Consider the following 109,753-nt stretch of genomic DNA (forward strand, 5'->3'; position numbering starts at 1 on the left):
CAGGGGATCACGGCGGCGCTGCGCGCGGCGTCGTTGTCGGCGGGGGCCACGCCAAGCGCGTCTTCGACCAACTGGACAAGCGCCGCCTCGCGGGCATCGGTGATCCCGTCGGCCCATGCCACCTGCCACAGCGCCTGCACCGTCTCGACCCGGTGGGCATAGTCGACATTCTCGCGGATCAGCGCCGACATGCGGGCGTCATCGGTGATCTCATGGGCCAACCGCTCACAGGTGGCGCGCATCTTGGCCGCCTCGACCGGGTTGAGGCCGAAAGCCTTCGACAAGGTGCGGTCGATCTGGCTGATCTCCTCGAAGAGATAGGTGTTGTCGGCCCGGGCGACCCGCACCAGCAGCGTCCCCAGCGCCAGCTTGGCGTCGGGTTCCGGCAGCGGTTCCGGTTTGCGCGGACCGTGGTGGAAAAAGGTTTTCAAACGCTCAAACATGGGCGGCACTCCGCAGGGTTTGGCTTTGGTTAACACGGTCGGCGCAACGGCGTCACGCGCCTCATGCGCCGCGTTTCGCGAATTGCGCCGACAGTGTTTTCAGCGCCGCGTCCAGCCCCCAGGGCGGGTTCACGACGAACAGGCCAGAGCCGGTCATCCGGTGCCCTTCGCGCGCCGGGGGAAAGGTGACCTCGTGGCGCAGCCCGTCCGGGAAATGGTCCTGCAAGACGCGCAGCATGGGGGCATGGGGCGCGTCGGTCAGCAGCGGATACCAGAGAATCATGACGCCGACGTTCCATTTCCGCGCCACCTGCGCCATCGCCTTGGGGACCGTGACGTAGTCGGTCTTGACCTCCCAGCTGGGATCGATCAGCAGCAGGCCCCGGCGCGGATCGGGGGGGCAGAGGCTCTGGATCAGGGCAAAGCCGTCCTCGTGATAGACCCGCGTATTGGGCGCGCGCACCGACTGTTTCAGGGTGGCGTGTTCCTGCGGGTGGAGTTCGGCGAGGTGTAGCCTGTCGGTCTCGCGCAGCAGGCTTTGGGCGATTAGGGGGGAGCCGGGATAGGCGGTGTCGCCGTGGGTGTCCTGCACATGGGCCAGCGCGCGGGAATAGGGGTGATCCGGGGCGAACCATGCGGAGGCGAGGGTAATCCCCTTGGCGGCCTCTCCGGTTTTTTGCGCCTCGGTGCCCGAGAGATCGTAGAGGCCCCGGCCGGCGTGGGTCTCGATATAGGTGATCGGCTTGGGCTTATGGGTGAGGTAATCAAGGCACCAGGCGAGGGCCGCGTGCTTGTGGACGTCGGCGAGGTTTCCGGCGTGATAGGCGTGTTGATAGGACAGCATGGGCCTCGGGTAAGGGCTTGGGCCGTCACTGGCAAGTGGGATCGGGCGGATGGGGTAGTGTTTTCGGGGGTGTCCACGCGTGGACAGCTTTGTGGGTGTGTAAAATCAAGGGGTTACAGAGGCGTTTTCAGGTTTCATTAAGGAGTCGGGGGTGGCAGTGGTGCCGCGTGGTGGGTTGAAAACCCACCCTACGGGCGCTTGGTGGATGGGCAGGTTATCGCTGTAGTGGCCGCCACGCAGGGGTGTTTTCCCATGACGTGACGGCCCAAGGGGGGGTGATGTCAGCCGCGCCGGACGCTATCGACCATCAGCATCTTTTCCGCCTTCTTTTCAGCGCGGCCGCGCCATGCGGGATACGCAAGGAAGGGGGCTACGAAAAACCCGATAATCAAAAAATTGAGTAGAAAAACGATCAGCGCGCGGCCCCAAAAGCCATGAACGGCGAAATAGATCGGGCCGAACAGGAAGGCCCAAAGCCAGCTTGCGCCGGTTGAGTCGTCGAAGGTGTCGGCGAGCACGCCAGCCTCAGCCTTGTTGGCTGCGGCCTCTTTCTGGAGACGGTGTACGCGGTCGATGGAAGTGGTGTCAGTCATGGGCTACCTCATTGAACACGCTCAGGTTTGCGCGGGTTTGGAGGTTCTGCAATTCCGTTTTGCCGACAAGTTTCAGTTCATCGCGGTGGGGGTGTGGGGTGGTTTTAATCGGGCTTTAAGCGGTGTGTTGCTTGTGGTGAGGGATTCGCAGGTGGTTTTGAGGGCGCGCGGTGGGTTGAAAACCCACCCTACGGGGCCAGTCAATCGCGAAGCTCCCGGGTGCGAAATCAAGGTCGAAGGCCGCCGCGCCAGCGTCATGCTGGAAGCATGCCTCTGGCATGACCCGCCCCTCGGGGCGGCGCTTTGGACAGGTCTGGTCTGAGCCTCTGAGTTCTTTCGGATGTGGCGCGATAAAGCGCATCCGGTCCGGCGTTGCAGCGCCACCCCGCGGGTCGGGGCTGGAGCGGCTTGGGATGGAGGCCGCATGACTGACTTTGCTTAGATTTGTGCTTCATCAGGACTTCCGACCAAAGCTCTAGCAACAGCAAAATTACCAAGCTTTATCCGCGTCGAACGCTGTCCAGCATCAACATATTCTCGGCTTTCTTTTTTGCCCGCTCACGCCAAGCCGGATAGGCAAGAAACGGCGCTACAAAAATGCCAATAATGAAAAAGCTCAGGACCAGCACAATAGCAGCACGACCCCAGAAGCCGTGAACGGCGAAGTAAAGGGGGCCAAAGAGAAAAGCCCATAGCCAACTTGCGCCGGTTGAATCATCGAATGTTTCAGCCAGAATCTCAGCCTCTGCCTTGTTGGCAATAGCTTCTCTTTGTATTCTTTGAACTCGATCCAGAGATGAGTTGTCGGTCATGTCATTTTGTCCCTCAAATTAATTGCCAATTAGGTTGCACAAATTCTGGGGGCACGCAATTTCGATTTTCGAAACTATTGCAATCGTTCTGGAACGAGTAAAGATGAGGGAAGCTCGATAAAAAATTTTCCCTTACACCAACCGACTGACATCCTTCGCCGCCCGCACAAAGTCCCTGAAAAGCGGATGCGGGTCAAAGGGTTTCGACTTTAGCTCGGGGTGGAACTGGACGCCGATGAACCACGGGTGGTCGGGCCATTCGACGATCTCGGGCAGGCGGCCGTCGGGGGACATGCCGGAAAAGCGCAGGCCGCAGGTCTCTAGCTGATCCTTGTACTTGATGTCGACCTCGTAGCGGTGGCGGTGGCGTTCGTCGATGGCGGTTGTGCCGTAGACCTGCGCCACCTTGGACCCCTCGGTCAGCACCGCGTCATAGGCGCCAAGGCGCATGGTGCCGCCTTTGGCGTCGTCGGGGCGGCGGTTGACCTTTTCGTTGCCCTGCACCCATTCCTTGAGGTGGTAAACGACAGGTTCAAAACGCTTTTCGCCGGATTCGTGGTCAAATTCCTCTGACCCGGCCTTGGTGACGCCGGCGACATTGCGCGCCGCCTCGATCACCGCCATTTGCATGCCAAGGCAGATGCCCAGATAGGGCACCTTATGTTCGCGGGCGAATTGCGCGGCCTTGATCTTGCCCTCTGTGCCGCGCTCACCAAAGCCGCCGGGCACCAGAATGGCATCGTATTTCTCTAGGTAGGGGGCAGGGTCTTCGCCCTCGAATGTTTCGGCGTCCACCCATTCCACGTTGACCTTGACCCGGTTGGCCATGCCGCCGTGGGTCAGCGCCTCTGCGATGCTCTTGTAGGCGTCTTCAAGCTGGACGTATTTGCCGACGATGGCGACGGTGACCTCGCCCTCGGGGTTGTGGATACGGTCGCTGACGTCTTCCCATTTGGTCAGGTCGGGCTTGGGCGCGGGGCTGATCTGAAAGGCGTCAAGGACGGCCTGATCCATGCCCTCACGGTGGTAGGCCAGCGGCGCGTCGTAGATCGACGACAGGTCTTGTGCCGCGATGACTGCATCGGGGCGAACGTTGCAGAAGAGGGCGAGTTTTTCGCGTTCCTTCTGGGGGATCGGACCCTCTGAGCGGCAGACAAGGATGTCCGGCGCCAGACCGATGGAGCGGAGTTCCTTGACCGAGTGCTGCGTCGGCTTGGTCTTCAGCTCACCGCTGGCCTTGATGAAGGGCAGCAGGGTGAGGTGCATAAAGATACACTGACCGCGCGGTTTGTCCTGACTGAACTGGCGGATGGCCTCGAAGAAGGGCAGCCCCTCGATGTCGCCCACGGTGCCGCCGATTTCGCAGAGCATGAAATCGACCTCGTCTTCGCCGATCGAGATGAAATTCTTGATCTCGTCGGTGACGTGGGGGATCACCTGAATGGTTTTGCCAAGGTAATCGCCGCGCCGCTCTTTTTCCAACACGTTGGTGTAAACGCGGCCCGAGGAGATAGAGTCGGTCTTGCGCGCGGGGACACCGGTGAAGCGTTCGTAATGGCCAAGGTCCAGATCGGTTTCGGCGCCATCGTCGGTGACAAAGACCTCACCGTGTTCAAAGGGCGACATGGTGCCGGGGTCGACGTTCAGGTAGGGGTCCAGCTTGCGCAGGCGGACCGAAAAGCCGCGCGCCTGCAGCAGGGACCCGAGGGCCGCCGAGGCCAGACCCTTGCCAAGCGAAGACACAACGCCGCCAGTGATGAAGATAAAGCGTGCCATGTGGGCGATCCCGTGATTTTGCCTGTCGTACCGGCGTTTTGATCCTGACCCACAACGTATCCGGATCTGGGGTCCGGGTGGGGCCAATTCATGCTCTCCCGCTGCCAGATTGGCAGCAGCATCACGGGATTAAACCGATAGCGGATTCGGAAAGATTTGTCCAGCCAACCGCAAGATGCTGTTGCGGTTGGTGAAAGTTATGCAAACCCTAGTGGGGTGTGTGTCAGTCGGCGCGCGGCACCAGCGGCGCGTCGGGATCCGAGTCATCGGCGGGCGGCGGAATCAGCGCGCTGGGGTCGATGCCATCGAGGCCGGGGGCCGGTGCGTCGGCAGAGGCGGGCGCGGAGGTGCCCAGCCGGTCGAGGATCGACGTGCCCGCGGCGTTGCGCGCCGAGATGACGGTCAGCGTGATCGAGGTCACGATAAAGGCCACGGCGAGAATCCAGGTCAGTTTGCCCAGAGCGGTCAGCGGCGCGCGCTGGCTCATGGCGCCACCGCCGCCGATCCCCAGCCCACCGCCTTCGCTGCGCTGGAGGAGCACGACGCCGATCAGGCCAAGGGCCAGAAGCAGGTGCACGATGAGGATGACGTTTTCCATGGGGCCAGCGCCTTTCGGTCGGTTTCGGGGTCATTTAGGCGAAGGTGAAGGGCGGTGCAAGCGACGAAACTGTTTGGCGGGTGGCAGGTGGCTCTGTTTGGCCTGCGGCCAAAGGCGCCCACCCGCCAACCCCGACGCTGTGTCACTGGTCTGGCGGGGTCTGTGCCGGGGATGCGTTACGGCGCGGCGGAACCCCGAGAGAGAGGCAGCCGGTTGGGGCCTGAGGCGTGCCAGCGTGGCAGATCACGCACCAGGCGTTGCCGGGAATGCAGCAGTTGACCACGGCGGAGGTGTCGATACCGGCGCGGGGGGTGCCTCGGGCGTCTGTGCATATGTCGCGCAATGCGGCGCCCTGTGACGGCGTGAGGTCGAACACGACAACCGCCGAGGCGGGCGTTGCGCATATGACAAGCGTCAAAAGGGCTGCGGCGTGGAAGAGTCTGGACATGTCCTGGGCCTCCTTTGGCATCCTGTCCTGGCAGACTGGCAAAGGAGGGGGCATCTGTCACGGTGCGTTTTGCGGCCGGGTGGGACGTGGCGGGGCGGCCTGGAGCACCTATTTTCCCGTCAGCGGTCCGCGTGCGCCCCCTTGTCCGTTCAGACCGGGCAGGGCAAGCTGTTGTGCATGCCCCATGATCATGCAGACGATGCCCCGCCCCACAGCCTGTTGCCGCCTGAGCCTGCATTGCGGGTCAGGGCGCTGGAGACCTTGTTGACCCGCAAGGGGCTGGTCGATCCGGCGGCGATGGATGAGATCATCGAGACCTACGCGCACAAGGTGGGGCCGCGCAACGGGGCCGCGGTGGTGGCGCGGGCCTGGGTCGATGCGGATTTCCGCGGGCGGTTGCTGGCGGATGCGACGGCGGCGGTGGCGGAGATGGGATTCGCCGGGCGGCAGGGAGAGCATATGGTGGCGGTGGAGAACACGGCGGACCAGCACAACATGGTCGTCTGTACGCTGTGCTCTTGTTATCCGTGGCCGCTGCTGGGCATTCCGCCGGGGTGGTACAAATCCGATGCCTACCGGGCGCGGGCGGTGCGCGAACCGCGCGCCGTGTTGGCGGAGTTCGGCGTGACCCTGCCAGAGGGGCAGCGCGTGCGGGTTTGGGATTCGACCGCCGAGGTGCGGTACTTGGTGCTACCGATGCGGCCGGATGGGACCGAGGGGCTGGATGAGGCGGCTTTGGCGGAATTGATCAGTCGCGATGCGATGATCGGCACCGCGCTGGTGGAGGCTCCGGCATGAGCCGGGTGCATGACATGGGCGGGCGGTATGGCGATGGGCCGGTGATGCCCGCGCCCGAAGAGTCTCCGGTCTTTACGCAGGAGTGGCACGGGCGGGCGCTGGCGCTGACCCTTGCGGCGGGGGCGTTGGGGCAGTGGAACCTTGATATTTCGCGGCACGCGCGCGAGTGTCTGTCGCCCAGCGACTACATGGCGTTTTCCTACTATGAAAAGTGGCTGGCGGGGCTGGCCGATCTTTTGGTGGCGCGCGGCGTTGTCACGCGCGCGGAACTGGCAGGGGCGGCACCTGCGGCCTCAACGCTGACAGACCGGCGTTTGCAGCCCGAGGCGGTGGCAGGCGCCTTGGCGCGGGGCGGACCGGCGTCGCGCGACGGGCCTGCGCCGCGTTTTGCCAAAGGCGACAGGGTGCGAACCCGGCACCCCGCACGCAACGTGATGGTGGACGGAGGGCATACCCGCCTGCCGGGCTATGCGGCTGGGCTGGTGGGAACGGTTGAGTTGCTGCACGGCTGTCACGTCTTCCCCGATGCCAATGCGCATGATCTGGGCGAGCGGCCAGAGCCGCTGTACACGGTTGTCTTTGACGCGGGCGAGGTCTGGGGCGCGGCGGAGTCCCCCGGCGATACGGTCAGTTGCGATCTCTGGGAAAGCTATCTGGAGCCGGTGGCATGAGCGCGCCCGCGCCGGTATTCGAGGCCCCTTGGCACGCAGAGGCGTTTGCCATTGCGGTCGCGCTGGAGGCGGGCGGGGCGTTTACGTGGCCGGAATGGACGCAGGTTTTTGGCGCGGTGTTGGCCGAACATGGCGCGGCCAGGGATCTGGACGGCGGCGATGACTATTTCCACGCCTGGGTCGCGGCGCTGGAGCGGATCTGCGCAGCAAAAGGGATTGCCGGGGCCGACGATCTGGCGGCGCTGCGGCAAGAGTGGGAGCGCGCCTATCTGTCGACCCCGCATGGCGCGCCGGTGCGCATCGACGCCTAGCCGACGCGCTGCCCGCCCACATAGGTCGCTGCAATGGCGCGGTCGTCGCCCATCATGATGGTGGGAAAGAGCGCCTCCCACAGGTCATTGGCGCGCGCGCTGCGTTGGGCGATGGCAGGGGTAGAGGCGAGGTCCAGCGCGATGAAATCCGCCTCTGTCCCCGGAGCCAACGTGCCGATCCGGTGATCCAGCCGCAGCGCGCGGGCAGACCCCTCTGTCGCCAGCCAGATCAGTTCGGCGGGGTGCAGGGCGCGGCCGCGCAACTGGGCGATTTCATAGGCCGAGGCCATGCTGCGCAGCATGGAAAACGACGACCCGCCGCCGGTGTCCGTGGCCAGCCCGATGCGGTGTCCGTCGCGCGTCAGCCCGTCCATGTCGAACAGGCCCGAGCCGATGAAGGTATTGGAGGTCGGGCAATGGATCAGTGCGGCCCCGACCTCTTGCAGGCGATGCGCCTCGCGCGGTTCAAGGTGGATGGCGTGACCATACAGGCCATTTGCGCCCAGCAGGCCGGCACGCTCGTAGGTATCAAGGTAATCGCGCGCCTCGGGGAACAGGGATTTCACCCAAGCGATCTCATCCACCTGTTCGCTGAGGTGGGTCTGCATCAGGCAATCGGGATATTCGGCCCAGAGCGTGCCAAGCGCCTGTAGCTGCGCGGGTGAAGAGGTGGGCGAAAAGCGCGGCGTGATGACATAGGACAGGCGGTCCTGCCCGTGCCAGCGGGTCAGCAGCGCCTTGCTGTCGTCATAGGCGCTTTGCACGCTGTCGCGTAGCCCCTCTGGCGCGTTGCGGTCCATGCAGGTCTTGCCGCCCAGCACCCGCATCCCGCGCGCGCTGGCCGCCTGAAACAGCGCGTCGACCGATCCGGGGTGGATGGTGCAATAGCTGCACACGGTGGTGGTGCCATTGGCCAGCAGCAGGTCGAGGTAACGGCCCGCGATGTCCGCCGCATAGGCCGGATCGCCAAAGCGCATTTCCTCTGGAAAGGTATAGCTGTTGAGCCAGTCGATCAGCCGCTTGCCCCAACTGGCGATCATGGCGGTCTGCGGATAATGGGCGTGCGCGTCGATGAACCCCGGCAGCAGCAGGGCCGCGCCGTGATCGGTGACGCTGGCATAGTCGCCCTTGCGCAGGGCGTCGGCCTCTTCCAAGGCGGCGACCACGCCATCCTCGACCACCAGCGCGCCTTGGCGGCTGTGACGGGCGGCGTCGAGCCCGTCGTGGAACGGGTCGCCGGTAAAGGTCAGCGTCTGACCAAGGTGCAGGTGCCTTTTGCTCATGCAGCAAAGCCTAGGCGCGGTTGAGAAAAAGGTAAATCTCTGATGCCCCCCTGTCGCCCGCTCTGCGCATGACTTATTGTCGGGGCAAAGCAGGTTGAGGGCACAAAGCATGGCCGAAGAGTTGGAGGCAGACACCACAGACGCGCCCGAGCGCGACGACGCCTATGCGCTGGACCGCAAGGCCGTCGCGGCGATTCTGTATGCCGTCGATATCGAAGACCGCGAACAGCTGATCACGCTGATGGAGCCGCTGCACGCGGCGGACATCGCCGACCTTCTGGAACAGGTGAACGCCTTTGATCGCGGGCGGCTGATCCGCCTGTACGACAAGGAAATCGACGGCGAGATCCTGTCGGAACTGGATGAGACGCTGCGCGAAGAGGTGATCGCCGCGCTGACGCCGCAGGTTCTGGCCGAGGCGGTGCGCGAACTGGACACCGACGACGTGGTCGATCTGGTCGAGGATCTGGAGACCGCGCAGCAGGATGCCATCATCGACGCGCTGGAGGCCGGGGATGCGGCGGCGGTCCGTCAGTCGCTGGCCTATCCGGAGTTTTCCGCCGGTCGCCTGATGCAGCGCGAGGTGGTCATGGCGCCCGAATACTGGAGCGTGGGCGACGCCATCGACTATATGCGCAGTTCCGAACATCTGCCCGAGCAGTTCTACCACGTGATTCTGGTGGACCCCAAGCTGCGCCCGGTGGGCAACGTGACGCTGGGCAAGATCATGTCCTCGCGGCGCGACGTGCTGCTGAAACGGATCGTCGAAGAGACCTTTCACACCATCCCGGTGACGCGGGATGAGGGTGAGGTGGCCTATGCCTTCAACCAGTACCACCTGATTTCCGCGCCCGTGGTGGATGACAACGACCGTCTGGTGGGCGTGATCACCATCGATGACGCGATGGCCGTGCTGGACGAGGAAAACGAGGAAGACATCCTGCGGCTGGCCGGTGTGGACGGCGAAAGCCGCCTGTCGGACAAGGTGATCGAAACGACCAAGCGGCGCTTTCCATGGCTGGCGGTGAACCTGTTGACGGCTGTCATGGCCTCGCTGGTGATCTCGCAGTTCGAAGAGGCGATCACGCAGGTGGTGGCGCTGGCGGTGCTGATGCCGATTGTCGCCTCGATGGGCGGCAACGCGGGCACCCAGTCGCTGACCGTGGCGGTGCGGGCGCTGGCGACCAAGGATTTGACCGGGTCGAACATCTGGCGCGTGATCCGGCGTGAGGTCGCCGTGGGGTTGATCAACGGCATCGCCTTTGCGGTGATCATGGGGATTGTCGGCATTGTCTGGTTCGGGTCGCTGCAACTGGGCGGGGTGATCGCGGTGGCCATGGTGGTCAACCTTGTGGTCGCGGGGCTGGCCGGGATCGCGATACCGGTGATCCTTGAAAAGGTCGGGGTGGACCCGGCGCTGGCCTCCGGCGCCTTTGTGACGACGGTGACCGATGTGGTCGGCTTTTTCGCCTTCCTCGGACTGGCCGTCGTGGTGTTGTTATGACGCTGGAGGCGCGCAAGGCGGCGGCGCGCAAGGCGGGCTTTGCCCGCCGCCAACAGGCGTTTGACACCCAAAGGCCCGGCGCGGCAGGCAAGCTGAGCGAGGTCTTGGCCGGCTATCGCGGCGCGCCCCTGTCCGGGTTCCTGCCGATCCGCACGGAAATCGACCCGGTCCCCGCCATGGCAGAGGCCGCGGCCCACGGGCCGGTGGGGGTGCCGGTGATCGTGGCCAAGGCGACGCCGCTGAAGTTCGCCCGGTGGGAGCCGGACTGGACGCTGGTCGAAGGCGCGTTCAAGGTGATGATCCCCGACCCGGCAGAGTTCCTTGAACCCGAAGTGCTGATCGTGCCGCTGATCGCGTTTTCACGCGCGGGCGGGCGGCTGGGCTACGGCGGCGGCTTTTACGACCGCACGCTGGAAATGCTGCGCGCCAAACGCCCGACGCTGGCCATCGGTTTTGCCTTCTCCGCGCAGGAGGACAACGACCTGCCGCTGGAATCCACCGATCAGCCGCTGGACTTGATCGTGACCGAATCCGAGGTCATCACCCCCACGGGCTGAGGTCAGACCGGCGGCGCGGGGGGCTTGGCCCGCAGCTCCAGCCGCCGCTCGCGTTCGAACACATACAGGCCAGAGGCGACGATGATCGCGATGCCGACCCATGTCAGTGGCGTCGGGAAATCGCCAAACGCCAGATAGCCGATCACCGTCGCGCCGACGATCTCCAGATACTGCAACGGCGCGATGGTGCCCGCAGGGGCCAGACGCAGCGCGTAGGTCAGGAACAGATGAGAGATCGTCGCCACCACACCGACACCCGCCAGCGTCCAGAGCGCGTGGCCCGAAGGCCAGACCGGGTCGAAATAGAGGTTGCCCGTGCCGTTGAAGATCAGTAGCGGCGGCAGGATCAGCAGCGTCGCCGCCAGCGCCGTGTGCCCCTGCAAGACCAGCGGATGCAGCCGCCGCGCCATGGCGCGTGTCATCAGCATGTAGACCGAAAACAGCGCCGCCGTGCCCAGCGGCAACAGCGCCACCAGTCCCAGATCGGAAAAACTGGGCCGGATCACCAGCAATGCGCCGCCAAAGCCGACGGCGCAGGCGGTCAGCCGCCGCCAGCCCACCGGCTCGCCCAGAAACACCGCGCCCATGAGGATCAGCACAAACGGCTCGACAAAAAAGATCGAGATCGCATCGGCGATCGGCATGTAGCGCAGCGCGGTAAAGAACATCCCCGTCGCCACCAACAGCGCTGCCGCGCGCACCACGTGCAGCGCCATATCGCGCAGGGTCACACGCTGGCTGTGGCCCAACAGGGCGGCCAGCGGCATCAGGATCGCCACCTGAATGGCAAAGCGGAACACAAGGATCTGCGGCACCGGCACAACCTCGGGCGTGGCCTTGGCCAACGCGTCCATCATCGGCGCGAACAGGCAAAAGGCTAGCATGAAGACAATGCCAAAGGTGGTGCGGTCCGGCGTGTTGGTCATGAAGGCCTCAAAGGTTTTGCGGCGCCAGATGACCCGCGCCGCAGGGGAATGTCAAAGCGCATCGTCCCGGCTTCTTCTTGGTCCAAATACCTCCGGGGGTGAGGCGCGCAGCGCCGAGGGGGCAGCGCCCCCTATCCCCGCTCTCCTCCGGGCGCAGGGCGGCAACAATCAACGGCAACGCCGGGCCACCTGACACGACATCAGGGCAGCAGCGACAGCCAGATCCACGCGGTGATCACCGACAGCGCCGTGGCGATCAGCACCGCCGAGGCGGCCACCCGCCTTGCCCGTCCGTACATATTGGCAAACACATAGGTGTTGATGCCCGGGGCCATGGCGGCGGTCAGCACCGCAGAGCGGAACGCCTCGACCGACAGGCCGGTAATCGTGCCCAGCGTCCATGTGATCGCCGGGTGCAACACCAATGAGACCGCGCAGATATAGGCGATCACCCGCCCGTCACCCTGCGGCTTGTAACGGCACAGAACCCCGCCCATGCCGAACAGTGCCGCGGGCAGGGCGGTGCGGATCATCATGTCCAGCGCGTCGGTGGCCACGGTTGGCAGTTGCAGGTTCGTCAGGTTGGCAAACAGCCCCAGACCGATCCCGATCACCAGCGCGTTGCGGAACATCGCCCGACCGACCTTGGCGGGCAGTGCGCGGTTCGAAATCCCGGCGGACCGGGCGCGCACGATCTCCATCGCGGTGATGCCGATGCCGTAGCAAAACGGCGAATGCAGCGCGACAATGACATAATTGGCTTGCAGGGCATCGCTGCCGTAGGCGCGTTCGGTCAGCGCAAGGCCGATCATCACGGAATTGGCAAACAGGCAGCAGAACCCGATGGCGACCGCGTCCTCCCAGTCGCGCTTGAACAGGTAGCGCGCGCCCAGCAGCCCGGCGGTAAACCCGGTGGCGGACCCGGTGTAAAAGCTGACCAGCAGCCACGGGTTGAAATCATCGCCCAGTTCCAGCGTCCAGATCGCGCGGAACAGCAGGCAGGGGATGGCAAAGCTTTGGGTAAAGCTCATCAGCCCGTCGACGCCGGATTCAGAGAACCAGCCTTTCCAGACCGCGCCATAGCCGGCGGCGATGACCAGAAACACCGGCAGGATGACGTCAAGCAGCGCCTGCATGTCGTTACATTTTCCGGTTGCGGTCAGAGAGCATAGCGCAGGACCATGCCGTCATAGGCCGGGGTGATATGCTCGGCGGTTTCCGCGTCGAGTTCGGCATAATCGAGGTCGATGTGCATATTGGTCAGCACCGCGCGGCGCGGTTGCGCGCGCGCGATCCATTCCAGCGACAGGGCAAGGTGCGCATGGGTCGGGTGCGGCTTGCGGCGCAGGGCGTCCAGTACCCAGCAGTCGAGGTTGTCCAAAGCAGGCCAGACGTCCTCGGGGATGGTCGCCACGTCCGGCAGGTAGGCCAGATCGCCGATGCGGAATCCCAGTGCCTCGATGCTGCCGTGGTTGACCTCGAACGGGGTGAGGGTGATTGGACCACCCGCGCCGTCGATGGTGAAAGGGCCGTTGATGGTGTGCAGGTTCAAGATCGGCGGATAGGGAGAGCCTTCGGGCTGCACAAAGGCATAGGCAAAGCGCGACAGCAGGTCGTCCTGTGTGTCGCCATCGGCCCAGACGTTCAGCCGCTCACGCGTGTTGAAGACGATCTGGCGCAGGTCGTCGAGGCCGTGGGTATGATCGGCATGGGCATGGGTCCAGACCACCGCGTCCAGCCGCCCGATGCCCGCATCCAGAAGCTGCGCGCGCATGTCCGGCGTGGTGTCGATCAGGACGGATGTGGTGCCGGCCTCAGTCTCGCGCTCGACCAGCATCGAGCAGCGGCGGCGGCGGTTTTTCGGGTTGTCCGGGTCGCAGTCGCCCCAGTGGCCGCCAAGGCGCGGCACGCCACCCGAGGACCCGCAACCAAGGATGGTAAAGCGCAGCTCGCCGCTCATGCGTTGGCCTCGTTGGTCGTGTCCGCCGTCCATGCGGCGGCCTTGGCGAAGAGGCGGTCAAAGTTGGCTTCGGTCTGTTTGGCGAAATCATCGTAGCCGAGGCCAAAGACCTCTGCGCCTTTGCGGGCAGTATGGGCCACATAAGCCGGTTCGTTGCGGCGACCGCGATGGGGCGGCGGCGCAAGGTAGGGGCTGTCGGTTTCGACCAGAATGCGCTCGACCGGGGCGGCGGCAAAGATGTCGCGCAGGTCCTGCGATTTGGGGAAGGCAGCGATGCCCGACATCGACAGGTAGAAGCCAAGGTCCAGCGCCGCCCGTGCCAGTTCCGCGCTGGAGGAAAAGCAGTGCATGACGCAGGAATAGGGCTGGGCGCGGTAGCCTTCGGTCAGGATGCGGGCCATGTCGTCATCGGCGTCGCGGGCGTGGATGATCAGCGGCAGGCCGGTTTCCTGCGCGGCCTCGATATGGATACGCAGGCTTTGCTTTTGGATCTCGGCGCTTTCTGCGGTGTAGTGGTAATCCAGCCCGGTCTCGCCAATGCCGACAAACTTTGGGTGTTTGGCAAGGGTCACCAGTTGATCCAGTGTCGCCAGCGGTTCGTCGGCGGCGGACATCGGGTGGGTGCCTGCGGCGTAGAACACCGGCGCGTTCGCCTCGGCGATGGCGCGCACCTGCGGTTCCAGCCGCAGGCGGGTGCAGATGGTGACCATGCGGTGCACCCCGGCCTCAAGCGCACGGGTGATGACCTCGGGGCGTTCCTCATCGAAGTCGGGGAAATCGAGGTGGCAATGGCTGTCGGTAATGGCGGGAACGGTCATGACGGCTCCTTGGTTGCCCGTGGGTATCTAGGATGGGGCGGGGAGGGTCAAGACGGCGGCGGCGACTAGGGGACTGCCAGCCCGGCGGGGCGGGCGACCGGCCGCAGGGTAAAGGGATCGGGGCGGAAACGCGGGTCGCGCGCGACGGGGCGCAGCGAGGACTCCGGGGCCTGCGCCGTGGGCGGGCCCCGCTCTGGATCGGGGATTTGCGGGTCCGGTTCGGGGGCCGGAGGTGTTTGCGGCTCTGGGTCGGGCTGTGGCAAAGGTTCCGGCTGCGGGTCGGGCTGTGGCTCTGGCTCCGGTTCCGGAAGTGGGTCCGGGTCGGCGGGTGGAACAGGGGCCGGGCCGGTTGGTGCGGGCAGCGGGTCCGGCTGTGGGGCCGGTGTGGGCTGTGGGTCGGGTGTGGGTGCCGGAGCGGGCGCGTCGGCCGGCAAAGGCGGGGGATCGGCGGGCGCTGCCCCCTCTGGCGTCGGCGGGGGCGGAGGCGGCGGTGGCGCTGCCGGTGTGGTATCCACCTGTGGCAGCGCGCCGTTAGCGGGTGCGACCAGCGCCGTTCCGGGAACGCGCGGCGCGGCGGGCGCGCTGAGGAGCGCCGCGCGCGAGGTCTGCAACTCGGTCGCGGCAAAGGGCGCGGGCAGCACCAGCACATTGGGCACGTCACCCGACACCGCCGGGCGCGGGCGTGGCGTGTCGTCCGGTGTTGGCGGCACCGTTGGTGCGTCGGGCGTTGCGGGAGCGGGTGGCGCGGGGATGCGTGCGGGCGACGTGGCCTCTGCCACCGGGGGGCGCGGCGCGGCCTCTGCCGGTGGCGCGGCGGGCGTTTCGGGCAAGTCGGCCTCTGGCGCGCGGTCCCATGCGGCGACAAGATCGCTCAACCCCGGCGTGAGCGGCGACAGGGCCAGCGCCGGATCGGGCGGCTCTGCCTCGGGTCGGGCGATCACGGCGAGGATCGCAAGGTGGACGGCCAGCGCCAGCGCGACGCAGACCAACGCCTCGATCAGCCGCACGCGGGTCATTGCGCAGCCTTTCCGGTGGTCACAAGATCAACACGCCCCGCGCCCGCCTGCGCCAGCGCCGACAGCAACCGCGCCAAGGCAACAGCGTCCGTCCGGCCATCGGTTTGCAGGCGCACCGGGCCAGCCCCGGCGGCGGCGGTGATGGCGGCCTCTCCGCGCAGGGTGCCAAACGACACCAGCCCCGAAGGCGCAAGGATCAGGACAGGGCGCATTGGGCCGGGCGCGTCCTCGACCGACAGCTTGCTGCGCCCGGCACTGCCGGGGTCGGCGAATTGCGCCGTCATCAGAAAGAAGATCAACAGCAGGAAAACCACGTTGATCATTGGCACAACGGGTTCCGCCCGCGCCTTGGGCGGACCGGGCCAGAACCGGCGGGGCGTGCTGAGCGGGACGCGGGCCATAGCGCTATTCCACCACGGCGAGGCGGGCAAAACCAGCCTCGCGCAGCGTGTTCAGCACCTCGACCAGCCGGTCGACGCCGGTGCCGGGGGCAGGGCGGAGAACAATGAGATCGTCCGGTGTGGCCATGAGCGGGTCAAGCGCCGCACGCAGGTCGGGCACGGGCAGACCATTGAGCGTGACGCCCACAGGCAGCACGGTCACAAGCCGCGGCGGGCCGCTATAGGGGGTCTCACCCCCCGGCGCGGCCAGCAGCAGCGAAATGCCATCGGTGCCTCCAAAGCGCGCCACCAGCATAAAGAAGACCAGCAGCAGAAAGACCACGTCGATCATCGGGGTCAGGCTGGGGCGGCGGCGGCGCGGAGAGACGGGCAGGTTCAGCATGGGATCAGGCCGGTTGCCCCTCTTCTTCCTCGACATAGGCCCAGGGGGTTGTGAAGACGCGGGTGACCAGATCCTCAAGGTCATGGGCCAGCCGGTCGGCCATGCCGTCAAAGATCGACAGCATGACACTGGCGGGGATCGCCACGGCCATACCGGCGGCGGTGGTCAGCAGCGCCGCCCAGATGCCGCCCGCCAGCGCCGCCGGATCGGCCTGCTGGCCGCTGTCTTGCAACGCCTGAAACGCGTCGATCATGCCCAACACGGTGCCCAGCAACCCCAGAAGCGGCGCGATGGTGACCACCAGATCCAGCATCCGCAGGCCCAGCCGGGTCTCGTTCAGCACGGCGCGGGCCTGTCTTGCGGATTCCTCGCGCGCGTCTTCTTCGGGGATCGACAGGCGCGCCTGCATCGCGGCCTGTACGACGCGGGCGCGCGGCGCGGGGTCAAAAGAGATATGCGACATCGCCAGCGTGGTCTGTCCCTGACCCCAGAAGCGCAAGGCCGTCTCTGCGCCTTCGCGTTTCCATGTGCCCCGGCGGAACATCTGCCAGAGTTTCCACAGGACGAGGCTTAGCGTCAGGACCGACAGGACAGCGATGGCCCAGAGCGCCGGGCCGCCACGGTCGAGGAACTGGGTGATTGTGCTCAGCATTGGGGGGCCTTCCGCGTGGGGGCGAGGGTGCCGTGTTCAGTGATCTCATGAAATGGCGTTTGGGGCGAGGGTGTCTTGCACGCGCGTCTGCACGCCCGCCCGGCGCGCGCCGGAAAAACAGATTTGGCGGCCCGACATGGGAACTGATGGGATGCGGCATGGGCCGAGATGGAACTAGAGGGGGATTTGATGGTCCGGACTGGGCGGAGACAGCCAAAACGGGCGAAACCCTGCCGAGTCACCGGGATTCGCCGCGATTTTTGATGAGTCACGCCGGCGTTTGAGGCAGAAAGCGCCTGTCGACCGGCGTGATCAGGCCTTCTGACCGCGGCAATCATGGTTTTTCTGGGCTCTGATGCGATTTTTTTCTCGGCCATGGGTTCGTCTATATCTTGTGTGCGCGCGGCGGGCTGTTCGCTAGGTTTGCCCGGATTTCGTCATCCTGAAGGGATTTTGCCCTAATTTTATGGGGCTGGCTACCGCTCGGATGAGTGGTTTCCCACAAAAAACTATTGAATACCATTCCTTCCCATGGCATCCATAGTCCACACGATGAGAACGGCAGCAAGGGCATCCAAGACCCGGCACTGAACTCAAATAATAACAAGAGCAGGTTTCATACAGGCGCACGCTCTCATCGTGACACAAGGATCCGGCGCGCGGGCGAGCAGACATCCCCCCAGGTGGCGCGCGCAGTCGGAGACACCCGCATAGCGGGTCCAGCGGCGGGTTGATCAATGGCAGCTGATCAACCCGCCGTATTTCGTTTCAAATCGGGGGATTGAAGGGGCCGAGGGCAGTGAGCCGCAGGCTGAGGTTCAGAGGCGAGTCTCGACTTAAGGTCGATGGAAAAGGTCGGATGTCCATTCCGGCCGATTTTCGCCGTGTCCTTGAAGCAGGCGACCCGGACTGGGATCCGACCTCCAAGGATCACACCAACCCAAGCTTTGTCATGGTCTACGGCCACCCGACCAACGAATACCTTGAATGCATGACGGTAGACGCGATGGAGCGGCTTGAAAACCGGATCGACGCGATGAAGGCCGGGCCGCGCAAAAAGATGTTGTCGCGGATCTATTCGTCGGGATCGGTGAATGCCGTGGTCGATGAAACCGGGCGCATCGTGATCCCCGCCAAGCTGCGCGCGCGTTACGGCATTACGGGCGAGACATATGCCGTGGCGAACCTGAACACGTTCCAGATCTGGAGCGCGGACCGCTACGTGCCGACGGATGCCGTTGATGAAGACGATCTGATGGAAGATCTTCCTGAGGACCCGATGGAATGGCTGGACGAAGCCGAGGAGGTCTGAGTGAGCGATCCTGCGGCGCAAAAGGGCGGCGCACCCCATGTTCCGGTGCTGTTGCGCCCGCTGTTGGCGGCGGTGGCGCCGGTCACAGGCGTCTGGATCGACGGTACGCTGGGCGCGGGCGGCTATGCGCGAGGATTGCTTGAGGCCGGGGCCGACAAGGTGATCGGCATCGACCGCGATCCGCTGGCGCATGAGATGGCGCGCGACTGGGGCGCGGAGTACGGCGACCGACTGGCGTTGTGGCAAGGCAATTTCGCACAGATGGACAAGGCGGCCGAGGCCGTGGATGGCGTGGTGCTGGATCTGGGCGTGTCCTCGATGCAGCTGGACCGGGCCGAGCGCGGCTTTTCCTTCATGAAGGACGGGCCGCTGGACATGCGGATGGGGCAAGAGGGGCCGACGGCGGCGGAGCTTGTCAATTCCGTTGAGGAGGCCGAACTGGCCAATATCCTGTTCATCTATGGCGAAGAGCGGCAATCGCGCCGGATCGCCCGCGCCATTGTGCAGGATCGCCCCTTTGACCGGACTTTGCCGCTGGCCGAGTTGATCGAACGGGTGCTTGGACGCACGAAACCGGGACAGGCCCATGCGGCCACCCGCAGCTTTCAGGCGCTGCGGATTGCCGTGAACGGAGAATATGACGCGCTGTGGCAAGGACTTATGGCCGCTGAGCGGGTGCTGAAACCCGGCGGGTATCTGGCGGTTGTGACCTTTCATTCGGTCGAGGACCGGATGGTGAAACGCTTTTTCCAACTGCACGGCGACAAGAAAACCCATGTGAACCGCTACGGCGACCAGACCCACGAGGCGACGGACCCTTTTACGGTGCTGACGCGCAAGGCCGTGGGGCCGGATGCCGAGGAACTGGCAGAGAACCCGCGGTCCCGGTCCGCCAAGCTGCGGGTCGGGCGGCGGACAGAGATCGCCGCGCGCCCGGTCGAGGCGGCGGAACTGTCGATGCCGATGATGAAACAGTCACCAAGGAGAAGATGAAAATGCGCAGCGTTCTGTTCCTGCTTGCCGCCATGGCCGTCATCACCTCCGGCTATTGGGCCTACTACGAAAACTACCGCACCAAGGCGGAACTGGACAATGTCGAGGACCTGCACCGCGAGATCGGGGCGGCGCGCGAACGTCTGGCGATCCTGCGCGCGGAATGGGCCTATCTGAACCGGCCCGACCGGCTGCGCGATCTGGCCGAGTTGAACTTTGACCGGTTGGGCCTGTTGCCGCTGCGCCCGGATCAGTTTGGCCGCATTGATCAGGTGGCTTATCCGCAGCCCGTGGTTCTGGACATCACCAAACCCGTCGACGTCACCTCTGCCGGAGCGACAAACCCATGACCCGCACGCCGCTGCGCCCGCTGGCGCGCATCCTTGAGGCCCGCCAGAAGGGCGAGAACCCCGACGTCATCGAGCGCGAGAACCGCAGGCTGCGGCATGAAGAGATCCGCGACCGGCTGCGGCTGCGCGCCGAAGGCCGTCTGCTGGTGCTGGCGGCCTTGTTTGTTTGTGCCTATGGCGTGGTTGGCGCGCGCATGGGGATGCTGTCGGCCTCTGAACCGGCAGAGCCGCGCGCGCAGGCCACCGGGGCCTCGATCATCGCGACGCGGGCGGATATCACCGACCGGCATGGCCGCATTCTGGCGACCAACATGTCGACCCACAGCCTGTATGCGCACCCGAACCGGATGGTCGATCCGGTGCGCGCGGCGCAGGAACTGGCGGCGATCTTTCCCGATCTCGACGCGGACAAGCTGACCGCCCGCTTTACCAACCCCAAGACCAAGTTCCTGTGGGTAAAGAAGAAACTGAGCCCCGAGCAGTTGCAGGCCGTGCATGACATCGGCGAACCGGGGCTGTTGTTCGGCCCGCGAGAGATGCGGCTGTATCCCAACGGCGCGCTGGCGGCCCATGTTCTGGGCGGGGCCAGCTTTGGCGACGAAGGTGTCCATGCGGCCGAGGTCATCGGCACGGCGGGCATCGAAAAGTTCTTTGACGAGGAAATGCGCGATCCCGCCCGGCAGGGCGTGCCGCTGACGCTGTCGCTGGACCTTTCGGTGCAGGCCGCCACCGAAGAGGTGCTGGATGCGGGCATGAAGCTGCTGAATGCCAAAGGTGCGGCCAGCGTGCTGATGGATGTCCATACGGGTGAGGTGATCGCCATCGCTTCACTGCCCGACTTTGACCCCAATGACCGCCCGCGTGTGCCGATTGCAGGCGAAAAGGCGGGCGACAGTCCATTGTTCAACCGCGCCGTTCAGGGGCTGTATGAGCTTGGCTCTACCTTCAAGATATTCACCGCCGCGCAGGCGCTGCAACTGGGGTTGGTCAATCCGCAGACGGTGATCGACACCTCTCCGCCCTACGAAGTGCTGGGGTTCAAGGTGGGCGAGTTTCAGGGCAAGAACTATGGCAAGCTGTCGGTCGAGGACGTGATCGTGCGCAGTTCCAACCGGGGCACGGCCAAGCTGGTCATGGCGATTGGTCGGGGTCGGCAAAAGGAATTCTATGGCAACCTTGGCATGTTCGACCCTGCGGGGCTGGAAATTGTCGAGGCAAAGCGCGCCAAGCCTCTGATCCCCGAGCGGTGGACCGATCTGTCGGCGGTTACGATCTCTTATGGGCACGGGATCTCTGTCTCGCCGCTGCATCTGGCGGCTGGCTATGCGATGCTGGGCAATGGCGGGCATGTGGTGCAGCCGACGTTGTTGAAACAGGATGGCCCCCGCATGGGGGACAAGCTGTTGAGCGATGACGTTGCGGCACAGGCACGCACGATGCTGCGCAAGGTCGTGAGCGACAAGAAGGGCACCGCGTCTTTCGCCGAGGTGCCCGGCTACCGCGTTGGCGGAAAGACCGGAACGGCGGAAAAGCCCAAGGAAAAAGGCAGCGGCTATCACAAGGACAAGGTGATCGCGACTTTCGCGGCTTTGTTCCCTACCGATGCACCGCGCTATGCGCTGGTGGTGATGCTGGATGAGCCGGTCGAGACCTCGGGGTCAACACCGCGCCGCACCGCCGGCTGGACGGCAGTGCCGGTCGCCGCCGAGATGATCACGCGGATTGCGCCGCTTCTGGACTTGCGTCCTGAGTATGATACGGGGCAGGTGAAAACGTTGACGACGGCCTCTGACTAGGCCGCGTCGGCGCGGGGCCACCTGCCTTGGCGCAGGGCCAGAACGACAGCCGGGGGGCGAATGAAACATGGCGTCTGAACGCAGCATCCTGACCAAAAGCCTGTCCCAACTGGGCCTGACCGCGCGCGGCGGACGAGAGGTGTCGGTGACGGGCCTTGCGGTGGACAGCCGCGAAGTGCGCGCGGGATTCCTGTTTGCCGCGTTGCCCGGCACGCGGGTGCATGGCGGCGAGTTCATCCAGTTCGCCTTGCGCATGGGGGCGGCGGCGGTGCTGACCGACGCGGCGGGCGCAAAGATCGCCGAGGCAGAGCTGGCGGCATCGGACGCGGCACTGGTGATTGCCGAAGATCCGCGTCAGGCGCTGGCCTATACCTCCGCGCTGTGGTTCGGGTCACAGCCCGATACGGTGGTGGCGGTGACCGGCACCAACGGCAAGACATCGGTCGCCAGCTTTACCCGCCAGATCTGGCAGGAACTTGGGCTGCGGGCGGTCAATATCGGCACCACCGGGGTCGAGGGCGATTGGCAGACACCGCTGAAACACACCACGCCAGAGCCGATCACCCTGCACCGGGTGCTGGCAGGGGCGGCAGAATCCGGCGTGACCCATGCGGCGATGGAGGCCTCAAGCCACGGCTTGGCGCAGCGGCGGTTGGACGGGGTAACGCTGGCGGCGGCCGGGTTCACCAATTTCACGCAGGATCATCTGGACTACCACGAAAGCTTTGACGAGTATTTCGCCGCCAAGGCGGGGCTTTTCGCGCGGGTGCTGCCCGACGACGGCGTGGCGGTAATCAACATCGACGATCCGCGTGGCGTGGACATGCTGGCCATCGCGCGGGCACGCGGCCAAGAGGTGATCACCGTGGGCCGCGAGGCGGCGGATCTGTGCCTTGAGGCGCAGCGCTTTGACGCCACCGGGCAGGAAATCCGGCTGAGTTTTGAAGGCACCGTGCGGCAGGAACGCCTTGGCCTGATCGGCGGCTTTCAGGCGGAAAACATTCTGGTCGCGGCGGGGCTGGTGATTGCCTGCGGTGGCGACCCGGAGGATGTCTTTGACGTGCTGCCCTTGCTGGGGACGGTGCGTGGACGGATGCAACTGGCGGCCAAGCGTGACAACGGCGCGGCGATCTTTGTCGATTACGCCCATACCCCAGATGCTGTGGCGACCGCCTGCAAGGCGCTGCGCCCGCATGTGATGGGGCGGCTGATTGCCGTGGTTGGCGCGGGCGGCGACCGGGACCGGGGCAAACGCCCGCTGATGGGCATGGCCGCCACGGAAAACGCGGACAGCGTGATCGTCACCGATGACAACCCGCGCTCCGAGGACCCCGCCCTGATCCGCGCGGCGGTGATGCAGGGCGCGCCCGAGGCACTGGAAGTGGCCGACCGGGCCGAGGCGATCCTGCGCGGCGTGGACGGGCTTGGCCCCGGCGACGCGCTGCTGATCTGCGGCAAGGGGCATGAGACCGGGCAGGTCGTTGGCGATACGGTCTATCCTTTCGACGACGTGGAGCAGGCCAGCATCGCGGTGGCGGCGCTGGACGGGAAGGGGCTATGAGCGCGCCTTTGTGGACCTCCGCCGAGGCGGTGGCCGCCACCGGCGGCAGCACCCCCTGCGACTGGACCGCAACGGGTGTGTCGATTGACACGCGGACTCTGAAAGCGGGCGATTTGTTTGTCGCGTTGAAGGCAGAGCGCGACGGGCATGATTTCGTCAAACAGGCGCTGGACAAGGGCGCGGCGGCGGCTTTGGTCAGCCGCGTTCCCGAGGGTGTGGACAACACCGCGCCGCTGTTGATCGTCAACGATGTGCAGGCCGGTCTTGAAGCCTTGGGTGAGGCCGCGCGCGCCCGCACCCGCGCCCGGGTCGTGGCGGTGACAGGCTCGGTCGGCAAGACCTCGACCAAGGAAATGCTGCGCACGGTTCTGGCGGCGCAGGGGCGCGTCCATGCCGCCGAGAAAAGCTATAATAACCACTGGGGTGTGCCGCTGACGCTTGCGCGGATGCCGCAAGACGTGGATTTTGCCGTGATCGAGATCGGCATGAACCATCCCGGTGAGATCGCGCCGCTGGCGCGTCTGGCGCGGCCGCATGTGGCGCTGATCACGATTGTGGCCCCCGCGCACCTTGCGGCCTTTGACAGCATCGAGGGCATCGCACGCGAAAAGGCCGCGATCTTTGACGGTCTGGAACCCTATGGCACCGCCATCTTCAACGGCGATCTGCCGGTCAGCCCCATCCTGCGGCAAAAGGCCGACGAGGGCCGCCGCTTTGCCGTCAGCTTTGGCGAGAAGGCCTGTAACCAATACCGTCTGTACCGGGTCTCTGTGCGCGATTCCTGTACCGTTGCCGTAGGCCGGGCAGGGGTTGAGACTCGATTGTTCAAGGTCATGGCCCCGGGGCGGCATTTTGCCGTCAATGCCATGGGTGCGCTGGCGGTGTCCGATGCGCTGGGCCTTGATCCGGCGCTGTCGGTCATGGCGCTGGGCCAGTGGGAGGCAGGTGCCGGGCGCGGCCAACGCGAAAAGATCGCGCTGGACCCGGTAGATGCCCGCATCAGCGTCGAGCTGATCGACGATGCCTATAACGCCAATCCCGCCTCGCTGGCAGCTTCGCTGGAGGTGCTGGCCGCAGCGGAGCCCCGGCACGGGGTAGGCCGCGTCGCCCATGGCCGCCGGATTGCCTATCTGGGCGACATGAAGGAACTGGGCCGCAGCGAAGTGGCCCTGCATCGCATCATTGCGCAGAACCCCGCGCTGGAGCGTATCGACACCGTGCATTGCATCGGCCCGCTGATGCAGCACCTGTGGCGCGATCTGCCACCGTCCAAGCGCGGCCACTGGACCGACACCGCCGACAAGATGGCCGAACGCGTCGCGCGCGATCTGGACGCGGGTGACGTTGTGTTGGCCAAAGGCTCGCTCTCGATGGGGGTGGGGCGCGTGGTTGACGCCATCCGCAAATTGCGCCAAGCGACACCGGATCTGGAAGGCTAGGAAGGACGAGGGCCATGCTATTCTGGCTGACAGAGTTCAGTGACGGCGGCGACGCCTTTAACCTGTTTCGCTACATCACCTTCAGGGCGGGCGGTGCCTTTCTGACGGCGCTGATCTTTGGCTTTATCTTTGGCCAGCCGCTGATCAACGTGCTGCGCAAGCGGCAGGGCAAGGGCCAGCCGATCCGCGACGACGGCCCCGAGGGGCATTTTGCCAAGGCGGGAACGCCGACGATGGGCGGTCTTCTGATCATCGGCGCGCTTGTCACCTCGACCTTGCTTTGGGCACGGCTGGACAACCCGTTTGTCTGGATGGTGCTGTTTGTGACGATTGCCTATGCGGCCATCGGTTTTGCCGACGATTACGCCAAGGTGAGCAAGCAGAACACCGCAGGCGTGTCCGGTAAGGTGCGGCTTTTGCTGGGATTTGTCATCGCGGGCATCGCCGGGTTCTGGGCTGCGGCCTATCATCCCGACGACCTGTCTTACCGGGTGGCCTTTCCGATCTTCAAGGACACGCTGGTTTATCTCAGCTACTTTTTCGTCCCCTTCGCGATGATCGTGATCGTGGGCGCGGCCAATGCCGTGAACCTGACTGACGGGCTGGACGGGCTGGCCATCATGCCGGTGATGATCGCCACGTCGACGCTGGGCGTGATCGCCTACGCTGTGGGCCGCGTCGACTTCACCGAATATCTGGACGTGCACTACGTGCCCGGCACCGGCGAAATCCTGATCTTTGCCGCAGGCGTTGTCGGCGGCGGTCTGGGGTTCCTGTGGTACAACGCCCCCCCGGCGGCGGTGTTCATGGGCGACACCGGGTCGCTGGCGCTGGGGGGTGCACTGGGGGCCATCGCTGTGGCCACCAAGCACGAGATCGTGCTGGCCATCGTTGGCGGGCTGTTTGTGGTCGAGGCCCTGTCGGTCATCATTCAGGTGTTGTATTTCAAACGCACCGGCAAGCGTGTCTTCCTGATGGCCCCGATCCATCACCACTATGAGAAAAAGGGCTGGGCCGAACCGACGATCGTGATCCGGTTCTGGATCATCTCGCTGATCCTTGCGATCATCGGGCTGGCCACGCTGAAAGTGCGCTAAGCCGGAAACGGTTTGTTTGACAGGTGCTTGCCGCACCTTTGTGACCTTATTGGAGAGCTGTCATGATCCCTGTTCGCGGGTTCGAGGGTGCCGTGGTCGCGGTGCTGGGGCTGGGCCGATCCGGCCTGTCGGCGGCGCGTGCGCTGCGCGAGGGTGGCGCGCAGGTGGTTGTCTGGGACGATACGGATTCGGCTCGTGCGCGGGCCGAGGCCGACGGGTTCGAGGCGCGGCGGCTGGACCGGACAGAGGCGTTTGACGACGTGGCCTGCCTGATCACCTCACCCGGCATCCCGCATCTATACCCGCGACCAAACGCCGCCATCCTGGCGGCTTTGCGCGCCGGTGTGCCGGTGGACAATGACATCGGGCTTTTCTTTCAGAGCCTTGGCGGCGATTGGGACATGTATGACCAGCCGCCCAAGGTGATCGCGGTGACCGGGTCGAACGGCAAATCCACCACCTCGGCGCTGATCCACCACATCCTGACCACCGCTGGCCGCGAAAGCCAGTTGGCGGGCAATATCGGGCGCGGCGTGCTGGACATCGACCCGCCGGGGGATGGCGGCGTGGTGGTACTGGAACTGTCCAGCTATCAGACCGATCTGGCGCGCAGCCTGACGCCGGATGTGGCTGTCTTCACGAACTTTTCCGCAGATCACCTTGATCGGCACGCGGGCCTTGGCGGCTATTTCGCGGCCAAGCGGCGGCTGTTCGCCGAAGGCGGGCCAGACCGCGCCGTAATCGGTGTCGATGAGGTCGAGGGGCTGTATCTGGCCGGTCAACTGTCAGAGGGGCGCGCGGATGACCGGGTGATCCGGGTGTCCAGCGGCCAGAAGCTGGCTGGCCCGGGGTGGTATGTCTTTGCCCGCAAAGGGTTTTTGTCAGAGTGGCGCAAGGGGCGGCAGGTCGGGGCGGTCGATCTGCGCGAGGTGGCGGGCCTGCCCGGTGCGCACAACCATCAGAACGCCTGTGCCGCCTACGCGGCGTGCCGGAGCCTTGGTCTGGCGCCGCGTGACATCGAGGCGGCGATGCACAGTTTTGCCGGTCTGCCGCACCGCAGTCAGCGCGTGGCAGAGTCCCGAGGCGTCACCTATGTCAATGATTCCAAAGCGACAAATGTGGATTCGGCGCTGAAGGCCTTGCTGGCGTTCCCGAAGGTGCGCTGGGTCTGTGGCGGGTTGATGAAAGAGGGCGGGCTGGCGGCAATGCAGCCCGCGCTGGACCATGTGCTCAAGGCCTACGTCATTGGCCGAGAGCCTGAAAGCTTTGCGCTGCAACTGCCCGGAGTCGCGACAGAAATCTGCGGCGACATGGCGACGGCGGTGGCCCGCGCCAGTGCCGATGCAGAACCGGGAGAGGTGGTCCTGCTGGCCCCGGCGGCGGCGAGTTTCGACCAATATGACAGTTTCGAGAAACGCGGGGAGGATTTCATCGCCTGCGTCAACGCCGCGACAGGCGCGAAATAAGGCGCGGTTTCAACCGGTTGCGCGGCTTTGGATGTCGCGCGCTGCGGCCATGCCAGAGGCCCAGGCCCATTGAAAGTTGTACCCGCCCAGCCAGCCGGTCACGTCGACCGCCTCACCGATCACGTAGAGGCCGGGAAGGTGCTTTGACATCAGAGACTTGGAGTCGATCCCCGTGGTCGATACGCCGCCAAGGGTCACCTCGGCGGTGCGATACCCCTCTGACCCGCTGGGTTTGAGCCGCCACGCCGTCAGCGCCTCTGTCAACTGGTCGATGCGCGTGTCAGACAGGTCGGCGATATTGCCTTTTAGATCAATCTCCTGCCCGAGAAAGCTGACAAGTCGCGCGGGCAAATGGGCACCCAGTTCAACGGTCAAAGCGCGTTTGCCATCGGTCTGGCGCTTGTCCTTGAGAAGGGCGGGCAGGTCCACCTCTGGCAGCAGGTTGACGGCGATCTCTTCGCCCTCGTGCCAGTAGCTGGAGATTTGCAGGATCGCGGGGCCGGACAGGCCGCGATGGGTGAACAGCATCGCCTCTGGAAAGCTGGCTTTGTCGTTTGACACCAGTGTGTTGGTTGCGACCCCGGCCAGCGGTGCAAAGCGGTCGCCAAAGGTGAGGGGCACCAGTGCCGGGCGGACCTCGGTCATCTCATGGCCAAACTGCTGGGCGATGTCGTAGGCGATGCCGGTGGCCCCCATCTTGGGGATGGATTTGCCGCCGGTGGCGAGAATCAGGTTTCGAGAAGTGATTTCAACCTCTTGCCCCTCTTTCTCGACACGGGTGACAAACCGGCCTTCGGCGTGGCGGATGTCCTTGATATCGGTACGCAGCCAGAGGCGCGCACCGGCCTTTTCCATCTCTTTCAACAGCATATCGACGATCTGGGTGGACTTCCCGTCGCAGAACAACTGACCCAACGTCTTTTCGTGCCATGCGATGCCGTAGCGGTCGACCAGTTCGATGAAATCCCACTGCGTATAGCGGGCAAGGGCGGATTTGGCGAAATGCGGGTTCCCGGACAAAAAACTGTTGGCGTCGCAATACATGTTAGTGAAATTGCAGCGCCCGCCACCAGAGATGCGGATCTTTTCGCCGGGGGCTTTGGCGTGGTCGATGACCAGAACATCCGGCCCCGCATGGGCGGCGGCCATCAGTCCGGCGGCGCCTGCGCCGAGGATCAGGGTGTTGACAAACATGGGCGGGACGTAGGCACAAACCCCGGAAAAGGCCAGAGGACAGCGAGGTGTCGACTGGACAAAAAGGCGCGTCAACGTGGCCGCGCGGGCACACCGGCCTCTCCGCCCCCGGATTCCTTTGGCGTGACCCGGAATTCTGCGCTACACTAACCGCTAGACCCGGAAAACCGGGCGATCCGAGGCAGTAGCGGTGTTCAGATGACAGAGATGGTTTATGGCACGGTGCCCGTTAAGGGTGGCGAGCCTGTGTTGCCCAAGTGGTGGCGGACGGTGGACAAGTGGACCTTGTCCTGCATTTTCATGCTGTTCGGTGTGGGGCTTTTGCTGGGTCTGGCGGCCTCGCCGCCGCTGGCGGAACGCATCGGGTTGCCGCCGTTTTACTATGTCCAGCGGCAGGCGTTCTTTGGCGGTCTGGCGATGATTGCCATGGTGCTGACCTCGATGATGGGGCCGGTGATGGTGCGGCGTCTGGCGGTGATGGGGTTTTTTGCGGCCTTCGTGTCGCTGGCGCTGTTGCCGGTGTTCGGCACGGATTTCGGCAAGGGGGCGGTGCGGTGGTACAGCCTTGGGTTCGCCAGCGTGCAGCCGTCTGAATTTCTCAAGCCACTGTTTGTGATCATGACCGCATGGCTGATGGCCGCAGGACAAGAGATAAGCGGCCCTCCGGGGCGGATGTATTCCTTTGTCATCATGTTCTCCATCGTGATGATGCTGGCGTTTCAACCGGACTTTGGGCAGGCAGCGCTTGTCCTGTTTGGCTGGGGCGTCATGTGGTTTGTCGGCGGCGCGCCGATGCTGTTGCTGGTGGGGCTGGCGGGGCTGGTCGTGTTGGGCGGCATGGTGGCCTACAACTCGTCCGAGCATTTTCAGCGCCGATTTGACGGGTTCCTGAACCCCGAAGTCGATCCGACTTCCCAGTTGGGCTACGCCGAAAACGCCATCCGCGAGGGCGGCTTTTTCGGCGTCGGTGTCGGTGAGGGGCAGGTGAAGTGGAGCCTGCCGGACGCGCATACGGATTTCATCATCGCCGTCGCGGCCGAGGAATACGGGCTGCTGATGGTTCTGGTGATCCTGACGCTGTACGCGGCCATCGTGATGCGCAGCCTGATCCGGCTGATGCGCGAGCGTGATCCCTTTATCCGGCTGGCGGGCACCGGCCTTGCCGCGATGTTTGGCGTACAGGCGATGATCAACATGGGCGTTGCGGTGCGACTGCTGCCCGCCAAGGGCATGACGCTGCCCTTTGTCAGCTACGGCGGCTCGTCTCTGATCGCGGGCGGCATCGCGGTGGGGATGTTGCTGGCCTTTACCCGGTCGCGGCCGCAGGGCGAAATCCGTGACATCCTGCGCGGACGGGCGCGGTGACACCCAAGGTATGGGCAGGAACCTGCCGGTCTTCCCCTTGTCATGGACGGGGACCTGCGGATGATATATCCGCGCGTAAATCGGGTACGGAGTTGGGTAAATGGGCGAGCGCAAGCCTTTGCTGGTGATGGCGGCGGGCGGCACAGGTGGACATATGTTCCCTGCGCAGGCCCTTGCGGAAATCATGCTGGCACGCGGCTGGCGGGTAAAGCTGTCGACGGACCAGCGCGGCGCGCGCTACACCGGTGCCTTTCCGGACGGGGTCGAAATAGAGACGGTTGCCTCTGCGACCTTTGACAGGGGCGGGGTGCTGGCCAAGGCGATGGTGCCTTTCCGGCTGGCCTCGGGGGTGCTGTCGGCGATCTTCGCGATGCGGCGGGACCGGCCCGACGTTGTGGTCGGCTTTGGCGGCTATCCCAGCGTGCCGGCGCTGACGGCGGCCTGGCTGTTGAAACTGCCGCGCATGATCCATGAACAGAACGGCGTTCTGGGCAAAGTGAACACATGGTTCGCCGCCAAGGTCGACGTGATGGCCTGCGGCACATGGCCCACCGATCTGCCCGAGGGGGTGGACGGTATCCACACCGGCAACCCTGTCCGCATGACGGTGCGGGAACGTGCCGGGGCGGGCTATATCGCCCCCGGTCCCTATCCGATGTCGATCCTTGTGATCGGCGGCTCTCAGGGGGCGCGGACGTTGTCCGACATCGTGCCGCCCGCGATTGCTGCGCTGCCGCTGGAGATGGTCGGCAACCTGCGGGTCAGCCATCAGGCGCGGGACGAGGATGAGTTGCGCGTGGCGACCTACTACGCGGAACACGGGCTGGACGCGGATGTGCAACCGTTCTTTCACGATGTGCCTGCCCGGATGAGCGAGGCGCAATTGGTGATCTCGCGCTCTGGCGCGTCCTCTGTCGCGGATATCGCGGTGATCGGGCGGCCCAGCATCCTGATCCCCTATCCGCATGCGACGGGCGATCACCAGATGGCCAACGCCCAGGCGCTGGTGGACGAAGGCGCGGCCATCCGCATTCCGGAAAGCAAGCTGACCATCGAGACCCTGACAGAGGCGATACAGGCGGTTCTGAGCAATGAACAGGGCGCGATCCGGATGGTACAGGCGGCGCTGCGGGTGGGCAAACCCGAGGCAGCGGACCACTTGGCAGCGCTGGTCGAAGAGCTGGCAGGCATAACAACAAACGAAGAGGGCACGGCAGATGAAGGACTTGGGGATTGAGCGGGGCGCCTGCATGACCGGTGCGACAAAGCTGCCCGGCGACGTGGGCGCGATCCATTTCGTCGGAATTGGCGGGATCGGCATGTCCGGCATCGCCGAGGTTCTGCTGGACCACGGCTATGCGGTGCAGGGGTCTGACCTGAAGTCGACCAAGATCACCCAGCGGCTGGTGGATCTGGGCGCGCGCGTGTTCGAAGGCCAGCGGGCCGAGAACCTCGAAGGCGCAGAGGTCGTCGTGATCTCCTCAGCGATCAAGCCGGGCAACCCTGAACTGGACGAGGCGCGCCGTCGCGGCCTGCCCGTCGTGCGCCGGGCCGAGATGCTGGCCGAACTCATGCGTCTGAAATCCAACGTGGCTGTGGCCGGGACGCATGGCAAGACGACCACAACGACGATGGTTGCGACCTTGCTGGATGCGGGAGAGTTTGACCCCACGGTCGTTAATGGCGGCATCATCCACGCCTATGGCTCCAACGCGCGGATGGGGCAGGGTGAGTGGATGGTCGTCGAGGCGGACGAAAGCGACGGCACCTTCAACCGGCTGCCCGCGACCATCGCCATCGTGACCAACATCGACCCCGAGCATATGGAGCATTGGGGCACGATCGAGAACCTGCGCAACGGGTTCTATGATTTCGTGTCGAACATTCCTTTTTACGGGCTGGCGGTTTGCTGCACCGACCACCCCGAGGTGCAGGCCTTGGTGGGACGTGTATCCGACCGCCGCGTGGTGACCTATGGGTTCAACGCGCAGGCGGATGTGCGCGCCGTGGGGCTGACGTATAAGGGCGGCGTGGCGCATTTCGACGTGGTGTTCCAGCAGAGCGGTGAGCGGATCGAGGGCATGACCCTGCCGATGCCGGGGGATCACAACGTGAGCAATGCCTTGTCGGCCATCGCGGTGGCGCGGCATCTGGGCATGTCGGGCGATGAGATCCGCAAGGCCTTGGCGGCCTTTGGCGGCGTGAATCGGCGCTTTACCAAGGTGGGTGAGGTTGGTGGCGTGACGATCATCGACGATTATGGCCATCATCCGGTTGAGATTGCCGCCGTTTTGAAAGCCGCGCGGCAGGCCAGCGAGGGGCGGGTGATCGCGGTGCATCAGCCGCATCGGTACAGCCGTCTGTCGCATCACTTTGAGGAATTCTGCTCGTGCTTCAACGAGGCGGACGTGGTGGCGATTGCCGAGGTGTTTGCCGCCGGGGAGGACCCTATTCCGGGGGCCACGCGCGACGATCTGGTGGCGGGTCTGGTGCGGCATGGCCATCGGCATGCGCGGGCGATCCGCGACGAGGACGATCTGGAGCGGCTGGTGCGAGAGCAGGCGCAGCCGGGTGATATGGTGGTCTGTTTGGGGGCGGGTACGATCTCGGCCTGGGCAAATGGGCTGCCGGCGCGTCTGGAGGCGGTGCCGGGCTGAAGCCCGGCCTACGGGTGTCCACGTGTGGACAGCGTTTGGGGTGTGAAAATTCAATAGGTTACAGAGACGTTTTTACGTTTCCTTAAGAAATGGCCCCTTCGGGGGCTGTTTTTGTTTGGGGGCGCTGCCCCGTCTCCCTGCGGTCGACTCCCCGGGATATTTTTGGACAGAAGAAACTGGGGTGAGGGATAAGCCGTTGCGGTTTGGCCGGGCTGCGGCGAGAGTTGCGGGATGAAGGCCGAGGATATCGAGGGTCGGAAAACACTGGAGGCGTGGTTGGAAACGCGACCACGGCAGGATGCAGTCGTGATCGCGCATCGGGCGGCGCTGCGGGTCTTGCCGATCTGGGGTGCCGCGATGGGGGAGGATTGGGCAATTGAAGATCGTCTTTCAGTGCTCCCGCTACTGCGTTGTTGTCTAGTTTCAGCGTTTGATACCAATGGCGCTTTGGTTTTTAACAAAGCGGCAATGGCTGCTTTTGGACCCGATGCAGTTTATGGAACGTTCATGGCGGCCCAAGGTAAAGGCAGAGTCAGTGCGGCATTTGCATCTGCTCGGGCAGCTGCGCGAGCATCCGCTTCAACACGGTTTTCGGATTCGGCAGCCTTTGCAGCTGCACGTTTTTCTCCGGAGCAATCAAGAGAGATTGTGGGTGATGCGACCGCTTTGCAAGAGGGGCTTGACCCAAGAAATTCCGCCATTTGGGCTGAAGGCAAAGCCCCCGATTGGTTTCGAGACGCCGATGCTAAGATGCGGGCTTTGTGGCATCTTGATCGAAACACGCGTTGGGAGTTTTGGGAGCGGTGGTGGGATGGCGCCATACGAGGTGAACCACTTGACCCCAATCTTCAACTAGCGGTCGCTCATGGGATCGACGAGGTCACTTGGAAAGACCCGGACAATGTGGCGGCGCGGATTGTCGAGATTGAGGCGCGGTTCAAGCTGGATCAAGTGATCGCCGCAAGCCCGCACGCTTGGCGGATTGCGTTGGACCACAAGACCGGCCTGTTCAATGCCTATGCCATTGAAACGCGCGATCTGTCCGAGATCGTTGCGGGAGTTAGTGAGACGATCAGCGAGTTCCACAGACGCTGCAAACTTCTGAAAATCTCTAATTTCGGTCAGTCCGTTCAATTGGCGTTCAAGCCGGTGATTGACACGTTGCGGCGTGATTTGCGTCGGCACGCGGACGCGCCCTACAGCCTTTTCAAGTCGCTGGAATATGCGCGTGTTGAGATGGAAGAGATTGCGCAGGTCGAGATGTATGCCGGGGAAAGCTATGTCTCCCGGTTTTTCAAGATGCTGGATGACCATGCCGAAGACATTTGCCTGAACGCGCCGGAGGTTGTCGAGCAGTTGAAGGCCAAGGCGGCCCTGCGATACGAACTTTGCACCGTCGAGCGACGTATGATGATGATGCGTCAGACACTTGGCCTGCATCTGGATGCGGAGGGGATCCTGAAGCGGGCGGCGCTGGAGGCGTTGGTTGTACTTCAGGACGCGGAGGCCAGCGACGCACGGAAAAAGGACGCCTTTTACTTTTGCACCGCGATCTTGCCGCGTGCGGCCCGTGCCTATCTGGCCGAGAAAGACGAGACGGGAGAGGCGCCCAAAGGGTCGAAAGCATCACGGGCCAAGCGCATTGTCGACGCCGCCGATGCGCTGTCCAAGCTGGACAAGGGGAAGGATGCGCTCGTAGAGAACGTGCCAGACATGTATGAAGGGGCGCAGAGCTTGCTTGAATTCATAGACAGCAATGCTTGGCCGTTTTGATCGTGGGCTTATGGGATTTGCGCCTGTCCCGTCAGCAGTTGGGGCCTTCCCCCTCCCAAACCGCCCATTTCCGCGCCCTTTCTGCAATTGCATCTATCGCGGGGGTTGCCTGATCGGGCGCGCTGGCGCAAGCTGTCGGCACCTCTGGGGGGATACGGAGGGCAGACAATGACCGTTTCGCTAATACTCGCCTGTGCCTGGGCCTTGCTGGCCAATGTGCTGGCGGTGCTCCCGTCGCGGGACAACCATTGGACGCGCGCCTATGTGCTGATCGCGCTGGGCATTCCCCTTGTCGGATATGTCACCTATCAGAACGGCCCTTGGGTGGGTCTGCTGGTCCTGTTCGCGGGCATGAGCGTGTTGCGCTGGCCGCTGCGCTATCTGTTTCGCTGGGTGCGCAAGACCGCCGCAAGGTAAGGGCGTCCTGACTGGCGCAACGGCGTCAGACCGGCGAGATTTGCGCCGGAAGGAGGGCCGCGCCCATGATTTTCGTTATTCCCGCTGTTGCGGCGCTGATCGGTCTGACCGCCGGTTGGGGCTTTTTGCGGTATGAGCTGTCTGGGGCCGCGTGGGTCGTGACCGTCCTGTTGTCGGTGCTGATGGCTTGGGGCCTGTACAAGAGCCAGACGGCGCAGGGCTGGGACGCGCTGGCCTATGTGATCCTCTGGCTGCTGGGCGCGGCCCCGGCCTTGTTGGGTCTTGGGCTGGGGGCGGTGATTGGCCGGTGGCGGCGGATCAAGGCCGAGGCGGTTGTGCAGGCCGAGTGATCCCCCTTGCAGAGCGCGCGCCCGCGTCCTAGCAACCGGGCATGAGCGATCTTCCCACCCCGCGCGGACGGCTGACCCCGGACCGCCCGCTGAACGATCTGACATGGCTGCGCGTGGGCGGGCCTGCGGATTGGCTGTTTCAACCTGCCGATCTGGACGATCTGCGGACGTTTCTGGCGGCGTTGCCGCGCGATGTGCCGGTGTTCCCGATGGGCGTCGGCTCTAACCTGATTGTGCGCGATGGCGGCATTCGGGCCTGCGTGATCCGGTTAGGGCGCGGATTTAACGGCATCTCGGTTGAGGGGTCTCGGGTGACGGCAGGGGCGGCGGCGCTGGATGCGCATGTGGCCAAGCGGGCCGCAGAGGCGGGGGTTGACCTGACGTTTTTGCGCACCATTCCGGGCAGTATTGGCGGTGCGGTGCGGATGAATGCGGGATGCTATGGCACCTATGTGGCGGATCATCTGGTCGAGGTGCGCGCCGTGACGCGGGACGGCGATCTGGTGGTGATCCCGGCGGCGGATCTGGCCTTGCAGTACCGTCAAAGCGATTTGCCCGAGGGCTGGGTGCTGGTCGAGGCGGTGTTTGAGGGGGTGCCGGGCGACCCCGAGGCGCTGGCCGCGCGAATGGACGCGCAATTGAAGAAGCGCGATGAGACGCAGCCGACCAAGGACCGCACGGCGGGCAGCACCTTCCGCAATCCGGCGGGGTTTTCCTCGACCGGTCAGGCGGACGACGTGCATGACCTGAAGGCGTGGAAGGTGATTGATGAGGCGGGGATGCGCGGGGCCATATTGGGCGGGGCGCAGATGTCGCCCAAGCATTCGAATTTTCTGGTGAACACCGGGGGGGCGACGGCGGCGGACCTTGAAGGGCTGGGCGAATCAGTGCGAAAAAAGGTTTTCCAACACAGTGGAATAGAGCTACACTGGGAAATCATGCGGGTCGGTGAACCGGACCGCGACTAGGGCCACGATCAAGATAATAAGAGCAGGGCCCGGCGACCACAGGCAGGTTGCACATCCTATTGCGGCAGTGACCGCGCAAGAACCAGCGACGGGGGCACGAAACCCCGCGCGATCAATGGGGGCATGTCCCCCTGTATAAGAATGGGGGCTCAGCCCCCGGGCAGTTGAGGCAGATTTGGGAATGTCGAGCAGGACAATCCCGAAAGTGGTGGTGTTGAAAGGTGGGCCTTCGTCAGAGCGCGAGGTCTCGCTGAGTTCCGGTCGGGAATGCGCCGCCGCTTTGAGGGGCGAAGGATACGAGGTGATCGAACTGGACGCGGGCCCCGATGTGGCCGGGCGGCTGGCGGAGATTGCCCCGGACGTGGTTTTCAACGCATTGCACGGGCGCTGGGGGGAAGACGGCTGTATTCAGGGCATCCTGGAGTGGCTGCGCCTCCCTTATACGCATTCCGGGGTTCTGGCCTCGGCGCTTGCGATGGACAAGGAAAAGACCAAGGACGTGTACCGCGCCGCCGGGTTGCCGGTGGCCGAGAGCCTGCTGGCGCGGGCGGATGAGGTTCGCGCGCGGCACGTGATGGCGCCGCCCTATGTGGTCAAGCCTTACAACGAGGGGTCCTCGGTCGGAGTGTATCTGGTGGATGAGGCGGCCAACGGGCCACCGGCGCTGGATGCTGCCATGCCCGAGGTGGTCATGGTCGAGGCCTTTGTGCCGGGCCGCGAACTGACGACAACCGTGATGGGCGATCGGGCGTTGGGGGTGACGGATATCCTCACCGACGGCTGGTATGATTTCGATGCCAAATACAAGGCGGGCGGGTCGCGGCATATCTGTCCGGCAGAGCTGCCGCAGGAGATCTATGCGGCCTGCATGGACTACGCGCTGCGCGCCCATAAGGCGCTGGGGTGCCGGGGGGTGACGCGCACCGATTTCCGCTGGGATGAGGGCAGGGGGCTGGACGGGCTGATCCTGCTGGAAACCAACACCCAGCCGGGGATGACGCCCACGTCGCTGTCGCCGGAACACGGCGCGCTGGAGGGCATGAGCTTTGGCCAGTTCTGCGACTGGATGGTGAAGGATGCCTCATGCGACAGGTAGAGACGCATCCCGAAAATGACGATCCGCAGATGGCGCGGCTGGACCCGCGGGCGTCCAAGCTGAAGTACCGGCTGGAACGGCTCATGCTGACGCCGTTCTTTCGCTTTGCGCTGCGGGTGCTTTTGCCGTTTGGTCTGTGCTTTGGCGCGGGGGCGGCGTGGTTTTCGGTGGACGAGAACCGCGAAGCGTTTCACCTGATGCTGAGCGAGGTCCGCGCCACGGTTGAGAACCGGCCGGAGTTTCAGGTCCGCATGATGGCCATCGACGGCGCGGCACCAGAGGTGGCGGTTGCGATCCGGGCCGACCTGTCGATCGACTTTCCCAAAAGCTCTTTCGATCTGGATCTTGAGGCGATGCAGCAGACGGTGACGGCGCTGGACGCGGTCAAGACGGCGGAACTGCGGGTGCGGCAGGGCGGTGTCCTGCAGGTCGACGTGGTCGAGCGCGACCCCGTGGTGCTGTGGCGGACCGCCGAGGGGCTGCTTTTGCTGGATGACGAGGGCATCTTTGTCGGCCCTGCGGTGTCGCGAGGCGCACATGCGGCGCTGCCCGTTGTGGCGGGGGACGCTGCGGAACTGGCGGTGGACGAGGCGCTGCGGCTGTACGCGCTGACCGGGCCGGTGCGGGCGCGGCTGCGCGGATTTGAACGGATCGGCGCGCGGCGCTGGGACGTGGTGCTGGACCGGGGCCAACGGATCATGCTGCCCGAGACGGGCGCGGAACGGGCGCTGGAACAGGCCATCGGCATGGCGCTGACGCCGGGGCTGGACCTGCTGGCGCGGGACCTGACGGTGGTCGACCTGCGTCTGCCACGCAGACCAACAATACGAATGACCGAGGACGCCACGCAGCAGATGTGGCGGATCAAGGCGATTGAGGCTGGTAAGGAAGTGTTGCGATGATCGAGCTTTACGAGTCCCAAAGGGCGATGCGGAACATGCGGCGGGCAGCGATGCAGCGCGGCGTGGTGGCCATTCTGGACGTGGGGTCGTCCAAGGTGGCCTGTCTGGTGCTGCGCTTTGACGGCACCGACCCGTCCGATGAGGGCATCGGGTCGCTGGCGGGGCAGTCCGGGTTCCGGGTGATCGGGGCCGCGACAACGCGGTCACGCGGGGTGCGCCACGGCGAAGTGCATGACATGGGCGCCACCGAACGGTCGATCCGTACGGCGGTGCAGGCGGCGCAGAAGATGGCCGGTATCCGGGTCGATCACGTCATCGCCGCCTTTTCCGGGGCCGAGCCGCGCTCTTACGGGCTGGCGGGCAAATCCGAGGTGTTGGGCACCACGGTGGATGAACAAGACGTGGCGCGGGTGCTGTCGGCCTGTGATGTGCCGGACTTTGGCTATGGCCGCGAGGTGCTGCACGCGCAGCCGGTGAACTTTGTGCTGGACCATCGTTCGGGCCTGATTGATCCGCGCGGGCAGATCGGCAACGAACTGGGCTGTGACATGCACATGTTGACGGTCGAGGGGCAGGCGATCCAGAACCTTGCCCATTGCGTCAAGCGGTGCGATCTGGAACTGGCCGGGCTGGCGTCCTCTGGCTATGTCAGCGGCGTCTCGGCACTGGTCGAGGACGAACAGGAACTGGGCGCGGCCTGTATCGACATGGGGGGCGGCGCCACCGGCCTGTCGATCTTTATCAAGAAACACATGATCTATGCCGACAGTGTGCGCATGGGGGGCGATCACGTCACCCGCGACATCTCCAAGGGGCTGAAGGTCTCGATGGCGACGGCGGAACGGATCAAGACCTTTTATGGTGGGCTGGTTGCCACCGGCATGGACGATCGCGAGATGATCGAGATCGGCGGCGATACCGGCGATTGGGAACACGACCGCCGCACCGTCAGCCGCGCCGAACTGATCGGCATCATGCGGCCGCGCGTCGAGGAGATCCTTGAAGAGGTGCGGATGCGGCTGGATGCGGCGGGCTTTGACCATCTGCCCAGCCAGCAAATCGTGCTGACCGGCGGGGCCTCGCAGATCCCCGGTCTGGACGGGCTGGCGTCCAAGATCCTCGGCCAGCAGGTGCGCCTTGGCCGTCCCTTGCGCGTCCACGGGCTGCCGCAGGCGGCAACCGGGCCGGGCTTTGCCACGGCGGTGGGCCTGTGCCTGTTCGCGGCGCATCCGCAGGACGAATGGTGGGATTTCGAAATCCCGGTGGACCGTCTTCCGGCACGGTCGATCAAGCGCGCGGTGCAGTGGTTCCGCGAGAACTGGTAGCGGGTATTGGCCGGGAGCATCCCGGCCCCCGCGACGGTCGCCGGCCCCAAAAAAACATGAGCAGAGATCACTTCCGGGGCTGACGGGCAAGTAACGCTCTGTTAGGTTATACACAAATCCGTCCACAGAGGCGGGGCTACGGGATGTCGGGCAGGCTCCCTTTCATTGTCAGTTGATCGGACGCGCGCCATGAGTGTTTGTCGCGCGCCATTAGTGGTCTGTGCTGAGTTATCCACTGCATATCGGTGAATGGGCGAAATACGGCCAAAAGACGCCGCGAATTTGCCACATTTGGTAGATTTCGCGCGTTTTTCGCGTGACGGACAGGGCGTCTATCGGTAGGATTCAAGGGAACGGGCCGCGCACAGGCCCGAAACCGGAATAAAAAACAGGCGGACGACAACATGGCACTGAATCTTTCGATGCCCGGACAGGATGAGCTGAGACCCCGTATCACGGTCTTTGGCGTGGGCGGCGCGGGCGGCAATGCCGTCAACAACATGATCGAGAAAAACCTCGAAGGTGTCGACTTTGTCGTCGCCAATACCGACGCTCAGGCGCTGGCCCAAAGCATGTCGCAAAGCCGCGTGCAGCTGGGTGTGAAAGTGACCGAGGGTCTGGGTGCCGGGGCGCGGGCCAGCGTGGGTGCTGCCGCCGCCGAGGAAAGCATCGAGCAGATCGTTGACCATCTGGCCGGCGCGCACATGTGTTTCATCACCGCAGGCATGGGGGGCGGCACCGGGACGGGCGCCGCGCCGATCATCGCTCAGGCGGCGCGTGAACTGGGTGTGCTGACCGTTGGTGTGGTGACAAAGCCCTTTCAGTTCGAGGGCGCCAAGCGGATGAAGCAGGCCGAGGCCGGTGTCGAAAGCCTGCAAAAGGTTGTTGATACGCTGATCATCATCCCGAACCAGAACCTGTTCCGCCTTGCGAACGAAAAGACCACCTTTACCGAGGCGTTCAGCCTGGCCGATGACGTGCTGTATCAGGGCGTCAAAGGGGTGACGGACCTGATGGTCCGTCCGGGTCTGATCAACCTCGACTTTGCCGACGTGCGCGCGGTGATGGACGAGATGGGCAAGGCCATGATGGGCACCGGTGAGGGTGAGGGCGAAGATCGCGCGGTTCAGGCCGCCGAGAAGGCCATCGCCAACCCGCTGCTGGACGAAATCAGCCTCAAGGGCGCGCGCGGTGTGTTGATCAACATCACCGGCGGTCACGACCTGACGCTGTTCGAACTGGACGAAGCGGCCAACCGCATCCGTGAGGAAGTGGACGCCGAGGCCAACATCATCGTCGGCAGCACGCTGGACGATGGCATGGCAGGCCGGATGCGCGTGTCGGTGGTCGCCACCGGCATCGACGCCCGCGACAACACCGGCGATGTGCCGGTGCCGCGCCGTCCGCTGTCCAAGCCGCTGGGCAATCTGGCCAACACCGCCGCGCCCGCTCCGGCCCCTGCGCCGCAGCCCGCACCGGAACCGGTTGCGGCCCGCGCCCCCGAGGCAGAGCCCGAGCCGTCGCTGTTCGGTCAGATGGAGGATGCCGCGCAGGCCGATCCGGTGATCTCGCGCGACTATGACGAGGTGATCGAGGATGAGCGCGCCGACGACGGCCTGCCGCCGCCGGTTTACCGCGCCCATGTGGCAGAGTTCCGCCCCGCGCCCGACACCATCGAGGCCGATCCGCAGGACTTTGTCGCGCCGCGCGCGCCCGCACCCGGCACGCCCAGCCCGGCCACGTTGGACCGGCTGAAGGCCGCCGCCGCGCGGACCCGCGAAGAGACACAGGCCGCAGCCGCGCCGCAGCCTGCTCCCGCACCCGCTGCCCCGCCGGCAGAAGAGCGGTCGCGCTTCAGCGTGAACTCTCTGATCGGTCGCATGACCGGCCACACCGAGCAGCAGGCCGCGCCGCAGGCGCGCCGCGCACAGCCGCCGGTGCAGGCGCATCGCCCGGCTCCGATCCACGATCAGGAGCCCGAGGCCGAGGATGACCGGATCGAAATTCCGGCCTTCCTGCGCCGTCAGGCCAACTGAGGCCAACCGGAACTCTGGCGGTCGGGCCTGCGCCCGACAGCCTGAACCATCCCACGACATGAAAACGCCCCCTGCCTTTGCAGGGGGCGTTTTCATATGTCACGGCCCGGGCCAAAGGTGTTCACAAAACGCAACATTGATGCAAAAAACGGGTGATTCCGGGTCGCGTGGATGACCTGCGACGGTCTCTCGATTCGTCAAAATAATGATTATATATCAGGATGTTGTCGTGTGATCTTCGTGTTTGCGGCGGGGTTCCGCCGACCGTTCACGGGCGATGTTTCACACCGTTGCAATCTTTGATTTGAGGCGACGATGCGCCTTCGCTAGGTCCAATGTCAAAGCCGCGTCCGGGTTGGGGGGACGTGTGCAACTCAGGGGCAACCTCGTGCAGACCACTCTTCGTTCGTCGATCACATTCACTGGTGTTGGACTTCATTCCGGCGCGCCCGCGCGCCTGACGATCCGTCCTGCCAGCGCCGACTATGGCATCTGGTTCAAACGCACTGACATTGCGCTTGGCGACACGCTGGTTCCCGCCCGGTGGGACGCCGTCGATGCCTCGCCGCTGTGCACCCGGATCGTCAACCGCGCAGGGACATCGGTGTCCACGGTCGAACACGTCATGGCGGCGCTGTCGGGTTGCGGTGTCCACAACGCATTGATCGAGATCGACGGACCCGAGGCCCCCATCCTCGACGGATCGTCGGTGCCGTTTGTGCGGGGCATCCTTGCCCGTGGCCTGCGCCAACTGGCCACGCCGATCCGCGCCATCGAAGTGCTTGCGCCTGTCGAGGTCCGTACCGACATGGGCTGGGCGCGTTTGTCGCCTGCCGAAGTGGGGCAGGGCCTGACCATGCAGTTTCACATCGCCTTTGCCGATGCGGCGATCGGCGAGCAGACCAAGACGCTTAACCTGGCGAACGGCACCTTTGTGCGCGAACTGTGCGACAGCCGCACCTTTTGCCGCGCCTCGGATGTCGACGCGATGCATGCCGCCGGCAAGGCTCTGGGCGGCACCTATGAAAACGCGGTTGTCGTCGATGGCGACAAGGTTCTCTCACCCGGCGGGCTGCGTCATTCGGATGAGGCGGTGCGGCACAAGATGCTGGACGCGCTGGGGGATCTTGCCCTCGCCGGGGCGCCGATCATCGGCCACTATGAGGGCCACAAGGCAGGCCATGCGATGACCAATGCCCTGTTGCGGGCACTGTTTGACATGCCCGGCGCGTACCGCGTTGTTCTGTGTGATCCGGCGCAGGCGGCGCGCCTTCCCGGGGCCGGTGTCGAGCGGCACGAGATTCCGGCCGTGGCCTGAGCGCCGCGTGGGCGGCATAGCGCGCATTATTCGGGCTACAAGACATTTTGCACCGGAATTTTCTGTGCTAGACCGCTCCCAATGGCAACCGCTCAAGGTGGTGCCGCACGAAGTAGAGGACGATCGGGCATGACTGGGGGCGGATCGCGGAAACTTGGGATCGTCGCGATGGCAATTGCGCTGTCGCTGACGGGCTGTGGAGAATTGCAGCGCAAGGAAGTTGGCCCCGGTGGCGTGCCGCTGGAAAGCTTTACCGCAAAGCAGATTTTCGAACGCGGCGAATATGAGCTGTCAAGGAACGACTCTAAAGACGCGGCGTTTTACTTTGGCGAGGTCGAGCGGCTGTATCCCTATTCGGAATGGGCCAAGCGCGCGCTGATCATGCAGGCCTATGCCTATCACGAAGACACCGACTATGAGAACGCGCGCTCTGCGGCGCAGCGGTACATAGATTTCTATCCAGCCGAAGACGACGCCGCCTATGCACAATACCTGCTGGCGCTGTCCTACTATGACCAGATCGAACTGGTGGGCCGCGATCAGGGGCTGACGTTTCAGGCCTTGCAGGCGCTGCGCACGGTGATCGAACGCTATCCTGACAGCGAATATGCCCGCTCTTCCATCCTGAAGTTCGACCTTGCCTTTGACCATCTGGCGGCCAAGGAAATGGAAGTGGGGCGTTACTATCTGAAGCGGTCGCATTATGGCGCGGCGATCAGCCGGTTCCGCGTTGTGGTCGAGGATTTCCAGACCACGACCCACACGCCAGAGGCGCTGTATCGTCTGATTGAGGCCTACCTCTCGCTGGGTCTTCTGAACGAGGCGCAGACCGCCGGGGCCATCCTTGGCTATAATTACCAGTCGACCGACTGGTATGAGGATGGGTTCAAGCTGTTGACCAAGCAGGGGCTGAAGCCTTCTGTGCTGGGCGACAACTGGCTGTCGGCCATCTATCGTCAGATGATCAAGGGCCAGTGGTTGTAAGGAGCGGCGGACCTCAGGTCTGGCCGACGGCGAACCATGCTGCGCGCGCTTGAAATACGGGACATGCTGATCATTGAGCGGCTGGAACTGGAGTTCCAGCCGGGTTTGAATGTGCTGACGGGTGAAACCGGTGCGGGCAAGTCGATCCTGCTGGATTCGCTGGGCTTTGTGCTGGGCTGGCGCGGGCGTGCCGAACTGGTGCGCGCTGGTGCCGAGCAGGGTGAGGTGGTGGCCGAATTCGAGCTGCCTCAGGGGCATGCGGCGTGGTCGGTGCTGGAAGAGGCGGGCTTGCCGGCATCGGATGAGCTGATCCTGCGGCGGGTGAACACCAAGGACGGGCGCAAGACCGGCTGGGTCAATGACCGCCGCGTGTCCGGAGAGGTGCTGCGGCGGTTGTCGGAGACGCTGGTCGAACTGCACGGACAGCATGACGACCGCGGCTTGCTGGATCCCAAGGGGCACCGGGCGATCCTTGATCTGTATGCGGATGCGGGACCGGCACAGGCCGAGGTGCGCAGCGCATGGCGGGCGATGGGCGCGGCGCGCAAGGCGCTGGACGCGGCGCAGGCGGCGCTGGAGGCAGTGCGCGCCGAAGAGGATTTCCTGCGCCATGCGGTCGCGGAACTGGACAAGCTGGCCCCGGTAGTGGGCGAAGAGGCGGAACTGGACGCGCGTCGGCGCAGTATGCAATCGGCAGAGAAGATCCGCGACGACATCGCACAGGCCTCTAGCGCGTTGGGCTATGACGGGGCCGAGGGGGCCATGTCGAACGCGCTGCGCTGGCTGGACGGGGTGGCCGAAAAGGCCGAGGGGTTGTTGGATGCGCCTATCGCGGCCCTGACGCGGGCGATGTCCGAACTGGACGAGGCTTCGCGCGGGGTGGCCGATTGCCTTGAGGCGCTGGAATTCAACCCGATGGAACTGGACGACACCGAGGAGCGGCTGTTCGCGATCCGCGGTTTGGCGCGCAAACATCAGGTGATGGCGGATGATCTGCCGGGGTTGGCGGCGGAGTTGTCCGGGCGGTTGGCGGCGCTGGACGCGGGTGAGGCGCGCATCGGCGGGCTGCGCGCGGAGGTAAAGGCCGCCGAGGCGGGCTATGACGCGGCGGCCACGGCGCTGACCGCGCTGCGCCGCGAGGCGGCGGGGCGGCTGGACGTGGCGGTGGCGGGCGAGCTTGCCCCGCTCAAGATGGAGCGGGCGGTGTTTCATACCGCCGTGTCCGAGGCCCCGGCGGGCCCCGAGGGGCGCGATACGGTGGCCTTTACCGTGGCGACGAACCCCGGCGCCCCGGCGGGCGCACTGAACAAGATCGCCTCTGGCGGCGAGTTGTCGCGGTTCCTGCTGGCGCTGAAGGTCTGCCTGACCGAGGCGCAGGGGCGCGGGGCGACGATGATCTTTGACGAGATCGACCGCGGTGTTGGCGGGGCCACGGCGGATGCGGTGGGCCGCAGGCTCAAGGCATTGTCCGAAGGCGGGCAGGTGCTGGTGGTGACGCATTCGCCGCAGGTCGCGGCTCTTGGCGGGCATCACTGGCGGGTGGCCAAGCGGGTCGAGGGTGAGATGACGCTGTCCGAGGTGCTGCCGCTGGCGGTGCAGGAGCGTGAGGATGAAATCGCCCGCATGCTGTCCGGCGACGTGGTGACCAAAGAGGCCCGCGCGGCGGCACGCTCTTTGTTGAAGGCCTAGGCGAACCTGCACAAATCGTGTTTGGTCGCAGAAGCACATCCCCTTTTGGGGTGCTTTCATAAGGAATAGAAGATGAGCCTTCGTTTATCCCTTGTAGCTTTGATTGCCCTTGTTCTTCCCGTTGGTGCGCAGGCGCAAGCCACCAATGCAGATGTCACACAGTGCCTTCGTAAGGTCTGTGAGTCGCCCAATTCGCAACTATCCCAATGCGTTGGTATTCTAAATCAGTGCTTTGCCGAGAATGGCGATTGTGACGACTTGTCGTTGACATGCGATGGCCTTGACGACGATTGCAGGACGAGTTGCCGAGAGGATCCCTTTGGGACCATGGCCGGGAATTGAGGTTCCGGCCTTGGCGGCCTAGGCTCAAGGTCCACCATTTTGTGCCGTTCTGCGTGCGTTATCACCGGGAAGCAGGGCGGTGACTCTTTTGGTCTTTGCCGGTTGAGCCACAAGAAAATGGTGTGTCTGGACCCCTTCGTTCCTTGATCTCATGGCAAGCCTTGGGTGGGGGATGGGCGGGGCACATTGGCCACCAACCCATATCCGGCGAGCAGCAGAGCCACACCCGACGCGACTGTGCGCAGGGTGTTGAAAACCTGCCAGCGGGGCGAGTAGGCCTGCCAGATCGCCTGCGCCTCTGCCAGATCCTGCGGCACCTCCAGCGCGCCCAGTGCACGGTTCATCGGGACATTAATAGCCATCGTCAGGACCATGCCACCAAGGCCGTAAACCAGCGCCGCCGCCGCAAAGGCATAGGTTGCGGCTGTGTTGCCGGTGCCAAACGCCACGGCGGCCGCCAGCGCGCAGACCAGTGGCGTGCCGAAAAACGCCGGGGCGAAGACCGCGTTGCGCACGCTGTCGTTCATCGCCTGCATGGCGGGAATGGCGATGCGCGGGTCAAGCGTATCCAGCCCCCACATGGTCGAACATATCCAGGCATAGAAAAACCCAAAGATTGCGCCGGAAAACAGCAGCGCGGTCAGGCTAGCGGGGATCAAAAGCCGTTGCATCGGGTCACGCTGACAGGCTGCGCGCCGCGAGGCGGGCGAAAAGCGCGGGCAACAGGGTTTTTAGCGCAGCGAAAAACGCGCTGCGCCGGGAGCGGCGTTGGGGCCGGGTGCGCAGCCTGTGGCGGTCGTGACTGTCGCAATAGTCGAAATAGGGGTGGGACATGGACGGGCCTCCAGTTCAAAAGCGTACTTTCGTGTACGCCTTGTTCAAATCCGTACATGGGTATACGGATTGCGTCAAGGGAGAGACGCCATGCGACCGGAAAACAAGGCAGAGCGCGAGGCGCAGATCGCAGAGGCGGCCTATGCCGTGCTGGCGGAAAAGGGCTTTGCCGGGCTGTCGATGCTGGCGGTGGCGAAGCGGGCCAAAGCCTCGAACGAGACGCTGTATCGCTGGTATGGCGACAAGACCGGGCTGTTCCGGGCGCTGATCCTGCGCAACGCGGCGCAGGTGACGGACCGGCTGGACGCGCTGCCGGTGGCGCGGGTGTCGCTGGAGGATCTGGGGGCGGCTTTGCTGGACATGCTGCTGAGTGAGCGGGCGGTGGCGCTGAACCGCGCCGCGGCGGCGGATGCGAGCAATACGTTGGGGCCGGTGCTGGCCGAGGCCGGGCGCGGCACGGTCTTTCCCCGGTTGCAGGCGGTGTTTCAGCAACTTGATGCCGCCGGGAGCCTGCGATTGCAGCCCGCAGAGGCGGCGGCGCTCTGGGTCGATCTGCTGGTGGGGGATTGGCAATTGCGGCTGGTCACCGCCGCAATGGCCGCGCCGGATGCAGCGGCACGGGCGGCACGGGTCCGGCGCGCGGCGCAGGGGGTGCTGATCTGAACGGCGCGCCGTGCGGCGGGCCTGTCAGGCGGTGTCGAGACGGAACTTCAGGAACCTGGCGGTGCCATATGACGTCTCCCCCAGAAACTCTGCGCCCAGACGCCGGAGTGCGCCCAGCTTGGTCCGCGAGGGCGGCAGCAGGAATGTGACAAAGGGGATGCGCGCATCGGCGCGGGCAATATCGAGCGCGGCGCGGGCGATCCGGTTGCCCAGACCAAAGGCGTCCGGCCTGAGAACAAGGCCGAAGTCCCAGTCGTCTCCTTCTTTCTGAAAGCCACCCCAGCCGACATAGGCATTGTCCGAAAGGACGCCCCAATGGCCCAGCCCGTCACGGTCCCAGCAGGAGTCCTTGGCCGCGACAAAGGCGGCCACGGTGTCGGCGTCCCACGGATCGGTCAGCAGCGGCATATGCTCTGCCACGCGGGGAAGTGTCATATGGGCAAGGATCTCGTCGGGGTCGATCCGGGACAAACGGACAAAGGTGATGGTCGGCGTCATGGCGGTCTCTGTTTGCGGCGTTTGCGCGCCACAAAGGGCGGATGTCTGCACGCATGCAAGGCCGGGGGCGTCGAGCGCGGGTCTTTCTCACGCGGATTTGACGCGCTGTGTGGCGGGGCCTCCGGCCGCCCCGACTGCCGGGGCTGCGCCCGTCAGCGGCCCGCCCTCCAGCCACGCCCGGCAAGGGGCCTCAGTTGCCGGGGACCAGTTTGCCCGGATTCATCAGGTTTTGCGGGTCGAGCGCCGCCTTAACGCTGCCCATGACCTGCCAAGCGTCGCCGTGTTCGGATTGCATGAAGGGCAGCTTGCCGTAGCCCACGCCATGTTCGCCGGTGCAGGTGCCGCCCAGTTGAATGGCCCGCGTGGCCATGCGGGCAGCCAGATCCTTGGCCTTGGCCAGTTCGGCGGGCTGGTCGGGGTCGATCAGCAGGATGGCGTGGAAATTGCCGTCGCCCACATGGCCGAGGATCGGGCCGGGCAGGCCACTGGCGGCGATGTCGGCCTGTGTCGCCTCGATCGCCTGCGCCAGCCGCGAGATCGGCACGCAGATGTCGGTCACCACCGCGCGCGCGCCGGGGCGCGAGGCGAGGATGGCATAATAGCCATTGTGGCGCATGGACCAGAGCGCGCGGCGTTCCTCTTCGCGGGCGGACCAGCGAAAGGCGCTGCCGCCGTGGTCGGCGACAATCTCGGCAAAGCGTTCGGCGTCCTGTTCGGTGCTTTGCGGGCTGCCGTGAAATTCGACCATCAGGTGCGGCGCTTCGGCCATGTCGGTGCCGGCATAGGCGTTGAAGGCGCGGGCGGTTTGCGCGCAGGCAAATTCGATCCGCGCCATGGGAATGCCCATCTGGATGGTTTCCATGACGGCTGCGGTGGCCGCGTTCATGTCGGGAAAGGCGCAGATGCCCGCGCTGACCGCCTCTGGCTGACCATGCAGGCGCAGGGTCAGTTCCGTCACCAGACCCAGCGTCCCCTCGGACCCGACCATGAGTGCGGTCAGGTCGTAGCCCGCAGCACTCTTGCGGGCGCGGGTGCCGGTGCGGATCACCCGACCGTCGGCCAGCACCACCTCCAGCCCCATGACATTGTCGCGCATGGAGCCATAACGCACGGTTGTGGTGCCCGAGGCGCGGGTCATCGCCATGCCGCCGAGTGAGGCGTTTGCGCCGGGATCGACCGGAAAGAACAACCCGGTGGCGCGCAGTTCCTCGTTCAGGGCCTCACGGGTGACGCCCGGTTGCACGGTCACATCCATGTCGGCGGGGCGGATTTCCAGCACCCGGTTCATATGGCGGAAGTCGACGGAGACACCGCCGCGCAGCGCCTGACCGTGGCCTTCGAGAGAGGTGCCCGCGCCCCAGCCGATCATCGGCACGTCCGCCTTTGCGCAGATTTCGACGATCTGGCGCACCTCGGCGGTGGTGCGGGGATAGACCACCGCCTGCGGCGGCATGGGCGGGAAATAGGATTCCGATGCGCCATGCGCGTCGAGATCGCTCTTGGACAGGCTGACACGTTCGCCTAGGACGGTTTTGAGATCATCGATCGCCTGCGCGATGGGCATGGGGGACTCCGGCATTTTGCTGGGGCCACCTTAACCAGCACGCGCGGCGCGGGAAAGCCACGGGATTTGGGGAGGCGGTATTGCCAAGCCTGCTGCAACAGCACGTACACAGTGTCAGGTCGGCCTGCGGGCAGGGCTGGGACATGTTGCGCCACCAAGGGCCGGGACAGATCCAGTTCTGGTTCATCGCGCTGGGTGTCGGGATTGCCTCGGGGTTTGCGGCGATTGCCTTTCGCGGCGCGGTAGAGTGGCTGCAAACGCTGGTCTATGGCACGCCGGACGTCAACACGCTGCACTCTTTTGCCGAGCGGCTGCCGTGGATCTGGGTGCTGATCATCCCGGTTCTGGGCGGGATCGCGGTGGGGATTATCCTGCACGTGGCCACGCCGGACGGGCGGGTGCGGGCTGTGGCCGACGTGATTGAAGGGGCGGCGCTGAACGACGGGCGGCTGGAAAAGAAGGCCGGGATCGCCTCAGCGCTGTGTTCGTGGATCACGCTGTCGACGGGCGGGTCGACGGGGCGTGAGGGGCCGGTGGTGCATATCGCCGCGATGGCCTCTAGTTGGGTGGCCAACGCGCTGAAGGTGGACGGGATCACCGGGCGCGACCTGCTGGGCTGCGCGGTGGCGGCGGCGGTGTCGGCCAGTTTCAACGCGCCCATCGCCGGGGCGCTTTTCGCGCTGGAGGTCGTCCTGCGACATTTCGCGCTGCACGCTTTTGCGCCGATTGTGGTGGCCAGCGCGGCGGGGACGGTGATCAACCGGCTGGTTTACGGCGACGTGACAGAATTTGTCCTGCCGGGGACAACGACGGTCGAGTTCTACCTTGAGTTGCCGGCCTTCTTTATCCTTGGGCTGGTTTGCGGATTGGTCGCGGTGATCATGATGAACGCGATTTTCTTTGCTGACGACATGGAAACGCGGCTGCAAAAGCGTCTGGGGCTGCCTTACTGGTTGCGTCCGGCGGTGGCGGGGCTGCTGCTGGGGGCGATCGCGATCCTTTATCCGCATATCATCGGGGTCGGGTATGAGACGACCTCACGCGCGCTGACCGGCGGGCTGTTGATGCACGAGGCATTTGTCTTTTGCATCGTCAAGGTGGCGGCGGTGTCGATCACCATGGCGGGGCGCATGGGCGGTGGGATCTTTTCCCCCTCGCTGATGGTGGGCGCGCTGACCGGTCTGACCTTTGGCCATATCGCGACGGGCATGTTCCCCGAGGTGTCCTCTGCCTTTACGCTTTATGCGCTTGCGGGCATGGGGGCGGTGGCGGCGGCGGTGCTGGGGGCGCCGATCTCGACCACGCTGATCGTGTTCGAACTGACCGGGGACTGGCAGACCGGGCTGGCGGTGATGGTGTCGGTGTCGATGTCGACCGCGCTGGCCAGCCGGGTTGTAAACAGATCGTTCTTTCTGACGCAGTTGAAACGTCGCAACGTGCATCTGGCGGCGGGGCCGCAGGCCTATCTGCTGGCGATGTTCCGGGTGCAGGGCGTCATGCGCAAGCCGACTGACGAGAACGCCGCCGATGAGGAAGCCTGCCTGCGGATGATCGAACAAGAGCTATACGTACAGGCGTCAGCGACGCTGGAGACGGCATTGCCACGGTTCGACAAGTCCGGCGTGGCCTTCCTGCCGGTGGTGACGATGGTCGAGGATAAGCCGGTGCTGCAAGGCGCGCTGTTCCACGTCGATGCGTTGAAAGCCTATAACCGGGCCTTGGCGGCGACGGCGAAGGAAGAGCACAGCTAGGGTCCTGACAATTGGGCCGCAACGGATTGAGGCGGGCCATAGCTGGCCCGCCTGTCCTTTTCGTCTGTATCAGGGTCTGCGGCAGGGTCACTTGATCCGCGAGATGTTCCGGGCAAGGCAGACCTGAAGGTCGTTGCCGTTGCGTCCGGCGCAGGCTGCAACGGCCTCGGCGAAACTATCGAAGGTTTTTCCGCCTTTCTTGCCGCCCTTTTTGCCGCCTTTGCGATCATCATTTTTGCCGTAGTTCTTGTGGCTGTAATCCTTGTGACTGTTGTTCTTGTGACCATTGTCCTTACGACGCCAGTCATTGCGATCCTGACCGTCTTTGCGGATATCGTCCTTGTGGCCCCAATCCTTGTGGCCTTGGCGTCTGGCGTTCGGCGCGGGGGCATAGCCCGGGTCATGCTTGACCAGATAGTCGCCATGCGCCCAGCCGGTATAGCCCGACGGATGGCGCAGGAGGAACCAATCGCCCTGACGGCCAAGCTCTGCCACCTTGTCGCGCTGGCCCATGGTGAACAGAACCGGGTAGCCGGTGCCGGGACCGTCGCGCAGGTTCAGCCCGTTGAAGCCGGGGGCATAGACCCAATAGCTTTGGCCGGTGGGCTGGGCGTAGGGCGTGCCGGCATGACCGCCATTGTGGCCGCGCGTCTTGACCTTATGGTCCGACAGAAAGCGGCTGCTGGCCCAGCCGGTCTTGCCCTCAAAGCGCAGCTTGTACCAGCCGTCCTGTTTGTAGATCACATGCGCCTTTGCGCCGTGGGGCATCTTGTCGATGACATGATAGGCTCGGCCCGGTCCGTTGCGCAGGTTCAGGTGGCCGAAACGCGGCGCGTCGATCCAGTAGTCCTGCCCACGGCTGTACCCGGGGTCGCGGTCATGGCCGAGAGCCGGCTTATGGTCGGTGAGAAACCCGCTGTGCGCCCAGCCGGTCAGGCCCGAGACATGCCGCACCTTGACCCATTTTCCCGGCGCATGGAGCAGCTTGACCCGACTGCCGTGGGGCATCTTGCCAAGCACATCGTATTGCACGGACGGGCCGGTGCGGAGGTTGAGATAGCCGTCGCGGGGCGCGTCGACCCAGAGCGATGAGGCGGCCGCCGCGCTGGCGAGGAACAGGGCCGAGAGGAATGTCAGCAGTCTAAGCATGGTGTCGTCCTTTGTTGCAGAGGCGATGACCCAGAATTGGCCCGCAGCCCCTCGGATGCGCAATATCGGGGGGGTGTTAGTGGATAGCATCGTTGTTTTTCAGGGGGTTACCGGATGGGAGTTTTTCCGCCTGCGTTGCGCGCAAACCTGCCGGTCAGGGGTGTGCGGGCGGTTCGGAGGACGTTTTCGGCTTTGCCCGTGACCCGGCACTGGGGTATCCCCGGCCAAGTCAGTTGGATCGAAGGACGCCGCCGCCCGTGACCCGCAAACAAGTCCTTCTTGTCGTTGGTGCCGCGCATAGCGGCACGACGATCCTTGACGCCGCGCTGGGCGTCTCGCGTCAGGTTATGGGGGTGGGCGAGGCGGTGCGGCTGGTGTCGGGAATACGCCCCGACCGCATGAAAAACCCGGTTGCCGACCGCAGCTGCACCTGCGGGCAGCGCGCCGAACACTGTCCGCTGTGGTCGAAGGTTCTGCCGGATTTGCACGCCGATAGCACCGTGGCCTCACATTTTCCGCTGGTGGACGATGCGGCGCGCGCGCTGTCGCCAGAGGTACGCTATGTGCTCGACAGCACACCGGACGCGCTGGACCATGTTGACGGGCTGGCCGGGTACGATGTGCGGGTTCTGCAAATCACCCGCGATGTGCGGTCCTGGGTGGCCTCGCGGCGACGGCGCAGGGGCGGCAGCCTTGTGTCCGGTTATGTGACATGGATGCGCACGGTCAAACGGATCGACGCCGATCTGACGCGGCGCGACCTGCCGCGTTTTCGGCTGGGCTATGAGGAGCTGGCGCTGCGCCCGCGTGAGGTGCTGACCCTGATCTGCGAATGGCTGCACGTGCCATTCGATGAGGCGATGCTGATGCCCTTTGGCAATACGAACAGCCATATCATCACCGGTAACTCCAGCATCCGCGCACCCGATCTGGCGGCGACGATCCGGTACGATGGCAGCTGGCTGGCGTCGAACGACCACCCCGCCGCCTCTGGCCTGCTGACCAGCATGTGCGCCGGGATCAACCGGCGGCTGGTCTATTCCAACGGGTTGTTGAAACGGCGCGGCTGAAACGATTGCCCCGCGCGCCGGGGGGGCGCACGGGGCGGGGTCTTTGCTGTGGCCGATAAGGTGGCGGTGTCAGACGTGTTCGACCGCAACCCCGTCCTGAACGTAAAAGGCGATGTGGTCCTTGATCTGGGCCACATCGGCTTTGGGGTCCTCATAGGACCATGCCGCGTTCACGTAGGTCGTGGATTTCGACATGATCGAGAAATAGCTGGCCGCGCCCTTGTGCGGGCAGGCGGTGGTGTGATCGGTGCGATCCAGAAAGGCCATGGCGATGTCGCCGCGCGGAAAATAGACGATCATCGGATAGCCGTCTTCCTGCAGTTCCAGCGCATTGGCGGATTCGCCCAGCACAGCGCCGCCTGCGCGGACAACCCAGGTGCCGGTTGCCGGTGTAATGGTGATCTTGCTCATGTCATGTCCCCCAGAATTTGCCCGCACAGAAAACGCGGGCCATGTAACCTTGTCATGTCAGATGACAGAACAGGCGTCCGACAGCCACTGCCCCGTTGCCGCATCCAGATGCGGGGCCAGCATGTCGTGGACCTGTTTGTGGTAGGTGTTCAGCCAAGTGCGTTCGGCCTCGGTCAGCAGGGTAACGTCGATCAGCCGGGTGTCTATAGGCACCCAGGTCAAAGTTTCGAATTCCAGCATCTGCGCCACGGTCTGCCCGTCCAGCTTCGGCGCGGGCTGCACGGCGATCAGGTTCTCGATCCGGATGCCATAGGCCCCTTCGCGGTAAAAGCCGGGCTCATTGGACAGGATCATGCCCGCTTCCAGCGGCACGGTGCCGGTGCGTGCGATGCGCTGCGGGCCTTCGTGGACGGACAGGTAGGCACCGACACCGTGGCCGGTGCCATGGCCATAATCCAGCCCCGCCTCCCAGAGCGCCGCGCGCGCAAACGGATCAATGTCGCGCCCCGCCAGCCCCTTGGGAAAGCGCAGCCGCGAGACGGCAATCATACCCTTGAGGACGCGGGTAAAGGCCTGCACCTCCTCCGCCCCCGGTGTGCCGATGGCGATGGTGCGGGTGATATCGGTGGTGCCATCGACATACTGACCGCCGGAATCGACCAGCAGCAACTCTCCGTCGCCCACGGGCCGGTCGGTGTTGTCGGTGACGCGGTAGTGCACGATTGCGCCGTTGGGACCGCTGCCAGAGATCGTCTCAAAGGAAATGTCGCGCAGGGCGTTGGTGGCGCGGCGTTCTTCCTCCAGTCGTTTGACGACGCCGATTTCGGTCAAAGTGCCGGCGGGTTGCGCGTCCAGCCATGCCAGAAAGCGCACCATGGCCAGCGCGTCGCGGTGGTGGGCGGCGCGGGTGCCATCCAGTTCGGCGGCGTTCTTGAGCGCCTTGGGCAGCCGACAGGGATCGGGCGCGTCTGTCGGGTCGCTGAGCGCCTCGGCGACTGCGACGGGGCAAGAGGCGGGGTCGATCTGCACCGGGCCGGTCAGGGCGGCGAGGTCCGTCAGAAAATCGGACGGAGCGCGCAGGGTGACCTGCGGGCCAAGGTGATCGCCAAGATCGACCAGCTTGGCGGCGTCCATATACAGCGTGACGCGGCCATCCTTGTGCAGCACGGCAAAGCCGTGCGGCACCGGCGTGCGGGCAATGTCGCTGCCACGGATGTTGAGCAGCCATGCAATGCTGTCGGGCAGGGTCAGGACGGCGGCCTCTGCGGTAAGCGTCTTGGCCAGTCGCGCGATCTTGTCCGCGTGGCTTTCGCCCGCCAGTTCCAGCGGCTGCGCAAAGACCCGGCCCTGCGGCGGGGCGGGTTGGTCTGACCAGATCGCATCGACAAGGTTATCGGTGGGGGTCAGGGTCACATCCGGCAGTTTATCCGCCAGAGCGCGGTGCAGATCGACGCTGAGCAACCACGGGTCAAAGCCCAGCTTGCCCTTGGGCAGCGCCGCGCCGATCCAGTCGGCCAGTGCGGTTTCGGGCCAGTCGACCTTTTCGAAGACCTCGGCCACCTGCGCCTTGACCTGCACGCGGTAGCGCCCGTCGACAAAGACCGCCGCCCGGTCGCGCAGCGCCACGCACCAGCCCGCCGAGCCGGTAAAGCCGGTCAGCCACGACAGGCGTTCGTCCCGCGGCGCGACGTCTTCGCCCTGATGCGCGTCGGCGCGGGGGATCAGGAACCCGTCGAGGCCGGTGTCGGCCAGTTTCTCACGCAGGGCGGCAAGGCGGGGTGGCCCCTGATCGGGCGAGGCGGTCTCAACGAAACTCTGAAACATGCGGGGTCTCCTTTGCGGCGCAGGGTAGCCGATGGCGGGCGGGTCGCAAGGCCGCACGCAAGCGATTTTTTAAAGATTCCGCATCCATATGTTAGTATTCGAAAGGCAAGATCCGGGTAGCGAATTGCGAGTTGATAACAATGGGAGACGCACACAGCATTACGCAGGATTTTCTGGACCGCCAGGGTGAGGTCACGGTCGCCGGGGACCTTGAGGCGACTTTGGAATGGTGCGACTTACCCTGCACGTTGGAAAGCCTTGACGGGCGCATCATTGCGACCACCACGGCAGAGCTGCGCGCCATTTGCGCAGCCTTCATAGACAAATTGAAATCCAAACAATTTACGCACATGGTGCGCCGTTGTCTTGAGGCTGAATTCAAGGGCGATGACACCATCTGGGCAGCTTATGAGACCCGCTACATCCGCTCGGGCAACCTGCTGACCGAAGATCCTTATGTCAGTTTCATTATTCTGAAGCGCGCTCCGGACCGGTGGAAAATCAGCATGATTCAATTCGCCGTCATAGGTGACAGCCCGGCCAATGCGATATTGCGTAAATGGATTTCAGACGCGGACTAGCAAGACCTAGCCAGCGCGCTTGATGCCCATGAACCGCGCCCGTGCGCGAGGATCGCTGTCGAACAGCGCAGCCAGTTGTTCGGTCATGGCCCCGGCGAGTTGTTCGACGTCCGTAATGGTCACGGCGCGGTCATAGTAGCGGGTCACGTCGTGGCCGATGCCTATGGCCAGCAGTTCGACCTGACGTTTCCGTTCGACCATGGCGATGACGTCGCGCAGGTGCTTTTCCAGATAGTTGGCCGGGTTCACCGACAGGGTGGAATCGTCCACCGGCGCGCCGTCGGAAATCACCATCAGGATCTTGCGCGCCTCGGGGCGGCCCGCCATCCGGCGGTGCGCCCATTCCAGCGCCTCGCCGTCGATGTTTTCCTTCAAGAGGCCCTCTTTCATCATCAGACCCAGATTGTCGCGGGTCCGCCGCCACGGCGCGTCGGCGTGTTTGTAGATGATGTGGCGCAGGTCGTTCAGGCGGCCGGGTTGCTGTTCGCGGCCCGCGTTCAGCCATTCCTCACGCGCCAGCCCGCCTTTCCACGCGCGGGTGGTAAAGCCGAGGATCTCGACCTTGACCGAGCACCGCTCCAGCGTGCGGGCCAGAACGTCGGCGCAGATGGCGGCGATGCTGATTGGGCGGCCGCGCATGGACCCGGAGTTGTCCAGCAGCAGGGTCACAACCGTATCGCGGAACTCCATGTCCTTTTCGACCTTGAACGACAGCGGCGTCGTCGGGTTGGCGACCACGCGGGCAAGGCGACCGGCGTCAAGGATGCCCTCTTCGCGGTCGAACTCCCAAGAGCGGTTCTGCTGTGCCTGAAGGCGGCGTTGCAGCTTGTTGGCCAGCCGCGACACCGCGCCTTTGAGCGGTTCCAGCTGCTGGTCGAGGTAGGCGCGCAGGCGTTCCAGTTCGATCGGCTCGGCCAGATCCTCGGCGGCGATCTCTTCGTCGTTTTCGGTCGAATAGACGGTATAATCCGGGTCGGCCTCGGAAATCGGCTGCGGGGTAGGGGGCTCCAGCGGGGCCTCCCCCTCTGGCATCTCGGCCTCTTCGCCCAGTTCCTGATCGGCCATCTCATCCATCGAGACCTGCGCCTGCGACGGATCCTGCGTTTCCTCCTGCGACTGTTCGGGAGAGGCTTCGGCCTCTTCGCCGTCGTCGTCATCGTCGCCGGTGGAATCGGGTTCCTGATCGTCCTGATCGTCGTCAACGCCGTCTTCGTCCGAGTCGTCGTCAAAGCTGTCGGGGTCGTCGCCCAACTGGTCGCCATAGCCCAGATCGGTGATCATCTGGCGGGCGAATTTCGCAAAGGCGGTCTGGTCGGACAGGGTATCGTCCAGCCGGTCAAGCGTGCCTCCGGCCTGATTTTCCATGAACCCGCGCCACAGGTTCATGACATTGGCCGCATCGGGCGGCAGGTCGCGCCCGGTGGCCAGATGACGGATCAGGTAGTTGGCAGCCACCGACAGCGGCGCCTCGGCGGCCTCGCGGATCTGGCCATATCCGCGCCGGGTGGCGTCGGCAGCGATCTTGGCGTCGATGTTGCCCGCGGTGCCGGGCATGTCGCGCGCGCCCATCGCCTCGCACCGGGCGGTTTCCATCGCCTCATACAGTTCGCGCGCCATGTCGCCCTGCGGCAGATAGCGGGCATGGGTGCTGTTGTCGTGGTAGCGGTGGTAGAGCGCCAGGGCATCCGCCGTGCCACGCGCCAGCATGACCTCATCGCGCGACATGCGGCGCGAGACCTGCGGCAGGCGCATCGCCTCTCCGGACACACCGGAGGGGTCGACCGAATAGCTGACCGAAAGCTCCGGGTCGTCGGCCATCACCTTGGTGGCTTCGGCGAGGGCCTTCTTGAACGGATCGGCGGGGTTGTCGCTGGGCTTGTTCATGGGGCGTTTATCCGCCCTTTGAGGTGCGCCCGCAAGGGGGCGCAGGCTTGGTCGGACGGGCATTTCGGGATAGGCTGCACGAATTGTTTGATTTGTTTTCTGACGAAAGGCTTCGACGATGATGCGTTTGATTTTTGCTGGCTTGCTGCTCTTGCCGGGACTCGTCCGGGCCGATGTGACCTGCGCCGAAATGCAGGCGGCGATGCGTGTGCCGCCACCGCCCTCTGGCGTCTCCGACGATCCGGGTGGTCCGTTGGGGTGCTCGCGGGACGCGTTGCAGATGTTTGTCCTGAACGAAACCGCACTGGCAGAGGCGGTTTCGGTGACGGACCTGTCAGAATTGCACGGTGTCTGGCTGGGCGATCTGGTGCTGCAATATCTGCTTGGGGTCACGGTGCCGGGGCAGGAAATGCTGGTCTTTGGGCCGGGCAAAGAACCGGGCACGCTGGCGGTCACGCAATACTGGATGAAAGCGGTCGCGCCGCCCGCCAATTCGTTCTGGACAGAGGATGGCACGTATCTGGGCGTGGCGGCAGAGGCCATGCTGGAACGGGACAAGGATGGCGCATTCAATGTCGCGCAGTACGGCGATGCAATCCGCTATGGATCGGTGCAGCTGGAACATGAACGGTCCTACGATCTGGCCATCAAGGCACAGTTGAACCATTTCGAACTGGGCTTTGACCTGCGGCTTGCGGGCGATGTTCTGGTGCTGGAGGGCGCGCTGCGCGATCCCGGCACGCGGGACCCGATGGAGTACGCCCGGACCTATACGCGCATCGCACCGGGGGCGGCGGAACTGGCGTTGGCCACCATTGCGACCTTTGAACTGAGCCAGTCGCGGAATTTCGATTGCCTGACTCATCAGATTTCGGACGGGGCGGGGCCGCTCATCGACGCGGTGGGCGCGGACGGGATTGCGGGGCTCAGGGATCTGATCCTCCGGCTGATTGCCAACGGGATGCGCCGAGAGCGGCTGGCCGAGGCGCTGGGCGACATCGATGACGATGCCGAACGTGACCGGCTGCGGCAAGAATTGGGGGACGCCATCGAGTCCTATCTGGCCATAACCTCAGCGCCCGAGGCCCGCGCCCTTACCACCCGCGTTGCGCACAACGCCAACCTGTTCTGCCCCGAGTTGCCCTGAGCCGACGTTGGATCAGCTGAGAATCAGCGCCGCACAGGGGCGCATCGCACGGCGGGCCGCAGCACCGGCGCGGCGTTTGCGGTCCGGATCGGTGTGGAAGGTCGCGATTTGCAGCAGGTGGGCCTGCGCAAATTTGGCCCGGATGCGCATGTCGAGCAGTTCGGGGCCGGGAATGCCAGAGCGCGGTGCGACCGTGTCCAAGAGCATTTCAAACAGGGCGCGGCGGTCCTGTTCCGCATCCGCACCGCCCCCCATTAGCCAGCGATGCTCCATCTCTGCCGAGGCGCGCCCAAGGCAGGCGGCGAACACTTGCGCGCGTTCGCGCGGCACATCGGTCAGGGCGGCCAGCGGTGCTGCGCAGACCACAGAGAGGACAAACGAGGCGAAAATTGTTTTCAAAGCGCCCATGAATCCGACTTTACGCCGAATTTATTGCCAAACAATAAGGCGAAATGAAAACTTTTGGCCTGTGTGGTCAAGGGAGGGCATCGTGGACGCACCTGTTGCGCGTTCTGGGGCCGTGCCGAGTCGCGCCTACACGAAGGCGGGGAAGGTTTTTCGCAGGGGGTGTCAGGGTTTCGCGCGGCCCGCGCGTGTCCGCCCCGGTTCAGCGATCCTGGAATGCTCTCTCCAAGGCGCTGGGGGCCGGTTTCTTCGGAACGCCCAGTTTTGCCAACCTGTTGCGGCAGTCGGCGATCTGGGTTTCTAGCACGTCGCGCGCATTATCCGCCCTGTCAGGCTGCGCCAGATGCCTGAGGATTTGATAGAACTGGGTCCGCGCCTGAAATCCCAGTTCGAAGTCATCCTCGCCGCGCTGGTTGCTATAGAAGCGGATGCGCTGGTGAAACCCGTCGCGCATCTCTGCCAGATCTGCGGTCTGCACTACCAGCACCGGTTCGCCCTCGTTTTCGAGGGTAACCTTCAGGAATTCATGGCAAAAGTTGTCGGCGCTGTAGCCTTGTAGCAGGACGGCAGGATCAGCGTTCGGGGCCACCTCGGGAAAGGGGGGCCGTTTGTGCTGAAACAGGTAGACACCGGCCACGACAACAAGAATGCCCACGCCCGCCATGCGGACCCAGGCATTCCGCAGGCCAGGATTGTCAGCCAAGGCTGAGCGAGGCCGCGCTTTCTGGCAGTTCTTCGTCGAAGCAGCGCTGGTAGAACTCGGCCACGGTCTGGCGTTCCAGTTCGTCGCATTTGTTCAGGAAAGACACGCGGAAGGCATAGCCGACATCGCGGAAGATCTCGGCGTTCTGCGCCCAGGCAATCACGGTCCGGGGCGACATGACGGTCGACAACTCGCCATTCATAAAGGCGCGGCGGCTGAAATCGGCCACGGTCACCATCTGGCGGATCGTCTTGCGGCCCTTTTCGTTGTTGTAGTGCGGTGCCTTGGACAGGATGATCTGCGTCTCGGCGTCGATTGACAGGTAGTTCAGCGTCGCGACCAGCGACCAGCGGTCCATCTGGCCTTGGTTGATCTGCTGGGTGCCATGGTACAGGCCCGTCGTGTCGCCAAGGCCCACGGTATTCGCGGTGGCGAAGATGCGGAAATACTTGTGCGGTGTGATGACCTCATTCTGGTCCAGCAGCGTCAGCTTGCCGTCGGTTTCCAGCACGCGCTGGATCACGAACATCACGTCGGCGCGACCGGCGTCGTACTCGTCAAACACAATCGCGGTGGGGTTGCGCAGTGCCCAAGGCAGGATGCCCTCCTGGAATTGGGTGACCTGCTTGCCGTCCACCAGCTTGATCGCGTCCTTGCCGATCAGGTCGATCCGGGAAATGTGGCTGTCGAGGTTCACGCGCACGGCGGGCCAGTTCAGCCGGGCGGCGACCTGTTCGATATGAGTCGATTTTCCGGTGCCGTGATAGCCCTGAATCATCACGCGGCGGTTGTTGCGAAAGCCTGCAAGGATCGCCAGCGTCGTGTCGGGGTCGAACTTGTAGGTGGAATCAAGGTCCGGCACGCGGGCGGTGCGGTCCGGGAAACCGTGCACAATCATGTCGCTGTCGATGCCAAACACCTCGCGGACAGAGATTTCCTCGGTCGGTTTCGCGTTGATATCGATCATCCCGTCGGCCATGGTGCCCGCGTCCTTCTGTCAAATCTCGTATGCTTCGCGTTACGTGCAACATATCTTGGGGAGGGGCAAGGGGAACTGGTGAGGCGTTCGGTATGACCGCGCAGGAAGAGATCGAAGCTCTGCTGGGCCGTGTGTCCAGCGGCGACCGGACCGCGTTCCGCAAGCTCTATGCTGTGACATCGGCCAAACTCTATGGCATCGCCCTGCGTATCCTGCGTGATGAGGCGCTGGCCCAAGAGGTGATGGAAGAAGTTTTTGTCGGCATTTGGGAGCGGGCGGGCCAGTATCGCGGCGCGCTGGCCTCGCCGTTGACATGGCTGGTGACGATCACCCGCGACGCGTCCATTGCCCGCCTTGGCGCGGAACGTGCGGCGGGCCGGATGACCGGGCCTTTGGAAATCACTGAGCGGCTGTATGCGCCCCGGCCAGAGATCAAGGAACTGGAGGGCCTGCGCGAAGAGGCGCGGGCGCTGGAGACGTGCCTGCGCGAATTGCCACGCGCCCGGGCCGACATGCTGCGGCAGGCTTATCTGTATGGGGCGACCTATGGTGATCTGGCGCGCAGCGCCGGGGCATCGGTCGACAGCCTGCGGGCGACGCTGCGCGATGACCTGCTCGCGCTGCGCGCGTGCCTGAGCCGATGAAGAGCCCGCTGGACAGGGAACTGCCGGGCGGCTGGGAGGCCGGGGCCGCAGAATATTCGCTGGGCCTGATGCCCAAGGACGAAATTGCCGGGTTCGAGGCGCACCTGATCGCAGAACCGGACCTGCAACAGGACGTCGCGGCCTGGGCCGAATATTTCGCCAGCTTTACCGATTTGATCCCCGAAGAGACGCCGCCGCCACAGGTGCTGCGCCGGATCGAGGGCAAGGTATTCGGCGCGGTCGAAAAGGCACCGGTCTGGCAACAGGTGCTGCCGTATCTGATCGGTGCGGTGGTGGGCGTGGTGCTGGCTTGGGTGGTGTTTGCCTCTGGCCTGCTGGAACCGGCCCGCCCGGTCTTGCAAGCGGAGATGACCGGGGCGGAGGGCGCGCTGACGTTGGATGCGCGGTTTGACACCGGCACCGGGGTTTTGGCGGTGACCCGTAAAGCTGGTGCTGTTGGTGAGGGGCGCGTTCTGGAGCTTTGGCTGATGCCAGAAGACGGCCCGCCGGTGTCCCTTGCGCTGTTGCGCGGCGACGAGACGCTGGTTGCGCTGCCCTCACCTCTATTAGCTAATATTATTGGCGCGCGGCTGTTGGTGAGCGAGGAACCGGCAGGCGGTGCGCCCGGTGGCGTACCCACGGGCGACAAACGCGCCGAAGGGGTTTTGGCCGCCCTCTGACGCGGGTCTGTTGCCGATGTGCGACGCGCATTGGTCTCATCAGGACAGTGCGGTTGCGGCCCGAAGGCGGCGGGCCTAGCCCGTGGTGCAAGAGCCTGATTCACAAATTGAGAGCTGCCATGTTTCGCACTATTGTCTCGTCCGTTTTCGCTGTCGTCCTGTCGTTGAGCGCCGGGGGCGCCACTGCGCAACAGACGCTGCTGGAGGTGCCGGTTGGTGCCGGTTTCACACATAGCGAGTTAGGCTGGGACACCAATATGGGCAAGATTGACATCGCGTGGTCGGTGTTGGGTATCAATGGCGCGACCTATGTCTGCGGTGCCACCAGCGCCACCAAAAGCTTTGCCCACCGCAACACGACCAAGGCCTTTCGCAAGGGATGGATCAAGGTGAACGACCGCAAGGTCATGTCTGACCTCAGCTTTTTCACCCGCGCCCCGCGCAAGACCGATCTCAAGACAGTCAAGGCGCGCTGCAAGGCGTTGCCGGGCAATGCCGGACAGGCCAAGCAGTTCCTGCTGGGCTTTGATCCGGTTCGGGTGCGGATGTAAGCGCGTCATCTCTGGCACTTTGGCCTCGCGCACCGGACTTGCGCCGCCTATAAGGGCGCGGTCTGTTGCTGCCCCGTACCCAAAGGAGAGGTCCATGACCGGAGAGCTGTCCCCCATCGACAAGGCCAAATTCGCCGCCGCCAAACAGGCGGCGAGCCTTGTGGAGTCCGGCATGCGCGTGGGTTTGGGCACCGGCTCGACCGCGGCCTGGCTGGTGCGGTGCCTGGGAGAGATGGCGCGCGAAGAGGGGCTGCGGTTCCGTGGCGTGCCGACCTCGACCCGCACCGCCGAACTGGCGCGGGATGTGGGGATCGAGGTGATCTCGCTGGATGAGGCGCGCTGGCTGGACATCACCATCGACGGTGCGGACGAATTTGACGGCGATCTGAACCTGATCAAGGGCGGCGGCGGGGCGTTGCTACAGGAAAAGATCGTGGCAACGGCGAGCGATCAGATGGTGGTCATCGCCGACGCGGCCAAAGAGGTCGAGCGGCTGGGGAACTTTCCGCTGCCCGTGGAGGTGATCCCCTTCGGGATGCAGACGACGCAGGCTTTGATCGAGGAAACCTTGGTCTCGATGGATGTGATGGGCCGTCAGACGACGCTGCGGATGAATGGCGACAAGCCGTTCTATACCGATGAGGGCAATCATATTCTGGACCTGCATCTGGGGCGGATCGGCAACGCGCGGCAGCTGGCCATGGTGCTCAATCAGATCCCCGGCGTGGTCGAGAACGGGCTGTTCATCGATATCTGCGACAAGGTCATCATTGGCTATGGCGACGGGCGTGTTGAGACCCGTGATATCAATGAGGGCACGGTCAGTGAGGCGCAGCTGGAATTTGCCGAGGATGACAACATTTTTCGCGACCTCTGAGAAGGGCTGTCCACGTGTGGACAGCGTTGCGGGTACGTGAAATCAATGGCTTACAGAGGCGTTTTTACGATCTGTTAGGGTTTGCCCTTGGTTTCGGGGCAGCGTGTGCCGTGCTGAAGCCCGGCCTACGGCAAGGATCGGGGGGGGCGGTCAGATCACTGATCGCGCGGGTCCCAGTCGGCGGGCGGGGCGTCGCGGCGGGCCAGCCTCAGGGCCAACCCGAGGGCCACGCCCACGGCAATCGCCACGGTGAGATCCGCCAGTACCGTCAGCACCAGCGTCAGCATCAACAGCCCCACATCCGACCGGCGACCGGCCATGTAGCCGCGCCATTTGTGCGGCTCTGACATGTTCCACGCGGTCAGGATCAGCAGACCGGCCAGCGCGGGCATCGCAAGCGTTCCGGCCAGAGGCGCGGCCACCAGCATCACCACAAGGATCGTCGCCGCATGGACCAGCCCGGCGATGGGCGTGCGCCCGCCTGCGCGGATGTTGGTGGCGGTGCGGGCAATGGCCCCTGTCACCGGCAGGCCGCCGAACAGGGATGAGCCGATATTGGCCGCCCCCTGTGCCAGCATCTCGGCATTGGGGCGGTGGCGGCCTTCGATCATGCGGTCGGCCACCATCGCTGACAGCAGCGATTCGACCCCGGCCAGAAAGGCGATCACCACCGCCGAGGGCAGCAGTTCCTGCAAGCGGGCCAGCGACAGGTCGGGCAGGGACGGAATAGGCAGGGTAGAGGGCAGCGCGCCAAAGCGGGACTGGATCGTATCCACCGGCAGCGCCAGCAGCGCCACCGCCGCCGAACCCAGCCCCACGGCCACCACCAGACCCGGAAACCGGGGCGCGGCACGGCGCAGCAGCACAATCAGGACCATCGTCCCCAGCCCGGTGGCCAATGCGGCCCCGTTGAACGTGTCCCGCGCGCCCCAGAGTGCTGCGATCTTGGGCAGGAAATCGGCGGGAACCTCTGCCATTGTCAGGCCCATCAGGTCCTTGAGCTGGCTGGCGGCGATGATCACGGCGATGCCGATGGTAAAGCCGTTGATGACCGGCTCTGGCACCAGTTCGATCAGTCTGCCCGCTTTCAGCGCCCCCGCGATCAGCAGCAGAATCCCCGCCATAAAGGTCGCGATGACCAGCCCGTCATAGCCGTGGGCGATGATGGTGCCGTAGACCACAACGATAAACGCGCCGGTTGGCCCGCCGATCTGCACCCGGCTGCCGCCCAGCAGCGACACCAGAAAGCCGCCGATGATGGCAGTTACCAGTCCCGCCCCCGGATCGGCCCCCGAGGCGATGGCAATGGCAAGGCTGAGGGGCAGGGCGACCATGGCAACGGTCACGCCGGCCAGCGTATCACGGGCAAGGTCTGCACGGGTATACCCCGGCAGCACCGTCAACAATTTGGGTGTCATGAGGTCAGATTTTTTTGAATGCGATGTCTTTAGCCCTACGCCTGTGATGGGGGGGGTGCAAATGCGCTGGCGTCGCAGGGGGGGGTCAGGCGGCCATGAACAGCCAGCCCATATAGGCGCCGTAGGACGCCAGCAGGGCCCCTGCCTCTCGCCGGGACACGCGTGCGCCGGAGGTGGCAAAGACCAGCAAAGCCACGGTTGCAGCGGCCATGACCCAGCCATCGACGCTCAAGATCTGCGCCGGGACGTCGATGGGCACCACAAGCGCCGTGATGCCGAGAATCCCGAGGATATTGAAGATGTTGCTGCCGATGACGTTGCCAAGGGCGACCGCGCCCTCTCCGCGCCGGACGGCCATGACAGAGGTGACAAGTTCAGGCATTGAGGTGCCGATGGCGACGACGGTCAGGCCGATGATCGTCTCGGAGATGCCCATGGCAGAGGCAATGCCCACTGCGCCCTCGACAAGGAACCGCGCGCCGAGGACCGTCAGCACCAGCCCGCCGATTGTCAGCAGGGCGTCGCGGCCCAGCCGGGTGGGGTGCATCGGCAGCAGGTCTGCCTCTGCCGTATACAGCGCGCCAGTGTCGCTGGCGCGGCGGCGTTCCAGCAGCAGGGTGGTGCCGACATAGGCCAGGATTGCCGCCACAAAGAGCGCCCCGGTCGGGCGGGGTATGACGCCTTGGGCCATTGCCCAGAGGCCCAGCAGGGTGGCCCCGGCCAGAACCGCGCCGTCGCGCCGCAGGGCGCGGGTGTCCACGGCGATGGGCGCGATCAGCGCGGCGATCCCGAGGATCAGCAGCACGTTGCCGATATTGCTGCCCACCACGTTGCCCACGGCCAGACCGGGCGACCCGGTGAGCGCCGCTTGCAGGCTGGTCACAAGTTCCGGCGCGGAGGTGCCAAAGCCGACCAGCGTCAGGCCGATCACCATGGGCGGCACGCGCAGGCTGCGGGCGACGCTGACCGCGCCGCGCACAAGGACGTCACCGCCCACCACAAGGGCGACCAAGCCGCCCAGAACAAAGAGTAGGTCCATGTCGTCCAGTTTGCCAAAGAATGTGCCGGTGGGGCACTGCGCTAAGATGGGGGGCCGCGCCTGCGCTACAAGGTCCGCAGGCGTGACGGGGCACGCGCGTGTGAAGCAAGGTCCGCAGGCGTGACGGGGCACGCGCGTGTGAAGGATGGGTGATATTCGCCGTCTGGCCATCTTGGGCCGCCTGTGAAATACACTTTGGCGGGTCAAGCAAGGATACGGACATGAGCGAATTCGACTACGATCTCTTTGTCATCGGCGGTGGTTCGGGCGGCGTACGCGCAGCGCGGGTTGCTGCGGGCGAGACGGGGGCCAAGGTCGGGCTGGCGGAAATGGACCGGTACGGCGGCACCTGCGTGATCCGGGGCTGCGTGCCGAAAAAGCTGATGGTCTTTGCCAGCGAATACGCCGGGATGCCCGCCGAGGCGCGCGCCTATGGCTGGGACATACCGGATGGCGCGTTTGACTGGTCGGCGTTCCAAGGCAAGCTGAACACCGAGTTGGACCGGCTGGAAGGCGTTTACCGCAAGCTGCTGTCCGGCTCTGGTGTCGACAGTTACGATGCCCGCGCGCGGCTGAAGGACGCGCATACGGTCGAGTTGTCCACCGGCGAGGTGAAGACGGCGAAGCACATCCTGATCGCCTCTGGCGGGCGTCCGGTGCGCCCCGACATGCCGAACGCCGAATTGGGGATGGTTTCGGATGACCTGTTCCACATGGAGCGGCTGCCGAAATCCATCCTGATCGTCGGTGGCGGCTATATCGCCTGTGAGTTCGCCTGCATCCTGCATGGCTTGGGTGTCGAGGTGACGCAGTACTATCGCGGCGCGCAGATCCTGCGCGGTTTCGACGAAGAGGCGCGCGGCTTGATCGCGGACGCGATGAAGGAACGCGGGATCGACCTGCACACCGGCACCAATATCGTCGAGATGCACCGCAGCCACGATCCCCGCGAAGAGGGGTTGGAGGCCGCTCCGGTCGAGGCCAAGCAATACGGCAGCGACCATCACGCCGGTCCCAGCGATGGCATGATCCGGGTGAAGGCGACCAACGGCAATATCCGCGAGTTCGACGCGGTGCTGTTCGCCACGGGCCGTGCGCCCAATACCGCAGACATGGGGCTGGAAGAGGCCGGTGTCACGCTGGGCCGGGGGGGCGCCATCGAGGTGGATGCGTACAGCCAGACCAAGGTGCCCTCGGTCTATGCCATTGGCGACGTGACCAACCGGGTGAACCTGACGCCGGTGGCGATCCGCGAGGGTATGGCCTTTGTCGAGACGGTGTTCCGGGGCAACCCGACGCCGGTGGATCACGAGTTGATCCCCAGCGCGGTCTTCACCCAGCCCGAGATGGGCACCATCGGGCTGAGCGAAGAGGATGCGGCCGAGCAGGAAGAGATCGAGGTCTACTGCACCTCATTCCGGCCCATGCAGACCGCCTTTGCGGAAAAGCCCGACCGCGTCTTGATGAAGCTGATCGTCTCCAAAGCCTCGCGCAAGGTGCTGGGATGTCATATCGTCGCCCCGGGCGCGGGGGAGATGATCCAACTGGCAGGCATCGCCATCAAGATGGGCGCGACCAAGGAAGATTTTGACCGGACGGTGGCGGTGCATCCGACAATGTCCGAAGAAATGGTGACCATGCGCAATCCGATCCGGACCGCTTGAATTCGCGGGCGCTGGGCACAGGTAACATAACAAATACGACAGACGAGGAAGGACCGAAGTTCATGGCAGGTAACAGCGGCGGCCCCTGGGGGGGCGGCGGTGGCAACCAGAACGGTGGCGGTAACGGTCATCGTCCGCCCAGCGGTGGCGGGGGCGGCGGGCGTCGTCCCGAAGACAGCCAGATCCCCGAGATCGACGAATTGATGAAAAAAGGCCAGGAACGCTTGCGCGTTCTGATGGGCGGGCGCGGCGGCGGTTCCGGCAAGAACGGATCGGGCGGCGGCGGCGGTTCGGGTGGTCCCGGCCTGACGCGCGGCACCGTGGGGATCGGCGCGGTTGTGCTGCTCGGCCTCTGGGCCTTTGCCAGCGTCTATACCGTGCGGCCCGAAGAGCAGTCGGTTGAACTGTTCCTTGGCACCTATTCGAACACCGGCAATCCGGGTCTGAATATCGCCCCTTGGCCGTTTGTGACCTATGAGGTTGTCAACGTGACCTCGGAGCGGACCGAGACCGTGGGCGCGGGCCGTGGCGGCAACGACGGTCTGATGCTGACCACCGATGCGAATATCGTCGACATCGACTTTCAGGTGGTCTGGAACATCTCGGACCCGGCCAAACTGCTGTTCAACATCCGCGACCCGCAACTGACCGTTCAGGCGGTGTCGGAATCGGTGATGCGTGAAATCATCGCGGCGTCGAACCTTGCCCCGATCCTCAACCGCGACCGTGGTGCCATCGCCGATGGCGCGCGTGAGCAGATTCAGGCGACGCTGGACGAATACGACAGCGGCATCAGCGTCGTGCGGATCAACCTCGACAACGCTGACCCGCCGCGTGAGGTGATCGACGCCTTCCGCGCCGTTCAGTCGGCGGAACAGGAACGGGACCGGCTGGAACGTCAGGCCGACGCCTACGCCAACCGCGTCGTCGCAGAGGCGCGCGGTGCCGCCGCGCAAACCCGCGAAGAAGCCGAAGGTTACCGCGCGCAGGTCGTGAACCAAGCGGTCGGTGAGGCCGCGCGCTTTACCAGCGTTCAGCAGGAATACGCGCTGGCCCCCGAGGTCACGCGCCGTCGCCTGTATATCGAGACGATGGAAAGTGTGCTGGGATCGGTCGACAAGATGATCCTCGACAATTCGGTGACCAGCGGAGGCGGCGCTGCCGGTGGCGGTGTCGTGCCCTACCTGCCGCTGAATGAACTTCGCCGCAGCGGAGGGAGCAACTGATGCGCAAGACAACATATCTATTGCCCGTCCTGGTCGTGGCCATTGTGGTCGTGCTGTCGTCGATCTTTGTGGTGGACGAACGCGAAAAGGCGCTGGTGCTGCAATTCGGCCAGATCAAGGCCGTGAAAGAAGAGCCGGGGTTGGCGTTCAAGATCCCGCTTATTCAGGAAGTGGTCCGCTACGACGACCGCATCCTGTCGCTGGACACGCAAACCATCGAAGTTACGCCGTCGGATGACCGCCGACTGGTGGTCGACGCCTTTGCGCGTTACCGGATCGCCGATGTGGTGCAATTCCGGCAAGCGGTGGGCACCGGCGGTATCCGCGTCGCCGAGGACCGCCTGTCAGGCATCCTGAACGCGCAGATCCGTGAGGTTCTGGGTGCCGATCAGGTGACGTCTGACCGGATCTTGTCCGAAGACCGGCGTGAACTGATGATCCGCATTCGTGACAGTGCGCGTGCGCAGGCCCGCTCATTGGGTCTGGATGTGGTCGACGTGCGTCTCAAGCAGACCAACCTGCCGCAGCGCAACCTTGAAGCCACCTTTGACCGGATGAAGGCAGAGCGTGAACGCGAAGCCGCGGACGAAATCGCCCGTGGTAACGAAGCCGCGCAACGTGTCCGGGCCTTGGCGGATCGTACCGTGGTGGAAACGCTGTCGGTTGCGGATCGGGATGCCAACGTGATCCGGGGTGAGGCCGACGCCGAGCGGAACCGCATCTTTGCCGATGCTTATGGGGCGGACCCGGAGTTCTTTGCCTTCTATCGCTCGCTTCAGGCCTATGAGACGTCGCTGAAGGGCAATAACTCGACCATGGTCATGACGCCGGACAGCCAGTTCTTTGAATACTTCAAGAACGAACTGTCGACCAACGGCTCTGTGACGCTGCCTGATCCGGTGGCCCGCACCGTTGCACCGGACGCGCCGACGCCGGAAACCCCTGAGGATCCGGCACCTGTCAGCCCGGCCCCGACGGACCCGGCACCGGAACCCGCTGATCCGGCTGTATCGCCCGTTGCGCCCGAGGCCGACACACCGCCCGCAGGCAATTGAGCGGGACGGACATACTGACGGGGATCGGAATGGTCCTTGTGATCGAGGGGCTGGTGTATGCACTGGCCCCTCAGCTTGTGGAGCGCCTGTTAGAGGCGCTGCGCGCGCTGTCGCTGGAACAGCGCCGCAACCTTGGCCTGTTGACGCTGGTGTCGGGCCTGATTGTGCTGTGGATCGCCAAGGGATGAGCCACCCCGGCTGAGTGCGGCAAATGACCGGCCCCAAGCGGTTTTTGACCGGGTGGCGCGACGGCGCCTAGCGGAAATGCGCCGATTTCGCCGTGTCACACCCTTCTCACAAACCGGTGAGGCAGCATTTCAACCCTTTGGTGTTGCGCGCGCGCACCTATCTTTGACACACTGACCGACAGGAGGCAGGCGGTGGCGTGCGGCCCCGCGCGCCCGCTGGCTGGCAGAGACAAGGAGACCCCATTGAAACCGCAATCCCTCGCCTTGACGCAGGAGAATGCGACACCGCTGCGGCTGTTCTGGCTGGCATCGCTGTCGATGATCCTGATCGTATCGCAATCCCTGATGGCCCATGCGCGCGGCGCGCCCGAAAGCTTTGCCGATCTGGCTGAGCGGATCAGCCCCGCCGTTGTGAACATCACCACCTCGACAACGGTCGCCGGTCGCACCGGCCCGCGCGGCGTTGTTCCCGAAGGCTCTCCTTTCGAGGACTTCTTCCGTGAATTTCAGGATCGTGGCGGTCCCGACCGCCCGCGTCGGTCCTCGGCCCTTGGGTCCGGTTTTGTCATTTCCGAAGACGGCTTTATCGTGACCAACAACCACGTCATCGAAGGCGCGGACGAAATCACCATCGAGTTTTTCGAAGGTTTCGAGCTGCCTGCGACGCTGGTGGGGACGGACCCCAACACCGATATCGCCCTGCTGAAGGTCGAGGCAGAGCGCCCGCTGATCTACGTCAAGTTCGGCAACAGTGACACCGCGCGTGTCGGCGACTGGGTCATGGCCATGGGCAACCCGCTGGGTCAGGGCTTTTCGGTCTCGGCCGGGATCGTTTCGGCCCGCAACCGGGCGCTGAGCGGCACCTATGACGATTACATCCAGACCGACGCCGCCATCAACCGCGGCAACTCTGGCGGACCGTTGTTCAACATGGACGGCGAGGTGATCGGCGTGAACACCGCGATCCTGTCGCCCAACGGCGGGTCGATCGGCATCGGCTTTTCGATGGCGTCGAACGTGGTGACCAACGTGGTCGGCCAGTTGCAGGAGTTCGGTGAGACCCGTCGCGGCTGGCTGGGTGTGCGCATTCAGGACGTCAGCGATGACGTGGCGGACGCTCTGGAACTGGCAGAAGCCAAAGGCGCGCTGGTGTCTGACGTCCCCGAGGGCCCCGCGCTGGAGGCCGGTGTCGCGGCAGGCGATGTGATCGTGTCGTTTGACGGCATCGATGTCGAGGACACCCGGCAGCTGGTCCGCATCGTGGCCAACACCCCGGTGGGCAAGACCGTGCGCGTGGTGGTCAACCGCGATGGCACGACGCAGACGCTGAAGGTCACGCTGGGCCGCCGCGAAGAGGCGCAGGGCGCTGTCCCCGCCGCCGCGCCGGTTGTGCCGGATGCCCCCGAAGAGCTGAAGACCCTTGGCCTGACGCTGAGCCCGCTGACGGATGCGATCCGCTCGGAACTGAGCGTGCCCGCTGGAATGCAGGGTCTGGCGATCATGGATGTCGATGCGACGACCGAGGCCTTTGAAAAGGGCCTGCGCGCCGGTGACGTGATCACCGAAGCGGGTCAGCAGGCGATCAGCAGCATCGAAGACCTCGAAGCCCGCATCGAAGAGGCCCGCGACGAGGGCCGCAAGTCGATCCTGCTTCTGGTGCGCAGCGGCGGCGACCCCCGCTTTGTCGCGCTGAGCCTGTCGGACGGCTGATCCCGAGCGACTGCGTCATGAACCACAAAGGGCGGCCTGCGGGCCGCCCTTTTTCGTCAGAGGTTGCGCTGTGGTGCTGTGATTACAACGTCCCGCTCACCGGGTCTGCGCGGGGCAGTTCGACCGCGACCAGCCCCAGCGCCCGCGCGGTTTCCAGCGAGAGCTGCGCGCTTTTCAACCCGCGCTCTGACTGGTAGGCGCGCACCGCGGCGGTGGTCGGCGCGTCCAGCGTGCCGGTGACATTGCCTGCGAAATACCCCCTCGCCGCAAGCGCGCGCTGGACCGAGGCGATGAACTCGGGCGTCATCTGTTCGGGGCAGGGGGCCTCGAAGGTGATTTCGCCACGTTCACGCACCACGCGCGGCACAGGGGCCTTGCGATAGATTGGCGGGCGGATCACGGTGCCGTCCTCGGCGATCTCTGCCTGAACCACCTGAACCTCGCCCATGACATGCTCATAGACCGCCGGACGCACATCGCGCGCCCGGCAGGTGCCGTCCTCGATGTGTTCGGCAAGCGGCGGCGGGCCGTCGGGCATCTGTGCCTTACGGCTGACGGTCTGTGGGTCGCCACAGGCGGCAAGCGCAGTCAGCGCAGCCAGCAGCGCGGCCGGGGGCGAAGGGAAACGGGACATCTCTGCTCGGGCCTCTTGTGTGCCTTTGTTGCGGAGAACATAGCGGTTTTGGCGCGCCCTGCCTAGTGCGCCGGAACAGGGGGGAGGGCCGACAGCGACGGGTCGCCTGTGCCGTGGCCCTCAGGGCGTATCGAGCAGCCGGTCCAGCAGCGCCGAGATATCTTCGATGTGTTCCGAGATGACGTGGGTCACGCCGTTTTCGCGTTGCACCCGGCCGGTGACGCGCAGCATCCGGCCCGCGATCACCGCGCGGCGGAACTGTTCATACAGTTTGCGCCAGACGATGATGTTCACCACGCCGGTCTCATCCTCCAGCGTGATGAAGATCACGCCTTTGGCGGTGCCGGGACGCTGACGCAGGATCACCAGCCCGGCGACGGTGACGCGCGCGCCGTTGGGTGGCTCGCGCAAGCGGTGCGCGGGAATGCAAGAGGGGGGGTGAGGCCAGTTCATGTGAACAAATATAGAACACGTGTCGGATAGTGCCATGTTTTTCGCGGCTCTGCGATCACGGGTCGGCCCCTGTGGTCGCAAAGGTGCAATAGGGGCTGGCGGTGGCGGGATGGGCGCACTACCTAGGGTGTCGAATTTCAAGGAGAGCGGTGAAATGGCCAAGATCACCTATATCGAGCACAACGGCACGGAACATGTCGTCGACGTCCCCAACGGTCTGACCGTCATGGAAGGGGCGCGGGACAACAACATCCCCGGAATCGAGGCGGACTGCGGGGGGGCCTGCGCCTGTTCCACCTGCCATGTCTACGTGGCCGAGGACTGGGTCGAAAAGCTGCCCGCGAAAGAAGACATGGAAGAGGACATGCTGGATTTCGCCTATGAGCCAAACCCACAGCAGTCGCGCCTGACCTGCCAGTTGCGCGTCACCGATGCGCTGGACGGTCTGGTCGTCAAGATGCCCGAAAAGCAGATCTGATGACCGCCGGGGCGCCGCGTCAACCGGCGTGCCTGTGGGCAGCGTTCGCGCGCGGCGCGCGGTTGGCACTGTGCGTGTTGCTGACGTCTCCTGTGGCCGCCGTCGCGCAGGAGGCTGTCGCGGCGCGCTATGAGGGCGCGGTGACGCGCTATCCGCACGGCGTTCTGGGCGATGAGATCGAATATGACACGCTGGCGGTGACCCTGTCGGACGGGCGCGTGTTGCGCCGCCGGTGGGACGCGCCGCTGGTGTTCGAGGACGTGGCCCCGCGGCTGTGGGATGTCACCGGCGACGGGCTGCCGGAAATCGTCACGATCGAGAGCCACGAGACGCGCGGCGCGCGGCTGGCGGTCTGGGCCGTCACGGAGGGCAGTCTTGACCCGCTGGCGGCAACCCCCTTTATCGGCCAGCGCTTTCGCTGGCTGGCACCGGTGGGGGCGGCGGATCTGGACGGCGACGGCGCGATAGAGATCGCCTATGTCGACCGCCCGCATCTGGCCAAGACCCTGCGGATCTGGCGCTATGCTGACGGCGCGCTGCGCGAGGTCGCGGCAGCGACCGGCTATACAAATCACCGCATCGGCTGGGACTATATCGCAGGCGGTCTGCGCGACTGTGGCGGCGGTCCGGAGATGATCCTTGCGAGTGGCGACTGGTCGCGTGTTGTTGCCCTGCGCTTTGACGGCACGCTTACGGCGCGTGACCTTGGGGCCTACAGCGCCGACCGGATTGCCGCTCCCGTGACCTGTCGCTGACCGGCTTGGGTCCCAGCGACCAGGGCTTCTTCTTGGTCCAAATACTCAGGGGGAGAGCCGACCGCAGGCGGACGCGGCTTTGCTAAAAGCACGCCGCTGGCAGGACGCCCCCCTTTCCGCCGTCTGACCCGCACGATTGGGGCTTTGCTTTCCCGACTGTCCGAATTACCCCTGTCGGCCATGAAAATACTCTTTCTTGGCGACGTCATGGGCCGCGCGGGGCGGCAGGGCATCACGGAACGGCTGCCGGGCCTGCGCAAGGACTGGCGGCTGGATTTCGTGATCGTGAACGGCGAGAACGCCACCAACGGCGCGGGCCTGTCGGCGGAACACGCCAAGGCGATCTTTGAGGCGGGCGCGGATGTGATCACGCTGGGGGATCATGCCTTCGACCAGAAGGAAATGCTGACCCATATCGAGGGGGACACCCGCATTATCCGCCCGATGAACATCGCCCGGCAAGCGCCGGGGCGCGGGGCGGCGATGTACAAGGACGCGCGCGGGCGCAAGGTGCTGGTGGCGCAGGCGCTGGGACAGGTGTTCATGAGCCGCAACTACGACAGCCCCTTTGTGGCCATCGACGATCTGCTCAAGCGGCATCCGCTTGGCGGGCAGGCGCAGGCCATCGTGGTCGACATGCACTGCGAGGCGACCTCGGAAAAGATGGGCATGGGCCATTTCTGCGACGGTCGGGCCAGTCTGGTGGTCGGCACACACACCCATGTGCCCACCTCCGACACCCAGATCCTGCCCGGGGGCACGGCGTTTCAGTCGGACGCGGGCATGTGCGGGGACTATAACTCGGTCATCGGCATGGACCCGGCCGAACCCCTGCGCCGCTTTGTCAATGGCATGGGCAAAGGGCGGTTCAATCCTGCGCTGGGCGAGGCAACACTGAGCGGCGTCTACGTCGAGACGGACGACACCAATGGCAAGGCCGTCACCGTGCAGATGGTCCGGCAGGGCGGGCGGCTGGCACAGTCCGGCCCCGCATGATCCGGCTCCTGCCCTTTGCCACGCTGGTGGTGACGGGCGCGGCCTGGGGCGCGACGCAGCCGCTGGCCAAGATCGCGGTGTCCGAGGGGTATCGCCATTTCGGGCTGATCTTTTGGCAGACGGTGCTGGTGGGGCTACTGCTGGGCGCGCTGACGCTGCTCAAGGGCAAACGCCTGCCGCTGCATCCCCCCGCCCTGCGGCTGTATCTGTTCATTGCCGTCGTGGGCACGGTTGTGCCGGGCATCGCGTCTTATCAGGCGGCGGTGCATCTGCCCTCGGGCGTGTTGTCGATCCTGCTGAGTTCGGTGCCGATGTTCGCGCTGCCCATCGCGCTGGCCTTGGGCACCGACCGGCTGTCCTTCGCGCGGCTGATGGGTCTGTTGCTGGGTCTGGGCGGGGTGGCGCTGTTGGTGCTGCCGGAGGCGAGCCTGCCCGCCGGGACAGAGGCCGTCTGGATCGCCATCGCGCTGATCGCCTCTGCCTGTTACGCGCTGGAGGGCAACATGGTCGCGAAATGGGGCACGCAGGGGCTGGACGCGGTGCAGGTGTTGACCGGGGCGTCGGTGCTGGGCGCGGTGCTCAGCCTGCCGCTGGCGCTGGCGAGCGGTCAGTTCATCGTGCCAAGCCTGCCACTGGGCGGGCCGGACAAGGCGGTGCTCGCCAGTGCGGTGCTGCACGCCTTTGCCTATTCGGCCTATGTCTGGCTGGTGGGCCGTGCGGGGGCGGTCTTTGCCGCGCAGGTCAGCTATCTGGTCACGCTGTTCGGGGTCACCTGGGCGATGCTGTTCCTGTCCGAGGCCTATACCGGATGGGTCTGGGCGGCGCTGATCCTGATGATGGCGGGCATGGCCCTTGTGCAGCCGCAGCGTAAACCGCTTGTACCCGACCGGGCGTCACGCCAGAATACGGTCGGTTGAGGGCAGGCGGTGAGCTGAGCGGGACATGATCGGAATTGAGCTGAGCCAGACAGGTCAGGCGGTGGTAACCCTTGCCGTCGTGGCCGCGATGTTTGTGCTGTTTGTGCGCGAATCCTATCCGACGGAGGTGACCGCCATCGGTGGCGTCGCGGTGCTGTTGCTGATGGGCGCGCTGCCCTATGAGGCGGCGCTGGACGTCTTGTCGAACCCGGCGCCGTGGACCATTGCCGCGATGTTTGTCGTCATGGGGGCGCTGGTGCGGACCGGGGCGCTGGATGCCTTTACCGGATATGCGCAGGATCAGGTCGCCAAGCGGCCACGGCAGGCAATCGCGGGCATCCTGATGGTGGTCGTCGTCGCCTCGGCGGTGATGAACAACACGCCGGTGGTTGTCGTGATGCTGCCGATTTTTGTGCAGATCGCCAATTCCATGGGCATTGCGCCGTCGAAACTGCTGATCCCGCTGAGTTATGCCGCGATCCTTGGCGGCACGCTGACCCTGATCGGGACCTCGACAAACCTGCTGGTCGATGGCGTCGCGCGGGCGAGCGGGCTGGAGCCGTTCACCATCTTCGAGGTGACGCCGCTGGCGGTGATCCTTGTGGCCTGGGGCATGGTCTATCTGCTGTTCTTCGGGCGTTTCCTGCTGCCGGACCGGACCTCGATGGCGGGGATGCTGTCGGACCGTTCGCGGATGAAGTTCTTTTCCGAGGCGGTGATTCCGCCGGACAGCAACCTGATCGGGCGCGAAGTCCTTGGCGTGCAACTGTTCAAGCGTGAGGGCGTGCGCCTGATCGACGTGATCCGCGGAGACGAGTCGCTGCGCCGCAACCTGCAGGGGGTCGAACTACAGGTTGGCGACCGCGTGGTGCTGCGGACCAAGATGAACGAACTGCTGTCGCTGCAGCGCAACAAGGAACTCAAGCGCGTCGATCAGGTCTCTGCCAAGGAAACCACCACGGTCGAGGTGCTGATCACGCCCGGCTGCAAGATGGTGGGCCGCAGCCTTGGTGCGCTGCGCCTGCGCCGGAAATTCGGGGTCTATCCGCTGGCAGTGCACCGGCGGAACCAGAACATCGGGCGCCAGTTGGACGATCTGGTGGTGCGGGTGGGCGATACCCTGCTGCTGGAAGGCAGCGCCGAAGACATCAAGCGGCTGGCCACAGAAATGGAACTGGTCGACGTGGCGCAGCCCTCGGCGCGGGCATTCCGGCGCGGCCACGCCCCGGTGGCGCTGCTGGCGCTGGCCGGGATCGTGGTGCTGTCGGCCTTTGGCGTGGCGCCGATTCTGGCGCTGGCCGTGGTCGCGGTGGCCATCGTGCTGCTGACCCGCTGCATCGACGCGGACGAGGCGTTTTCCTTTGTAGAGGGGCAGTTGCTGGCGCTGATCTTTGCCATGCTGGCCATCGGCGCGGCGCTACAGACCTCGGGCGCGGTCGAACTGATCGTGGGCGGGGTGGCCCCCTTGATGACCAATCTACCCGCGCCGGTGGTGATCTGGGCGGTCTACCTGATGACCAGCCTGCTGACGGAAACCGTATCTAACAACGCCGTCGCCGTTGTGGTGACCCCCATCGCGATCAGCCTTGCCGCCGCGATTGGCGTCGATCCGCGTCCCTTGGTGGTGGCGGTCATGATCGCGGCCTCGTGCAGCTTTGCCACGCCCATTGGGTATCAGACCAACACGCTTGTCTACGGTCCCGGCGGGTACAAGTTTTCGGACTTCTTCAAGGTCGGGCTGCCACTGAACCTGAGCGTCGGCGCGCTGGCGTCGTTCCTGATCCCGTGGTTCTGGCCGCTTTGAGCGGGGGGCTTGGGAATGCGGTTTGAGGTCAAGGCTTTTGTCGAACTGGGCCCGCTTCCACCGGTAAGTGCTGATTTGACAGTCATCGAGCGTGCGGAACGGGCATTGCAGGCGATTTCCGCTCCGATCACCGATGATGAAGCCAAGGCATTGATCGGATGCTTTGGTGAAGACGATTGCTTTGGGCTGGGCTGGACGCTCCTGCACCTTATCGAGACCGCGCCAATGCCGCTGCCAGAGACGGCCCCGCATGAGGGGGACAATCCGTGGCTCCATCTGCTGTACGCGCGGATAGAGGCCGCAACGTGATGGGCCTTGGGATCACAGTGGAACGGGGGCGATGGTTTCAGGGCTTGGTCGCGCCTGCGCCAGGTCGTCCTTGTTGGCCCGCCGCTCAGCCGTAGCGTTCTACGAACCCTTCCAGCAGGCGCGGCGGTTCGGTGACCTGGGCGGCGCGGCACATCTCGATCAGGGTGTCGGCCTCTTCGGGGGCGAAATAGCCCTTGTGGCGATAGATATGGATGCGGGTTTCGAACTCTTTGGCGTCTGCCTCGGGGTGAAACTGGGTGGCATAGACGTTCTGCCCGTAGCGGATCATCTGGTAGGGGCAGGGGCCGGATGAGATCAGGTGGACCGCGCCTTTGGGCAGGCCCTGTACCGCTTCCTTGTGACCGACGAAGGCGTCGAACCGGTCCGGCAGTCCGATGGTCAGCGGGTCCTGTGCGCCGTCTTCGGTCCGGTAGCAGGTCACCGCGCCCACCGGCTCTCCGTAGCGGTCCTTGGACACTTCGGCCCCAAGGTGATGGGCAAGGATGCCGATGCCATAGCAGCAGCCCATAAAGGGGATGTCCTGCGCGGTGATCCGGGGCATCAGGCGCAGGATCGCCTCTTCGATGCGGCGCTCTACCGGGGCCTTCTTGGCGGGGGGATCGCTGACGCACCCGGGACCGCCGCCGACGATCACACCGGCGTAGTCGCCAGGGTCGAGGTCAGGGGGCAGATCCTCATGGTCCAGGCAAAGCCGGTGAACGCGGTCCTCTGACAGGCCAGAGGTGGTGAGGATGGCGCGGAATTCGGAATCGCTGGCCTCGGCCTCGGGGCGCAGCTGGAGGAGGAGAAATCGGCTCATGCCCCAGCGCTAGCGCAAGCCCGGCGTGCGTGCAACGCGACATGCCGCCGGGCGGGTGCGGCGGCGAGGTGGTGCGCGCTCTTGGCAAGGGGGGCGGCGCTGGCCTATAGAGGCGCTCATATCTCAGGGCATCCGACAAAGAGGCACACCGACCATGGCCGGCCATTCCAAATGGGCAAACATCCAGCACCGCAAGGGCCGTCAGGACAAGATCCGGGCCAAGATCTTTTCGAAGCTGTCGAAGGAGATCACCATCGCCGCCAAGATGGGCGATCCCGATCCGGAAAAGAACCCGCGTCTGCGGCTGGCCGTGAAAGAGGCCAAGGGCCAGTCGATGCCCAAGGACAACATCGAACGCGCCATCAAGAAGGCAACCGGGGGCGACGCCGAGGATTACGAGGAAATCCGCTATGAGGGTTACGGCCCCAATGGCGTGGCGGTCATCGTCGAGGCGATGACAGACAACCGCAACCGGACCGCATCCACAGTGCGGTCGACCTTTGCCAAGAACGGTGGCAATCTGGGCGAGACCGGCTCTGTCGGGTTCATGTTCGAGCGTAAGGGAGAGATCATCTACCCTGCCTCCGTGGGCGATGCCGACACCGTCATGATGGCGGCGATCGAGGCGGGGGCCGAGGACGTCGAAAGCTCGGACGAGGGGCATGTGATCTGGTGCGCCGACACCGATCTGAACGAGGTGTCGACCGCGCTGGAAGGGGAACTGGGCGAGTCTGAGTCGACCAAGCTGGTGTGGAAACCGACCACCACCACGGACATGGATTTTGACGGCATGCAGTCCTTGATGCGGCTGATCGAGGCGCTGGAGGATGATGATGACGTCCAGCGGGTGACGGCCAATTTCGAGGCCTCGGATGAGGTCATGGCGAAGCTGGAAGAGGCCTGAGCTTTCGGGCCTTTCAGGGACGTGAGGAAACCCCCGCTTTGGCGGGGGTTTTTGTTTGGCTCTAAGGGGTGTCCACGCGTGGACAGACCCTCGGTGACGTAAAATCAATGGGTTGCAGAGGCGTTTTTACGTGGCGTTAAGAAATTGCGGCGGCGCAGGCCCTGAAGGTGAACCTGTTTCAGGCGGCAGAAATGGGCAATTTCGACTGAGATTTGCGGTGTAGGCCGTGGGTGACTTTGGAGATACGGCAGACGTTTTAGGCCAGTATGGCACGGTGTCCGGGTGCGGGTGACCGGAGGGGCGGCGGCCTTTGGCCAAGACTTGCGCGAACTGCGGCATACGGCAGGGGTGTGTCCGACGTGCAGGATGTTGCGGCAGACGTGAAGACCTGCTTTTTTACGCGCTGAGCCAATAGACGCGACGCCCTCAATATAGCGAAACGGTGAAAGCCGCTTTGACGGTGTCGGCCAGTTTCCAATTCGAAAGAAGCTGTCATAGTGCGTGGGACGCGAAAAGGTATATCTTCGTTGCGTTGTTTGTCGAAGCCCAAGGACTGTGCGGATGCAAGAAACCCTTCAAACTGACGAGCTTTCCGGCGTGCTGGACATATTGAATGCGCTGGAAGACGAGGTTGTCGTGCTGAATGAGGCCGGCTGCATTCTTGCCTCGAACAGGGCATGGGACAATTTTTGCCTGCAAAACGGCGGAAATTTGGAGAGTTGCTCTGTCGGCAGTAATTACATAGCGGTCTGTACCCCCGCAGACGGTTCTTCCAATGCGGTCGCGCAAATTGTCCCGGAGGGGCTGCAAAGGACGCTGGAGACCGGCAGCACCTTTCGATGCGAATACCCCTGCAACAGCCCGACTGAAAAACGCTGGTTTGAATTGACCGCGAACCGCTATCAGCGCGGCGACAAACCGTACCTGATCGTTCAGCATCGCAATATCACCACGCGGCATATCGAGCGCGAAGAGATAGAACAGGCTCACATCAATTCCAACGCAATGGCCGCATTGGTCGCCACGACCAGCGATGCCATCTTAAGTTACGATCTGGACGGCAAAATCATCACTTGGAACCCGTCCGCCGAAAGGCTGTATGGTTACGGACAGGCCGAAATTATCGGTCAGTCTCTTGAAACACTCTACCCCGACAATTGGCCGAACCGCGTCAGCTACTACCGAGATGAAATTATCGCAGGCAGGTTGCAGGACTTCGAGGCAAAGCGTGTCGCCAAGGACGGAACGGAACGCGAGGTCTGGGTAAGTTGCGCGCCGATCCGGAGCATGGAGGGTGAGATTATCGCGATCTCTAACATTCATCGCGACGTCACCGATGTGCGCAACGCCGAGCGGGCCCGTGACCTGATCGCGAATGAGGTGATCCATCGCGCCAAGAACATGTTGAGCGTCGTGTTGGCCATTCAGCGTCAAACAGCGCGAACTGCCGAAACGCTGGAAGAGTTCAGCCAGAAATTCGGTGCGCGGTTGGCCTCTTTGTCGAAATCGACCGATCTGCTGGTTCACAACGCCTGGTCGAGTGTTTCGCTCGACGACGTTGTTGCAGGGCATCTAGAGCCGTTTACCTCTGTAAAAGACGACCAGCGGGTTGCCATCACCGGGCCGGCCATCAAACTGCAACCGGATTGTGTGCAGGCAATCGGGATGGCGATCCACGAACTGGCGACCAATTCCGCAAAGTACGGTGCGTTGAAGCAGGGCCGCGGTCAGGTGGTGATCTCTTGGCATGTCGCGCGCACCGATGGGCGGCTGCATTTCAATTGGCTGGAAACCGGGGTGGTCGTCAAAGAAAAACCTGTCGGAAAAGGCTTTGGCAATACGGTCCTGACGTCTCACGCGCGGACGGTGCTGAATGCAGACACCACCTATGAGATGCAGGCCGATGGGATCGAGTGGTCGATTGCCGTACCCTCGGCGCATTTTCAGGCCGCCTGACCCGTGACGCATTAAAGCGCGGGCGAGTCCGCGTCTTGGCTTTTGTGGCGATGTCGGGTCGCAGGATGGCGGTTGTGCCCAAATGCAGAGTCGTGCTTGGCCCTGCGTCTTTGAGCAGGCTTTGGATCAGCGTCGCGCCCGCGTTTCGGGCAAACAAGCGACCCTGACGGAATGCCCGACTTGCAGGGATGCGCGAAAACCGCCTAAGCCGGGGGGATGTTGGTCCGGGCGCTTTTCTTGCTGGTGGTCTTTGTGGCGCTTTCGGGGGCCGCGACGTGGTATTTCGGGCATGAGGTGCTGATTGCGCTGGGGCTGATCCTGACCCAGATCAAGGTGCTGATGAAAAAGCTGGCCGGCGTCGAACTGCCGGTGCTTTTTGTCTGGCTCAAGACGCAAGGCGCGATGTTTTTCCGGGTCGAGCTGATCAAGAAATGGATCATGACCTCTGTCCTGCCCCTGATGCTGGGCAAGGCGCTGTTGCGGCGCATTCAACTGCTGGTGAAAGGCTATCTGGAGGGTGTGCAGCTGCGCTATGCGCGGCTGCTGGCGTGGTTCCACCGGCTGAGCCCGCTGGAGCGTGCGGTGGCGTGGATGGTGATCCTCTTTGCCTCGCTGGCCTTGTCGGTGACCTCGATGGGGCTGTGGCTGATCCTGTTTTCGGTGCAACTGCCGCTGTGGCTGGTGGCGGCGGGCGGGGCGGCGCTGCGGATGACGTGGTCGACGTTGCAAAAGGGGGTGTTCAAGGCGCTGGCGTTCTTTCAGCTTGGCTGGCTGTGGAAGGGGATCAAGCGGCTGCTGCCCGCCGCTGTGCTGGAGCGCAAGCGGCGCACCGAGTTCCGCATCGCCCGCGCGATTGTGCGGCGGCGGCGCATGACGTTGAAGCAACTGGTGGACCGCAAGGGGCGGCTGCCGTTCAAGCTGGGCGTGCTGGCAGAGTATCTGTTCCATCCGCCGGGGCGCAAGCGGTAGGCGTGTTGTCAGGCGGTGGCGGTCGGGGGAAAGACCTGCCGTCGGAACAGCGGGCTGATCCCGATCAGCACCAGCGCAATCGACATCAGGCACCAGACCGCCGGCATCTCATTGGGGTTGCTGGTCAGGCCGGAGGCCAGCAGCGGCCCGACCAGCATGTTCAGGACGGCAAAGCGCCATGCTCCGTAGAGGCAGGGCAGGAGCAGCGTGGCAAGCAGGTAGTCGGGGAATTGCCCGACCCCGCCAACCCAGTGCGCAAGGCTGAACAGGTTGTTGAGCGGCATCGTCCAGCCGATGTGCCAGTCGCCCGATATCGTGCAGAACGCCGCCCCGCAGAGCGGTGTGCCGGGCGGGCAGGTGCCCAGCCAGTCGGCGGGGATCAGGCGCGCCAGCAAGGTCAGCGACACAAGCGCGGCCAGCGCCAGCACGATGCGTCTGGTATGCGGGGCGATCCCCGGCCCGACGAGGGCCAGACAGAACAGGTTTATCACGATGGGCTGGAAGGCGATGTGCAGGTAGGACAGGACCGTCACCGTGGTGTTGGCCGGTGTGCCGCATTGGTCGACCACGCCGTAGCCCCAGGCCTGTAGCCCCTCCATCAGGGTGAAATAGCCCAGAGTGCCCCAGATGCCCGCCGGATCGCCGCGCCGCCATGTGACGACGGTTGCGGCGGCGCCAAGGCCTGTCATGGCGAAGGTGGCGGTTTCGCTCCAGCACATGTGGTCACTCCCTTGTGGTCAGAATTCTGGAAATGGCCGGGCAGGTCAATGCCGTAGCGGGGGGCATCACCCCGTCGGGGGCATTTCCGCTTGCCCTTGGGGCGGTTCCGCGCGAGGGGTCGCATCTGGGCGAGGAGACGTGAAAGAGGACACAATGGAAGCGGTGCTGGCGGGGTTTGCCTTGGGGTTGAGCCTGATCCTTGCGATCGGGGCGCAGAATGCCTTTGTGCTGCGACAGGGGCTGCGGCGGGTGCATGTGCTGCCCGTGGTGCTGGTCTGCGCGGTCTCGGACGCGGTGCTGATCGCTGGCGGGGTGGCGGGTTTTGGCGCGCTGGTCGAGGCGGTGCCGGGGCTGGAATGGGGGATGCGGATCTTTGGCGCGGCCTTCCTGATCTGGTACGGGGCCAAGACGCTGTATGCGGCGTGGAAAGGCGGGGCGGTGCTGGCGGCGGGCGAAGGTGCGCAAAGCCTGCGGGCGGCGGTTCTGACCTGTCTGGCGCTGACGTGGCTGAACCCGCATGTCTATCTGGACACGGTGGTCCTGCTGGGCGCGGTTTCGGCGCAATACGACGACCGGCTGGGATTTGCGCTGGGCGCGATGACGGCCTCTTTTGTGTTTTTCTTCTCGCTGGGGTTCGGCGCGCGGGCGCTGGCCCCGCTGTTTGCGCGGCCTTCGGCGTGGCGGGTGCTGGATCTGGTGATCGGGCTGACCATGTGGGCCATCGCGGCAAAGCTGATTGCGATGTAGCGCCGGGGGCTTGTACCTGCGGGTCAATCGGCTAAGCCTTGGCCATGGCAGAAAATTTGCAGAGCCCGGCACGGGGTGTGTTCTGGATGGTGGTGACGGGGCTGTGCTTTGTCGCGGTGACGGCGCTGGTGAAATCGCTGGGCCAGCGCATCCCGGCGGCGGAATCGGCGTTTCTGCGCTATGTGATGGGGCTGCTCTTTCTGCTGCCCGTCGCCAAAAGCCTGTCCAAGGTGCGGTTGACACCGCGGCTGTGGCGGCTGTTCACCCTGCGCGCGGTGTTTCACACCGGCGGGGTGGTGCTGTGGTTCTATGCCATGACCCGCATCCCCATCGCCGAGGTGACGGCGATGAACTATATCAACCCGGTCTATGTGACGGTTCTGGCAGTGTTCTTTCTGGGTGAGCGGCTGGCGCTGCGGCGGGTCATGGCCATCGTGGCGGCGCTGATCGGCGCGCTGATGATCCTGCGGCCGGGGTTCCGGGAACTGGACCCGGGCCATTTCGCCATGCTGGCGACGGCGCTGTTCTTTGCCGGGTCCTACCTGTTGGCCAAGATCCTGTCCGGTGAGGTGAGCGCCACGGTGGTGGTCGCGCTGTTGTCGGTCGGGGTGACCATCGGGCTGGCGCCGCTGGCCATCGCGGTCTGGGTCTGGCCCACGGGGCCGGAACTGCTGGTGCTGCTGGGCGTGGCGTTCTTTGCCACGGCGGGGCACTACACGATGACACTGGCCTTTGCCGCCGCGCCGGTGACGGTGACGCAACCGGTGACCTTCCTGCAACTGGTCTGGGCGGTGGCGCTGGGCGCAATTGCCTTTGGCGAACCTGCGGACCCGTGGGTCATTGCGGGCGGATCGCTGATCATGGCGGCGGTGATTTTCATCACCTGGCGTGAGGCGGTGCTGAAGCGGCGGATCACGCCGCTGGTGTCGGAAACCAAGACCTGACGCCCTGACGGCGGTTCACTTTTCGCTGAAACTCCTTCTGTTGGGCGCAATAGCGCCCCATTTTTTAACGATGATGCAAGCATTCGCGTGCAGCATATCAGGAGGAATTTGATGTTTGCGGAGGGAAAAATGACCGATGACATGACAGAAATTGAGGACTTCCTGCTGAGTGAACGGCAGAAGGTCCTGTCCGAGGCAGAGTGGCGGTTCCGGATGCGGGGCTATGGCTACAACCTGCGACGCACCGACCACGGCGTCGAAGTTGCGCGGCTGCCGCAGAACCGGGTTTTGGGCACGCTGAACCTCTGAATTTTTGCCAAAAGGCTCGACAGGGTCTCTGCGGGACGTGTCTGATGTGCTCCGAATATCGGAGGACAAGGTTTGAAGAAACGGAATTTTCGCAAAGCGGTTATCGGGGCTTTGGTCGCGGGGGTGGCACCGGGTGTCGTCCAAGCCGGGCTGGACGTCTGTAACGACACGGACCTGCGGCAGAGCGTGGCCATCGGCTATGAGGCACCGGGCGGTGTCTGGACATCCGAGGGCTGGTGGCAACTGGCACCGGGGGAATGCAAGACGGTCATGGGGCGCGACCTTGGCCGGCGCTATTTCTACTACAGGGCCACCGTCAAGGGCGGCGGTTTCGACGGGCCGTTTTCATTTTGCAGCGCGCCGGATGCCTTTACCATCGAGGGCGACAAGGATTGCGGCGCGCGCGGCTATGAAAGCACCCGCTTTCGCAAGGTCGACACCGGCGAGGCGGCGGAATTTACCCTGACGCTGGTCGCGGACGGGGGGACGCCGGACCCGCAGCCTGACTATCCGGACCCTGACTACAGCGAAGAGGAGCTGCCACTGGAAAGTGTGGTGGATTTTCCGCGCGGCAGTCTGGGGGAACCGTTCACCCAAAACGGTATCTTTACAGGGTGTGACCTGATCGACGGGCTGGATTATTGCAGCTTTGAGATCGAGGGCTGGCGCTATCACGCCTATTATGGCGGCGGCACGGCGGACAGCATTCTGGACGATCTGCAAAACTGGCCGATGCCACTGGCAGTCGAGATCGAAGGCGACATGGTCAACTATGGCGACATCACGGTCGAGGTGGCGCTGGCGCGGGTGACAGAGGTGTTCGACGGCGATTTCTTTTCCGAAGAGCGGCACTTGATGCAGGGCACATGGCAGTCGGTGGACGATCCGGCGTCACGGTTCACGATCGCGGGCGCGGATGTCTATGACTATTACGACGGCGAATTCACCGGCCATCAGTGGATGACGCTGGGCGGCACCTGTCCCGACGCGCCCTATGAGGGGGTCGGGTTCACCCGGACAGAGCTGGAGACGCAGGACGGCTGGTGCGTGCATCTGGGTGAGGTGACGGCGGAGCGGCTGGAACTGATCAATCCGGGGCGGGGCAATGTCCTGACCTATCGCCGGGTCGACTGACGCCCGCGCGTCTGACATTTGGAACACGATTGAGCGCCGAAACCTGAGCAGGGTTTCGGCGCTTTTGTGTCGTCGGGGGATGCGCGGGATGATAGCGGGATGATTTTGATTGACCCGCCAGTCAACAAAAGCCATTTTAGCGTTATGCCAAAGATCGGACAGGAACCAATTCGGCGCGCGGCGCTTATGGAGGCCACGGTGGCCGAGATCGGCGAGGCCGGGACGCTGGACGTGACCGTCTCAAAGATCGCGCGGCGGGCGGGCATGTCCAGCGCGCTGGCGCATCACTATTTCGGCGGCAAGGCGCAGATTTTCCTCGCCGCGATGCGCCATATCCTGACCGAATACGGCGCCGAGGTGCGCAGCGCGCTGGCCGCCGCCCCCGATGGCGGGCGGTTGGAGGCGGTGATCGCGGCGAACTTTGCCGACAGCTGTTTTCGCTCTGACACGGTGGCGGCGTGGCTGAACTTTTACGTGCTGGCCCGACGAGAGCCGGAGGCCGCGCGGCTGCTGCATGTCTATCAACGACGGCTGCATTCCAATCTGGTGCATGCCTTGCGCGACCGGGCCGACAACCCTGACGCCGTGGCGCAGCAGATCGCGGCGCTGATCGACGGCGTCTACCTGCGCGCGGCCTTGTCGGGCAGCGGCGTCGAGGGGGCCGCCTGCCAAGTCATCCAAACCGCCCACGCCCTGATGAGGACCCCATGACCAAACCCAATATCCTGATCCTCATGGTCGACCAGTTGAATGGGACGCTGTTCCCCGACGGTCCCGCCGACTGGCTGCATACGCCGAACCTGCGGGCCTTGGCGAAACGGTCGGTGCGGTTCCAGAACGCCTATACCGCCAGCCCGCTCTGCGCGCCGGGGCGGGCCAGTTTCATGTCCGGGCAGTTGCCCAGCATGACGCGGGTCTATGACAACGCCGCCGAATTCGCGTCGGACATCCCGACCTATGCGCACCATCTGCGGCGGGCGGGCTATCAGACCTGCCTCAGCGGCAAGATGCACTTTGTCGGTCCCGACCAGATGCATGGGTTTGAGGAACGGCTGACCACCGATATCTACCCCGCCGATTTCGGCTGGACCCCGGATTATCGCAAACCGGGAGAGCGGATCGACTGGTGGTATCACAACATGGGGTCGGTGACGGGCGCGGGTGTGGCCGAGATCTCCAACCAGATGGAATACGACGATGAGGTCGCCTATCACGCCGAGCGCAAGCTGTATGATCTGGCGCGGGGCAAGGACGACCGGCCGTGGTGCCTGACCGTCAGCTTTACCCATCCGCATGATCCCTATGTGGCGCGCAAGACGTTCTGGGATCTTTACGAGGATTGCGAACATCTGACGCCCGACGTGCCCGCGATGGCCTATGAGGATCACGATCCGCATTCGCAGCGGATTTTTGACGCCAACGACTGGCGCAGCTTTGATATCTCGGACGAGGATATTCGCCGGTCGCGGCGCGCCTATTTCGCCAATATCTCATACCTTGATGAGAAGATCGGCAAGCTGTTGCAGGTGTTGGAGGAGACCCGGCAAGAGGCCATCGTGGTCTTTGTCTCTGATCACGGCGACATGCTGGGCGAGCGGGGCCTGTGGTTCAAGATGAGCTTTTACGAAGGCGCGGCGCGGGTGCCTTTGATGATCGCGGTGCCGGGGGCAGAGGGCGCGGGGATCGAGGCTCCGGTGTCGACCATCGACCTGTGCCCGACGTTGTGCGATCTGGCGGGCGTGGACATGTCAGAGGTCATGCCCTGGACCGAGGGCGAGAGCCTGACGCCGGTCATGAAAGGGCGGGCGCGCATCTCGCCAGTGGCGATGGAATATGCCGCCGAGGCCTCTTACGCGCCGCTGATATGCCTGCGCGAGGGGCAGTGGAAATACACCAATTGCGCGCTGGACCCCGAGCAACTGTTTGACCTTGAGGCTGATCCGCATGAGCGGGCCAATCTGGCAGAGGACCCGGACCATGCCGAGGTGCTGGAGAAATTCCGGGTCAAATCTGCCGCGCGTTGGGATCTGGAGCGGTTCGACGCCGAGGTTCGGCAGTCTCAGGCGCGGCGCTGGGTGGTCTATGAGGCGCTGCGGCAGGGCGGCTATTTTCCGTGGGATTTCCAGCCGCTGCAAAAGGCCAGCGAGCGCTACATGCGCAACCATATGGATTTGAACGACGTGGAAGACAGCCAGCGCTTTCCGCGCGGTGAGTGACGTCGGTTCTACAGGAGACAGATGATGAGTTATGACACGCAACCGCAGGCCTCGCATTTTGTCGATGGTCAGTATGTCGAAGATACCTCTGGTGAGGTGATCGAAGTGGTTTATCCGGCCACCGGCGCGGTGATTGCGCGCCTGCACGCGGCGACACCGGCGGTGATCGAACAGGCGATCACCAGCGGGCGACGCGCTCAGGCCGAATGGCGGAAACTGAGCGGGACAGAGCGTGGCCGCGTGCTGCGCCGGGCCGCCGATATCATGCGCGAACGGAACCGCGACCTGTCGGTGCTGGAAAGCTATGACACCGGCAAACCCCTGTCCGAGACGCTGTATGTGGATGCCACCAGTGCGGCGGATGCGCTGGAGTATTTCGGCGGTCTGGCGGGCAGTCTGACGGGTGAACATGTGCAACTGCCCGATGGCAACTGGGGCTACACGGTGCGTGAACCGCTGGGCTTGTGCGTGGGGATCGGGGCATGGAACTATCCAACGCAGATTTCCTGCTGGAAAGGCGCGCCCGCGCTGGCCTGCGGCAATGCGATGATCTTCAAACCGTCAGAGGAGACGCCTTTGTGCGCGCTGAAGGTGGCGGAGATCATGATCGAGGCGGGGGCGCCTGCGGGTCTGTACAACGTGGTGCAGGGCGCGGGGGCCGTGGGCGCGGCGCTGGTCACTGATCCCCGTGTCGACAAGGTGTCGTTGACCGGATCGGTGCCCACGGGCCGCAAGGTCTATGCCGCCGCCGCCGAGGGCATGAAGCATGTGACGATGGAACTGGGCGGGAAATCCCCGCTGGTGATCTTTGACGATGCAGATTTGGAAAATGCCGTTGGGGGCGCGATCCTTGGGAATTTCTATTCCTCCGGTCAGGTCTGTTCCAACGGCACGCGGGTCTTTGTCCAGAAGGGCATCAAGGAGGCGTTTCTGGAGCGTTTGGCGGCGCGGTTGCAGGGCGCGGTGATCGGCGATCCGATGGACGAGGCGGTGACGTTTGGCCCGATGGTCAGCGCCCGGCAGCGCGAGATCGTGCTGGGTTATATCGAAAAGGGCTTGGCCGAGGGCGCTCGGCTGGTCTGCGGCGGGGCTGCGCTGGAGCGGGATGGGTTCTACATCGCGCCGACGGTCTTTGCAGATGTGACCGACGATATGGTGATCGCGCGCGAAGAGATCTTTGGTCCCGTCATGGCTGTGCTGGATTTCGAGAGCGAATATGAGGTGATCCCGCGTGCCAATGACACCACGATGGGCCTGTCGGCGGGTGTCTTTACCCGCGATCTGGCACGCGCGCATCGGGTGATCGGGGCGCTGGATGCCGGGTCGTGCTTTATCAACTCTTACAATGACGCGCCGGTGGAATTGCCCTTTGGCGGGGTCAAGATGTCGGGTGTCGGGCGTGAGAATTCCAAGGCGGCGATCTCGCATTATTCGCAGCTGAAATCGGTGTTTGTGCGGATGGGTGACGTAGAGGCGCCTTTCTGAGAGGCGCGCTTGCGGGCGCGCCCACCCGCCCACCCCGCGCCCGCAAGCGCGCGGAGGGGCGGAGGGGGTGTGCCCGTTTTGAAGGTTGAAGGGGCGGACCCATGGAAGCGGATTATGTGATTGTCGGCGCGGGATCGGGCGGTTGCGCCATTGCCGCGCGGCTGACCGAAGCGGGCAAATCGGTGATTGTCATCGAACATGGCGGCAGCGACTGGGGGCCGTTCATCAACATGCCCGGCGCGCTGAGCTATCCGATGAACATGCCGCGCTATGACTGGGGGTATCAGACCGAGCCTGAGCCGCACATGGGCGGGCGGCGCATGGCCTGTCCGCGCGGCAAGGTGATCGGTGGGTCGTCGTCGATCAACGGGATGATCTATGTCCGCGGTCATGCGCTGGACTATGACCACTGGCGCGACGCGGGCTGCGAGGGTTGGGGCTATGCCGACGTGTTGCCTTATTTCAAGCGGATGGAGGACTGGCACGACGGCGGGCATGGCGGCGATGCGTCGTGGCGCGGGCAGGGCGGGCCGCTGCATGTGACGCGGGGCAAGCGCGACAACCCTTTGGTGCAGGCCTTTGTCGAGGCTGGCGGGCAGGCGGGTTATCCGGTCACGGGCGATTACAACGGGCACCAGCAAGAGGGCTTTGGCGCGTTTGACATGACCGTCTGGCAGGGCGAGCGGTGGTCGGCGGCCAAGGCCTATCTGCGCCCGGCTATGGCGCAGGGGGCGGAACTGGTGCGGGCCTTTGCGCGGCGGGTTGTCTTTGAGCAGGGCCGTGCGACGGGGGTTGAGGTCACGCGCGGCGGCAAGGTCGAGGTGATCCGCGCGCGGGCTGAGGTGATCCTTGCCGCCAGTGCGATCAACTCGCCCAAACTGCTGATGCTGTCGGGGATCGGACCGGGCGCGCATCTGGCGGAGCATGGCATCGACGTGGTGGCGGACCGGGCGGGTGTGGGACAGAACCTGCAAGACCATCTGGAACTGTACATCCAGATGGCAGCGACGCAGCCGGTGAGCCTTGCGAAATACTGGAGCCTGATGGGCAAGGCCTGGGTCGGGCTGCAATGGCTGCTGGCGCGCAAGGGACCGGGGGCATCGAACCAGTTCGAAAGTTGCGGGTTCATCCGGTCGCAGGCGGGAGTGCAGTACCCGGACATCCAGTACCACTTCCTGCCCATTGCGGTGCGCTATGACGGCAAGATCGCGCCGGAGGGGCATGGGTTTCAGGCGCATGTGGGGCCGATGCGGTCGCCGTCGCGGGGTGAGGTGACGTTGCAGTCTGCCGATCCCGAGGCGGACCCGAGGATCTTTTTCAACTACATGAGCACCGATCAGGACTGGCAGGATTTCCGCCGCTGTATCCGGCTGACGCGGGAGATATTCGGGCAGGAGGCGTTCTCGCCCTATCGCGGCAAGGAGTTGCAGCCGGGGGATCAGGCGCAGACGGACGAGGATCTGGACGCGGTCATCCGCGAGCACGCCGAGAGCGCCTATCACCCCTGTGGCACCTGCCGGATGGGGGCGTCGGACGATCCCATGTCGGTGGTGGACCCGCAGGGCCGGGTGATTGGCGTTGAGGGATTGCGGGTGGCGGACAGTTCAATCTTTCCGCGCATCACCAACGGTAACCTGAACGCGCCGTCGATCATGGTGGGCGAAAAGATCGCCGATCACGTGCTGGGCCGCCGCTTGCCGCCTGAGAATGCGGAGCCTTGGGTGCACCCGCAGTGGGAGACCGCGCAGCGCTGAAATCGTTAACCACGTTTGAGGCGCGTTAACCTTACGTTAAGGTTTGTCTTGAAATCGTGGGGGTGAGTGCAGATCTTAACAATATGTTAAGATTTTGTTTCGCGCTTGTTCTTACGTCTCTGGCCTCGGTCGCTTTGGCGGACCTGAGTGGTCCATTGCGGGTCATCGACGGGGATACGGTTGCGATTGGCGAGACCCGTATTCGCCTGCACGGCATCGACGCCCCGGAAAACGGCCAGTTCTGCGGCAACCGGACCGCGCCCATGTGGCCTTGTGGCAGTTGGATCAGCGGCGAGGTGCGGGCGCGTTTTGACGGGCGCAGCGCCCGGTGCGTGGCCATGGACATCGACAAATACGGGCGCACCGTCGCCCGTTGCGCGGTTGCGGGTGAGGATCTGGGCGCGGCGCTGGTGCGGGGCGGGCTGGCCTTTGCCTATACGCGCTATTCCTCTGACTATCTGCCGCAACAGGCAGAGGCGGCGCGACGCGGTGTCGGTCTGCACGGGGCGGGGGTGGAATCGCCTGCCGATTTCCGCAAGGCGGCGCGGCGTGGCCATGACGCGCAGCATCTTGCCAGCGCGCCGGAGGGCTGCGAGATCAAGGGCAACATCTCGAACCGCGGCGACGCGCATATTTATCATATGCCGGGGCAGGCGTGGTACGGCGCGACCCGGATCAATCTGGTCAAGGGCGAACGCTGGTTCTGTTCCGAGGCAGAGGCGCAGGACGCGGGCTGGCGGCGGGCGCATCACTGACCGGGCGGTCTCTGAAAGCGCGAAAAAATGCATTGCCTGTGCGGAATTGATCCCGGTCAAAGTGTGTGATCACGGCCTGTGTAAATTGGTGGTCGAACAGAAGAAAAGGAGACGCCAATGTCGCACACACCGCACGAACTGTCCGAAGAATTTCCCGAATTCGCAGACAAGATGCACGATCTGAAACAGTCCAACGCGCATTTCGTGAAGCTTGCCGATGAATACCACGAGATCAACCGGCAGGTGCACCGGGCCGAGACCAATGTCGAACCGATGGAGCAACTGGCCGAGGATCAGTTGCGCAAGCAGCGCGCCGCGCTCAAGGACGAAATCTACGGCATCCTGCGCGCCTGACGGCAGCGCGCCTTGACCTGAAAAAGACCATGCGCCCCGGGAACCCCCGGGGCGTTTGTCAATTCAGAGCGGCCTCGATGGCGCGGGTCATTTGGCCCGAAAGCGGCCGTGTGGCAGAGCCGAATGTTGCGGTGATCTGGCCATCGGGGCCGATCAGTACCTTGTTGAAATTCCACGCCGGGGTGAAGCCGGATTGCTGCGCGACCCACTGGTAGAACGGATGCGCCTGTGCGCCCCGGACCGGGGTGATGTCGGTCATTGGCATGTCGAGGTCAAAGTTGACCGCGCAGAAGTCCTTGACCTCTTGTGCGGTGGACAGCTCTTGCCGGAAATCGTTGGATGGCACCGCAAGCACGATCAGACCCCGCTCGCGGTAGCGGTCGTAGAGCGCCTGAAGGCCGTCGTATTGCGGGGTAAAGCCGCAGCGTGAGGCGGTGTTGACCACCAGAACGGGGCGGCCCTGCCAGTCATCCAGCGACAGGGTGCCGCCGTCGATGCTGTCAAAGGTGAACCCCTGCGCGGCCCAGACGGGAAAGGCGATCAGGGCGGCGAAGAGGGTCAGTAGACGGGATACAATACGGGTCATGGCCAAACTTTCTACAACTGCGATTGAGCTAGGGCTTGGCGTTTTTTGTCAAGGTTTGCCGCGCGGCGGACCGGCATGGCCGGGGTCACAGCGGCAAGGTTGAAACCGCGCAGACCTTGACCGGTGCGGGTTTTGGCGCATCCTGAGCGGGCTTTGGTCCTGTGGACTGCCTTTTTGGAAAGGACATTTCAGATGCGCCCGGTTTTCTTGTCGGCCTGTTTGGCCATTGGCCTTTTTGTGGTGTCTGCCCTGCCTGTCGCCGCCGAAGACGGCTGCAAACTATATCCGACGGGCAGTGTGATCAGCTACAGCTATGATCTGGTCGGTCCGGAGGCTTGTCTGTCCCATTGCGCGCAGACGCAGGGCTGTGTGGCCTGGTCCTACACGCCGCATAACTTCAACCCCAAGACCGCGCCGGGGGAATGTCGCCTGCTGCCAGACGCTGGAACGCGCGAAGCGCACGCGCGCGACTTTTGTGGGGTTGTGGACGGCTGATCGGCTCAGTTGGCCGCGCGGTCGTATTCCAGCAACAAGAACGGTTTGCCCTTGCCGGTTTTCAACAGGTAGCCGTTGCTGGCGAATGGCCTGTAGGGCGTGTCGTCGATCCAGAGCATCGGGGCGGAAGGGTCCAGAGCGACCTTTTGACCGGCATCGGGCACAATGGTCATCACGGCGGTCCAGCCATGCGGCTCATTGATGTAGACCGCAAGGCTTTCGCCCGTGGCGGTGTAGGCCATCGACGCCGTGCCCGCGCCCGCGACGATCCATTTGGTGCCTTCCAGTTCGATCTGGGTTCCGGTCGCGGGATAGCTGTCCTGCGCGTGACCGGGCAGGGCGGTCAGGCCCAGAAAGGCAAAAACGGCCAGAAGGCGAAGGGGTTTCATGGGGCACTCCTGTCTGAAACTTGGGGGCATGAGGGCTGGCCCGTGCAGGGCGGCCGGTCGCCAGAGAACCAGCGACCGGCAGGGGCGATCACATTTCGCCGCAATACACCTTGTCGGAGTCTTCGCGGCTGAACACGCCTTTGATCAGCTTGCACTGGCCGGGCATCCCGGCATCAAAGCTGTGCGGCCGGAACGTCCAGCTGTCGCAACCTTCGGTGGTTTTGCAGGCGGCGACACATTCGTCAGGCGTGGTGAAGGTGTCGATAAAGCCGACCTGATCGACGGGCGTGAGCGAACATTTTTTGAATTCTTCTGCCTGAACGCCAGAGGCGAGCAGAACAGCAAAAACGGACGCGGAGAAAACAAATTTAAGGGACATGGAAAGCCTTTCTGGAATGGTGGTGCAATGCAATTGACCATACCAGAAGCTTACGTAGCGGAACGGGGAAAACAGGCGCTGTGTTCCCCGATTTCGCCGATCTGTTCCGTATTTTGGCCGTGCGCGTGTTGCGCGCACGGCCGGCAGGCTATTCCATCGCTTCGAGTTGCTCGATGAAGCCTTCGATCATCGACAGGCCCTTGTCCCAGAATTTGGGGTCGCTGGCGTCAAGGCCGAAGGGGGCCAGCAGGTCTTTGTGGTGCTTCGATCCACCCGCCTTGAGCATGTCGAAATACTTGTCCTGAAAGCCCTCGGGCTGTTCCTGATAAGCGGCGTAAAGCGCGTTCACCAACCCGTCGCCAAAGGCATAGGCGTAGACGTAGAAGGGCGAGTGGACAAAGTGCGGGATGTAGCACCAGAAGGTCTCATAGCCTTCCATGAACTCGAACGCTTCGCCAAGGCTTTCGGCCTGCACTGACATCCACAGGGCGTTGATGTCGTCCGGTGTCAGTTCGCCGCCGCGCCGCGCCGCGTGCAGTTTGCACTCGAAATCGTAAAAGGCGATCTGGCGCACGACGGTGTTGATCATGTCCTCGACCTTGCCCGCCAGCAGGACCTTGCGTTCCTTGTCGTTTTTGGCATTCTCCAGCATCTTCTGGAAGGTCAGCATCTCGCCAAAGACGCTTGCGGTCTCAGCTAGGGTCAGCGGGGTGGAGGACAGCATTTCACCCTGATCGGCGGCCAACACCTGATGGACGCCGTGGCCCAGTTCATGCGCCAGTGTCATCACGTCGCGCGGTTTGCCGAGGTAGTTCAGCATCACGTAGGGGTGGACGTCGGTGACGGTGGGATGGGCAAAAGCCCCCGGGGCTTTGCCCGGTTTCACGCCCGCGTCGATCCAGCCCTTGTCAAAGAAGGGCGTTGCGATCTCGCCCATGCGCGGGTCAAAAGCGGTGTAGGCACTCATGACCATCTCACGCGCCTCATCCCAGCCGACGACGCGGTCGGTTTCCATCGGCAGGGGCGCGTTGCGGTCCCAGACCTGCATGGTGTCCAGACCCAGCCACTTGCGTTTCAGTTCATAGTAGCGGTGCGAGAGGCGCGGATAGGCGGCAACAACGGCGTTGCGCAGCGCCTCGACCACCTCGGGTTCGACGTCGTTGGACAGGTGGCGGCCGGTCTGCGCGGTGGGCATGCCGCGCCAACGGTCCAGCACTTCCTTTTCCTTGGTCTGGGTGTTGTGGACGCGGGCAAAGGTGCGGACGTTGTCAGCAAAGACGCGCGCCAATTCGCGGGCTGCGGCCTCGCGTTTGGTCCGGTCCTGATCGGTGAGCAGGTTCAGCGTGCCCTCGATGTTCAGTTCCTCGCCGTCGACGTCAAAGGTAAGCCCGGCGATGGTTTCATCGAACAGACGTTCCCACGCGTCACCCACAACGCCCAGATCGTGCAGGAACTTTTCCAGTTCATCGGACAGTTGATAGGGCTTCATCGCGCGCATCCGGTCAAAGGCACGCTTGTAGCGGTTCAGGTCGGCGTTGCCCGCAAACAGCGTCTCATAGTGGTCGTCGCCAAGGCGGTTTGCCTCGAGCGAGAAGAAGACCAGCGGCGTGGTGTAGTTGGTGATCTTTTCCTGACAGTCGGACAGGAATTTGGCGCGCTCGGCGTCGGTGGTCAGTTGGTAGTAGCGCAGACCGGCAAAGGACATGATGCGTCCCGCAACTGCCGAGATCTTTTCGTTGCGCAGAACCAACGTCAGAAAGGCGTCGGCGTCCAGCGTGTCCAGCTTGCCCTCATAGTCGTCGGCAAAGCTGCGGCAGGCGTCCTCCAGCCAGTCGAGATCGCGCTTGAGCTCCGGCGCGTCGGGAGAGGGGTAGAGATCGGTCAGGTCCCATTCGGGCAGATCGCCCAGATCCTTGCCCCCGGCAGTGGCATTGGCATCGAAAAGCGGTTTTTTGGCGAACGTGCGCATGGAGCCCTCTCTTGTCATTGCCCTTCACATAGGGGGCGACAGTGCGCGAAGGCAACCGGCACACACTATTTTTGGAGGTCTTGACGCAGAAAAGGTTTCGGGTTGGCGCGGGACTCTCGTTAAGCTTCCGGCAGGGAGACGTCATAGTCCAATTCAGGGAGGAGATTTCAGCATGTCAAATACCTCAATACTTTACGGGGCGGGTGGCCTTGTTGTCGGGGCGCTGGCCGGGGTTGCGTTCAGCGGGTCTGACAGTTCAGAGGATCTGCGAAAGGTGCTTGGTGATACGGTGGTTCCGGCGCAGGAAGTGGCGCAAAAGGCGGCCAAGTCCCACGAGGAACAGCTTGCCGCCCTGCAAAAACGGCTGGACGCGCTGGAGGCCGGGTTGGCAAAGAATGCGCCCGACATGACGGCCGTCACGGCAAGCCTGTCCAAGGAAATGACCACCAAGCTGGACAGCCTGAGCACCGCGCTGGGCAACGAGATTGCGAAATCGTCGGCTGCGCAGGCCGAGACGATCAAGGCCTCTCTGGCCGACCTGTCCACAAACATCGAGAAAAATGCGCGCGCAGGCGCGGATGATGCGGGGCCAGCAGCCCCCGCCAAATCGGCGTCCGACAACGATCTCATGATGGCTGGCGCACTGGGCGTCGGTGATACGGCGCTTTTCGCAGAAGGCGCGGTGCGGGCCTTTGTCTCGCGCATTGATCCGTCAGGCGGCGCGGTGCGGCTGTCCGTCAATGGCGGTCTTGTGACCTTGGGGGCCGGTGGGTCCACCAAGGTGTCGATGGGCCGGTCCGACTGTAAGGTCACGGTCAAGGCCCTGAACGGTCAGGGTGTCACGCTGGGGTCCGACTGCGGGGTGCTGCCGCCGCCTCCGGCGCTGTCAGCGCCGGACGATGGCGTGATGCCGGGACATGCGGTCAGCCTTGCGGATGGGGCGGTGCGGGTTTTTGTGTCCAGCGTGGACAGCGACGCGCGGACGGCGCGCATTGCGGTGAACGGCGTCCAGACCCAGCGGGTGTCGGCGGACAGCCGCCTTGCCGTGGACTCCGGCGACAAATCCTGCAGCTTGCAGGTGACCGGAATCGGCGAGGGCATGATCGGGTTCGACGCCTCCTGCGACTGAACCGGGGCCGAACTCTGGCGGCGAACCAATCACGTCGCCCCTGTGTCCCGGACGTGCGGGCCGGGGGGCGACGGCTGTCAGAAACGGCGTTCCAGCGTCAGGTGCATGGCGCTGTCGCGCGCGCCGTCGGTGACGGCGAACAAGACGCTGGAATCGCCCCGGACCTTGTAGTCCAGCGCAAGGCCATAGGCATCGTCCTTGCCCTTGTCGGTGATCTCTCCAAAGGCCAGCATATCGACCCGCGATGAGACCGGAAAGACAACGTCCAGCGCCAGCGCGTCAGGTGTCTCGTTGGCATCCGGGTGTAGGTAGGTGATGCCGACATCCATCTGCCCCATGTCGAACCGTGCGCCCAGTTTGGCGTTGATCCCCGCATGGGTGAAATCATCCTCGGTCAGGGTTTCAACCGCAGCGGCCAGTTGCCAGCCTGCGCCCTGATAGGTCAGAGCGATGGAGGCGGAGCGGAAATTGCCCTTGTTCGCGTCATGCAAAGAGACGGCAACGTCGGTCTGTCCGAAGGATTGTTGCCACGATATGCCCCAGGGCACCGCCGTGCGGCGCATCGCCTCGACCGTGGCATGAGCGCGGGTGTATTCGGCGCGCTCATACGCCAGATAGGGCGCGGCACGGGCAAAGACCGACGGCAGCACCTGATCGAAGGCCGGGCGCACGACGCCCACGCGCCATGTGTCATCCCAGGCAAAGGCACCATAGGTTTCATGCGGGCGCTTGCCGTCGAGGCCAAAGAGATAGGCCCCCACCTCAAATGTCAGCGGATAGCGCCGGGTCAGTGGAATGGTCACGGTCGCGTCAACGACGCCAATGCCCGATCCACCTGCGATATCCGTCGTCCCAAGGGCAAGCGTGCCCTCAAAGCTGACGGGTTGGGCCGACAGGGCGGCGGGCCAGAGCAGGCCAAGCGTAAGAAGCGCGGAACGGACCATGAGAAGCAATGCCTTGATTTAATTGCGCCAAGGGTAGCCACTTAGGGTCGCCCCCTGACAGTCCGCAATACCGGACCCTGCGAGAATCGCGGAATGTTTCAGCGATAGGCGGCAAGCAGCGCATGCAGATCGTCCAGCGTGTTGGCGTCTTGGGCAGATTTGTCATGCCGCCAGCGGGCCATGCGGGGAAACCGCAGCGCAAGGCCGGACTTGTGCCGGGGGCTTTCGTGGATGCCCTCAAAGGCGATCTCGAACACATGTTCGGGGCGGACCTGCCGCACCGGGCCAAACCGTTGCAGCGTGTTCTTGCGGACCCAGCGGGTGATCTGTTCAAATTCCTTGTCGGTCAGGCCGGAGTAGGCCTTGGTGAACGGCACCAGATCGTTGCCCTGCCAGACGGCAAAGGTGAAATCGGTGAACAGGTTGGCGCGGCGGCCGTGGCCTTGCTGGGCGTAGATCATGACCGCGTCGACGGTCAGCGGGTCCAGCTTCCATTTCCACCAGTCGCCTTTCTTGCGGCCTGACAGGTAGGGGCTGGATTTGCGTTTCAGCATCAGACCTTCGGCGCGCATGTCGCGGGCCTTGGCGCGGGTGTCGGCGAGACTGGCCCAGGTGTCGAAGGACACGAGCGGCGAGGGGCGGATGGGAGCGTCCTCTGGCAGGTCGGCCAGCAGGGCGTCCAGTGTGGCGCGGCGGTCGCTGAGCGGTGCGTCGCGCAGGTTCTGTCCGTTGTGTTCCAGAAGATCGTAGGCCAGCAGGATCACCGGGGCCTCGCGCAGCAGTTTCTTCGGCACGGTCTTGCGCCCGATGCGCGGTTGCAGCGTGTTGAACGGCAGCGGCTGCGAGCCGTCCCAAGCGACAATCTCACCGTCCAGCACGGTGCCCGGAGGCAGAAAGTCGACCGCGCGGGCAAATTCCGGGAAACGGTCGGTCATCAGCTCTTCGCCCCGTGACCAGACGTGATGGGCGTTGCCGCGCAGGATCACCTGACCACGGATGCCATCCCATTTCCATTCCGCGTGCCAGTCGGCGGGATCCCCCAGCGCGTCGGGCGCGTCGTCAAGCTGGTAGGCCAGGTAAAACGGATACGGGCGGCTTTGATCGGCGGCGGGGTCTTCGGCCTCGATCAGCGCGTGGTAGCTGGTGGTCTCGGGCGTCCATCCGCCCATCAACTTGTGCGCAAGGGTGGCCTCTGGCTGTCCGGTGGCCTGCGCCAGCGCGCGGGTCATCAGCTTGCGGCTGACGCCGATGCGGAAACCGCCGGTGATGAGTTTGTTGAACAAAAAGCGCTCTGTCGTCTCCAGCCGGTCCCATGCGTCGAGGATGCGGGGTTTGCGGTCTTCCAGCGGCACGTCGTGGAGGGCGCGCAGGACGTCGATCCAGTGGGTCAGGCTGTGGTCCGAGGTCTGTGTTGGCGGCGGCAGGATCAGGGCGAGGGTTTCGGCGAGATCGCCGACGATGGGATAGGACTCTTCCAGCAGCCAAAGAGGGATGCCTGCGCGCTCTGCCGCCCATGCGCGCAAAGCGGTGGTGGTGACGGCGCGTTTCGGGCGGCGGCCGGAAAACAGAGCGATGCACCAGAGTTTGTCGTTGTCGGGCGCATGGCTGAAGTAATCCGCCATAGCCTTTGTTTTTACGCTGGTTTTCGTGGTCTGGTCGATGGCGGCAAAGAGGTCGGCAAAGCGTTTCATGATGCCTCTTCCTCGGTGCCGAATTCGGTCGGGACGATTTCGGCATCATAACCTTGGGTCTTTAACCAACGAGAGAAGATATCCGTGTAACCGTGCGTGGCGAATATCTTTTCTGCGCCGGTGGCCTTGATCGCCTGATGCAGGCCGGGCCAGTCGGCGTGATCCGAGATGACAAAGCCACGGTCCATCGCGCGGCGACGGCGGATGCCGCGCAGGCGCATCCAGCCAGAGGCAAACCCGGTGGAGGCAGGGCCAAAGCGGCGCGCCCATGCGCTGCCGAAAGCCGAGGGCGGCGCAAGGACCAGCGCGCCCTTGTGCGCCTTGACGTCCGTATCGGGCGTCACGGGGATGGTGGCGGGCAGCGCATAGCCCTGCGCGCGCAGGATGGCATTGGTGGCCTCGACCGCGCCGTGGGTCAGGATCGGGCCCTGAGGGGCCAGCAGCGACAAGAGGCGCTGCGCCTTCCCCAGTGAATAGGCCCCCAAGAGCGACGCGCGGCCCGCGGCGGCGTTGTCCGCCCACCATGCGTTTATCTCTGCCGCGACCGAGTCCTGCGACGGCCATGTAAAGACCGGCAGTCCAAAGGTGCATTCGGTGATGAAGGCGTGGCAGGGCACCGGCTCGAACGGTTCGGACAGCCCGTCGGGCGCGGTCTTGTAGTCGCCGGAGGCCACCCAGACCTGCCCGCCGACCTCGACCCGGATCTGGGCAGAGCCGGGCAGGTGGCCTGCGGGGTGAAAGGATACCCGCGCATCGCCGATCATGCGCGGTTCGCCATAGGCAATCGCCTCTGCCGAGATCTCGCCCAGCCGGTGACGGATGACCGGCAGCGCGCCGGTGGTGGCCAGATAGGCCCCGTGGCCCGGGCGGGCGTGGTCGGCATGGCCGTGGGTGATCAGCGCGCGGTCCACCGGACGCCACGGGTCGATGTAAAAATCGCCTGCGGGGCAATAGATGCCCCGGTCGGTAAAGGTGAGAACGCGCTTTGACATGAGGCTGAGGATAGGCGGTTTTTTCCTGCTGGCCAGCAAGGGTGCCCTTGCGTCCCGGCGGGCGCTTGCGCAAGGGTGACCCGCAAACAGGAGGGTGGCATGGGTTTTGCGGATTTCAGGAAACAGGTTCTGAGCGGCGCGCCGCTGGCGGGGACGTTTGTCAAGACACCGTCGATCCCGGTGATCGAGGTGCTGGCGCAGTCGGGGCTGGATTTTATCTGTCTGGATGCGGAACACGCGCCGTTTGACCGGGCGGCGCTGGACTCTTGCGTGGCGGTGGCGCGGGCGCTCGATTTCCCGATGATGGTGCGGGTCGGCGATGCCAGCCCGCGCGAAATCCTGCAGGCATTGGACTATGGCGCGGTGGGCGTTGTCGTCCCCCATGTCGAGACAGTGGAACAGGCGCAGGCGGTGGCCCGTGCGGCGCGCTTTGGCCTTGGCGGGCGCGGCTATGCCGGATCAACGCGCTGGGCGGGCTATGCCACCCGCACCATGCCCGAACTGCTGGCCCAAAGCCGGGAGGAAACCGTGGTGCTGGCCCAGATCGAGGAACCGGCTGCGGTCGAGGTCTGCGAGGACATCGCGGCGGTCGAGGGCGTGGACGGGCTGTTTCTGGGGCCGGCGGACCTGTCGGTGGGCTATGGTCACGACACGACCGACAATGCCGAGGTGAAGGGGGCCTTGGCCCGCGTGGGGGCGGCCTGCCGGGCGGCGGGAAAGGGCTATGCCAGCTTTGTCGGCACCGGGGCCGCGGCGCAGGACTGGGCGGCGGCCTATGGGGTCAATGTCTTTTGCATCGCGTCGGAACACACATGGCTGCGACAGGGCGCGGCAGAGGCGGCGCGGGCGGTTCACGATATCGGCGATTGATCCCGGCGGGGGTGCTGCGGGTCAGGCCCGCAGCGCTGTCTGGTCACCGGAGCTGTCAAAGTGGGCGACGATTTCGGTCAGGACACGTTCGCGGATCAGCGATCCTTCCATCAGGATTTCGTGTTCGCCCCGGTCGACCATGTCCAGCCGCCCGTTGCGCCAGCGCGCCATGCGAGAGCGAATCCGGTCAATGTCGACAATGCGTTCATTGGTGCCGCAGTAACAGATGCAGGGTTGCTGCGGGGAGGGCAGGCGGGTCAGACGCCGCGTTTCGGCCAGCGCCTCATGCAGCCAGTGCAGGGACGGCCCACCCAGTTGCAGTTCCGGGATCGCCAGCACCTGACGGCGCATGTAATCCCAGCTTTCGGGGTCGGTGGTCAGCAGGTTTTCGGCAAAGGCGTTGGAGGCAACATAGCTGTCCACGCCGGTTCCGGGGGCAAAGAGATGCCCCAATCCCACGGTTTTCGACATGCGCGAGATCGCCCATGCGGCGGGGCGCACCGGGTCGGCGATGCGGATGCCCCACATCGGCCCGGTAAAGACACAAGAGGCCACATCAAGCCCGTCATAGATCGCGCGTAACCCGATGCAGCCGCCCATGGAATGGGCAATCAGGTGGCGCTGGCCGGGCAGGCCCAGATCATCCGCCAGCCGGGTCATCGCGGCGACATCGTGCTGGTAGTCCTCAAACACGCCGACATGGCCGGTGCGGCGTTCGTCCAGCATCCGGTCGGCCAGCCCCTGACCGCGCCAGTCGATGGCCAGCGTGTGATAGCCCGCGTCGGACAGGACACGGGCCACCCGGCCGTATTTTTCGACGTATTCGGTGCGTCCGGGAAACATCAGCACCGTGCCCCGCGCCCCCTGACTGGCGTAATGCGCAATGCGCACGCGCAGCCCGTCCGAGGTGGTCATCCACCAGGCGCGGGAGTCGGCCGGACCCTCAGCGAGGTCGGCATGGAATGGCGCGGGGGAGGCGTTCATCAGGCCAGAACCTGTGCAAGGCGCATGGCGGCGGACATGTCGCCGTCGATGGCCAGTTTGCCCGACATAAAGGCCGAGGTGGGGTCGAGGTCGCCGCTGACGATGGCCTCAAAGGTTTCTGCGCTGGCGGTCATGGTGACATCGGCCTCTTCATCGCCGGCATGGGCACCGTTTTCGTCAATGATCAGGCTGCCTTCATCTTCGATGGTCATTTTCGCGGTGCCGTCGAACCCGCTACCACCCATTTTTTCATTCAGGGCGGTTACGGCCGCGTTAACAGTGTCGCTCATTTTTGCTCCTCGGCTTTCTCTCATAAACGTGCGCTGGAAAACCGGCGCACAGGCGCTACACTCCACCCAAGTTATGAGGACGGCAATTATGGAATACAAACGTATCCTCGCGGCATTTTGCGCCCTAGTCATGATTTCCCTACCTTCTCTTGGGCGGGCGCAGGACAGGGCGCAGGAGTTGCTGCAAGAGCTGTTGCAGGCCGAGACAGAGACCGCGGCGCAGCGGCTGGAGAATCAGATCATTTCCGAATGGTCCAAGTCCGGTTCGGCCAGCATGGACTTGCTGTTGAAGCGCGGACGCGATGCGCTGGAGGTCAAGAATTCCGCCGCAGCGATCGAACATTTCCACGCCCTGACCGACCATGCGCCGGATTTCGCCGAAGGCTGGCACGGGCTGGCGCTGGCCTATTTCGAGGCGGAGCGGTTTGGTCCGGCGATGGATGCGCTGGAACATGTTCTGGCGCTGAACCCCAACCATTTCGCGGCCTTGCGCGGGGTCGGGGCGATCAACGAGAGGGTTGGCAAAACCGGCCTTGCCTATCGCGCCTACGAGAAGGTACTTGAACTCAGGCCACATGATCCCAACGTTGAAAAGGCGATGGAACGGCTCGAGCGTGAGGCCATCGGCATCACACTCTGACGAGGCGGACGGGCGCGGCTCTGGCTGGGGCGCGACGCCGGAAATATAGGCGGCCCCATGGCCCAGAGATCGCGGATCGCGGCCGTTCTAGGCCCGACCAACACAGGCAAGACTCATTACGCCATCGAGCGGATGCTTGGCTATCGGACTGGCATCATCGGCCTGCCGCTGCGCCTGCTGGCGCGCGAGGTCTTTGACAAGATCGTGGCCATTCGCGGCCCGTCCGTGGTGGCACTGGTCACCGGCGAAGAACGCATCGTGCCGCCGCGCGCCCAGTATTGGGTCTGCACGGTCGAGGCGATGCCGGAGGGTATGGGTACCGATTTCGTCGCCATCGACGAGATACAGCTGTGCGCCGACCCCGAGCGCGGCCATGTCTTCACCGACCGCCTGATGCGGATGCGTGGCACCCATGAGACGCTGTTTCTGGGGGCTGATACCATGCGCGGGCCGATCTCGGCGCTGGTGCCGGGGGTGGAATACGTCCGGCGCGAACGAATGAGCCAGCTTGTCTATACCGGATCGAAAAAGATCAGCCGACTGCCCGCGCGCACCGCGATCGTCGGCTTTTCGGTCGATAACGTCTATGCCATCGCCGAACTGCTGAAACGCCAAAAGGGCGGTGCTGCGGTGGTCATGGGCGCGCTGTCGCCCCGGACCCGCAATGCGCAGGTGGAGCTGTATCAGAACCGCGAGGTTGATTACCTCGTGGCGACCGATGCCATCGGCATGGGGCTCAATCTGGATATCAACCATGTGGCGTTCTCCTCGCTGGCCAAATTCGACGGTCGGCGGATGCGCGCCTTGCAGCCCAATGAGTTGGCGCAGATCGCCGGGCGCGCGGGGCGGGGCATGTCCGACGGCACCTTTGGCGTCACCGGCGATGCCGGGCAGATCCCCGACGACTGGGCCGAGGCGATCTGCAACCACAGCTTTACCCCGTTGAAAAAGCTGCAATGGCGATCCTCGGTGCTGCGCTTTGGGTCCATCGACGCGCTGGAGGCCAGTCTGGATGTCAGCCCGGACCACGAAACCCTGTCCAAGACACGCGAATCCGATGACCTGCGCGCGCTGCGCGCCCTCGCCAGCGAGGCAGAGGTGCGGGCGCGGGCCTCTGACGCGGTGTCCGTTCAGTTGCTCTGGGACGTCTGCCGAATCCCCGATTTTCGCGGAATCTCTCCGGCGGAACATGCGGGCCTGTTAAGCGTTATCTTCGGGCATCTGCACCAAAGAGGCGGCGTTCCCGATGATTTCATGGCCCGTCAGGTCAACCGCATCGACCGGACCGACGGCGACATTGACACATTGTCGAAACGGCTGGCGTATATCCGCACATGGACATATGTCGCGCAGCGCAAAGGCTGGGTCGCGGACGAAGACCATTGGCGCGGGCGGACTCGCGCTGTAGAAGACGCCCTGTCGGATGCGCTGCACGAGCGTCTGACGCAAAGATTTGTAGACCGCCGCACCTCTGTGCTGTTGCGGCGGTTGAAACAGAAGGAGGCCCTCTTGGCCGAAGTAAACGATCAAGGCGAAGTCACCGTCGAGGGCCACCTCGTCGGGCGGCTCGAAGGGTTCCGGTTCCGTCAGGACAAAGAGGCAACCGGGCAAGAGGCCAAGACACTGCGGCAGGCAAGCCTGCAGGCGTTAACGCCGCATTTCCATCTGCGGGCTGACCGGTTCTACAATGCACCGGACACCGAGATCGACTTTACCGAGCAGGGCGGCCTGATGTGGGGCAACCAGGCGGTCGGCAAGCTCGCCAAGGGTGACGATGCGCTGAAACCGCGCGTGGTGGCCTTTGTCGACGAAGAGGCCGGGCCGGATGTGGCTGGCAAGGTCGAGCGTCGCCTGCAGCATTTCATGGACCGCAAGATCGCGGCACTGTTCGAGCCGCTGCTGAAGATGCGCGACGACGAAACGCTGACCGGGTTGGCGCGCGGATTTGCCTTTCAATTGGTCGAGGCAATGGGCGTGATTCCGCGCGCCCAGATCGCGGATGACGTCAAGGCGCTGGATCAGGACGCGCGCGGTGCGCTGCGCAAACATGGCGTTCGCTTTGGCCAATACACGATTTTCATGCCGCTGCTGCTGAAGCCCGCGCCGACACGGCTGCGGCTGGTGCTGTGGTCGCTGGCCAACGGGTTGGACGAGTTCCCCGAAGCACCGCCTCCGGGGCTGGTGACCGTGCCCAACATTGATGAGGTTCCCGCGCAGCACTATTCGCTGGCGGGCTACCGTAAGGCGGGCGCGCGCGCCATCCGCATCGACATGCTGGAACGTCTGGCCGATATGTTGCGTGCTGAGGACAGCAGAGGCGGGTTTGAGGCCAAGCCCGACATGCTGTCGATCACCGGCATGACGCTGGAACAGTTCGCCGACCTGATGCAGGGTCTTGGCTATCGCGCTGAAAAGGGCGAACGCGCCAAGGTGAAACCGGTTGATGCAGTTGTCGCGACAGAGGCCGGTGCGCCTGCGGACGACAAGCCGGTGATGGATGCCGCTGCCGAGGAACAGGCTGGCGTGACACCTGATGCGGCTGAGACACCGGCCCCTGCGGATGTGGCCGAGCCGGTGGCCAAGCTGGAAGACCACGGAGAGGCGCCTGTTTCTGCCGAACCGGCGGAACCTGTGGCCGAAACCCCGGTGCCCGACACGCCCGAAGAGGAAATCTTGCCGGGGACGGCCCCGGACGAGGCGCTGGCCGGGCCAGAGCTGGAGGTGTTCTACGCCTTCACATGGGGCGGCAATCGCGGGAACACCCAGCGGCGCGGCGCGGGCGGCAACAAGCCCCGGCGCGAGGCGCGCGGCGGCGAGGCCCCCAAGGGGGATCGCGGTGGGCGTCCGCAGCGTGGCAACAAGGGTGGCGAAGGCGGCGACCGGCCGCGCGGCAAAGGCGGTAAGGGCAAGGGCAGACCGCCCAAGCACGAGGGTGGCAAGAGCTTTGAGGCGCGCCCGCCCCGCAAGGAAAAGCCCATCGACCCGGACAACCCGTTTGCCGCGGCGCTCATGGGGCTCAAGGACAAGACCTGATTGGCTGACCCCGCCCTCAAGATCCGCCTCGATAAATGGCTCTGGCAGGCGCGTTTCTTCAAAACGCGCTCGCTGTCGGCCAAGGCGGTGCAGGGCGGACATTGCCGCGTGAACGGCGTGCCGGTGGCCAAACCCGCCTACATGGTGGCCCCCGGCGATGTGCTGACCTTTCCGCAGGCGCGCGACGTGCGGGTGATCCGCGTGGTGGCGCTGGGCGAGCGGCGCGGCCCGGCCCCCGAGGCGCAGGCGCTGTATGAGGATCTGTCGCCCCCGGTCCCGAAAGAACGTCAACCGGACACCCCGCGGTATGACGGCGGCGGGCGACCGACAAAGAAGGACCGCCGACAGTACGACAAGTCGCGGCCTTCGGCGCTTGAATGATGGCCGTTGCTGGATTAGCTAAGGCGCAAAGTGCGTCCCCAGAAACGAGAGCCTCATGACCTACGTCGTCACCGACAACTGCATCGCCTGCAAATACACGGATTGCGTCGAGGTATGTCCGGTGGACTGTTTCTATGAGGGTGAGAACGCGCTGGTGATCCACCCCGATGAATGCATCGACTGCGGCGTCTGCGAGCCGGAATGCCCTGCGGACGCGATCCGGCCTGACACGGAGCCGGACATGGAGAAATGGGTTGAATTCAACCGCAAGTATGCTGAAATGTGGCCGGTGATCATCACCAAGAAAGACCCGCTGCCAGAGGCAGAGGAACGCGACGGTGAGACCGGTAAACTCGACAAGTACTTTACCGAGGCGCCGGGCGAAGGCGGCTGAATCGATTCGGGGCACCTGCTGCGCCGCCGCATGAGGTTGATCCCTCAAGTGGCTGTTCTTGTGGGCGTTTCTGACGTTTTGCGACTGTGCTAGGATGCGCTCGCATTCTATGCTATACATATGTTTCACATGAGTAATGCACGTGCGTGGCGCAAAGCCCATCGGCCTTTCGAGGCATAACCAGACTGTATGACATGAGATGAACGGGAATCCTGCGGTCCCCGGTCGTCTTTCTTGTCGCCTGTCAACTGCTGAGTTGCGAGGACTGACTTACATGACCAAGACCAAAAGAGCTGACTTTCGTCCGAATGATTACGTTGTCTATCCGGCGCATGGCGTCGGCCAGATCGTGTCGATCGAAAAGCAAGAGATCGCCGGGATCAACCTCGAACTCTTTGTGATTTCATTCGAAAAGGACAAGATGACCCTGCGCGTGCCAACGCACAAGGCCACCGAAGTTGGTATGCGGTCCCTGTCCTCGCCCGACGTGGTGGACGAGGCGATGAAAACCCTGCGCGGCAAGGCCAAGGTCAAGCGCGCGATGTGGTCGCGCCGCGCTCAGGAGTATGAGCAAAAGATCAACTCCGGCGACCTGATCGCGATTGCAGAGGTCGTGCGCGACCTGCACCGCGCCGACGATCAGCGTGAACAGAGCTATTCCGAGCGTCAGCTGTACGAGGCCGCGCTGGAGCGTCTGACCCGCGAAGTGGCCGCCGTTTCGGGTGATGAGACAGCCGCCGCGAAGCAGGTGGACGACGTGTTGAGCCTGCGCGCCGCGTAATCAACGGGCGTTCTGAACGCTATGAACCGCGTCCCTCCGGGGGCGCGGTTTTTTCGTGCCTGAACGCCTGTTCCGGCAATGGGTCAGGCGGCGTCCTGTTTCCCGCGCGCGGTAAGAGCGGTGTATAGTTCCGTCTCCAACTCGCGCTCCAACTCCTTGGAGCGCGCCACATAGGCCGCGTTCTCGGCCTGCGGCACCGAAGGGTCCCACAGTTCCGCCAGTTCCTGAATGGTCTTGCGGTCGTGGTGATAAAAGGTCTCTTCGGCGATGGCTGCCTCGAACTCTGTCATGCCGACGTTTTCCAGCACGTACCGCCCGGCGCGCAGGCTGGAATCGAACATTTCGCGCACGATGTCGTTGGCCCCCGCCTGATACAGCGCGTAGACATGCGTCCGGTCGCGGGCGCGGGCGACAATGTGCAGGTCGGGCCGGATACGGCGGGCATAGGCCACCAGCTTGGTCGTGGCTTTGGGATCGTCCAGCGCGGCCACCAGAACACGCGCGCTTTCGATCCCTGCCGCGTGCAGCAGTTCCGGTCGGGTCGGATCGCCAAAGAAGCCCTTTACCCCGAATCGCCGCATCAACTGGATCGTCTTGATGTCATGGTCCAGCACCACGGTCCGATGGCCTGCCGAGCGGACCAGACGGTTGACGA

112 protein-coding genes (2 of these 112 cut by a window edge) are annotated in these 109,753 nt (G+C 64.3%); 69 read left to right on the plus strand and 43 right to left on the minus strand.

From position 1 onward, the window contains the following. The 3 genes from VOI21_RS16600 to VOI21_RS16610 all read right to left on the minus strand — a co-directional run. A protein-coding gene (locus tag VOI21_RS16600; protein ID WP_323771061.1) for a TerB family tellurite resistance protein crosses the window boundary here: on the minus strand, nt 1-443 show its 5' portion. The gene continues 1 nt to the left of window position 1, outside the view; 443 of the gene's 444 nt are visible here — the first part of the coding sequence; it begins with the start codon at nt 441-443; only part of the stop codon is in view: it crosses the left edge, with 2 bases visible at nt 1-2. A 61-nt stretch (nt 444-504) separates the two neighbouring features. After that, nucleotides 505-1,287: a 23S rRNA (adenine(2030)-N(6))-methyltransferase RlmJ gene (locus VOI21_RS16605; RefSeq protein WP_323771062.1), complete on the minus strand. Its 783-nt coding sequence runs from the start codon at nt 1,285-1,287 to the stop codon at nt 505-507. Between the two features lie 281 nt (nt 1,288-1,568). Next, nucleotides 1,569-1,880 carry a DUF2628 domain-containing protein gene (locus VOI21_RS16610; protein ID WP_323771063.1) on the minus strand — a complete coding sequence of 104 codons (312 nt, stop codon included), beginning with the start codon at nt 1,878-1,880 and terminating at the stop codon, nt 1,569-1,571. On the opposite strand from VOI21_RS16610, the gene VOI21_RS16615 reads away from it, so the two are divergent. Further along, on the plus strand, nt 1,879-2,202 hold the full coding sequence (locus tag VOI21_RS16615) for a hypothetical protein (RefSeq protein ID WP_323771064.1): 324 nt from the start codon (nt 1,879-1,881) through the stop codon (nt 2,200-2,202). The genes VOI21_RS16610 and VOI21_RS16615 overlap by 2 nt on opposite strands. Before the next feature lie 178 nt (nt 2,203-2,380). Here VOI21_RS16615 and VOI21_RS16620 read toward each other — a convergent pair whose 3' ends face one another. From VOI21_RS16620 to secG, 3 genes are all read right to left on the minus strand, one after another. Beyond that, on the minus strand, nt 2,381-2,692 hold the full coding sequence (locus tag VOI21_RS16620) for a DUF2628 domain-containing protein (protein ID WP_323771065.1): 312 nt from the start codon (nt 2,690-2,692) through the stop codon (nt 2,381-2,383). 132 nt (nt 2,693-2,824) lie between these two features. Next, on the minus strand, nt 2,825-4,468 hold the full coding sequence (locus tag VOI21_RS16625) for a CTP synthase (protein ID WP_323771066.1): 1,644 nt from the start codon (nt 4,466-4,468) through the stop codon (nt 2,825-2,827). 223 nt (nt 4,469-4,691) lie between these two features. Beyond that, on the minus strand, nt 4,692-5,066 hold the full coding sequence (gene secG, locus VOI21_RS16630; protein ID WP_323771067.1) for a preprotein translocase subunit SecG: 375 nt from the start codon (nt 5,064-5,066) through the stop codon (nt 4,692-4,694). A 625-nt stretch (nt 5,067-5,691) separates the two neighbouring features. Between secG and nthA the strand changes: the two genes are divergently transcribed. From nthA to VOI21_RS16645, 3 genes are read left to right on the plus strand one after another with little or no spacing between them, the layout of a single operon-like run. Continuing rightward, on the plus strand, nt 5,692-6,312 hold the full coding sequence (gene nthA, locus VOI21_RS16635) for a nitrile hydratase subunit alpha (RefSeq protein ID WP_323771068.1): 621 nt from the start codon (nt 5,692-5,694) through the stop codon (nt 6,310-6,312). After that, the gene (gene nthB / locus VOI21_RS16640) at nt 6,309-6,983 is read left to right on the plus strand and encodes a nitrile hydratase subunit beta (RefSeq protein WP_323771069.1); all 675 of its coding nucleotides are present in this window, start codon (nt 6,309-6,311) and stop codon (nt 6,981-6,983) included. The genes nthA and nthB overlap by 4 nt, the downstream gene beginning before the upstream one ends. After that, nucleotides 6,980-7,294, plus strand: a complete 315-nt coding sequence (locus VOI21_RS16645) for a nitrile hydratase accessory protein (RefSeq protein ID WP_323771070.1) — start codon at nt 6,980-6,982, stop codon at nt 7,292-7,294. The genes nthB and VOI21_RS16645 overlap by 4 nt, the downstream gene beginning before the upstream one ends. On the opposite strand, the gene guaD is transcribed toward VOI21_RS16645, so the two are convergent. Continuing rightward, on the minus strand, nt 7,291-8,577 hold the full coding sequence (guaD, locus tag VOI21_RS16650; RefSeq protein ID WP_323771071.1) for a guanine deaminase: 1,287 nt from the start codon (nt 8,575-8,577) through the stop codon (nt 7,291-7,293). The genes VOI21_RS16645 and guaD overlap by 4 nt on opposite strands. 109 nt (nt 8,578-8,686) lie before the next feature. On the opposite strand from guaD, the gene mgtE reads away from it, so the two are divergent. Both mgtE and VOI21_RS16660 read left to right on the plus strand, forming a co-directional pair. Then, a complete protein-coding gene (mgtE, locus tag VOI21_RS16655; RefSeq protein WP_323771072.1) occupies nt 8,687-10,081 on the plus strand; it encodes a magnesium transporter in 1,395 nt (464 codons plus the stop codon). Further along, nucleotides 10,078-10,638, plus strand: coding sequence for a 5-formyltetrahydrofolate cyclo-ligase (locus tag VOI21_RS16660; RefSeq protein WP_323771073.1), 561 nt, complete (start codon nt 10,078-10,080; stop codon nt 10,636-10,638). Before mgtE ends, VOI21_RS16660 begins: the two co-directional genes overlap by 4 nt. Nucleotides 10,639-10,640: 2 nt before the next feature. Here the strand turns inward: VOI21_RS16660 and VOI21_RS16665 are convergent, their stop codons facing one another. The 8 genes from VOI21_RS16665 to VOI21_RS16700 all read right to left on the minus strand — a co-directional run bounded on the left by VOI21_RS16665 (nt 10,641) and on the right by VOI21_RS16700 (nt 16,793). Next, complete coding sequence (locus VOI21_RS16665; RefSeq protein WP_323771074.1) at nt 10,641-11,564, minus strand: DMT family transporter; 924 nt, start codon at nt 11,562-11,564, stop codon at nt 10,641-10,643. A gap of 200 nt (nt 11,565-11,764) precedes the next feature. Further along, nucleotides 11,765-12,700, minus strand: a complete 936-nt coding sequence (locus VOI21_RS16670; protein ID WP_323771075.1) for an AEC family transporter — start codon at nt 12,698-12,700, stop codon at nt 11,765-11,767. A gap of 23 nt (nt 12,701-12,723) precedes the next feature. Next, nucleotides 12,724-13,524, minus strand: a complete 801-nt coding sequence (locus VOI21_RS16675; RefSeq protein ID WP_323771076.1) for an MBL fold metallo-hydrolase — start codon at nt 13,522-13,524, stop codon at nt 12,724-12,726. After that, the gene (locus tag VOI21_RS16680) at nt 13,521-14,342 is read right to left on the minus strand and encodes a TatD family hydrolase (protein ID WP_323771077.1); all 822 of its coding nucleotides are present in this window, start codon (nt 14,340-14,342) and stop codon (nt 13,521-13,523) included. The genes VOI21_RS16675 and VOI21_RS16680 overlap by 4 nt, the downstream gene beginning before the upstream one ends. A 65-nt stretch (nt 14,343-14,407) precedes the next feature. Continuing rightward, on the minus strand, nt 14,408-15,358 hold the full coding sequence (locus VOI21_RS16685) for a hypothetical protein (protein ID WP_323771078.1): 951 nt from the start codon (nt 15,356-15,358) through the stop codon (nt 14,408-14,410). Then, a complete protein-coding gene (locus VOI21_RS16690) occupies nt 15,355-15,759 on the minus strand; it encodes an ExbD/TolR family protein (protein ID WP_323771079.1) in 405 nt (134 codons plus the stop codon). Before VOI21_RS16690 ends, VOI21_RS16685 begins: the two co-directional genes overlap by 4 nt. 4 nt (nt 15,760-15,763) lie before the next feature. Next, entirely contained in the window at nt 15,764-16,141 is a 378-nt protein-coding gene (locus VOI21_RS16695; protein ID WP_323771080.1) for a biopolymer transporter ExbD, read from the minus strand. 4 nt (nt 16,142-16,145) lie between these two features. Further along, nucleotides 16,146-16,793 carry a MotA/TolQ/ExbB proton channel family protein gene (locus tag VOI21_RS16700; protein ID WP_323771081.1) on the minus strand — a complete coding sequence of 216 codons (648 nt, stop codon included), beginning with the start codon at nt 16,791-16,793 and terminating at the stop codon, nt 16,146-16,148. 859 nt (nt 16,794-17,652) lie between these two features. Between VOI21_RS16700 and VOI21_RS16705 the strand changes: the two genes are divergently transcribed. The 8 genes from VOI21_RS16705 to murD all read left to right on the plus strand — a co-directional run bounded on the left by VOI21_RS16705 (nt 17,653) and on the right by murD (nt 26,807). Continuing rightward, entirely contained in the window at nt 17,653-18,105 is a 453-nt protein-coding gene (locus VOI21_RS16705; protein WP_323771082.1) for a cell division/cell wall cluster transcriptional repressor MraZ, read from the plus strand. Then, on the plus strand, nt 18,106-19,098 hold the full coding sequence (rsmH, locus tag VOI21_RS16710; protein ID WP_323771083.1) for a 16S rRNA (cytosine(1402)-N(4))-methyltransferase RsmH: 993 nt from the start codon (nt 18,106-18,108) through the stop codon (nt 19,096-19,098). Between the two features lie 2 nt (nt 19,099-19,100). Next, nucleotides 19,101-19,448: a cell division protein FtsL gene (gene ftsL / locus VOI21_RS16715; RefSeq protein ID WP_323771084.1), complete on the plus strand. Its 348-nt coding sequence runs from the start codon at nt 19,101-19,103 to the stop codon at nt 19,446-19,448. After that, a complete protein-coding gene (locus VOI21_RS16720) occupies nt 19,445-21,244 on the plus strand; it encodes a penicillin-binding protein 2 (protein ID WP_323771085.1) in 1,800 nt (599 codons plus the stop codon). Before ftsL ends, VOI21_RS16720 begins: the two co-directional genes overlap by 4 nt. Nucleotides 21,245-21,311: 67 nt before the next feature. Continuing rightward, the gene (locus VOI21_RS16725; RefSeq protein WP_323771086.1) at nt 21,312-22,805 is read left to right on the plus strand and encodes a UDP-N-acetylmuramoyl-L-alanyl-D-glutamate--2,6-diaminopimelate ligase; all 1,494 of its coding nucleotides are present in this window, start codon (nt 21,312-21,314) and stop codon (nt 22,803-22,805) included. Then, a complete protein-coding gene (locus tag VOI21_RS16730; protein WP_323771087.1) occupies nt 22,802-24,244 on the plus strand; it encodes a UDP-N-acetylmuramoyl-tripeptide--D-alanyl-D-alanine ligase in 1,443 nt (480 codons plus the stop codon). Before VOI21_RS16725 ends, VOI21_RS16730 begins: the two co-directional genes overlap by 4 nt. 14 nt (nt 24,245-24,258) lie before the next feature. Next, complete coding sequence (mraY, locus tag VOI21_RS16735; protein ID WP_323771088.1) at nt 24,259-25,341, plus strand: phospho-N-acetylmuramoyl-pentapeptide-transferase; 1,083 nt, start codon at nt 24,259-24,261, stop codon at nt 25,339-25,341. A 62-nt stretch (nt 25,342-25,403) separates the two neighbouring features. Next, nucleotides 25,404-26,807, plus strand: coding sequence for a UDP-N-acetylmuramoyl-L-alanine--D-glutamate ligase (gene murD, locus VOI21_RS16740; protein WP_323771089.1), 1,404 nt, complete (start codon nt 25,404-25,406; stop codon nt 26,805-26,807). A 9-nt stretch (nt 26,808-26,816) separates the two neighbouring features. On the opposite strand, the gene VOI21_RS16745 is transcribed toward murD, so the two are convergent. Continuing rightward, the gene (locus VOI21_RS16745; RefSeq protein ID WP_323771090.1) at nt 26,817-28,001 is read right to left on the minus strand and encodes an NAD(P)/FAD-dependent oxidoreductase; all 1,185 of its coding nucleotides are present in this window, start codon (nt 27,999-28,001) and stop codon (nt 26,817-26,819) included. 198 nt (nt 28,002-28,199) lie between these two features. On the opposite strand from VOI21_RS16745, the gene VOI21_RS16750 reads away from it, so the two are divergent. The 14 genes from VOI21_RS16750 (at nt 28,200) to recN (ending at nt 44,881) form a co-directional block, all read left to right on the plus strand. Further along, nucleotides 28,200-29,366 carry a putative peptidoglycan glycosyltransferase FtsW gene (locus tag VOI21_RS16750; RefSeq protein ID WP_323771091.1) on the plus strand — a complete coding sequence of 389 codons (1,167 nt, stop codon included), beginning with the start codon at nt 28,200-28,202 and terminating at the stop codon, nt 29,364-29,366. 100 nt (nt 29,367-29,466) lie between these two features. Continuing rightward, complete coding sequence (murG, locus tag VOI21_RS16755; protein WP_323771092.1) at nt 29,467-30,603, plus strand: undecaprenyldiphospho-muramoylpentapeptide beta-N-acetylglucosaminyltransferase; 1,137 nt, start codon at nt 29,467-29,469, stop codon at nt 30,601-30,603. A 13-nt stretch (nt 30,604-30,616) separates the two neighbouring features. Further along, nucleotides 30,617-32,023 carry a UDP-N-acetylmuramate--L-alanine ligase gene (gene murC / locus VOI21_RS16760; protein WP_323771093.1) on the plus strand — a complete coding sequence of 469 codons (1,407 nt, stop codon included), beginning with the start codon at nt 30,617-30,619 and terminating at the stop codon, nt 32,021-32,023. A gap of 231 nt (nt 32,024-32,254) precedes the next feature. Beyond that, nucleotides 32,255-33,796 carry a hypothetical protein gene (locus tag VOI21_RS16765; RefSeq protein ID WP_323771094.1) on the plus strand — a complete coding sequence of 514 codons (1,542 nt, stop codon included), beginning with the start codon at nt 32,255-32,257 and terminating at the stop codon, nt 33,794-33,796. A gap of 168 nt (nt 33,797-33,964) precedes the next feature. Beyond that, nucleotides 33,965-34,213, plus strand: coding sequence for a DUF2484 family protein (locus VOI21_RS16770; RefSeq protein WP_323771095.1), 249 nt, complete (start codon nt 33,965-33,967; stop codon nt 34,211-34,213). Nucleotides 34,214-34,278: 65 nt separating this feature from the next. Further along, the gene (locus VOI21_RS16775) at nt 34,279-34,563 is read left to right on the plus strand and encodes a hypothetical protein (protein WP_323771096.1); all 285 of its coding nucleotides are present in this window, start codon (nt 34,279-34,281) and stop codon (nt 34,561-34,563) included. Between the two features lie 41 nt (nt 34,564-34,604). Beyond that, complete coding sequence (gene murB, locus VOI21_RS16780; protein WP_323771097.1) at nt 34,605-35,531, plus strand: UDP-N-acetylmuramate dehydrogenase; 927 nt, start codon at nt 34,605-34,607, stop codon at nt 35,529-35,531. A 175-nt stretch (nt 35,532-35,706) separates the two neighbouring features. Beyond that, nucleotides 35,707-36,627: a D-alanine--D-alanine ligase gene (locus VOI21_RS16785; RefSeq protein ID WP_323771098.1), complete on the plus strand. Its 921-nt coding sequence runs from the start codon at nt 35,707-35,709 to the stop codon at nt 36,625-36,627. Next, a complete protein-coding gene (locus tag VOI21_RS16790) occupies nt 36,615-37,529 on the plus strand; it encodes a cell division protein FtsQ/DivIB (protein WP_323771099.1) in 915 nt (304 codons plus the stop codon). The genes VOI21_RS16785 and VOI21_RS16790 overlap by 13 nt, the downstream gene beginning before the upstream one ends. Further along, nucleotides 37,526-38,854: a cell division protein FtsA gene (gene ftsA / locus VOI21_RS16795; protein ID WP_323771100.1), complete on the plus strand. Its 1,329-nt coding sequence runs from the start codon at nt 37,526-37,528 to the stop codon at nt 38,852-38,854. Before VOI21_RS16790 ends, ftsA begins: the two co-directional genes overlap by 4 nt. Nucleotides 38,855-39,258: 404 nt before the next feature. Further along, nucleotides 39,259-40,890 (plus strand): cell division protein FtsZ, encoded by a 1,632-nt coding sequence (gene ftsZ, locus VOI21_RS16800; RefSeq protein ID WP_323771101.1) that lies wholly within the window; start codon nt 39,259-39,261, stop codon nt 40,888-40,890. A 388-nt stretch (nt 40,891-41,278) separates the two neighbouring features. Then, on the plus strand, nt 41,279-42,208 hold the full coding sequence (lpxC, locus tag VOI21_RS16805; protein WP_323771102.1) for a UDP-3-O-acyl-N-acetylglucosamine deacetylase: 930 nt from the start codon (nt 41,279-41,281) through the stop codon (nt 42,206-42,208). A gap of 129 nt (nt 42,209-42,337) precedes the next feature. After that, nucleotides 42,338-43,192, plus strand: coding sequence for an outer membrane protein assembly factor BamD (locus tag VOI21_RS16810; protein ID WP_323771103.1), 855 nt, complete (start codon nt 42,338-42,340; stop codon nt 43,190-43,192). A gap of 36 nt (nt 43,193-43,228) precedes the next feature. Further along, nucleotides 43,229-44,881 carry a DNA repair protein RecN gene (gene recN, locus VOI21_RS16815; RefSeq protein ID WP_323771104.1) on the plus strand — a complete coding sequence of 551 codons (1,653 nt, stop codon included), beginning with the start codon at nt 43,229-43,231 and terminating at the stop codon, nt 44,879-44,881. 491 nt (nt 44,882-45,372) lie between these two features. On the opposite strand, the gene VOI21_RS16820 is transcribed toward recN, so the two are convergent. Together VOI21_RS16820 and VOI21_RS16825 are read right to left on the minus strand one after the other, a co-directional pair. Beyond that, nucleotides 45,373-45,894: a DUF1772 domain-containing protein gene (locus VOI21_RS16820; protein WP_323771105.1), complete on the minus strand. Its 522-nt coding sequence runs from the start codon at nt 45,892-45,894 to the stop codon at nt 45,373-45,375. Nucleotides 45,895-45,898: 4 nt separating this feature from the next. Then, a complete protein-coding gene (locus VOI21_RS16825) occupies nt 45,899-46,057 on the minus strand; it encodes a hypothetical protein (protein ID WP_323771106.1) in 159 nt (52 codons plus the stop codon). 90 nt (nt 46,058-46,147) lie between these two features. Between VOI21_RS16825 and VOI21_RS16830 the strand changes: the two genes are divergently transcribed. Beyond that, on the plus strand, nt 46,148-46,720 hold the full coding sequence (locus VOI21_RS16830) for a TetR/AcrR family transcriptional regulator (protein WP_323771107.1): 573 nt from the start codon (nt 46,148-46,150) through the stop codon (nt 46,718-46,720). 24 nt (nt 46,721-46,744) lie between these two features. Here the strand turns inward: VOI21_RS16830 and VOI21_RS16835 are convergent, their stop codons facing one another. Both VOI21_RS16835 and VOI21_RS16840 read right to left on the minus strand, forming a co-directional pair. Beyond that, nucleotides 46,745-47,218, minus strand: a complete 474-nt coding sequence (locus VOI21_RS16835) for a GNAT family N-acetyltransferase (RefSeq protein WP_323771108.1) — start codon at nt 47,216-47,218, stop codon at nt 46,745-46,747. Nucleotides 47,219-47,408: 190 nt separating this feature from the next. Beyond that, the gene (locus VOI21_RS16840; RefSeq protein ID WP_323771110.1) at nt 47,409-48,782 is read right to left on the minus strand and encodes an FAD-binding oxidoreductase; all 1,374 of its coding nucleotides are present in this window, start codon (nt 48,780-48,782) and stop codon (nt 47,409-47,411) included. 143 nt (nt 48,783-48,925) lie between these two features. On the opposite strand from VOI21_RS16840, the gene VOI21_RS16845 reads away from it, so the two are divergent. Then, on the plus strand, nt 48,926-50,533 hold the full coding sequence (locus tag VOI21_RS16845) for a chloride channel protein (RefSeq protein ID WP_323771111.1): 1,608 nt from the start codon (nt 48,926-48,928) through the stop codon (nt 50,531-50,533). Nucleotides 50,534-50,620: 87 nt separating this feature from the next. On the opposite strand, the gene VOI21_RS16850 is transcribed toward VOI21_RS16845, so the two are convergent. Then, a complete protein-coding gene (locus VOI21_RS16850) occupies nt 50,621-51,682 on the minus strand; it encodes an SH3 domain-containing protein (RefSeq protein WP_323771112.1) in 1,062 nt (353 codons plus the stop codon). A 257-nt stretch (nt 51,683-51,939) separates the two neighbouring features. Between VOI21_RS16850 and VOI21_RS16855 the strand changes: the two genes are divergently transcribed. Beyond that, nucleotides 51,940-52,752, plus strand: a complete 813-nt coding sequence (locus VOI21_RS16855) for a sulfotransferase (protein ID WP_323771113.1) — start codon at nt 51,940-51,942, stop codon at nt 52,750-52,752. A 69-nt stretch (nt 52,753-52,821) separates the two neighbouring features. Here the strand turns inward: VOI21_RS16855 and VOI21_RS16860 are convergent, their stop codons facing one another. Both VOI21_RS16860 and VOI21_RS16865 read right to left on the minus strand, forming a co-directional pair. Continuing rightward, nucleotides 52,822-53,163: a DUF427 domain-containing protein gene (locus VOI21_RS16860; protein ID WP_323771114.1), complete on the minus strand. Its 342-nt coding sequence runs from the start codon at nt 53,161-53,163 to the stop codon at nt 52,822-52,824. Between the two features lie 57 nt (nt 53,164-53,220). Further along, nucleotides 53,221-54,987 carry an aminopeptidase P family protein gene (locus tag VOI21_RS16865; protein WP_323771115.1) on the minus strand — a complete coding sequence of 589 codons (1,767 nt, stop codon included), beginning with the start codon at nt 54,985-54,987 and terminating at the stop codon, nt 53,221-53,223. Between the two features lie 140 nt (nt 54,988-55,127). Here VOI21_RS16865 and VOI21_RS16870 point away from each other — a divergent pair, with 140 nt between their 5' ends. Beyond that, the gene (locus VOI21_RS16870; protein WP_323771116.1) at nt 55,128-55,568 is read left to right on the plus strand and encodes a hypothetical protein; all 441 of its coding nucleotides are present in this window, start codon (nt 55,128-55,130) and stop codon (nt 55,566-55,568) included. 6 nt (nt 55,569-55,574) lie between these two features. Here VOI21_RS16870 and cobT read toward each other — a convergent pair whose 3' ends face one another. Beyond that, the gene (cobT, locus tag VOI21_RS16875) at nt 55,575-57,452 is read right to left on the minus strand and encodes a cobaltochelatase subunit CobT (protein ID WP_323771117.1); all 1,878 of its coding nucleotides are present in this window, start codon (nt 57,450-57,452) and stop codon (nt 55,575-55,577) included. 118 nt (nt 57,453-57,570) lie between these two features. Here cobT and VOI21_RS16880 point away from each other — a divergent pair, with 118 nt between their 5' ends. Then, nucleotides 57,571-58,599 (plus strand): hypothetical protein, encoded by a 1,029-nt coding sequence (locus VOI21_RS16880; protein ID WP_323771118.1) that lies wholly within the window; start codon nt 57,571-57,573, stop codon nt 58,597-58,599. A gap of 12 nt (nt 58,600-58,611) precedes the next feature. Here the strand turns inward: VOI21_RS16880 and VOI21_RS16885 are convergent, their stop codons facing one another. From VOI21_RS16885 to cobS, 3 genes are all read right to left on the minus strand, one after another. After that, entirely contained in the window at nt 58,612-59,007 is a 396-nt protein-coding gene (locus VOI21_RS16885) for a hypothetical protein (protein ID WP_323771119.1), read from the minus strand. A gap of 199 nt (nt 59,008-59,206) precedes the next feature. After that, the gene (locus VOI21_RS16890; RefSeq protein WP_323771120.1) at nt 59,207-59,707 is read right to left on the minus strand and encodes a hypothetical protein; all 501 of its coding nucleotides are present in this window, start codon (nt 59,705-59,707) and stop codon (nt 59,207-59,209) included. Continuing rightward, on the minus strand, nt 59,700-60,686 hold the full coding sequence (cobS, locus tag VOI21_RS16895) for a cobaltochelatase subunit CobS (RefSeq protein ID WP_323771121.1): 987 nt from the start codon (nt 60,684-60,686) through the stop codon (nt 59,700-59,702). The genes VOI21_RS16890 and cobS overlap by 8 nt, the downstream gene beginning before the upstream one ends. 92 nt (nt 60,687-60,778) lie before the next feature. Between cobS and VOI21_RS16900 the strand changes: the two genes are divergently transcribed. The 4 genes from VOI21_RS16900 (at nt 60,779) to rpiA (ending at nt 63,438) form a co-directional block, all read left to right on the plus strand. Further along, entirely contained in the window at nt 60,779-61,330 is a 552-nt protein-coding gene (locus VOI21_RS16900; RefSeq protein ID WP_323771122.1) for a sigma-70 family RNA polymerase sigma factor, read from the plus strand. Beyond that, a complete protein-coding gene (locus VOI21_RS16905) occupies nt 61,327-62,010 on the plus strand; it encodes an anti-sigma factor domain-containing protein (protein WP_323771123.1) in 684 nt (227 codons plus the stop codon). The genes VOI21_RS16900 and VOI21_RS16905 overlap by 4 nt, the downstream gene beginning before the upstream one ends. A gap of 119 nt (nt 62,011-62,129) precedes the next feature. Next, nucleotides 62,130-62,561 carry a hypothetical protein gene (locus VOI21_RS16910; protein WP_323771124.1) on the plus strand — a complete coding sequence of 144 codons (432 nt, stop codon included), beginning with the start codon at nt 62,130-62,132 and terminating at the stop codon, nt 62,559-62,561. Nucleotides 62,562-62,655: 94 nt separating this feature from the next. Continuing rightward, nucleotides 62,656-63,438, plus strand: a complete 783-nt coding sequence (gene rpiA / locus VOI21_RS16915; protein WP_323771125.1) for a ribose-5-phosphate isomerase RpiA — start codon at nt 62,656-62,658, stop codon at nt 63,436-63,438. 155 nt (nt 63,439-63,593) lie between these two features. Here the strand turns inward: rpiA and VOI21_RS16920 are convergent, their stop codons facing one another. Both VOI21_RS16920 and VOI21_RS16925 read right to left on the minus strand, forming a co-directional pair. Beyond that, nucleotides 63,594-64,856, minus strand: coding sequence for a SulP family inorganic anion transporter (locus VOI21_RS16920; protein ID WP_323771126.1), 1,263 nt, complete (start codon nt 64,854-64,856; stop codon nt 63,594-63,596). Between the two features lie 85 nt (nt 64,857-64,941). Beyond that, nucleotides 64,942-65,895: a calcium/sodium antiporter gene (locus VOI21_RS16925; RefSeq protein WP_323771127.1), complete on the minus strand. Its 954-nt coding sequence runs from the start codon at nt 65,893-65,895 to the stop codon at nt 64,942-64,944. Nucleotides 65,896-66,116: 221 nt separating this feature from the next. Between VOI21_RS16925 and VOI21_RS16930 the strand changes: the two genes are divergently transcribed. The 5 genes from VOI21_RS16930 (at nt 66,117) to VOI21_RS16950 (ending at nt 71,738) form a co-directional block, all read left to right on the plus strand. Then, nucleotides 66,117-67,559, plus strand: coding sequence for an FAD-dependent oxidoreductase (locus tag VOI21_RS16930; protein ID WP_323771128.1), 1,443 nt, complete (start codon nt 66,117-66,119; stop codon nt 67,557-67,559). Between the two features lie 62 nt (nt 67,560-67,621). Beyond that, entirely contained in the window at nt 67,622-68,785 is a 1,164-nt protein-coding gene (gene hflK / locus VOI21_RS16935; RefSeq protein WP_323771129.1) for an FtsH protease activity modulator HflK, read from the plus strand. Then, nucleotides 68,785-69,840: a protease modulator HflC gene (locus tag VOI21_RS16940; RefSeq protein WP_323771130.1), complete on the plus strand. Its 1,056-nt coding sequence runs from the start codon at nt 68,785-68,787 to the stop codon at nt 69,838-69,840. The genes hflK and VOI21_RS16940 overlap by 1 nt, the downstream gene beginning before the upstream one ends. Then, entirely contained in the window at nt 69,837-70,028 is a 192-nt protein-coding gene (locus VOI21_RS16945; protein WP_323771131.1) for a DUF2065 domain-containing protein, read from the plus strand. The genes VOI21_RS16940 and VOI21_RS16945 overlap by 4 nt, the downstream gene beginning before the upstream one ends. Nucleotides 70,029-70,271: 243 nt before the next feature. After that, entirely contained in the window at nt 70,272-71,738 is a 1,467-nt protein-coding gene (locus VOI21_RS16950; protein WP_323771132.1) for a Do family serine endopeptidase, read from the plus strand. A gap of 82 nt (nt 71,739-71,820) precedes the next feature. Here VOI21_RS16950 and VOI21_RS16955 read toward each other — a convergent pair whose 3' ends face one another. Together VOI21_RS16955 and VOI21_RS16960 are read right to left on the minus strand one after the other, a co-directional pair. Beyond that, entirely contained in the window at nt 71,821-72,372 is a 552-nt protein-coding gene (locus VOI21_RS16955) for a peptidoglycan-binding domain-containing protein (RefSeq protein ID WP_323771133.1), read from the minus strand. Nucleotides 72,373-72,492: 120 nt separating this feature from the next. Further along, nucleotides 72,493-72,825: an OB-fold nucleic acid binding domain-containing protein gene (locus tag VOI21_RS16960; protein WP_323771134.1), complete on the minus strand. Its 333-nt coding sequence runs from the start codon at nt 72,823-72,825 to the stop codon at nt 72,493-72,495. Nucleotides 72,826-72,979: 154 nt separating this feature from the next. On the opposite strand from VOI21_RS16960, the gene VOI21_RS16965 reads away from it, so the two are divergent. The 6 genes from VOI21_RS16965 to VOI21_RS16990 all read left to right on the plus strand — a co-directional run bounded on the left by VOI21_RS16965 (nt 72,980) and on the right by VOI21_RS16990 (nt 78,084). Then, nucleotides 72,980-73,303 (plus strand): 2Fe-2S iron-sulfur cluster-binding protein, encoded by a 324-nt coding sequence (locus VOI21_RS16965; protein WP_323771135.1) that lies wholly within the window; start codon nt 72,980-72,982, stop codon nt 73,301-73,303. Beyond that, entirely contained in the window at nt 73,303-74,058 is a 756-nt protein-coding gene (locus VOI21_RS16970) for a VCBS repeat-containing protein (RefSeq protein ID WP_323771136.1), read from the plus strand. The genes VOI21_RS16965 and VOI21_RS16970 overlap by 1 nt, the downstream gene beginning before the upstream one ends. Before the next feature lie 180 nt (nt 74,059-74,238). Further along, nucleotides 74,239-75,054: a TIGR00282 family metallophosphoesterase gene (locus VOI21_RS16975; RefSeq protein WP_323771137.1), complete on the plus strand. Its 816-nt coding sequence runs from the start codon at nt 74,239-74,241 to the stop codon at nt 75,052-75,054. Continuing rightward, nucleotides 75,051-75,971 (plus strand): DMT family transporter, encoded by a 921-nt coding sequence (locus VOI21_RS16980; protein WP_323771138.1) that lies wholly within the window; start codon nt 75,051-75,053, stop codon nt 75,969-75,971. Before VOI21_RS16975 ends, VOI21_RS16980 begins: the two co-directional genes overlap by 4 nt. A gap of 25 nt (nt 75,972-75,996) precedes the next feature. Then, on the plus strand, nt 75,997-77,775 hold the full coding sequence (locus tag VOI21_RS16985) for an SLC13 family permease (protein ID WP_323771139.1): 1,779 nt from the start codon (nt 75,997-75,999) through the stop codon (nt 77,773-77,775). Nucleotides 77,776-77,790: 15 nt separating this feature from the next. Next, nucleotides 77,791-78,084, plus strand: a complete 294-nt coding sequence (locus tag VOI21_RS16990) for a hypothetical protein (protein ID WP_323771140.1) — start codon at nt 77,791-77,793, stop codon at nt 78,082-78,084. An 85-nt stretch (nt 78,085-78,169) separates the two neighbouring features. Here the strand turns inward: VOI21_RS16990 and VOI21_RS16995 are convergent, their stop codons facing one another. Then, entirely contained in the window at nt 78,170-78,904 is a 735-nt protein-coding gene (locus VOI21_RS16995; protein ID WP_323771141.1) for a glutamine amidotransferase, read from the minus strand. 154 nt (nt 78,905-79,058) lie between these two features. On the opposite strand from VOI21_RS16995, the gene VOI21_RS17000 reads away from it, so the two are divergent. From VOI21_RS17000 to VOI21_RS17010, 3 genes are all read left to right on the plus strand, one after another. Beyond that, nucleotides 79,059-79,808, plus strand: coding sequence for a YebC/PmpR family DNA-binding transcriptional regulator (locus tag VOI21_RS17000; protein ID WP_323771142.1), 750 nt, complete (start codon nt 79,059-79,061; stop codon nt 79,806-79,808). Nucleotides 79,809-80,309: 501 nt separating this feature from the next. Then, on the plus strand, nt 80,310-81,764 hold the full coding sequence (locus VOI21_RS17005; protein ID WP_323771143.1) for a PAS domain S-box protein: 1,455 nt from the start codon (nt 80,310-80,312) through the stop codon (nt 81,762-81,764). Nucleotides 81,765-81,983: 219 nt separating this feature from the next. Further along, complete coding sequence (locus VOI21_RS17010) at nt 81,984-82,733, plus strand: hypothetical protein (RefSeq protein ID WP_323771144.1); 750 nt, start codon at nt 81,984-81,986, stop codon at nt 82,731-82,733. 8 nt (nt 82,734-82,741) lie between these two features. Here the strand turns inward: VOI21_RS17010 and VOI21_RS17015 are convergent, their stop codons facing one another. Next, complete coding sequence (locus tag VOI21_RS17015) at nt 82,742-83,452, minus strand: DUF5765 domain-containing protein (RefSeq protein ID WP_323771145.1); 711 nt, start codon at nt 83,450-83,452, stop codon at nt 82,742-82,744. 154 nt (nt 83,453-83,606) lie between these two features. On the opposite strand from VOI21_RS17015, the gene VOI21_RS17020 reads away from it, so the two are divergent. The 10 genes from VOI21_RS17020 (at nt 83,607) to VOI21_RS17065 (ending at nt 93,151) form a co-directional block, all read left to right on the plus strand. After that, nucleotides 83,607-84,200, plus strand: coding sequence for a LysE/ArgO family amino acid transporter (locus tag VOI21_RS17020; RefSeq protein ID WP_323771190.1), 594 nt, complete (start codon nt 83,607-83,609; stop codon nt 84,198-84,200). A gap of 44 nt (nt 84,201-84,244) precedes the next feature. Beyond that, on the plus strand, nt 84,245-85,144 hold the full coding sequence (locus VOI21_RS17025; protein WP_323771146.1) for a DMT family transporter: 900 nt from the start codon (nt 84,245-84,247) through the stop codon (nt 85,142-85,144). 129 nt (nt 85,145-85,273) lie between these two features. Then, nucleotides 85,274-85,453 carry a hypothetical protein gene (locus tag VOI21_RS17030; RefSeq protein ID WP_323771147.1) on the plus strand — a complete coding sequence of 60 codons (180 nt, stop codon included), beginning with the start codon at nt 85,274-85,276 and terminating at the stop codon, nt 85,451-85,453. A 72-nt stretch (nt 85,454-85,525) separates the two neighbouring features. Next, a complete protein-coding gene (locus VOI21_RS17035; RefSeq protein WP_323771148.1) occupies nt 85,526-86,587 on the plus strand; it encodes a DUF1036 domain-containing protein in 1,062 nt (353 codons plus the stop codon). A gap of 144 nt (nt 86,588-86,731) precedes the next feature. Beyond that, nucleotides 86,732-87,298 (plus strand): choline-responsive transcriptional repressor BetI, encoded by a 567-nt coding sequence (betI, locus tag VOI21_RS17040; RefSeq protein ID WP_323771149.1) that lies wholly within the window; start codon nt 86,732-86,734, stop codon nt 87,296-87,298. Next, on the plus strand, nt 87,295-88,803 hold the full coding sequence (gene betC / locus VOI21_RS17045) for a choline-sulfatase (RefSeq protein ID WP_323771150.1): 1,509 nt from the start codon (nt 87,295-87,297) through the stop codon (nt 88,801-88,803). The genes betI and betC overlap by 4 nt, the downstream gene beginning before the upstream one ends. A gap of 24 nt (nt 88,804-88,827) precedes the next feature. Next, nucleotides 88,828-90,288, plus strand: coding sequence for a betaine-aldehyde dehydrogenase (gene betB / locus VOI21_RS17050; protein WP_323771151.1), 1,461 nt, complete (start codon nt 88,828-88,830; stop codon nt 90,286-90,288). A 101-nt stretch (nt 90,289-90,389) separates the two neighbouring features. After that, entirely contained in the window at nt 90,390-92,042 is a 1,653-nt protein-coding gene (gene betA / locus VOI21_RS17055) for a choline dehydrogenase (protein WP_323771152.1), read from the plus strand. An 83-nt stretch (nt 92,043-92,125) separates the two neighbouring features. Beyond that, nucleotides 92,126-92,797, plus strand: a complete 672-nt coding sequence (locus VOI21_RS17060) for a thermonuclease family protein (protein WP_323771153.1) — start codon at nt 92,126-92,128, stop codon at nt 92,795-92,797. 117 nt (nt 92,798-92,914) lie between these two features. Beyond that, entirely contained in the window at nt 92,915-93,151 is a 237-nt protein-coding gene (locus tag VOI21_RS17065; RefSeq protein WP_323771154.1) for a YdcH family protein, read from the plus strand. A 58-nt stretch (nt 93,152-93,209) separates the two neighbouring features. Here VOI21_RS17065 and VOI21_RS17070 read toward each other — a convergent pair whose 3' ends face one another. Next, nucleotides 93,210-93,737, minus strand: coding sequence for a glutathione peroxidase (locus VOI21_RS17070; RefSeq protein ID WP_323771155.1), 528 nt, complete (start codon nt 93,735-93,737; stop codon nt 93,210-93,212). Between the two features lie 192 nt (nt 93,738-93,929). Between VOI21_RS17070 and VOI21_RS17075 the strand changes: the two genes are divergently transcribed. Next, a complete protein-coding gene (locus VOI21_RS17075; protein ID WP_323771156.1) occupies nt 93,930-94,232 on the plus strand; it encodes a PAN domain-containing protein in 303 nt (100 codons plus the stop codon). A gap of 5 nt (nt 94,233-94,237) precedes the next feature. On the opposite strand, the gene VOI21_RS17080 is transcribed toward VOI21_RS17075, so the two are convergent. From VOI21_RS17080 to VOI21_RS17090, 3 genes are all read right to left on the minus strand, one after another. Beyond that, nucleotides 94,238-94,621, minus strand: a complete 384-nt coding sequence (locus tag VOI21_RS17080; RefSeq protein WP_323771157.1) for a hypothetical protein — start codon at nt 94,619-94,621, stop codon at nt 94,238-94,240. An 88-nt stretch (nt 94,622-94,709) separates the two neighbouring features. After that, nucleotides 94,710-95,138 carry a PAN domain-containing protein gene (locus VOI21_RS17085; RefSeq protein ID WP_323771158.1) on the minus strand — a complete coding sequence of 143 codons (429 nt, stop codon included), beginning with the start codon at nt 95,136-95,138 and terminating at the stop codon, nt 94,710-94,712. 10 nt (nt 95,139-95,148) lie between these two features. After that, a complete protein-coding gene (locus VOI21_RS17090) occupies nt 95,149-96,969 on the minus strand; it encodes a M3 family oligoendopeptidase (protein ID WP_323771159.1) in 1,821 nt (606 codons plus the stop codon). A 172-nt stretch (nt 96,970-97,141) separates the two neighbouring features. On the opposite strand from VOI21_RS17090, the gene VOI21_RS17095 reads away from it, so the two are divergent. Next, nucleotides 97,142-98,098, plus strand: coding sequence for a hypothetical protein (locus VOI21_RS17095; protein WP_323771161.1), 957 nt, complete (start codon nt 97,142-97,144; stop codon nt 98,096-98,098). A 77-nt stretch (nt 98,099-98,175) separates the two neighbouring features. On the opposite strand, the gene VOI21_RS17100 is transcribed toward VOI21_RS17095, so the two are convergent. The 3 genes from VOI21_RS17100 to VOI21_RS17110 form a co-directional block, all read right to left on the minus strand. Then, nucleotides 98,176-99,042, minus strand: a complete 867-nt coding sequence (locus tag VOI21_RS17100; protein ID WP_323771162.1) for a hypothetical protein — start codon at nt 99,040-99,042, stop codon at nt 98,176-98,178. A 98-nt stretch (nt 99,043-99,140) separates the two neighbouring features. Further along, nucleotides 99,141-100,733, minus strand: a complete 1,593-nt coding sequence (locus VOI21_RS17105) for an ATP-dependent DNA ligase (protein ID WP_323771163.1) — start codon at nt 100,731-100,733, stop codon at nt 99,141-99,143. Continuing rightward, nucleotides 100,730-101,725: a ligase-associated DNA damage response exonuclease gene (locus tag VOI21_RS17110; RefSeq protein ID WP_323771164.1), complete on the minus strand. Its 996-nt coding sequence runs from the start codon at nt 101,723-101,725 to the stop codon at nt 100,730-100,732. The genes VOI21_RS17105 and VOI21_RS17110 overlap by 4 nt, the downstream gene beginning before the upstream one ends. 99 nt (nt 101,726-101,824) lie before the next feature. On the opposite strand from VOI21_RS17110, the gene VOI21_RS17115 reads away from it, so the two are divergent. After that, a complete protein-coding gene (locus VOI21_RS17115) occupies nt 101,825-102,595 on the plus strand; it encodes an HpcH/HpaI aldolase family protein (protein WP_323771165.1) in 771 nt (256 codons plus the stop codon). Nucleotides 102,596-102,616: 21 nt separating this feature from the next. Here VOI21_RS17115 and VOI21_RS17120 read toward each other — a convergent pair whose 3' ends face one another. Together VOI21_RS17120 and VOI21_RS17125 are read right to left on the minus strand one after the other, a co-directional pair. Then, on the minus strand, nt 102,617-103,579 hold the full coding sequence (locus tag VOI21_RS17120) for an alpha/beta hydrolase (RefSeq protein WP_323771166.1): 963 nt from the start codon (nt 103,577-103,579) through the stop codon (nt 102,617-102,619). Further along, complete coding sequence (locus tag VOI21_RS17125) at nt 103,579-103,869, minus strand: SCP2 sterol-binding domain-containing protein (RefSeq protein ID WP_323771167.1); 291 nt, start codon at nt 103,867-103,869, stop codon at nt 103,579-103,581. Before VOI21_RS17125 ends, VOI21_RS17120 begins: the two co-directional genes overlap by 1 nt. Nucleotides 103,870-103,957: 88 nt before the next feature. On the opposite strand from VOI21_RS17125, the gene VOI21_RS17130 reads away from it, so the two are divergent. From VOI21_RS17130 to VOI21_RS17150, 5 genes are all read left to right on the plus strand, one after another. Continuing rightward, on the plus strand, nt 103,958-104,509 hold the full coding sequence (locus VOI21_RS17130) for a tetratricopeptide repeat protein (RefSeq protein ID WP_323771168.1): 552 nt from the start codon (nt 103,958-103,960) through the stop codon (nt 104,507-104,509). A gap of 57 nt (nt 104,510-104,566) precedes the next feature. Beyond that, entirely contained in the window at nt 104,567-107,542 is a 2,976-nt protein-coding gene (locus VOI21_RS17135) for a helicase-related protein (protein ID WP_323771169.1), read from the plus strand. Beyond that, on the plus strand, nt 107,543-107,923 hold the full coding sequence (locus tag VOI21_RS17140) for an RNA-binding S4 domain-containing protein (RefSeq protein WP_323771170.1): 381 nt from the start codon (nt 107,543-107,545) through the stop codon (nt 107,921-107,923). A gap of 55 nt (nt 107,924-107,978) precedes the next feature. Continuing rightward, entirely contained in the window at nt 107,979-108,317 is a 339-nt protein-coding gene (gene fdxA / locus VOI21_RS17145; RefSeq protein ID WP_094036513.1) for a ferredoxin FdxA, read from the plus strand. A 274-nt stretch (nt 108,318-108,591) separates the two neighbouring features. Then, nucleotides 108,592-109,098 (plus strand): CarD family transcriptional regulator, encoded by a 507-nt coding sequence (locus VOI21_RS17150; protein WP_323771172.1) that lies wholly within the window; start codon nt 108,592-108,594, stop codon nt 109,096-109,098. Nucleotides 109,099-109,181: 83 nt separating this feature from the next. Here the strand turns inward: VOI21_RS17150 and VOI21_RS17155 are convergent, their stop codons facing one another. Beyond that, a protein-coding gene (locus VOI21_RS17155) for a cation:proton antiporter (protein WP_323771173.1) crosses the window boundary here: on the minus strand, nt 109,182-109,753 show its end. Its footprint extends 1,306 nt past the window's final position; only the last 572 of its 1,878 coding nucleotides appear in the window; its start codon lies beyond the right edge, outside the window; the stop codon is at nt 109,182-109,184.

This window comes from Antarctobacter sp. (assembly GCF_034670325.1).
Classification (GTDB): domain Bacteria; phylum Pseudomonadota; class Alphaproteobacteria; order Rhodobacterales; family Rhodobacteraceae; genus Antarctobacter.

What these genes read in the sequence shown, in the direction of transcription:
- VOI21_RS16605 (WP_323771062.1), bottom strand. Translation starts at nt 1,287, where the DNA reads ATGCTGTCCTATCAACACGCCTATCACGCCGGAAACCTCGCCGACGTC.
- VOI21_RS16615 (WP_323771064.1), top strand. Translation starts at nt 1,879, where the DNA reads ATGGGCTACCTCATTGAACACGCTCAGGTTTGCGCGGGTTTGGAGGTT.
- VOI21_RS16610 (WP_323771063.1), bottom strand. Translation starts at nt 1,880, where the DNA reads ATGACTGACACCACTTCCATCGACCGCGTACACCGTCTCCAGAAAGAG.
- VOI21_RS16620 (WP_323771065.1), bottom strand. Translation starts at nt 2,692, where the DNA reads ATGACCGACAACTCATCTCTGGATCGAGTTCAAAGAATACAAAGAGAA.
- VOI21_RS16625 (WP_323771066.1), bottom strand. Translation starts at nt 4,468, where the DNA reads ATGGCACGCTTTATCTTCATCACTGGCGGCGTTGTGTCTTCGCTTGGC.
- secG (WP_323771067.1), bottom strand. Translation starts at nt 5,066, where the DNA reads ATGGAAAACGTCATCCTCATCGTGCACCTGCTTCTGGCCCTTGGCCTG.
- nthA (WP_323771068.1), top strand. Translation starts at nt 5,692, where the DNA reads ATGCCCCATGATCATGCAGACGATGCCCCGCCCCACAGCCTGTTGCCG.
- nthB (WP_323771069.1), top strand. Translation starts at nt 6,309, where the DNA reads ATGAGCCGGGTGCATGACATGGGCGGGCGGTATGGCGATGGGCCGGTG.
- VOI21_RS16645 (WP_323771070.1), top strand. Translation starts at nt 6,980, where the DNA reads ATGAGCGCGCCCGCGCCGGTATTCGAGGCCCCTTGGCACGCAGAGGCG.
- guaD (WP_323771071.1), bottom strand. Translation starts at nt 8,577, where the DNA reads ATGAGCAAAAGGCACCTGCACCTTGGTCAGACGCTGACCTTTACCGGC.
- mgtE (WP_323771072.1), top strand. Translation starts at nt 8,687, where the DNA reads ATGGCCGAAGAGTTGGAGGCAGACACCACAGACGCGCCCGAGCGCGAC.
- VOI21_RS16660 (WP_323771073.1), top strand. Translation starts at nt 10,078, where the DNA reads ATGACGCTGGAGGCGCGCAAGGCGGCGGCGCGCAAGGCGGGCTTTGCC.
- VOI21_RS16665 (WP_323771074.1), bottom strand. Translation starts at nt 11,564, where the DNA reads ATGACCAACACGCCGGACCGCACCACCTTTGGCATTGTCTTCATGCTA.
- VOI21_RS16670 (WP_323771075.1), bottom strand. Translation starts at nt 12,700, where the DNA reads ATGCAGGCGCTGCTTGACGTCATCCTGCCGGTGTTTCTGGTCATCGCC.
- VOI21_RS16675 (WP_323771076.1), bottom strand. Translation starts at nt 13,524, where the DNA reads ATGAGCGGCGAGCTGCGCTTTACCATCCTTGGTTGCGGGTCCTCGGGT.
- VOI21_RS16680 (WP_323771077.1), bottom strand. Translation starts at nt 14,342, where the DNA reads ATGACCGTTCCCGCCATTACCGACAGCCATTGCCACCTCGATTTCCCC.
- VOI21_RS16685 (WP_323771078.1), bottom strand. Translation starts at nt 15,358, where the DNA reads ATGACCCGCGTGCGGCTGATCGAGGCGTTGGTCTGCGTCGCGCTGGCG.
- VOI21_RS16690 (WP_323771079.1), bottom strand. Translation starts at nt 15,759, where the DNA reads ATGGCCCGCGTCCCGCTCAGCACGCCCCGCCGGTTCTGGCCCGGTCCG.
- VOI21_RS16695 (WP_323771080.1), bottom strand. Translation starts at nt 16,141, where the DNA reads ATGCTGAACCTGCCCGTCTCTCCGCGCCGCCGCCGCCCCAGCCTGACC.
- VOI21_RS16700 (WP_323771081.1), bottom strand. Translation starts at nt 16,793, where the DNA reads ATGCTGAGCACAATCACCCAGTTCCTCGACCGTGGCGGCCCGGCGCTC.
- VOI21_RS16705 (WP_323771082.1), top strand. Translation starts at nt 17,653, where the DNA reads ATGTCCATTCCGGCCGATTTTCGCCGTGTCCTTGAAGCAGGCGACCCG.
- ftsL (WP_323771084.1), top strand. Translation starts at nt 19,101, where the DNA reads ATGCGCAGCGTTCTGTTCCTGCTTGCCGCCATGGCCGTCATCACCTCC.
- VOI21_RS16720 (WP_323771085.1), top strand. Translation starts at nt 19,445, where the DNA reads ATGACCCGCACGCCGCTGCGCCCGCTGGCGCGCATCCTTGAGGCCCGC.
- VOI21_RS16725 (WP_323771086.1), top strand. Translation starts at nt 21,312, where the DNA reads ATGGCGTCTGAACGCAGCATCCTGACCAAAAGCCTGTCCCAACTGGGC.
- VOI21_RS16730 (WP_323771087.1), top strand. Translation starts at nt 22,802, where the DNA reads ATGAGCGCGCCTTTGTGGACCTCCGCCGAGGCGGTGGCCGCCACCGGC.
- mraY (WP_323771088.1), top strand. Translation starts at nt 24,259, where the DNA reads ATGCTATTCTGGCTGACAGAGTTCAGTGACGGCGGCGACGCCTTTAAC.
- murD (WP_323771089.1), top strand. Translation starts at nt 25,404, where the DNA reads ATGATCCCTGTTCGCGGGTTCGAGGGTGCCGTGGTCGCGGTGCTGGGG.
- VOI21_RS16745 (WP_323771090.1), bottom strand. Translation starts at nt 28,001, where the DNA reads ATGTTTGTCAACACCCTGATCCTCGGCGCAGGCGCCGCCGGACTGATG.
- VOI21_RS16750 (WP_323771091.1), top strand. Translation starts at nt 28,200, where the DNA reads ATGACAGAGATGGTTTATGGCACGGTGCCCGTTAAGGGTGGCGAGCCT.
- murG (WP_323771092.1), top strand. Translation starts at nt 29,467, where the DNA reads ATGGGCGAGCGCAAGCCTTTGCTGGTGATGGCGGCGGGCGGCACAGGT.
- murC (WP_323771093.1), top strand. Translation starts at nt 30,617, where the DNA reads ATGACCGGTGCGACAAAGCTGCCCGGCGACGTGGGCGCGATCCATTTC.
- VOI21_RS16765 (WP_323771094.1), top strand. Translation starts at nt 32,255, where the DNA reads ATGAAGGCCGAGGATATCGAGGGTCGGAAAACACTGGAGGCGTGGTTG.
- VOI21_RS16770 (WP_323771095.1), top strand. Translation starts at nt 33,965, where the DNA reads ATGACCGTTTCGCTAATACTCGCCTGTGCCTGGGCCTTGCTGGCCAAT.
- VOI21_RS16775 (WP_323771096.1), top strand. Translation starts at nt 34,279, where the DNA reads ATGATTTTCGTTATTCCCGCTGTTGCGGCGCTGATCGGTCTGACCGCC.
- murB (WP_323771097.1), top strand. Translation starts at nt 34,605, where the DNA reads ATGAGCGATCTTCCCACCCCGCGCGGACGGCTGACCCCGGACCGCCCG.
- VOI21_RS16790 (WP_323771099.1), top strand. Translation starts at nt 36,615, where the DNA reads ATGCGACAGGTAGAGACGCATCCCGAAAATGACGATCCGCAGATGGCG.
- ftsA (WP_323771100.1), top strand. Translation starts at nt 37,526, where the DNA reads ATGATCGAGCTTTACGAGTCCCAAAGGGCGATGCGGAACATGCGGCGG.
- ftsZ (WP_323771101.1), top strand. Translation starts at nt 39,259, where the DNA reads ATGGCACTGAATCTTTCGATGCCCGGACAGGATGAGCTGAGACCCCGT.
- VOI21_RS16810 (WP_323771103.1), top strand. Translation starts at nt 42,338, where the DNA reads ATGACTGGGGGCGGATCGCGGAAACTTGGGATCGTCGCGATGGCAATT.
- recN (WP_323771104.1), top strand. Translation starts at nt 43,229, where the DNA reads ATGCTGCGCGCGCTTGAAATACGGGACATGCTGATCATTGAGCGGCTG.
- VOI21_RS16820 (WP_323771105.1), bottom strand. Translation starts at nt 45,894, where the DNA reads ATGCAACGGCTTTTGATCCCCGCTAGCCTGACCGCGCTGCTGTTTTCC.
- VOI21_RS16825 (WP_323771106.1), bottom strand. Translation starts at nt 46,057, where the DNA reads ATGTCCCACCCCTATTTCGACTATTGCGACAGTCACGACCGCCACAGG.
- VOI21_RS16830 (WP_323771107.1), top strand. Translation starts at nt 46,148, where the DNA reads ATGCGACCGGAAAACAAGGCAGAGCGCGAGGCGCAGATCGCAGAGGCG.
- VOI21_RS16835 (WP_323771108.1), bottom strand. Translation starts at nt 47,218, where the DNA reads ATGACGCCGACCATCACCTTTGTCCGTTTGTCCCGGATCGACCCCGAC.
- VOI21_RS16840 (WP_323771110.1), bottom strand. Translation starts at nt 48,782, where the DNA reads ATGCCCATCGCGCAGGCGATCGATGATCTCAAAACCGTCCTAGGCGAA.
- VOI21_RS16845 (WP_323771111.1), top strand. Translation starts at nt 48,926, where the DNA reads ATGTTGCGCCACCAAGGGCCGGGACAGATCCAGTTCTGGTTCATCGCG.
- VOI21_RS16850 (WP_323771112.1), bottom strand. Translation starts at nt 51,682, where the DNA reads ATGCTTAGACTGCTGACATTCCTCTCGGCCCTGTTCCTCGCCAGCGCG.
- VOI21_RS16860 (WP_323771114.1), bottom strand. Translation starts at nt 53,163, where the DNA reads ATGAGCAAGATCACCATTACACCGGCAACCGGCACCTGGGTTGTCCGC.
- VOI21_RS16865 (WP_323771115.1), bottom strand. Translation starts at nt 54,987, where the DNA reads ATGTTTCAGAGTTTCGTTGAGACCGCCTCGCCCGATCAGGGGCCACCC.
- VOI21_RS16870 (WP_323771116.1), top strand. Translation starts at nt 55,128, where the DNA reads ATGGGAGACGCACACAGCATTACGCAGGATTTTCTGGACCGCCAGGGT.
- cobT (WP_323771117.1), bottom strand. Translation starts at nt 57,452, where the DNA reads ATGAACAAGCCCAGCGACAACCCCGCCGATCCGTTCAAGAAGGCCCTC.
- VOI21_RS16880 (WP_323771118.1), top strand. Translation starts at nt 57,571, where the DNA reads ATGATGCGTTTGATTTTTGCTGGCTTGCTGCTCTTGCCGGGACTCGTC.
- VOI21_RS16885 (WP_323771119.1), bottom strand. Translation starts at nt 59,007, where the DNA reads ATGGGCGCTTTGAAAACAATTTTCGCCTCGTTTGTCCTCTCTGTGGTC.
- cobS (WP_323771121.1), bottom strand. Translation starts at nt 60,686, where the DNA reads ATGGCCGACGGGATGATCGATATCAACGCGAAACCGACCGAGGAAATC.
- VOI21_RS16900 (WP_323771122.1), top strand. Translation starts at nt 60,779, where the DNA reads ATGACCGCGCAGGAAGAGATCGAAGCTCTGCTGGGCCGTGTGTCCAGC.
- VOI21_RS16905 (WP_323771123.1), top strand. Translation starts at nt 61,327, where the DNA reads ATGAAGAGCCCGCTGGACAGGGAACTGCCGGGCGGCTGGGAGGCCGGG.
- VOI21_RS16910 (WP_323771124.1), top strand. Translation starts at nt 62,130, where the DNA reads ATGTTTCGCACTATTGTCTCGTCCGTTTTCGCTGTCGTCCTGTCGTTG.
- rpiA (WP_323771125.1), top strand. Translation starts at nt 62,656, where the DNA reads ATGACCGGAGAGCTGTCCCCCATCGACAAGGCCAAATTCGCCGCCGCC.
- VOI21_RS16920 (WP_323771126.1), bottom strand. Translation starts at nt 64,856, where the DNA reads ATGACACCCAAATTGTTGACGGTGCTGCCGGGGTATACCCGTGCAGAC.
- VOI21_RS16925 (WP_323771127.1), bottom strand. Translation starts at nt 65,895, where the DNA reads ATGGACCTACTCTTTGTTCTGGGCGGCTTGGTCGCCCTTGTGGTGGGC.
- VOI21_RS16930 (WP_323771128.1), top strand. Translation starts at nt 66,117, where the DNA reads ATGAGCGAATTCGACTACGATCTCTTTGTCATCGGCGGTGGTTCGGGC.
- hflK (WP_323771129.1), top strand. Translation starts at nt 67,622, where the DNA reads ATGGCAGGTAACAGCGGCGGCCCCTGGGGGGGCGGCGGTGGCAACCAG.
- VOI21_RS16940 (WP_323771130.1), top strand. Translation starts at nt 68,785, where the DNA reads ATGCGCAAGACAACATATCTATTGCCCGTCCTGGTCGTGGCCATTGTG.
- VOI21_RS16955 (WP_323771133.1), bottom strand. Translation starts at nt 72,372, where the DNA reads ATGTCCCGTTTCCCTTCGCCCCCGGCCGCGCTGCTGGCTGCGCTGACT.
- VOI21_RS16960 (WP_323771134.1), bottom strand. Translation starts at nt 72,825, where the DNA reads ATGAACTGGCCTCACCCCCCCTCTTGCATTCCCGCGCACCGCTTGCGC.
- VOI21_RS16965 (WP_323771135.1), top strand. Translation starts at nt 72,980, where the DNA reads ATGGCCAAGATCACCTATATCGAGCACAACGGCACGGAACATGTCGTC.
- VOI21_RS16970 (WP_323771136.1), top strand. Translation starts at nt 73,303, where the DNA reads ATGACCGCCGGGGCGCCGCGTCAACCGGCGTGCCTGTGGGCAGCGTTC.
- VOI21_RS16975 (WP_323771137.1), top strand. Translation starts at nt 74,239, where the DNA reads ATGAAAATACTCTTTCTTGGCGACGTCATGGGCCGCGCGGGGCGGCAG.
- VOI21_RS16980 (WP_323771138.1), top strand. Translation starts at nt 75,051, where the DNA reads ATGATCCGGCTCCTGCCCTTTGCCACGCTGGTGGTGACGGGCGCGGCC.
- VOI21_RS16985 (WP_323771139.1), top strand. Translation starts at nt 75,997, where the DNA reads ATGATCGGAATTGAGCTGAGCCAGACAGGTCAGGCGGTGGTAACCCTT.
- VOI21_RS16990 (WP_323771140.1), top strand. Translation starts at nt 77,791, where the DNA reads ATGCGGTTTGAGGTCAAGGCTTTTGTCGAACTGGGCCCGCTTCCACCG.
- VOI21_RS16995 (WP_323771141.1), bottom strand. Translation starts at nt 78,904, where the DNA reads ATGAGCCGATTTCTCCTCCTCCAGCTGCGCCCCGAGGCCGAGGCCAGC.
- VOI21_RS17000 (WP_323771142.1), top strand. Translation starts at nt 79,059, where the DNA reads ATGGCCGGCCATTCCAAATGGGCAAACATCCAGCACCGCAAGGGCCGT.
- VOI21_RS17015 (WP_323771145.1), bottom strand. Translation starts at nt 83,452, where the DNA reads ATGTGCTGGAGCGAAACCGCCACCTTCGCCATGACAGGCCTTGGCGCC.
- VOI21_RS17020 (WP_323771190.1), top strand. Translation starts at nt 83,607, where the DNA reads ATGGAAGCGGTGCTGGCGGGGTTTGCCTTGGGGTTGAGCCTGATCCTT.
- VOI21_RS17025 (WP_323771146.1), top strand. Translation starts at nt 84,245, where the DNA reads ATGGCAGAAAATTTGCAGAGCCCGGCACGGGGTGTGTTCTGGATGGTG.
- VOI21_RS17030 (WP_323771147.1), top strand. Translation starts at nt 85,274, where the DNA reads ATGACCGATGACATGACAGAAATTGAGGACTTCCTGCTGAGTGAACGG.
- betI (WP_323771149.1), top strand. Translation starts at nt 86,732, where the DNA reads ATGCCAAAGATCGGACAGGAACCAATTCGGCGCGCGGCGCTTATGGAG.
- betC (WP_323771150.1), top strand. Translation starts at nt 87,295, where the DNA reads ATGACCAAACCCAATATCCTGATCCTCATGGTCGACCAGTTGAATGGG.
- betB (WP_323771151.1), top strand. Translation starts at nt 88,828, where the DNA reads ATGAGTTATGACACGCAACCGCAGGCCTCGCATTTTGTCGATGGTCAG.
- betA (WP_323771152.1), top strand. Translation starts at nt 90,390, where the DNA reads ATGGAAGCGGATTATGTGATTGTCGGCGCGGGATCGGGCGGTTGCGCC.
- VOI21_RS17060 (WP_323771153.1), top strand. Translation starts at nt 92,126, where the DNA reads ATGTTAAGATTTTGTTTCGCGCTTGTTCTTACGTCTCTGGCCTCGGTC.
- VOI21_RS17065 (WP_323771154.1), top strand. Translation starts at nt 92,915, where the DNA reads ATGTCGCACACACCGCACGAACTGTCCGAAGAATTTCCCGAATTCGCA.
- VOI21_RS17070 (WP_323771155.1), bottom strand. Translation starts at nt 93,737, where the DNA reads ATGACCCGTATTGTATCCCGTCTACTGACCCTCTTCGCCGCCCTGATC.
- VOI21_RS17075 (WP_323771156.1), top strand. Translation starts at nt 93,930, where the DNA reads ATGCGCCCGGTTTTCTTGTCGGCCTGTTTGGCCATTGGCCTTTTTGTG.
- VOI21_RS17080 (WP_323771157.1), bottom strand. Translation starts at nt 94,621, where the DNA reads ATGAAACCCCTTCGCCTTCTGGCCGTTTTTGCCTTTCTGGGCCTGACC.
- VOI21_RS17090 (WP_323771159.1), bottom strand. Translation starts at nt 96,969, where the DNA reads ATGCGCACGTTCGCCAAAAAACCGCTTTTCGATGCCAATGCCACTGCC.
- VOI21_RS17095 (WP_323771161.1), top strand. Translation starts at nt 97,142, where the DNA reads ATGTCAAATACCTCAATACTTTACGGGGCGGGTGGCCTTGTTGTCGGG.
- VOI21_RS17100 (WP_323771162.1), bottom strand. Translation starts at nt 99,042, where the DNA reads ATGGTCCGTTCCGCGCTTCTTACGCTTGGCCTGCTCTGGCCCGCCGCC.
- VOI21_RS17105 (WP_323771163.1), bottom strand. Translation starts at nt 100,733, where the DNA reads ATGAAACGCTTTGCCGACCTCTTTGCCGCCATCGACCAGACCACGAAA.
- VOI21_RS17110 (WP_323771164.1), bottom strand. Translation starts at nt 101,725, where the DNA reads ATGTCAAAGCGCGTTCTCACCTTTACCGACCGGGGCATCTATTGCCCC.
- VOI21_RS17115 (WP_323771165.1), top strand. Translation starts at nt 101,825, where the DNA reads ATGGGTTTTGCGGATTTCAGGAAACAGGTTCTGAGCGGCGCGCCGCTG.
- VOI21_RS17120 (WP_323771166.1), bottom strand. Translation starts at nt 103,579, where the DNA reads ATGAACGCCTCCCCCGCGCCATTCCATGCCGACCTCGCTGAGGGTCCG.
- VOI21_RS17125 (WP_323771167.1), bottom strand. Translation starts at nt 103,869, where the DNA reads ATGAGCGACACTGTTAACGCGGCCGTAACCGCCCTGAATGAAAAAATG.
- VOI21_RS17130 (WP_323771168.1), top strand. Translation starts at nt 103,958, where the DNA reads ATGGAATACAAACGTATCCTCGCGGCATTTTGCGCCCTAGTCATGATT.
- VOI21_RS17135 (WP_323771169.1), top strand. Translation starts at nt 104,567, where the DNA reads ATGGCCCAGAGATCGCGGATCGCGGCCGTTCTAGGCCCGACCAACACA.
- fdxA (WP_094036513.1), top strand. Translation starts at nt 107,979, where the DNA reads ATGACCTACGTCGTCACCGACAACTGCATCGCCTGCAAATACACGGAT.
- VOI21_RS17150 (WP_323771172.1), top strand. Translation starts at nt 108,592, where the DNA reads ATGACCAAGACCAAAAGAGCTGACTTTCGTCCGAATGATTACGTTGTC.